Source organism: Wolbachia endosymbiont of Anopheles demeilloni, assembly GCF_018491735.2.
Lineage (GTDB): Bacteria > Pseudomonadota > Alphaproteobacteria > Rickettsiales > Anaplasmataceae > Wolbachia.
The window spans coordinates 346,029-461,371 of sequence record NZ_CP084694.1 but is presented as its reverse complement, the minus strand read 5'-3'; the positions used below and the strand labels follow the sequence as shown (position 1 = coordinate 461,371).

The window sequence follows — 115,343 nt, the reverse complement described above, 5'->3', positions numbered from 1 at the left end:
AGTGATATAATAAATAAAATATCAAAGCTATCCCAAGAATTAAGTGTTTCAACTTCTGACTACTTAAACTGTACCGGCAGATGGGGCATGTTATCTCAAGTAACTAGAATTATCTCTCAAGCATTAGATAAAATTATTAAAAATTACCTTGAAAAGTCACTTCAGTGTCAGATACTGCAGAAAAAATCAAGTATTATATGTAAAACTGCTGATTTAATAGATGCAGTTCCCTTCCATCAAGACATCTCCTATAGTTTTAATGATCCTTACCACTTTTCCGTTTGGTTAGCTTTGAATAATGTCAGTGAAACTTCAGGTGCACTGCAAATTATAGAAAACAGTCATAAATGGAAAATACAGCCTTTAGTTGATTTTTGGTACCCATATTTTTTTGATCATTACTCAAATAATCGAGAAAATCATAAAATTAAGTCACTACCTATTTCAGCAGGAGATGCGATAGTTTTTGATTCACGGTTATGGCATGGTAGTGATGAGAATACAGATGCTAAAGATAGATTTGCTTATGTAACAAGGTGGATTGTAAAAGATCAAAACCTTCCCTATGTTCCAAAACCTCAGCCTTCAGTTTTTGGTATACTCAATTGTGGTGAGTTAACAGAATCTATACTGAGAAAATGCTTGTCATTATTTGGCTACCAGGAAAGTATAAAAGCAAAAAACATGGAAGAACTTATCAAGAGCTGGTTAGCCTTTATTAAAGACACAACTACAAATATTTCTGAGATCGACACTACTGAGGCTAAGCGAGATTTATATAAGCTACTTATTCTGAATAAAGCATCAGAACTACATGATGCTGGAGACATCTCAGGAAAAATATACAAAAATTTATGGTTTTCACTACTTGTATTTCTCAATAAAAAAGTCAACGTAGTGGAGCTAGCATTATAAATGAACAGAGGTAGAGTTGATAGCTTCAAATGTGTATTGATGTTCATCTTGAATATAGTATCTAAATTCAAACTTAATGTACTTATCATGTCTCTAGTTGCCCTAGTGGTAGCTGTTGATTTATCTTTTAGAAAGTATTTAGTAAAAAATATTCTAGATACAGCTGTAAAATATCAGGAAGGTAATGTAATTGAAAATCTTTTATTACCTGTAAGCGCTTATCTTGGTATGGCATTACTTATCACTACTGCTTTTAGATTCTATGGCTATTTTGTTGACATTCGAATGTTTACCTTAATGCGTCAAAAAATAGCTGATATATCTTTTTGTAGGCTACTCCAACAAGACCATTCCTATTATCAGAACAATTTATCTGGAAGCTTAGTACATAAGGTCAGTAGCTTGATGGATAGTGTGATAGAGTTAATAAGATTGCTTATAGATTGTTTTTTCGGTTACAGCATAGCATTAGTCTTAGCTATTTATAGCTTATCATTAGTAAATATAAAGTTTGCAATCGCTACATTCACTTGGGTAAGCATTTTTATTTTAGTCTCGATTTTCAGCTTTCGTGTGCTTACTGAATTAGCTGATAATTACTCTAAACAAAATTCACAGGTAATAGCTAGTATAGCAGATAGTATTTTAAATGTTATATCAGTAAGGTTATTTTCTCAGCAAGCACATGAGAGAGACAAATTTTTTCAAATATGCAAGAAAAGGACTATTGCAGAGAGAAAATTACAATGGGCATACTTTTGGCTTTGGTTTATATACGGCTATTCATTTGATATACTCCAAGCAGTAAACTTATATTTTTTAATTCATGATTATCAATTGAACAAAATCGCAATAGGAGATATTGTTCTTGTACTTGGAATTAATATATCGATTATAGAGTTTCTTAACCATCTAACTAGGAATCTTACCCGATTTTCTACTCATTTCGGCAAAGTTTCAGATGCATTGCCAATCTTGACTACCGTACCAGAAATTCAAGATAAGGAAAATGCTAAAGAATTAAATTTATTAAGTGGAAGAATAACGTTTAATAATGTTTCTTTTTCTTATGAAGGTCATGAGCCATTATTTCAAGATTTCTCAGTTACCATTAATCCTTGCGAAAAGGTAGGTCTAGTTGGTTATTCTGGAGGTGGTAAATCTACTTTTATAAACTTAATTCTAAGGCTATTTGATGTTAAAAAAGGTAATATACAGATTGATAATCAAATAATATCAGAAGTTACACAGAGTTCTTTGAGGCAACAAATATCTGTAATACCTCAAGACCCATTGTTATTTCATGATACTATTTTAGCAAACATCATATATGGTAAACTTCAATCTACTATAGAAGAAATAATGAGAGCTGCAAAGCTGGCTGGTATTCACGATTTTATTATGACTCTACCAGATCAATATGGAACTACAGTTGGAGAAAAAGGCATCAAGCTATCTGGAGGAGAAAGACAAAGAATAATAATAGCAAGGGCATTTTTAAAAAACGCTCCAATATTATTTCTTGATGAACCAACTAGTCAGTTAGATTCTATAACAGAAAAAACAATTCAAATGAGTTTATTTAAACTGATGCAAAATAAAACTACGATTACTATAGCACACCGTATTTCTACACTTTTACACATGGACCGAATTCTAGTATTTAACAAAGGAAAAATTGTCCAAGATGGTAAACATGCTGAACTAGTTTCTAAGCAAGGTCTTTACAAGGAACTTTGGAATGCTCAAATTGGTTGTTTGAATGGCAAAAAATAAGATGGAAAAAATTATTGATCTGAGAAGTGACACTACAACTCTGCAGAGCTCGAACGTTATACATGCAATAAGTAATGCAACTGTTGGAGATTTTGCTTATGGTGAAGACAAAAGCTGTAATGACTTATCAGAATATTGCAAACAATTATTCAAAGTAGAAGAAGCATTATTTGTAACCAGCGGTATGCTTACAAATAGATTAGCCATTGCCAGTCAAACAAGTCCTGGTGATGAACTAATAACTCATTATAATTATCACGTTAATTTTTTCGATAGTGCAGGCAATGCAAAAGTAAATAATATCGTATTTAATTGTATTAGAAATAATAGCGGAATCTTAGATGTTGCTGAAGTAGAATATGCTATTAATTCTAAGCCGAGGTATAAAATTTTTGCTCAGGTGAGTCTTGTTTCTATAGAAAATAGTATAAATGGTTTTAATGGTAAAATTTATCCTTTTGAAAAACAAGTCGAGTTATATCATTTTTTAAAAGCTCACAATGTAAATCTTCATTTAGACGGTGCAAGAATATTTAATGCTCATATCGAAACAAATATTGCTTTAGCAGATTATGCTAAATATGTGGATACAATGAGCTTTTCTTTTACTAAAGGACTTGGCGCTCCTTTTGGTTCAATGCTTATGGGTAAAAGAGAGATAATTGAAAGGGCTAAAAAGCTACAGGTTTGGCTAGGTAGTGGTTATCATCAGATAGGGTATTGTGCTAATGCAGCAAAATACGTACTACAGAATAATATCTCTAGGCTTAAAGAAGATAATAAGCTCGCTAAATTACTTGCAGATAAGATTAAAGAAATTCCACACATAAAACTGGTACTACCTTATCCAGAAACTAATATAGTAAGCTTTAGTATAAAAGCACTAAATGTAACTAATGAGGTTTTCTTGAGTAAGTGCCAAGCTTATGGTTTATTGCTTTTTCCTTGGCTCGAGTCTCATATAAGAGCAGTTACCCATCTTGGTACAAAGGAAACAGACATCATGAAAGCTGCTAAAATTATAAAGGAGGTTGTGTTAAATTTAATATGAGAATAAAAATAGATTTTTTTAGCGATTCAAACACTGACCCTTCAGCTAAAATGAGGGAAGCGATGGCTAAAGCAAAAGTTGGAAACGAAGCTGCATGTGAAGATCCAACTGTGAACGAATTAGTGGCAACCGCATGTAAAATATTAGGTAAACCTGCAGGAATCTTTTTGATTTCAGGAACGATGTCCAATGTAATTGCTTATAAAGTACACATTCAAAGACCTGGTGATTACTTGCTGCTTGATGAAACTTCACATCCGCTCATAGTACAATCTGGCTTGATTGCAGCCCAGGCACATGCTACTCCTTTGCCCATCAAAGGTACGAGAGGAATATTTACTGGAGAACAAATTGTTGAGTTTATTACTCGTCCTAGTTTAAGAAATATTCCGAGAGTTGGGCTTGTTTCTATCGAACAAACGACAAATTTTGGTGGTGGAGCTGTGTGGCCTTTAGAATATATTCAAGAGATCTCAAGTCTCTGCAAAGAGAATGAAGTATTCACTCATTTAGATGGAGCAAGACTGTTCAACGCTTGTGCTCATACTAAAATATCTCCAAAGGAGTATGCAAGTTATTTTGATTCGGTATTTATTGATTTTAGTAAAGGATTAGGTGCTCCAATGGGCGCAATATTGCTTGGAAGTGAAGAATTTATTGAAAAAGCTTGGTACTATAAGTTTCAAATTGGCGGAGGTATGCACCAAGCTGGCATTATTTCAGCTGCATGTTTATATGCTCTACATAATAATGTAAATTCTTTAGAAGAAGATCATAAAAGAATGCAGCACCTTATAGAAGGCCTAGACTCCATAGATCAAGTTATAATTGATATCAACCTGTATAAAACTAATATAGCGTATTTTTCATTACGTACTAATTGTATATCTACTCAAGAATTAATAAACGTACTAATGAAAAATTATGGAATTAGAATGGCTAACATCAAAGGTAAAATCAGAGCTATAACACATAGAGATATAAGCTATGAAGATATTAATACTACTGTATCTGCTATAAGAAAGATACTAAGTAATTTTCTGCACTAATTGTTTGCAAACTTCTTGTCAAACAATATTATACCAATATAGTATTATGCTAGCATCTGCATAGAGCTATTTGGTAATAGGTGTGAACTTTGTCTTCTTTCAATATTTACTATTCTTCTGTGGATATATGCTGCTTTATTTATCAAGACAAAGTATACCAATTGCTCTACCACTGTTAATAGATACTGACCATGTAAAATTAAGCTATTTTTTTGCCTGCTTTTCTTTTTTTTATGGAGTATCAAAATTTGTTAATGGAATAATCATGGACTCCAAAAATAATCCATTATTTATGTTTGGGCTATGCAATATTGCAACTGGATTATTAACCATTGGTATAACTTTATCATATAATAATCTGACTTTATTACTGTTAACATTAATATTATTAGCTTGGACACAAGGGTTAGGTTGGCCAGCTATTACCAAGTTTATGGTTACAAACTCTAGCATCTCTTCAATTGCATCATCATGGGGAGTTATGAGCTCATCTCAGCAATTTGGTTCTTGTATTACTTTAATTGTATTACCAAGTATAATTAAAATATATGATGCAAAAAGTGCATTTTTGTACTCTGGTCTCTTATGCTTACTTTTTGGAATTTATACAGTATTAAAAGCATATTACAAAGAAAGTGCCAACTTTACTACCTATTATAAGGTGCAGAAATCTCAAATAGGTATCAAGGTAACAAGTTCCATATGGTTTCTATGTTGTGCTACTTTTTGTGCTTATACTATAAAAATGGGAATCTTTTTTTGGTTTCCTATAATTTTAAGGGATAAATTACAAATTTCTCTTGTACAATCTTCACTAATAACAGGCGTATATGATTTAGGTGGAATCCTTGGAACTTTAATCACAGGAAGAATTAGTGATATGTACTTCTTTCAAAATAGAAGCTTGCTGGCATTACTTTACATGTTGGGTATAGCACTCACTTTTATTGTAATGAATTTTGGTCAAAACATAATTCTTATGAACCTTGGTGCAATCTTATCAGGATTTTTTATATTTGGAGTGCAAGTACTGACAGGTGTTATAGCTGTAGAAATTGCTCCACAAAATAATGTATGTGCAATTGTAAGCTTAACAGGATTATTTGGGTATATTGCAAGTTCAATATTTTCATGCGTGGTTTTAGGAGTACTTGTTAAGCACTGTGGTAACAGTATTATGTTTTCATTTTTTTCCATTTGCTCTGTTGTTGCACTCGTTTGCTTTTCCATACTATCAAGCAAAGATCTAAAAAAATTAAGTAAAGCGGTGTAAAAAAAATTTCTCAACAGTTAAATTTTGTAGATAGATTTTTTACCCAAGGAATAAACATGGTAACCATATCTTAGTAATAGCTCGCTATCTAATAAATTACGGAAATCAAAAACATTAGGTGCAGCCATAATACTCTTTAAACTTGCAAAATCTTGATTTTTAAATTCTTTCCACTCCGTTAATAATAATAAGGCTTCCGCGTCTCTTGCAGCTCCTATAGCGCTGTTCGCGTACTCTATATCCTTTAGAATTTGCCTAGCATTATCCATCCCTACTGGGTCATATGCAGTAATTTTAGCCTTGTTATTCACTAACAATTTTACTATATCTATAGCTGGGCTATTTCTTACATCATCAGTACCAGACTTAAAAGTTAGCCCCCATATCGCTATTTTTTTATTTTGGACTCCATTTAATAGATATTCTACCTTTTTAGCAATGTTTGTTATATGATTATAGTTAGATTCTTTAACTGAATTTAAAATTTGTAGCTTGACATTGTGATCTTCAGCAAGCCTTATTAAGGCCGATAAATCTTTAGGAAAACATGATCCTCCAAATCCTGGACCAGCTTTGAGAAATTCCTTACCTATTCTATGGTCCATTCCCATACTGTTAGCTAAAAGGTCAATGTCTGCTCCTAATAGCTCACATAAACCTGCCATCTCATTGATAAAAGCAACCTTTGTTGCTAGAAAAGCATTAGAAGCATATTTAATCATTTCAGCAGTAACTGTATCAGTGACTATTAACGGAATATTCTTATCTATAAATGATCTATATATAACTTCTAATTTTGCTCTAGCTAGCTTGGTTTTTACTCCTATTATTATCCTATCTGGGTATAAAAAATCTGATACTGCAGAGCCTTGCTTGAGAAACTCTGGATTAACTCCCAAATCAAAGTTATAGCCCTTATTAGATAAATAATTATGTATATTTTCTGCAGTACCAGGAGGAACAGTTGACTTTATCACTATTAAGCAATCTTGATTAACTCTGTCAGAAACTTCACTTACTGCTTTATATACATTCTTTAAATTTGCATTTCCTAGGGAGTCTGATGGAGTATCTACAGTTATAAATACTACTTCTGTATTGGGATTTATTTGAGAATACGAATCGAAAAATCTTATCCTTTGTGACTTTATATTATTCTCTAAATAATCTTCTAATCCAGATTCATATAAGGGAATTTTCCCTGATTTCAAAAGTTCAATCTTCTCAATATTGATGTCAATGTAATCAACTTTATGGCCCTGCTCCGATAACATTGTACCAGATACTAAGCCTACATACCCTACTCCTATAATAGTTATGTGCATTTTATTATCACCTTAAAAATATAGCTTAGGATCTAAAATAAATACCATTAACAATTATAAACTTTTGTTGTTACATTATTTTGCTTAATTGCCTTACCTTCCGAGTAAACTATAAATAAGGTTGATGGTATTAATATCAAAGTACCATATAAAGCACTTTTATCAGGTAATTCATTAAATATAACGTATGCTACTATTGCAGAAATTATTAGCTCTATGTATCTATAAGGTGCAAGTGCAGTAGCATCAGTAAGAGCAAAAGCTTTTAACATGAAGAACAGAATTAGGTTTGAACTTATTCCTGAAATCAGCATTAATACTAACTCCAACAAGGAAGGCATATGCCAATAAAATAATAAAGGTGGAGTAGAAAAAATAGTTGTCGTTAGAGCTGAATAAAATAACATACTTATTACTGACTCTCTTATTACAAGTTTCTTATTAAGTATATCTAATATAGCAAAGATCAATGCAGATACAATAAAAATAAGAATTTTAGGATCAAAATCTTCACTATGAGCTTTGGTAGTAATAGCAATACCAACAAAGCCAATAACAGTTACTATCCATCTTTGCCAAATTATATTTTCGTTTAGCAAAGGGATTGCAAGAAGTATAATAAATAATGGTATAGAAAAACTTATAATCGTTGCAGTTACTATGGAGAAAACAGTCAACCCGTAAGTCCATAAGGTCATTCCACAAAATAACAACCCACCCCTGGTTATTTGAGTAGATATTTGACTTGTTTTAAAAGTTTCTGTTCCATAGTAAAACATAAAAGGTACAAGGGTAATAGTGGTAAACAGAAAGCGGAAAAAAATTATTTCAAAACTCTGAAGATGTAAACTTAGATATTTTAATATAGTATCATTAGCTACACTACTAAGTAAGCTAAGTATAAACCAAATAACCCCAAACAAATAAGCTCTCAATCTGTAATTCATAAAGCTTCTGATTTAATAGATACGATGTACTCATATAATTTACTACAAAACTAATAATATAAAAGTTTTATGATGTACGTCCCTAGAATGTGATCGTAAGGGTTAATTATAAATAATTCGGGAAATTTCGTCTCTGTAGACATATTAAGAGCTATGTAACGAACGTTTATATTTGTGAGTAATAGTAAGGCTCAAGGTAAGGAAAATGCTAGTGAGGTAAAGTAGAATAACGTTGATTTGATAATTTAAGCTCATTCCCTCTTGCTACATCTCTCTTTAATATCTCCTCTTTTGCAGCAGGTCTATACTTACTGCTTAAATTTAGGTGCACACTAATTTTTCGATTTGTATATTATATTAATGCTTGTATAATACCTTCATTGAATATTTGATTTTGAGGTAATTAGATGACAAAAAGTAAAACTAAACGTGGAACGGAAGATTTGAAGGGTAATGTAGACCAAAGCAAAAGATCTCGTCTCAGTTCTGATCCTAAAAAAATAAAGAGATTATCTCTAGCAAAGTAATAAGTAAGCTGAAGGATGTTGTTAAAGGTGATAGAACTTCAGCTATTGAGGAATGGGTCAAGGCTCACCCTGTAACAGTAGAGGGTCTAACCGTTGAGCAATCGGACCTCTTATGTAATGCGTTTCGTGATGAATCTTGTTGGTCAGGTGCGACACTAGATATTGCTTAATTGGTAGGAGAATTAGCTAAATCAGGTGTGTTGAACCCATTTGCTATATATAAAATAGCATGTATTGAGTGTGTAGAGAGTGAAATTAAGCAACTATTTGACAAGGCGTTAGAGTCTTTTAGATCTGACTTATCTCATAAAGGCGCATGTGAGGAAGATAGGAATTTAGCTTGCAGTGATGAGCTTGCAAGAGTTGACTTGTTAAGTTCCATGGGAAGACGTGATCCTGTTTTCAATTTCTGGATTGATCAAGAATCAGGTAACCTTAGAGAAAATATAGAAGCAGAAGATGGATTTAATAAGGCTGTAGATTTCAAGTGGAGTAAGGGAGTGGAACACTTCTATAATCGTCTGTGTTCTGAAGAAAAATTAGTGAAAGAAGGGCGAGAAAAATTGCTAGTTTCTGCTATTGCAAAATTATCTCCATTGCAATCTAGCTATAAACTTGCTTCTACCTTAAATTCCCTTCTAGGTAAAGTCATAAGCGCAAAAGTAGATCATAAGTCACTACTCGGGCTACCGAATAAGAAAGATAGGGGTGTGATCTATCGTCCTCTTAGTTGCTTAGTAGAGCACGGTTTTCTTTACACAACTAAGTATGTTATCCAGTACTTGAGCGATGGATGTTCAAGAGCTGAAGTAGAGAAAATGCTTTCACCTAGAGGATATGCACATCTTCTCTCATCACTTTCATTTGTTGTAGTTTCTAAAGATTATGACTTGGATAACAGGGATGAAGCAAGGTCAGCTATTAGCAGTCTTTGGGAATCTAGTGTATTTAATCAAAATAAAATAAATGTTGTCGATCCTTTTAAAGATAAGATTGCTTTTGTTGCAATGGAAAATGCAATTTCAAATTTGATTGTAGATCAGGAGAGCAGCAAGGATACTCAAAGTGCTGGCGATGGTGAAAAAGTTGATTTGGTCTTGAGTATTTTAAAGTTTGCTAAAGATTGTTGTTGAGACAAAAGATTTGAATCATTAAAAAAGAGGATAGCAAATAGTTTAGACAAAACAAGAGATTCTAAGATAATAGGTGCAACTAGCTCCTCTAATTTAATAGAAGAGTTGTGCAAAGCGGCAAAAAGCTTGAGTTTATCCTCTGCTAGTTCTGAAGGTCCTCAATCTACGTTAGTGGGTACTAGTGCTAGTATTTCTCCTGCTGCAGTTGTTAACAAATAGGAGTGTTTATGCATGGTAATGGTGAAGATCATGAATTAGTTAGAGATTTCTTAAATGGAAATTGTACTGAATTCAGTAGGAAGTTTGGGGATTTTTAAAACAATTGTCCATCTTTTTTGCATTCTGCCAATAAGCACGGCTTTTTTCCTACATTCTTCTTTGGCATGTTTGCTACTGCACATGATTCTAGTATTGCAGATCCAAATGATGAAAGAATTTATTTTCGTTTTGACGGTTGTGGAAATCTGAAAGTTGCAGTTCTTACTAATGAAGAAGATAGAAGAATAGTAAGGTGTTATACTATTGCTGATAATGAGAACAGCCCTGGGTCAAGGTTTAGTGCAGAAGAGAAGCAGCAGGTAGAAGAAAATCTTCCACAAGAATTACAGGAAGGTGAGGATCTGGACTGGGAAGAGCATAAAATATTTCGATTTGGAGAGGAATGTAGGCATTTTGATGAAGGACACAGTTTCCCTCAATGTGATGAATATGAAGCACCAGTTTTTCACGAAATTAACCCAATCAGAGCACCAGGTGAATTGTTAGACCTGATGAATGAGTTGGCAAATGATAACGCAGGAGAAGTGCGTACTAATGTTAAAAGGATTTTGCAATATATTGTTGATATACATGATGAACATGAAGGTAGCTTAGTGTTCGGTGCAGAGTCTGATTACCACGGTTTTCTGTGTGGTTTTTTAGTAAATTTTAGATACCGGTCTGTGGCTGGTGTCTACCCAGAGCTACTCATAGGAAAAGGTTATGCAGATGTTGTTTTGCTTGTTCGTGGTGTTGATCAGGCAAATGATTCAGTTCCAGTTATAATTGAGTTGAAGGTTGGTGATGAAGAAGGGTTAGAACAAGCTAAAGATTATGCTAAAAGTTGTTCTGTGTCGTCTTTGCCTATTCATACCTCATCACCAAGTGCTGTTTGTGTAGCGTTAAATTTTCAATTACGTGGAGGTGCGGGTCTCCGAACTTCTGTGCAGCCCTTTTCAGAAGGTGGTCTTTCCTTAATACCTGGTTTACTACATCCCCATGGAAATGGAGTTAGGGGAAATGTAATACGTTTTTTATAACCCATAGCCTCAGAGTTCACTCAATCAGCTCATTGTGACACTTTTTCCTGCATGTCATCGTTTGCCTTTGGAAATGTTTTATCTACAAGGAGGGACTTAGAAGCAGATAATGGGCGAGAAGTAAGGGTTACCAAGTATCTATTTAACCACTCTGAGGAAGAGAAAATGAAATATATAAGTGGTAGGGGAGATGCAGCAAACATTGTAAGGCATGCGTTAACTTTAGCTCTGTTTGTATCAAATATTGGGTTTGTTGTTCTTCACATTTTTCGTTATTTAAGGTCGCAGACTTTACCAGATAAAGCATTAGACCTGTCATTATTACCTCAAGCAGAAGATAATGCTAATGTGCGTGAAGTACTTTGTGAGGTAAATGTCCAGAGTCATCTGCAAGTGTTTTCTGCAAAGAAATTCGAATCACTACGTGCTTACTTACGTTCTCATAGAGAAGGTTATTTTGAGGGTAGGTTCTCAGAACAAATGGGTAACGTTAGGAACTTATATCAATTTGCAGATGAATTGATGAATGCTGAGCCTAATTTTGGTAATGATGGTAATGTGAATGGTGAGTACAGGGCTAGGTATGAAGTTTTATTTAATGAGATTTCTCGTCTGTTGTCTCCGTTATTAAATGGAAACCGTTTACTCGTGAACAATGAAGCTAAATTTCAGGCTTTGTTGCGTGGGATATTTTAAAGTTGCGATAATCCTGCCAAGGTAATTATTGAGTTCCAGCTACAGAGAGGAAGGAAAATAGACCTAGTATTATCAAAATCTGCGGAAAATGATGATACTTATCCAATTGGAATAGAGTTGAAGTATGCTAACACCGCAGAACAAGTTGAACGAAAAAGGGTGGAGGCAAATCGACAATTAAGTGAATACGAATTTTGTGGAGGATGCAAGCGTATTACTGGGGGAGATGCGATGGTTTTGTTATACGCTATATTAAATGCTGTAGGACAAGAGCAGAATCTGATATTGATTGGTGGACTTCGTAGAGCATCTGGGTTTTCTAGATGACTTGTAACTAATAAAAGTATCAAAGATAAGGTTGTTTATGGGTAAAATTATGCATTAAGCTAGAGTGCGTTTGAGTAAGGTTGGAGAAAAAGCAAGGTCTTTGAGCAAGAAAATTTGATTTATGTTTTTTTAAGTTAAAGTTAACCTGATGAAGTTTGTATAATTTATTGTTGGAGTTTTTTTGTTCTATTTTTACTGTAAGTTCAATCTGCTCTATCTTTGGTCTTTTTTTCTAAGTTTTGCAGCAAGTCTAATATTTTTACTACTTAATGGAATCACTTGCAGAAAGTGGAGATATAATGCTAAGGCAGAGGAGCTCAGACAGTTGCCTTAAAACAATAAAGAAATAGTAAAGGCAAAAAGATACCCTTGCGTAGTTCTAAAGCTTTTCTAGTAACCGTTCACGATATAAGAAAGTAGTTTACAAAAATGGTATAGTGGTATAAAGAAGATAAGCTAGATAGAGAGGTTTTAATGATAGAAGTGCTGCAAGAGAAGATTGTGGTGTTAGAGTCAGAAAATGCCAATCTCAAAGCGGAGATAGAAAATCTTAGAAAGGAAGTAATAACCCCAACTATGGATTAGCCAGTAAAGAAAGGAATAGAAATAGAGGGCTTTTTCGACTGCATGGAATAGGAAATTTGTTAGCGATCTGTGTCTTGTGTGCTCAATCTCAAATTTGTTTTTCAGGGAGTCGAAAACAGTCTCAATAATCGATCTTTTCCTTAGTAAAATCTTCTCTTTAAGTGAAATGAGTACATTTTTCATACCTTTTTTTACTTTAGTGACGAGTTTTAGGCCTCTATCGAAGAGTTTCTCAAATAGCTCTTTCTTTATATAGCCCTTATCTCCGAACAAAAGTCCGGTCAGTCTTTTAGTAAGAATTGGCAAAGGTTTTCTGTCATCAACGTTACTTTTAGTTAGAGTAATACCAATTTCCATTACATGAGGAACAGATGGACGATGATGGAAGAAAAGCCATAATGAAGTAAGTAAAATAGTTGAGGTATAAATGGCATTAAGATCAAAATTATTGGATGAAAAAGTAGTAGAATCAGCAAAAGAAATGCTGAAGAAAGTAAGAAATAATGCATATGTTTCAAAAAAACTAAATGCTGTAATTGCAGCAAAAAAGTACAGTATAACGGCTGTAGCAAAAATATATTGCATTTCAAGAAGCGCACTAACTTCGTGAATAAAACTCTTAAAATTTGGCAAAAAAGAAAAACTATTTGCTCCTCCACAACGCTGTAGAAAAACTAAATTAAATCAGGTTCAACTACAGCAAATTGAAGAGTGGATAGAAGAAAATTCTAATATTACCATTAAAGAAATGAGAATAAGAATCCAGGAAAAGTTCAGATTAAATATCAGCAAATCTACAGTACACTGCTATATGCAAAAGATGAAATTCTCATATATTACACCAAGGCCAGTTCATAATGGACAAGATAAAAGCAAACAAGAGGAATTCAAAAAAAAATCTCAATGGAGCTATTAGCAAGTATCCAGAAAAAGAGCTGTTTTTCTTTGATGAATCACGGTTTGGCACACATTCAAAAGTCGGACACGGGTGGTTTAAAAAAGGCAGTAGGACACAGGTTAAGGTAAAATTAGGTAGGGAAAATTTTTATCTCTATAGTGCAGTTAATCCCAGAAATGGAGAGAATTTTAGCTTATTTGCACCAAACGTCAACACTGATTGTATAAATATATTCCTTGAACAGATGTCGCAATATTTAGGAATACGAAAGGCTTTTCTTGTGATGGATTGCGCTAGTTGGCATAAGTCAAAAAATTTAAAGGTACCTAAAAATATCGAAATTATATACCTACCGCCATACTCCCCTGCTCACTTTTACCCACAATTTTGAGAGGTCATGATGTGAAGCATAACTATGCTCTCCTTAAGATTTTCATAGCCCCGCCATAGAGTCATAGCCCCTGGTAAATTATCACTTTTTCTATTCATAAATCCATCTTCCTGCAAGACTTCAGATCTGCTACAATAATCTCAAACTTTCCTCGACTTATATCACTTGGATATAAACTTCCCATATCCTACTTTATCCTCTCATTCTATCCCTTTTTTGAGATCATGTACAGGTTCTTAGAAAAATGAAGGAACAAGAAGAGGATATAAAAAGAGACAGGCTCCAGAGCCACCAGCGCTAAACGCTACCAATCAAGAAATTAGGCAAGAAATTAAAGAAGATAAATCTGAAATACTGTCAAATTCTAAAAGGCTAAATATTGTTGATCAACAAGTGAGCACGAAACCAATAATAGTAGAAGTGACTTCGCAAAAATCAGCTTAAAGTAAACCAATCCTGAAAAAACCTGCTGATAAAGCAGCATCAGAAGTAAAAGCGGTTATTATAAAAGAAAAAGTAAATAGCAAAAAGGACGGTAGAGTAAAGTCAATAGTAGGAAAATTTGAGCAAAATCAAGTTGCTAAGAGCAAAGCCACCCCTGCAACACAAGCAGATATCGGTATGAAGAAAGATCCTGCACCATCGCAAAAAACTGCCTCCCAATCTCACTCATTTCCGGTAGGAAATAAAAGATCTAAAATGAACCTCATAACAGCAAAGTCCGATTCTAAACTTCCAGTTAGTAAAAAACCTCTTCTCACTCATGTTAGTGTAAAGAAAATAGCTGCACTATTTGAAAGCCATGGGAAGAAATAGTTGTAACCTATTGAATAAATCCTATAATATCCTTGACCTTTTTTATATTGTTATTTGCAATCTCTGCTGCTTTTTCTGTACCTTCTTTTAATATTTTATGTAGATGGAGCTGATCCTTCAAAAGACCGTTCAACTTCTCACGTATGGGTGATATAACACTGATGATTAAGTCAGCTAACTCTTTTTTAAAGTTCTTCATTTCATGTTTATCCACTTTTTTACACACTTTTTCTACATTTAAATCACTAAGCACTGAATAAATATTTATCAAATTGCTTATTTCTGGACGACATTTTAAAGTAGAAAAATCAAATCCTAGAATTGAATCTGTTTTTGCTTTTTCTATTTTCTTGACAATTAAGTCATTTGTATCGTTAAGGTTAATGCATGAATATCCTGAAGGATCAGATTTGCTCATCTTGCTTGCTCCATCTCTTAAGCTCATTATCCTTGATGTACAATCCAAAATTAAGATTTCAGGTATGATGAAATGACTACATTTATAATGATTGTTAAAAGCTGATGCAATATCACGTGCAAGTTCTAAATGCTGTTTTTGATCATCGCCAACAGGAACATATTTAGTTTGATACAGCAATATATCCGCAGCCATAAGTACTGGGTAGCTATATAACCCAAGAGAAGCTTTTTGTCTATCGCTTCCAGCCTTATCTTTAAATTGAGTCATACGATTAAGCCAACCAATTGGTGTATAGCACCCTAGCAGCCAGCCCAATTCTGCATGACCACTAACTGCGGATTGATTGAAAATAATCGACTTTTCCGGATCTATTCCACATGCAATATAAGTTGCTGCTGCTTTAAAAATATTATTTTTTAATTCATTTGCGGGAAGCTTATTTGCTGTGATTGCATGCAGATCAACAACACAAAAAAGAGATTTATATTTATCCTGCAGGCCTATCCACTGCTTAATTGCACCAAGATAATTGCCCAAGTGTAATACTCCACTTGGCTGAATACCTGAGAAGACAACTTCTTCCATACCTTGAGTGTTTTATTAGTTACTTTCGCAATCAGCAGATTTTTTAGAAAGAATAACCATTGCAGGACGAAGCAACCTATTTTTAATTGTATAACCAGTTTGTAGTACTTCTACAATAGTTCCAGGCTCTTTTTCATTATCTTCTCTTTCCACAACAGCTTGATGTAAATTGCTGTCAAAAGAGTTACCTATTGGATCTATTTCTTCTATTCCATGTTTTTTTAGATCACTCACAATCTTTTGGTGCGCCACTTTTATTCCTTCATGAATAGGATCATCATCTTTCAAGTTTTCCATTGCTTTTTTTAAATTGTCACAAGAGTCGATCATATCACGTGCAAATTTTGTGACTGCATAATCACTTGCATCGCTAATTTGCTTTTGCATTATACGTTTAACGTTTTCATTATCCGCAACAGCGCGACGTAAATGATCTTCAATCTGAACTGCACGTTCTTTTAATATATTAAGCTCTTCACTTAAATCACCTGTTTGCTGATCTTCTTGATCATCCCCTTTTCGTTTACTGACCATATCTGCAAATTTCTTTTTTTTCTCTTTATTACTATCTGACATATCATTCACCTTTACAAACTTAATAAATATATAACAATCAATCTAAAAATATCAAGCGTTAGCTATCCTTGTCTTTCTATGCTTGCATTTAAAAAGTCAATCAAAGCAGTTTTATAAAGAGAATCAGAAAAAGTATCAATATTACTTTGCGCCATATTAATATAGTGTTTAGCTTCTTCCATAGAAACATGAATAGCATTATGATGATTAATATATTGTAATGCTTGGTCAAAATTGTGTCTAGCTGAAGAAAAAGATTTCTCCCAGAATTTTTGTTCTGATGGGCTGCCTTTTTCATATGCTATAATAGAAGGTAAAGTAACTTTACCTTCAAAGAAATCTTTTCCAAGTTGCTTTCCTAAAGTGCCTTGATTAGCAGTATAATCTAGCACGTCATCAATTATTTGGAATGCCATACCAAAATTAAACCCGAAATTCCTTAGCCTCTCTGTTTCATCACTTGTGGCTCCAGATACTACTGATGCAGCCTCGCAGCATGCAGAAAATAAAGATGCTGTCTTTTCTCCAATGATATTAAAATAATTTTTCCTAATTTTATTAGGGTCAAAACGCGTTGTCATCTGCTTTATCTCACCCTTGACAAGCAAATTAGATGCCTTAGATAAAATAGAGAGAACACTTAAATTCCCACATTCTATAAGCCATCTAAATGCTAAGGTCAATAATAGATCACCAACTAAAATGCTTGATTTATTCCCCCAAATTTTATTTGCTGTTGCAACTCCATGGCGTGCCTTACTTTCATCAAGCACGTCATCATGAAGTAAAGTAGCGTTGTGTATAAATTCTACCGATGCAGCAATGTTGACCCTACTCTCTCCAGAGTAATTCAGCATTTTACATATAATAAAAATGAGCTTAGGCCTTATCTTTTTTCCTCCTGAATTAATAAGATGAGATGTAATATCGGTAGCAAGCTTAGTACCTTCATCATTGACATTTTTGAAGATAAAGTCATTCATAGCCAATAAATCAGAGGATACAATATCATCTAATTTACTACTTTTTGTTAAATCAGTGTTTAGCATTTAAGAGGACTTATGCTTCTTGCCCTTGTACTTTCTCAACTTTTTTCTTTTCTATTTTTTTCGATTCTGTTTCTAAATCTACTATGCCTTTTTTAATGAACCACATTACCCTTTCAGTTGCTTGCGCTCCTACACTTAGCCAATGTTTTAATCTATCAGCTTTTACCACAACACGATTTTTATTGTCTTTTGGCAACATTGGATCATATTGTCCTATTCTCTCAATAAAGCGCCCATCTCTTGGTGCTCGTGAGTCGGCTACAACTATCCTATAAAAAGGACGTTTCTTTGCCCCAAACCTTGCTAACCTTATTTTAACTGCCATGTCAACCTTTATTCATATATTAATTACAATTTAAATACAATAAACAGCTCAAGTCAAACTAATTGTACCTCTTTTACCTAAAAATACAATATAGCCCCCTCCAATCACTCATAAAAGGAAGATCTAGGATAATAAACTTTTTTATATATCATCAATCATAGCATGATTAACTTCTACTCTATACTTTGATTTTAGATAGCTAATTAACTGTTCCTTTAGCGATATCATCACACGTTTTCCGGTGTCAAGCATGTTTAATTTACCATTTGATGAATGCATTTGTTTTAGAACACCTATTATAATTTCATTATTGTATTGAATAGGATCTGTTACCGAATTAGTTGTTTTCATATTGAAAATCTCTTCTATGAAAGAAAAAGGGTAGTTTTGTTCATTGCGTTGTATTTGCTGGCCTTTAACCAATTTTATACCTTGCATTTCTTCCAAATCTGTCTTTTCTCTTAGTTGAACTGCTACTTCTTGTCCTATTTTAAACATTCTTTCTTTTATAAATTCACTACGCCAAAGCTTTATGGCTGATTCCCTACTTTCTTCAAAATTTTGTAATTTAGGAGGAACGATATCACTGATTTTTACACCAACAACAGTATCTCCAACACCCTTAAAATAACTCTTCTGATCTTTCTCGCGTGAAAAAATGAAAGAAATGAAATCACTGGAATTTCCTAATTTATTACCACTTTGGTCTTTCTCACTAGCATCTACTGGACCAATGGTTTGTATAGGTAAATTGTAATTATTGGAGATTTCTTCAATCGTTGCACCATTGTATATCTTATAATTCACTTGATTTATGAAATCATTGACTTTTTCAAAAGACTTTTGATTGATTAAAACTGACCTTATGTCTTTTTTTAAATCAACCAAGTCTTCATCAGAGATTTGATGTATGCTTTCTACCTTTATTACGTGCCATCCAAAATTGCTTGTTAAAACTTCACTTACTTCACCTGTTTTGAGAGCAAATACCTTTTCTCTCATATTTTCAGGTAAGAAATCCTTAGTTATATTATTTACTCTGGTTTCATCGAGTTTCACTTTATTAAACTCTTCTATTATTTGTTCAAAGCTTGCTTTACTTTCTTCAAGTGCTCTTCTTGCTATTTCGGCTTTTTCTTTGGTAGGAAATATCACATTGAATATGTCTCTTTGATTTTTAAGTTCCTGATGTTCTATTATACTATCAACCTCTTCATCTGAAATTCTGATTTGATCTTCAAAATATTTTTGATCCAGAGAAATGTATTGCGCAGTTCGATACTCAGGGTAATAAAAATTGGACTTATTTCTTTCATACAAATCAAGTAAGGCTTGATCATCTAATTCAGGAACGTCTGTAATTGCATCCTCAGTTATTTTAACAATATCAACTACTCTAGTTTGGTAGCGATTTTTGTATATCTGCTCATCAACACTCTCACCAAAAGTTACCGGATAATTATCTTCAAATAACGAAGTCATGAACATCATTGCAGGCAGGATTTTCTCTAATTTTTCTATATATTCCTTTTCTGTTATATGCAGGCTATTTAGAGTTTGATGGAATTTATTATGGTCAAATTCTCCTTTATCATCCTGAAAGTACTTGGTATTTTTTATATGGCTTTTGATAGATTCTTCTCCAACTTTTAATCCAAGTTCGCTAATTAGGTTAAACAATAGTTTTTGCTCTATAAGTGCGTTAAGTAAATCATATTTTAGCTTTTTTACTTGTTCTTTACTTACATCAGATCCAGAAATTTGCTTTTCATAATTTTGATATAGTAATTTATATTCATCTGATGTTATCACTTCCTTTCCTATTTTAGCTAATTCTTTCCTTTCATCATCATTTGATAAAAGATTGCCAATCCCCATAAAGATTAATAAGCAAACTAAAAGGAGAACGATTGCCTTGGTAAAAAAATTTCTAATACTCATTGTAAACTCAGTTAACTAACACTTAAATTTAGAATAGCAATAATTTAATCTTTGTAAATCTATTAACAAATTAGCTAATATATTTAATATTGTAGTGTATTAAATTGAATGGAAGCTTATATTAACCTAAGAGCCTGTAAGTGATCTCTGAATATGGTAAGATGAGGTATAGTTGACATGAGGTAAAGTATGAGGAATACATATCCAAGTGACATAAGTTGTGAAAAATTCGAAAAGATTAGACTAATTTTAGAAAGCGTGCGAAAGAAAATAAAGCAAAGAAGATTAGGTTTATATGAGTTATTTTGTGGTGTGCTTTATGTACTAAAAAGTGGCTGTCAATGGCGAATGCTTCCAAAAGAGTTTCCAAGATGGCGAAATTGTTACGATTACTTCAAGAAATCGAGTAAAAAAACGAATGAAGATAGAGAAAGTGTTCTAGAAATTGTCTTAAAAAAATTGATTGGAGAGAACAGTGGTCGGAATACCAAAACAAGCTTCTGCATCATTGATGCCCAAAGTGTAAAAAATACCGATATTGCTGAAGAAAAAGGTTATGATGCTGGCAAGAAAATTTCAGTAATAAAGCGTCATATCGTAGTTGATACACAAGGTTTGACACACGCAATTTATATAACAACGGCAGAAATAACTGATCGTAGTAGCGCTGTGAGAGTGGTTAAAAATGCTAAAGAAAACCTATCTGAAGTTAAAAATATACTAGTTGATGCTGGCTACACAGGAGAAAATTTTGCAACACAGATGAAAGTAACTATTGGTGCAACTGTTGAGGTGAAGCGAATTACACACCTTTGCTGTATTGCCAAAAAGATGGGTTGTTGAGAGATCTTCTTTTGCCTGGTTGGAAAAATGTAGGCGACTTTGGAAAAATTGCGAGCGTAAACTTAATACTAGCCTGTAAATGGTTGTTCTTGCTTTTACTTCTTTCCTCCTCAAAAGATTATGAACAGGTTCTTTGATGATAGAGGGTTTATTTCTAATAGTCTTTATGTTGATGTGACAATATTTGGTACTTTGTCATTGTTAGCACTGCTAGCTACTGAGATATTTAGTCCTATATTTTTAAAAGGTTGTGAAATACAAACTGAAAAACACATGAAAGATTTACTTGAGGAAGATCCAAGAGATATAGTACAAAAGGAAACTAATCTGTTAGGACGGTGTGATCTACGAAGGCTATTAATACCGATAATTATGCCTCTTGTTAGAAAGTGTTTTACAGAAGTGGCAAGCGAATTTGCTGAAAGGAATTTTGATGAGGTGAAAATTGATATGTCTGATGTTAATACCGAAGGACTATCTAATCCTCAAGCAATTGAATTTACACAGCAAACAGTATAGTATAAGCTTTTAGCTCTATGCATGGACTCAAAAAAAGTAGAATTGATATTTGAAAAGTTTCAACAATCAAATCCTGCACCAAAAATAGAGCTAAATTATACCAATCATTTTACGTTATTAGTTGCAATAGTTCTATCAGCGCGAACAACTGATATAAGCGTTAATAAAATTACAAAGGAGCTATTTAGTATCACTGATACTCCAGAAAAAATGCTGAATCTTGGGCAAAGTGAGCTGAGAAAATACATAAGCAGTATTGGTTTATATAATTCCAAAGCAAAAAATATAATCGGGCTCAGCAAAATATTGATTGAGAGGTACAATAGCAAAGTGCCTACTAATTTCGATGATTTGGTATCTTTACCAGGGGTTGGGAGAAAGAGCGCTAATGTGTTCTTAAATTCAGGGCTTGGTATTCCAACATTGGCAATTGATACTCATGTTTTTAGAGTAAGCAATAGAGTTGGGCTTGTGAAAGAAAAAGATATATTTAAAACAGAGCAATCTCTTTTGAATGTGGTTCCAAAAAAATACCTTCTTTATGCTCATCATTGGCTAGTTTTACACGGTAGATACATTTGCAAGGCACAAAAACCTTTGTGTGAAGCGTGCACAATTCATGATTTATGTGAGTTTGAATGCAAGAGGTATAAAGTCTAGCACAACACTTCGATACTTCTTACTTTTATCATCCAAGTAGCTGATCTCTATGATGGTGTCAACCGAGTAGCTGACACTGGGATGGCTTTGTTGCATCGCTTATCGGATAGTGGGTAAAGCATAATAAATTCATGAAACTACCTCAAACTTAGCCATGCCAATATCAGTAAATTTATTGAGTAAGTAACATTTTATTAGCAACTCTTTTTCTCGATTTACTTCAGATCTATTTCTAAAACTAAACCCAAATATTTGCTTTAATCATGAAAAAAATCCTTCAATATATGACTTTTTTCCATAAACTTCTTCCTTCTTCCACTCTTTCACACCGTCTTTACCACATAATCTAATGGCAGCATTCCTTTCAGCCATATAATCCAATTTTGTATGCTCCTCTGCACGATTTTTCGGTAAAATTTTTGTCTTTATATCATATTTTTTGCACAATTTATAAAGCTTGATAGGCTCTGTCTGCATATAATGCTTTTATAGCATGCTGAAAGCTGAGCAAGTCACAAGCACCATAATGGTCGGAGTAGGCACCATTGCTATATTGTGCAGCTATAGCTTTTTTACTATTTATACTCAATATTACGTGTAGCTTTCTTACCTGTTTATAACTGCGATACTTCGCTATTTTCCTTACTGTGACCAGGGGTATTATCTGATACTTGTACTGTCTATGGCAATTTCAATATCTTCCATATTGTTTTTATCAACTCTGCAATCATTGATCTTAATATTGAAACCTTCTTGAAGCCTGCGAATAGCTAATGACTGCTAACTACTTGCTGCAAATATCCTTTTATAAACCCTACCGTTTGTCTTAAGCCAATTCTAAAGAGACTATCGACTATATGCACTAAAATCACAACTTTATTACTATAAATATAATTTCCACCTCGCATTTTGGGGCTATTTTCGTACCAATTTTCTATTACCTCATTAATAAAATGAAAAATATTTCCTCTTTCTTGTAGAAATCTGTTATATCCATGGCAGTTACTGACTTTCATTTTAGTTGGCATATTTTTCTTTCGTAGGTTAAATGCCTGTTTTATAGTGAATTTCGTCAGTAACTTCCAGTTCTTTTTATCTGAGCTATGCAACAAAGCCCGCTGGAATCCAGTCTTTCTTACCAACAAAAACTTAGAATAACTTTTGTTCTTAAAAAATTTCTAGATTCCAGACTCATGTTTCAATGTTAAACAAGGTACAATAGAATCGAGTAGGGTAATTTCTAGGGAATTATTATATTCTAGAAAAAGTAAAATGTCATCCAGATAGACTAATATACAAGGTAAGCTGAATGTCTATAAGGAAAAACAGCAAGGCATTTTAGGATTTGCTATAATCGCATCAGGAGCTCAAGAGTACAGCTTACAATTACAGATAGGTATAGTTAAGTTTAAAGTAACTACATCAATTTACTACAATTTTTAAACTTATAAGCTGCTATGCAACAAAGCCCTGTGTGGGTATAATTTTGACAGGATACAAAGCTTAATGGAGAAAGTTACGAACATCAGTGAAAAACATGGCAATTTTATTCTCATTTGCAGTTGCTATCACGTCTTGATCTTTCAATGAGCCACCTGGCTGAATTATAGCTGTAATTCCATGCTTTGCACTCTCTACTATACTATCTGGAAATGGAAAAAATGCATCTGAAGCAAGTGCTGCGCCTTTACATTTTTCACCTGCTTTTTTTACTGCAATATTCACACTATCTATTCTGCTTGTTTGTCCTGCACCGATGCCAATAGCACAACCGTCTTTTGCTATCACTATTGCATTGGATTTTACATGTTTACATATTTTCCAAGCAAAAATAAGATCTTCCTTCTCTTTTTTTGTTGTAGTGCATTCTGTCACTCGGTTTATTTCTTCTACTTTTACTTTATGGTTATTATTTTCTTGCACTAAGAACCCGCCAATAACATTTTTGATTTGATATTTTGCATTTTGCTGAAGAGATTGATGAATAATCACTCTTAAATTTTTCTTTTTTTGTAAAATTTTTAGTACCTCATTGTTTACCGATGGTGCTATCACCACTTCTAAAAATATCTCGTTTAATTTCTCTGCTAGCTTTAAATCTATCTCCCGATTGAAAGCAACTATTCCACCAAAACTGCTTATTTCATCACATGATAGAGCTTTTTCATATGCTTTTAAAGCACTATCACTAACAGCAGCGCCACATGGATTATTGTGCTTTATTATCACTGCTGCAGGTTCTTGAAACTCAGAAATTATGTTAAGTGCAGACTCTATGTCAACTATATTATTATAGCTCAACTCTTTTCCATGTATTTTCTCCAGTGGATATTTGCTAAATTGATTGCTATAAAATGCAGCTTTTTGATGAGGGTTTTCACCATACCTGAGTCCTTGTGCTTTACATCCATACAAAGTAAAAAACTCTGGTAACTCATTGCTTTTACCCTGTGATAAAAACCAATTGTAAATATTAGAATCATACTGTGCAGTCAGAGCAAATGCTTTAGTTGCTAGATGTTTTCTATATTCTAATGTTGTCTGATTGTTATTTTTGATCATCTCAGCTTCCAGTGTTTCATAATCTTGAATGCTAGAAATCACTGAAGTAAAATGAAAGTTTTTTGCTGTAGCTCTAATTAATGCTACTCCACCTATATCTATTTGTTCTATGATTTGCTTCTCACTTGAGTTGCTATTAACCGTTTTCCAAAATGGATATAAGTTAGTTATAAGCAGATCTATCGGCTTAATTTCTAGATTCTGCATTTCCTTTTCGTGCCTTTTTCGATCACAGAGTATTCCTCCATGAATTTTAGGATGTAAAGTTTTCACTCTGCCATCTAGTATTTCTGGAAATTGTGTGTAATCTGAAACTTCTTGCGTTTTTATTCCCGCACCTGATAGCACTTTATAAGTATTCCCTGTTGAGAGAATTTCTATTTGTTGCTGCATCAAAAACGATGCAAGTTCAATTGTATTTGTCTTATCGTATACTGATATTAAAGCTCTTTTAATTTTCATATGGAAGGTTTCTTAAGATTATATCTAAGAAAAGAAAATTTGTCTATATATAGCTACTACGTCATACCGCCACGTTATCCACAACTGTACGAACATTGTGATACAAGAGAACAAGAAAGATGTCATCCCAGTGACAAGACACTGGGATCCAGAAAACTTCACTTTAAATGAGCACACCAGGTGGCTGTACAATAGAAATTGGATTCCATTGTCAAGCAACTGGAATGACACCATCTACTACTCAAATTACCTGCAAATTGCAATGTTAGTACACCAAAACGCGGTATCTTGTTGTAGATTCCTCTAACAAGCAGCGGAATACCAAATTGTAGAAGTTGCTTTAGCTCTCCTCACCCCCCCCTTCAAAGTAGTCTATTCTATAAATTTTTTTGTTAAACTTGATTTTAAGCCACGAACAAAATCTTTAATATCGCAAGGATTTCTTCCTTCCATTTGTACAACTTTAGGAATTAAAGTACCACCTTTTAAACTTATATGCATATTATCATTAATGATCTCACCTTGCCCTGAAGTGAAGGCTTCAAATTCAGCATCAAGTATCTTGATACGTTTATTCTCTACCTTAATGAATGCTTTTGGATAAAATGCTTTAACCTTTCTATAAGCAATTTCACAGGCGTCACTTGCGTAAATTTTATAGTCTTTTACTTTGTCAGCATAGCACGCATCGTTATCGCTCTGTTTTAAGGGAACTTGCTTTTCAATTTCGTTTAGTACTTTCAGCAGTAAATCACTACCTAATTCAGACAATTTATCATACAACGTCTTATAATTATCGCTTTTTTCAATAAGAAATTTTTTCTGTTTTAAAATAGGGCCAGAATCTAATCCTTCATCTAGCTGCATAATGCTAACTCCGGTTTCTTGATCTCCGGCTAAAATTGTGTGCTGTATCGGAGCTGCACCACGCCACCTAGGCAGCAATGATGGATGAATATTAATACAACCATATTTGGAAATATTTAAAATTTCTTTTGGAAGTATCAATCCATACGCAGCAACAACTGCAACGTCTGGCTTAAAATTTCCAAACTTTTCTTGCTCTATCGAAGATTTTAAAGAGGTAGGAGTACATACCTCTATGTCACTTTTTTCAGCAACGATGTGTACTGGGGATTTTGTTAACTTCTGCCCACGTCCAGAAGGTTTTGGAGCTTTGGTATATACTGCTACTATTTCACTCTGTAATTTCAATAGTAAGTTTAACGCACCAACAGCAAAACCCGGTGACCCCATGAAAATAATTCTCATGTTTTCAGGTGTTTTTGCTTTAGGAATTTTCTGCTAACTTACTATTTACAGTTTCTATTAATTTAGCAAAATCATCCTTACAATTAACAGCCATCTCAGCAAGAATTTTTCTATTCAAATCAACTCCAACAAGTTTAAGACCATGCATAAACCTACCATAAGTGAGTCCATGTTCTCTTGCTGCTGCATTAATACGTATTATCCACAAACCACGAAAATCACGTTTGCGATTTCTTCTGTCTCTATAAGCATATAGTAGTGCTTTTTCAACCCTTTGTAATGCAATCCTATAACAATTCTTTGCCCGTCCTCTATAACCCTTTGCTAATTTTAATACCTTTTTATGACGAGCATGAGTAGCGACTCCACGCTTTATCCGAGCCATTTTTATCTTACCTCCATTTTATTAAATACCATAAGGCATATAAAGTTTAACTATACGCGAGTCAGATTTATTGAGAATCGTTGTACCGCGTTGATTACGAATATTAGATTTACTTCTCTTTACCATGCCATGTCTCTTACCTGACTGAGTAGAGATGACTTTACCCTTAGCTGTAAGGTGAAAGCGCTTTTTGACAGAAGACTTGGTTTTTAATTTTATTTTCGTCATATTCTAAACAAATTTACAAACATCACTATTTAGTTCTTTATTAGTAATTAAGTATGAGTATAGATAATTTTATTAAAGAATCAAATTAAAATTGTATTTTAAAGCAGCTTGAATGTAATCACATCCAGTATATGTGTTATAACTTCTTCATTCCCAATTGGTGGCAATACTTGCCTCATTTTAACACTTTCACTTTCTTCCTCTTCGTTAATTGGGCATTTACTTTCTATTATAGTCTCAAGTTTATCAATAACTGCATCTATTTTATATAGCCGTAAAAATGGTGCATCAATTGCATATTTATTATCGATGTACATCTTTTTTTCAAAACCATAAAATTCAATAGCTTTTTCTCCTGCATTTTCACAAATATAACCTCGATCTTTAACTTCAATGATAAAACAATGCTGCCATGACTCCATGATTTCTGCAGTGTCTATTTCATGTCTTTCTGGCCATTCTCTATCTGATCCTTTTATATCACTCCAATGTTGAGTAACTATATTCACTATTCTTCTTTCTTTTCCTGCATAATTTTCCATTCAAAATTCCACATATAAAACACAGATATGAGGTAAATTTATCTTGAATGTATTGATTTTTTCTTACTAAAGGATGTAGATTATTGAAAATTCTCATTCTGTTTACACAACAGGTAATGATAAATTAAGTATAATAATTAGAGCATAAAAATTATTAAATGAGGAAACTGTAAAAAACAATAAAAAAATTCTACTTTTGCAATATTTCGACTAAATAATACTATTACCTCTACTTTTTAAGGTTATTGCACTTAATAAATTACTAGATGAAGTTTCTTCCTTAGAACTACTATGGCTTTTATTTTTTCTATTACAAAACCAACATTTAAATGGTACAGCTGCTGCGATAGCTGCTAACAAGACTACTCCCATTGCTAACATATCTACTGTTAACACTCCCATATTTTCCTTATTTGATCGAGATGTTTCCAATAATTTAAATCTTCTCAAGTTCGTATCATAAATCATAGGATTACCCAAAATATTTGTCGTATTTTTAACATTTCCTATATTTTGAATTGTAATTCCATTACTAGCGTTTGATTTTTTCATTTCTTCTATTACTTGTTTTAAGTTTGGTAGTTCTGTTGTTGTACTTTCAATATCAACAGCTTCCAGCTTTTGCAAATTCTCATTACTCAAAAACTCTTTGAGATACTTTTCATAAAACTCTTTGGCATTATATCTTTTATAACTTCGTATTTTTCCACTCTTGAGATCAGAAACAATATCATCAATCATCACTTTTGGATTTTCTGCATGCACTATTTCTCCTTCAGCAACAAGAATACGATAAGATGTATCGTCAAGCATACATACATACTTAAGTTTTAAATCACCTCCTCCCAATAGAAAATATATTGTTCTGTTTTGTTCTACATCTCGCAATTCTGATTCAATACTAATCCATTTATTCCTTTTTTCCTTATTGATTGATCTTTTTTTTCCTACAGTATTTTTAAATCTTCTTGACATATATGACCCCCAAGCTGACCAATATTTCCTTATGTATAAAAGATAAATTATTTAAGTCCACATCTTTTCACTAAGATTTTTATATTTTTATTATACTAAATAATACATATATTAATATCTGAATTTCTCATTGCAATTTATTATACCTTAGTAAAAACGATATAAAATTAGAGAAAGAGTTATAAAATTTTTTGTAAGACAGGAAAATTTCTTCTCCTTTGGTTCCAGAGCATATAAGTGCTGTAAGAGCTAAGTTGATGGCACTGTTGTGCCATCAAACTCTGGAATCTTACTCGACACTAATCTGAGAAGATAGATATGCTACCGATGTAGCATTGCTGAGCAAAGATTCTATTTCTGATGTAGATCCGTAATGCTCAAGTTGAGCTTGTTCAGGAAGGTTTTTCATCGCTTTTTCAACATCGTAGCTACCTTCCCTATTTTTTCTATGCCATACAAAGTATCCTAATCCTGCAAAAGCTACTGCTAGCACTCCACCCAATATACCACCAGCAATCCCTGCTATTCCTATATACTGTCCTCCATTTATTTCGGGTAATTTAGGCCCTTCCACATCTGTGCTATTAAATATAGAATGATCTAACACTTCTTGTGAATTACTATCAAAACGGGAAACACTACTTATATCTTCAGGAGTAATTCCATAACTAGCATTTGATTCTTCTATTTCATTTATTACGTCATTAATCTCTTTAGTAGTTACTTTGCTTGATGCAAAATCGAATTCTTGTTTTGTTAAAGAAGCTGATTTGATAGTTACATCTTCCTGCATCTGATAATCAATTTCTTCAGTAGTAGATTCTCTCAATTGGCTATTTTCATCAGTTCTTTCTTTTAGCTTTTTTGAACTATCCTTACCCAATTCATCTACAAGGTTTTTTAGATATATTTTCTTAAATTCTCTATAATTATATTCTTTACCTTTTTCTATTTCTCCACTCTTAAGACCTAAAATAATTCCATCTATTGTCGATTCACGAATTGCTTGAGGAATGTCTATTGAATTTACTATTCCTGTAACCAAGCCTATCTCAACTGCTCTAGAAGATATAGAGAGGTCTTTTACTGTTAAATTCTCTCCTTTAATTAAAAATTCTACTCTTCTGTTTTGTTTTATACTTTCCAAGTTAGATACAATTCTAATTGTTGGACCATCCATCTCCTGCTTATTTGTTGTTTCTCTCTTTCGCATGCTATTCTTAGTGTTTTGGAATTTTTTTGACATTTCACATTTCTTAAATTAATTAATAAAAGTATTATTTGAATTAACAATTACTTCTCTATGTTAGTGGATAAAATATTTAAACCTATATCTTTTTATTAAAATTTTTATGTAAAAGTTACTTTTATTATATTAAGTAATGTATATATTAATATTTAGATTGATAAATTGATTTTACTTCTGTTACAACTTATTATGCATAGATAACCTCAGTAAAAACGATGAAGCTAAACGAAATTAGAGAAAGATTTATAAAATTTTTTGTAAATAATAATCATGAGCAAGTTCCTTCTTCTCCTTTGATTCCAGAGCATGATCCAACACTCATGTTTACAAATGCTGGTATGGTACAGTTCAAAAACATCTTTACCGGCACGCAAAAAACTGAAATGAAACGTGCCGTCTCAAGTCAAAAGTGTCTCAGAGCAGGTGGTAAACACAATGATCTTGAAAATGTTGGCTATACATCTCGGCATCACACATTTTTTGAAATGATCGGAAATTTTAGCTTTGGTGATTACTTTAAAGAAACTGCAATAGAATTTGCGTGGAAATTTATTACTGAAGAATTATCTCTTGATAAAAACAGACTATCCATAACTGTTTACCACACTGATGATGAAGCATATGAAATTTGGCGTAAGATAAGTGGCTTTTCAGATGATAAAATCATAAGAATTACAACAGATGATAACTTTTGGAGCATGGGCAATACTGGTCCATGTGGCCCATGTTCTGAAATCTTTTACGATCATGCAAATCAGGATTTGCATGAAGACGACAGAATTGTTGAAATTTGGAACCTGGTGTTCATGGAATTTAATAAAGATGAAGAAAGTAATTTACAAAAATTACCAAAAAAATGCATCGATACCGGAATGGGCCTTGAAAGAATAGCAGCTATTATGCAGAACGTTCATGATAACTATGATATTGACCTATTTTCTGCTCTGGTAAGTAAATCGCAAGAGTACTGTGGAAATACGGAAAATAAAGTAGCTTATAAGATTATTGCAGATCACCTTCGTGCAACTGCATTTCTCATCGCAGAAGGAGTGCTTCCTGGAAATGAAGGAAGAAATTATGTACTACGCAGATTGATCAGGAGAGCAGTACGTTATATCCACCTACTTGGATATAACGATTCTCTATTGAACCTTGTTTTTCCTGCACTCATAGATGGCACAAGTTTGGCTTATATGGGAGATGCTTATCCAGAGCTAATCAGAGCTAAAAGCTTAATAGAAACAACGTTAAAATCAGAGGAAGAAAACTTTAAAGACACTTTAATGAAAGGCATTAATCTCTTGGATAAATTCACTGCAGATTTAAAATCAGGTGACACTCTATCTGGAGAATCAGCATTCAAACTATATGACACTTATGGATTTCCTTTGGATATCACACTTGATATTTTGAAAGAAAGGAAAATAAATTTTGACCAAAAAGGTTTTGATAATGCAATGAAAGAGCAAAAAGAAAGAGCACGTGCTAATTGGACTGGATCTGGTGAAAAGTCTGTTGAACAAGTATGGTTTAATTTAATCGATCAGTTTGGCAAAACGGAATTTGTTGGTTATGAACGTGATGAAGTAAAGGATGCAACAGTACTCGCAATAATTTCCTCTAAAAATGAAGTAATTGATTCTGCAAAAGAAGGAGAAAAGATAACTATTATACTTGATAAAACACCTTTTTATGGAGAATCAGGTGGACAAGTGGGAGATATTGGAAATCTTATACAGTCTGATGGAAGTATGGTAACAGTCGAAAATACCAACAAGATTAATGACTTGTATTTGCACAGGTGCGTCGGCTCAATTTGTAAAGGTAACACAGTTACAGCTAGTATTAACAAAAAAAGAAGACAAGACTTAAGAAGAAATCATTCAGCTACACATCTTCTACACTTTGCACTCAGAAAAATCTTAGGTGATCACGTTACTCAAAAAGGTTCTCTAGTCGCAGCAAATAGACTAAGATTTGACTTTAGTCACAATAAGCCAGTCACTCAGGATCAGCTGTCTTCAGTAGAAGATATAGTAAACTCTCTAATCAGAGAAAATCTTTCTACGTCCACAAAAGTTCAAGGTATGGATGAGGCAATAGACGAAGGAGCGATGGCCTTATTTGGTGAAAAATATGGTGATAATGTTAGGGTTGTAAAAATTGGAGATTCAAAAGAATTATGTGGTGGTACACACGTGGAGCGTACCGGAGAAATTGGTTTGTTTAAGATAGCAGCAGAATGTTCCGTTGCATCTCGAGTAAGAAGAATTGAAGCTTTAACCGGTCAAGAAGCAATTAATTATGTACGCAATAACGAAATTAGCTTAAAAAAAGTTGCAGAATGCGTAAAAGCACCAGTAAATGAAATAATAAGTCGACTCAGTATTTTAAGCCAGGAGCGCAAAGAATTTGAAGTCAAAATAAAAAATCTTTATAAAAAGCTTATCAGTGTAGAAACTGTAAAAAGTACCGAAATAAATGGAATAAATTTCGTAAGCCACACTTTCAATAACGTTCCAGGAAGTATAATAAGGGAATTTGCTCTACAGCAACAAAAACCGAAAACTGTAATAGCCTTCATGGTAACAGAAAAGGATAAAACAGTTTTGATTGTCAAAGTAAGTAAAGATTTAACTAATAAGATCAATGCAAAAGAGCTAGTATCTACTGTAACCAGAAGGGATTGCTGTGGAAATGCCGAATTTGCCCAAACAGGCTGTGATAAAAATAAAATAGATGATGCCATTACAGCAATCCATAGCAAAATAACAGCTTGCAAAAACTAATACACCCTACTACCTCGGTATCTTTTAACCGTGAACGGAATCGTCAAGGTATTATGCAAATAGGGGTAGAGAAGACTTAACTGTCAAATGAGCATATCAGGTAATAAGAACTGGATTACAGCTCCATGCTCTGGAATGATATCTAGGTTTAAAGTCTACATAAAAATCATTTACAATCTACGTTCAATATGATAAGTTAAAAACAGTTTATTCCTCGGTAGCTCAGTGGTAGAGCAGTTGGCTGTTAACCAATTGGTCGCTGGTTCGAATCCGGCCCGGGGAGCATTGTTTTATACAATCTGTACATTTCATTTTTAGCCCAGAATTCACTAACTTTTCTCTGTCTCTTAAACAGACAAAACTGTGGAGTTATATAGCTTTAAAACCTTTACTTTCAAAATGCAAAGATGCCTGTACCTCACTTAGCTTACTACCTGATTCTTCCCCTATTTTTCTTTTATTACACCTACTTTGCAGTGAAGGCAGGACATTTTTAGGGAACGTGCTATCAATATAACAATAATTAAAAATAATTGAAGTAAGACGCACCAAATTTCCACTCGCCAAAGTCTGTGAACCTCTGTAATTAATGCTGTTATCATATACTTTAAGTGTAATAAGATTTATAAGATTCCCACTCGCTAAAGCCTCTGCACCTTTGTCACTGATTTCATTCCATCCTAAACTAAGCAACGTAAGATTTGTAAGATTTCCACTCGCTAAAGCTTTTGCCCCCCTATCGCCAATTTTATTATCATATAATTTAAGCTCAGTAAGACTTGTAAGATTTCCACTTGCTAAAGCCTCTACACCTTCATCACCAATTTCGTTTCCTCCCAAATCAAGCGAAGTAAGATTTATAAGATTCCCGCTTGCTAAAATCTTTGCACCTTCTGTACCAACATAACTGCAACTTAGATCAAGTGAAGTAAGATGAGAAAGCTGAGCTAATTCTTTTATAACCTCATAATTAATTTTTGAACATCGTAAAATAAGTCTTGTAATCTTTGTATTGCTTTTTAAAAAGTTTACTAATCTATCAACATTAATTATAGCACCTGATGTTGCTAAAGTATTACCTTTTATATATTGGCTACAACTCACTTGACCTCACTATTAAAGGTATGCAAGTGTTTTAGTAAACACTTAAGCAACTGTCAATCACTTTAATAAAATATTTTATGAAAAACTTCATATACCATTGCCTCTAAGCAGCTTTTTATATCTCTTATTTTAACACAAAAGTTGTGAGAAGAGTTTGTTTTTGGTATCATCGGAGGTTCTCGATGATAACTTTTATATGAACTTTAAATCAGTCGTTTTATGTATACTAGATGGCTGGGGCAATGGAATAGAAAATAGTAAATACAACGCTATTAGCAATGCAAATCTCCCTTGTTGGCAACATATTAACTCTAATTATCCAAAGTGCAGTTTATCTGCCTGTGGAACTGATGTTGGATTACCAGAAGGCCAAATAGGCAATTCAGAAGTTGGCCATATGAATATTGGCAGTGGTAGAGTGGTAATGCAAAGCTTTCAGCGTATTAATCAAGAAATCGAAACGATAGAAAATAATGCAAATCTACAGAATTTTATTAATGATCTAAAAAGTAAGAATGGCATATGCCATATAATGGGATTGATATCAGATGGCGGTGTTCATTCGCATCAAAAGCACATTTCATCTTTAGCAAACAAGATATCACAGCGCGGAATTAAAGTTGTAATACACGCATTTTTAGATGGCAGAGACACACTGCCAAATTCAGGGAAAAGATGCATTCAAGAATTTACAGAAAGCATAAAGGAAAATGATATAAGAATCGCCACTGTCTCTGGTCGTTATTATGCTATGGACCGTGATAGTAGGTGGGAAAGAACAATTGAAGCTTATGAAGCCATCGCATTTGCAAAGGCGCCTCGTTATGATGATGCAGTATCGCTTATTGATGAAAATTATCAAAATAATATAACCGATGAATTTATCAGGCCCGCAGTAATAGGCGATTATCAAGGTATAAAACCAGAAGATGGATTGCTATTGGCTAACTTTCGTGCTGATCGAATGATACAATTGGCAAGTATTTGTCTTGGTAAAGCAGGCTATACTGAAGTGGCAAAATTCTCTTCAATTTTAAGTATGATGCAATATAAAGCGGACTTAAAAATCCCTTATCTCTTTCCTCCTGAATCTTTTGCCAACACTTTGGGACAGATAATAGAAGACAATAAATTACGGCAACTGCGCATTGCAGAAACTGAGAAATATGCGCATGTGACTTTCTTTTTTAATTGTGGAAGAGAAGAACCTTTTTCTGGTGAAGAAAGAATACTAATTCCTTCACCAAAAGTTAAAACTTATGATTTGCAGCCTAAAATGTCAGCCTTTGAGCTCACAGAAGAACTTGTAAAAAAAATTCATTCTCAAGAATTTGCGCTGATAGTTGTAAATTATGCTAATCCTGATATGGTAGGACACACAGGTGATATAAAAGCAGCTGAGAAAGCAGTACTTGCTGTAGACGATTGCCTTGCAAAAGTGCTGAGTGCTGCTGAAGAAGTTGGTAACACCGCACTCATTATTACAGCAGACCATGGTAATGTGGAATGTATGTTCGATGAAGAAAATAATACACCTCACACAGCTCACACTTTAAATAAAGTGCCATTTATTATATCTTGTGACAATTTAAAACTAAGAGATGGAAAATTATCTGATATTGCTCCTACTATTTTACAGCTACTTGGACTCAAAAAGCCAAATGAAATGACAGATAGTTCGTTGATTGTATAATTTTTCGCATTACTCTCTATGCACAGCTGTTGTAGTTTAAAACATCGTAAGGGTGTCACTCAAAGTAGTCCCGGTGTTATTTCAGTAGCCCCTTCAGTGTCATCCCAGTGCTTGACACTGGCATCCAGTCCTTTTATACAAAAAACGTTGTAAAGTGTTTACCAACTTAATGCCCAATCTGGATCCCAGTGCCAAGCACTGGAATAACACCATCATAAAGGAACTAGTGTTAGCTACTTGAATGATATTAAATAGATATGCTTTAACTTAACCCAACTTTTAAATTTTTCGCTGTTAGTACTAATGATTCATCAAAGAAGCTATTAATATCACCAATACTATCTATATTTTTCACACTGATAGATTGGTCAATTCTTTTAACTAAATTGGATAGAACTTTATTAGGACCAATTTCAACGAATTTATTAGTGCCACGGCTTGTCATATGTAAAATCATTTCTCTCCACCTCACTCTGCTTATGACTTGCTTGGCGAGCAAAGCTCTTATGATCTCTGGATCACTTTCTTCCTTAGTTGTAACGTTTGATACAAAAGGAATCGAAGGGCGAGTTATGTTGATGATTTTTAAAAATTCCAGAAGTTTTTCATCAGCAGGTTTCATAAAAGATGAGTGAAAAGGCCCACTAACTTGTAATTTTATCATTTTCTTGACACTTGAGTTTTTGAATAAATCAGGTAAGACCTCAAGAGCCTCTGCAGTACCACTCACCACTACCTGCCCACCACCATTATCGTTTGCAATTTCACAATCAATTTGAGCTGATTTTAATATACCTTCTACTTCACTTATTTCTACTCCAAGTAGAGCAAACATTCCACCTTTACATTTTAGTGAAGCTTCATGCATTGCTTCGCTACGAACTTTTAGCAATTTGACTGCAGACTCAAGCGTCAATGCCCCTGCAGCACACAGCGCTGTATACTCGCCAACTGAATGTCCACAAACATACTGAACGCTGTAAAGAGATTCACCAAATACGTGCTTCATAACACGTAGCGTTGCAATTGACACTGCCATTATAGCTGGCTGAGCGTTTTCCGTGATGGTTAATTTCTCAATAGGGCCATTGAAAATCAAATGAGACAGCTTTCTACTCAATATGTCATCTACTTCATCAAATACGTTCCTTGCAACTGAAAATTCATCATATAAGCTCTTTCCCATTCCTATAAATTGAGAGCCCTGACCAGGAAAAGCAAAAATCATAAAAAATTTTTCATTCTTCATTAAGAATACTACTTTATTTATTTTTTGTCAATATTTCACAATAATGATTGACCAAATGAACCAGATTCAATAAAATCTTAGCTGGTAAGAAATTTATAAGAACAATGGCAGAAATCGATTATCACAAAGTGACTATAGTTATGACAGATGGTCAAGAGTTTGAAACTTATTCCACTTATGGAAAAGAAGGTCAAAGAATAAAGCTTGATAGAGATCCTCTTACTCATCCTGCATGGACTGGAAGTTTGACAAGCGGTTCAGGGGAGAAAGATAGTAAAATAGCTAAGTTTAATGATAAATACGGGAGTCTTTTTTAGTTCCTCCCCTCTTTATTTAACATGTATAAATATAAAAATGTAGGCTATATTGCTTCTTCGCTACCCAAGTCTCAGGAAGTATCTAAACTACTACAGAAACTCAATTTTATCAATATAGCAGAAGCAGGTAAGCATGAAGTTGATCTGCTGATAGTTGTTGGTGGTGATGGTTTTATGCTACTCACCCTGCACGACTACGTCATAGAAAATAAAGATACACATGTGTATGGAATAAATACCGGTAACGTCGGATTTTTGATGAATAAATGCTTTGAAGATCTAATTGATCATATAGAACATGCAGTCCCTACCCAGCTAATTTTACTAAAAATGGAAGCCACAGACATAAGTGGCAAAAAACACCGTTACATCGCAGTAAATGAAGTGTATTTCTTTAGAAATGCAAATCAAATAGTGGAGATGAATATTACCATTAATGATAAGCTAAAAGTAGAAAAATTCAGAGGAGATGGAATTATATTGTCTACCCCAACAGGTAGCACTGCATATAACTTCTCTCCCGGTGGGCCAATATTATCACTTAATTCAAATTTATTTGCACTGACTTCCATTCATAGCTACTACCCAAGGCGTTGGAATGGAGCGCTAATCTCAAATGATACAATAGTGCAAATTGATATCAACGACGTGGAAAATCGTCCAGCACTTGTAGTATCAGATTACAAAGAGTTTCCTGATATATCGCAGATAAAAATGCAGAAAGATCACGAAAACACAGTCACTCTGCTTTTTGATAAAGATTGCTCATTAGACGAGAGGATTTTTGATAAGCAATTTTTATACTAAATTCTTCATACTTATCTTTAAATTAGTATTTATCATATCTTAATAATTATAACGTAATCAACACAATATAGTGATTAATTTTGGAGCAAATATGCCTGAATCAGCAAACGGAGAGAACGTCAGAATAACTGAAAAAGATGGAATAGAAAAAACAAGTCTACCAAAACCAGCACGCAGAAGCACAGTGCCAAAAACAAATGGTGAAAATGAAACTTTACAACATACAAGTTCGGCTAGCGAATCAAGTTCTTATGAAGAAAGGCAAGAAGCATCGAATGTGAACAGTTCAGAACCTCTTTATGCATCCATAGATAGAAGTAAAAAAACTTCGAAAAAGAGTTCAGATAGTCGAGAAGGTAATCCAAGCCTAAGCAGATCACCTTCTCAAGAAACAGTATATAGCGAACCTTGGAATAGTCAAAAAACATCAGAAACTTTAGAAAAATTAATGAAGGCACATCCAACTCCTCCACCATCATATCAAACAGATGGCTCTGAAAAATCTTTGCTTAGAGATAATAAAAAGACAAACAGATTTTTACAGAAAGTAAAGTATACGATGCAAAAGAAGAAAGTTACAATGCCTTTCGTAGGTCTTATTACGGCATGTTGTATTACGTCAATCGTTTTAGCTGTGAAGCAAAGAGAATTCATTGGATTCATCGGCAGCATAAATCCTGTTACTATATTTGTCGGATTATTAGCGTCTTGTTTAGCCTTGGGAATTATGTGGGAACTTATGCAAGCAGTCCGTACTAAGGAGCACAAGATCACAAAAAGAGATACTCAAGAAGTTTTAGATGAGATATCAAATACACTTTCAAAAGACGAGGAATGCATCAAATCTTTGGTATTAAAACATAGCAACGGTAATCGCGTTTACTTTACATTTCATTCTCTTCCGGAAGAAGCAAAAAATAATCCAAACATCGTAGAACTTACAAGGCAACCAATCTATTACAAGAGTAAAGTAAATTCATTAATCAATTATAGAATATGGCTTCCTATCTTAGGAACAGTTCTTATTACTGGAAACATAACCTTCCCTTTAGCACTTTATTCAACAGGTGGTTTGAGCAATATAGTAAGTTCATACACAAATCCTACTATTTACTGGCCAATCGTTGCAATTTCAGGTACTCTATTACTTTTCACTTTAGCTTGCTCCATTAATCATTGGAGCAAAACTGATTTTAAAGATTATATGTTATTACATAAACAAGATACTAATAGTGAAAATCCTAATGAAACAGCTATTAAAACTGTAAAAAGCAGTCAAGAAAAGATTAATTCAAAATTGTTACAAGTAGTTGCTGAACGATGTGGCCATCCAGATATTACTTATATTATTAATTAAATCTGGCTCGTACTTCTTTTTATCGCTATTTCAGTACTGTAACTGCAACGTTTTGAAGATTTACACTTGCTAAAACCTTGCTATTTTGATAGCTTGAGATGATGATAAGGAAGGGGTTTGTTTATGAAAAAAGGTTTAATATTTATATCTTTAGTAGCGTCTGTATTGATAGTCGTTAATTTTTTATATAAAAATAGCGGAATTGATGATTCACAAGTAGTAAACGTTTATTCATCACGTAAAGAAGAATTAGTACATAGTTTGTTTGATGATTTTACAAAAACCACTGGCATCAAGGTACGTTATATCATTGACGATTATTCCCAATTGCTTTCACGTATGGAAAATGGCGGTGAAGCTGATTTGTTTTTAACTGCAGATGCGGTGAATTTGATTTTAGCGAAAAAAAGAGGGCTCTTATCTCGAGTGGATTCAGAGACTCTAAAAAATGCCATACCTGCAAAATTTAGAGATAATGAAGATTATTGGTTTGGTCTAACAAAAAGAGCTAGAATATTGGTTTATAATAAAGAATCAGTAGATCCTAAGGAATTAAGTACCTATGAAGATTTAGCGGATGAAAAATGGAAAGGGAAAATATTAGTACGCTCTTCCACAAGTCCATATAACCGATCATTGATCGCTTTTATGATTGCAAAAAATGGTTTTGAAAAAACAAAAGAATGGGTGAGTGGAATTGTAAGCAACATGGCAAGAAAACCAAGCGGTGGTGACACAGATCAAATTTATGCTGTAGCTGCTGGTGAAGGCAATGTTGCAATAGTAAACAGCTACTACTTTGCAAGAATCCTTTCATCAGAAAATAAAAAGAATATCACAGAAAAGTTAAGAGCTTTCTTCCCGAGTGATGGTGTAATGGTGAATCTTAGTGGTGCAGCAGTAACGAAAAACGCAAAAAATAGAGAAAATGCTATAGCTTTATTGGAGTTTTTTGTAAGCAGGCAGGCTCAAGAATTATATGCTAAAAAAAATCAAGAATATCCCATTGTTGAAGGTATTGAAACTTCTGATGTATTAAAATCTTGGGGGAATTATCCACAAAGTGATCTACCTATAAGTGAGCTTGAGGAGCACCTTTTTGAGGCTATGATGATAGCAGATGAATGTAAGTGGAAATAAAATTTTATAGCTTCCTTCTACTTTACTTTACAGTTGTGTAATTAAAATTAAGAAAGTAGAATAAGCTCAAAAAAGGAGCTATGGACAAGAGAAGGAATTTATTAAATATCTCAGACCTCACAATCGATGATGTAGAAAATATAACTAAATTAGCCAACCAATACCTTGAAGAAAAAGTTGAAAATAGTTATGTTCTGAAAAATAAAATAGTCATAAACCTCTTCTTTGAAGATTCAACACGTACGCTCGCATCTTTTGAAATAGCAGCAAAAAGCCTTGGAGCAAATGTTATAACTTTACCAATAAAATCTTCTTCTATTAACAAAGGGGAAGATCTAAAAGATATGATAAAAACACTAAATGCAATGAATCCTGACTATATGATAATCAGGCATAAAAGTAGTGGTATTATTAATACATTGGCAAAGCATGTTAACTGCTCGCTAATCAACGCAGGCGATGGAAGCAGTGAACACCCAACTCAAGCTCTTGCAGATTATCTTGTAATTATCAATCATAAAAAACAAATAAAAAACCTCAAAATTGTGATATGTGGAGATATTTTGCACAGTAGAGTTGCAAGATCAAATATAAGATTGCTAAAAATGTTTGGAGCAAAAATAAGCTTAGTTGCACCACCAGCTTTGATGTGTAAGCATTTTTCTGAAGTAGATTCACTTCATTATTCATTAACTGAAGGTATAAAGGATGCTGACGTCATTATGCTTTTAAGATTGCAGAAAGAGCGAATGAATAATAGTTCTTCAGAAAAAGAATATTTTCATTTGTACGGATTTGATTCACAAAAACTATCGCACGCAAAACCCGATGCAATTGTTATGCACCCAGGACCAATAAATAGAGGTATCGAAACTAGCAATGATATAGCAGATTGTGTTATTTTACAGGAAATAAAGTTTGGATTAGCAACGCGTAAGGCAGTACTGCACTATTTAATTAATGTTTAACTTTAATTAATTTTAAGGAATTTTAGACATAATGATCCTCCTATAAAAAACGATTTAGAAAAATATAACACACCTCATGACAGAAATTAAGTATGCACTGAAGTAGACTGTGCTATATTTTTTCATTGAGAGATTAGTTGAAAAGTCTGCAGACTTGAATAAGGTGAATTTCGAGCTTTAAAATACCCTCATTTTCACTAAAAATAATTAAACTACCAAATGTGTCAAGTATTTTTTTGCATTTAATTTACAACTACGAACGTTTATTTGCAAAAAATACTATAAACATAAAATGATAGATGTCATGCCAGTGCCCAGACACTGGCATCCAGTTAAATTTGCGAGCATAAAATTATGCTAAAATATAACGTTTCTAATGATGATGGAAAATGGATCCCAGTATCAAGTACTGGGATGACAAGAGAAATGGAATAACATTATGAAGGTTTCATTCCAGCGCGTGACGCTGGAATCGAAAAAAAACAGTGTCAGCTACTCCAATGACAATTTAAGGTAAAACCTAAATAAATGGGAAAAACTTTGATATTCAGTCTTTGCAAAATTCTACTCGTATAGAAAAGGTAATACAAATGTTTTTTATAAATAAAACCTTAAGGCATTTTTTACTGTAGATTAATCATTTGATTATAGTATCATTCTAATTAAGCCTATGACTGCAATATCTATGAAGAATACTTTATATTTCATACTATTAGTTGCTATATTTTTATCATCCAACTTGTTTGCTGTAGAGCAGTCTGAAGAAAATATAAATCAAGAAGACGTATCGAAAAGCAATACTGATGCTGAAAAAACTTCTCCGCTTCTGAGCGAACTAAAAGAAAGCACAGACTCAACAAATGTAGTCGAAATACCTTCCAGCGAGCCAAAAGAAAGCACAACCCAAAATGTAATCAATGAAGAAGTACCTTCAAGTAATGAAGGTATACAAACAAACCTACAGCCTGAAGAGGAGATTAGCAAAAAAGACACCGAACTTTCAACAAGCCAATTAACAGAGAAAAAGAAAGAAGAACAGCCTGACAATATAACACCTGTGAACAAAGAAAATGAAGAAAGCGAAAAATGGACAAAGCTAAACAAAGAAATAAAAAAAGAATGGAACCATAAAAGCAAGTCTATATATAAAAGACAATATGATAGCCTAAATGAGCACCTTCCTAAAACTATATTTACTGATGATTACAGTAAGCAATTTTTTTACTGCATAAAGAAGGGCAACTTAATTTGTCTAAGAGGAGTAATAAATAAGCTAGAAAAAATTGGATTAACAATTCAAGAAATACTAAGATTTAGAAATAAATTGGGTGATACTCCTCTAATTTATGCAGTGAAACAAGGTGAAGTAGACACAGTTCGCTTTCTCTTATTACAAGGTGCTGATCCTAGAGTAGTTGATAATAATTTTAAGTCCCCTATTGAAATAGCAATCGAAAGGAAGCAGATCAACATAATAAACGCAATTGCCGAAATGATGCCATACCTTTTAGAGGATAAAGAAATAAACAATGAAGAAGACTCAGAGATATATAACTTTGCTATAAAAACAAAAGAAAGTACCTGCGATGCAAAAGATAATTAGACTTTTGATATTAACTTTTCTAGTTGGTCATTTATGCTATGGAAATGAAATAGATGATGAAAAAAATCCAATCAATGATTTTTTAAGCGCTCTGCACGATGTAAAATACGTATCTTACAATAAAAAAGATTTCGCTAAATTTTTAGTACATTGTAATAAAGCAGGCATACCACAAGATTTTAAGAAAGGTTTTGGCTCTAATTTGAATGGGGCTAATTTTAGTCAATTATATTTAAATAAATCTATTTTTGATGGAGTAAGTTTAATTGGTGCTGATTTTTCTAATACCGATTTATCAGATGTGTCTTTTATCGATGTTGATTTACGTGGTGCTAATTTTTCCAATGCTAATTTACATGGTGTTAAAATACAAGGCACAAATTTAAGTTTTTCAAAATTTGCTTCTACAAATCTAACAGATATCATATTTGATCAATCTAATATCAGTTATGCTGATTTTGTCAATTCTAATCTCAACAAAGTAAGTATGCGTAATATAATTGGTTTGCATACCAAATTTTTGAATGTAAAAATGAATTTATCCGATTTATCAAACTCAAATGCTAGCTACATAAATTTTAGTGATAGTGAAATAAACGACACTGTTATGCAGAAGAATAATTTCGACAATGCAAGTTTCTTTGGAGTGGATGCACACAAGCTTAAGATACAATTCTCTTCACTAAAAAACGCTAATATATACGGTGCTAAAATAAAAAAATTGGATTTTACAGGTAGCAATCTTTCGAACGCCTATTTTAATGCTTCTATTATAGTTGATAGTAACTTTGAAAAAGCCAATTTAAGCAATTCACAAATTTCCTATGTGAAAGGGGATAATTCAAACTTCATTAAATCTATACTAAATGGTTCCAAGATAAAACATGCATATGTTTTCGAAGCAGACCTTCAGGATGCTGACTTATCTAATATTGATTTTAGTTTTAGTGAATTGTATAAAGTTAACGCCTATGATGCTAACATTTGTCACGGAAAGTTTCATAATACTAAAGTTGTGAATTCTGACATGAATGGTTCGTTCTTTGATCATTCATTGTTTACCTCTGCAAAAATAGAAGATTCAGATCTTTCCACAACTTCAATGTATAAGACAAAAATTCAAGACTCTCAAATTTATAATAGTACTCTTTCCCACCATAGTATTGACTTCAGTGAGATAGAAAATTCAATATTCTTCAAATTATTAGCTGATAATTCGAGCTGGTCTAACTTAAAAGTCACTAATTCAAATTTTATTGAAAGTGATTTCAAATCCTCCGTGTTTTATGATAATACCTTTAGAAAGACTAGTTTTTTTCTTAGCAATTTGAGTGATTCGACAATAAGTGATATGTCTTTTCTCTCTTCAAGCATATATAAAAGTTCAATTGCTGATATTCATTTAACAGATTGCAAATTTGATAATTCAATTTTGATTGATAATCAGGGACAGAGCAAAATTACAGGTCTAGAGAGTGCTATAACTTCAATTAAAGATCTGCAAGAGAAAATATCGCAGGGTGAAAAATTTGATGTAAATTATTCTTACTTTGAGTTTAAAGACATGAATTTAGAAAATGCTAATTTTTCTAATTCAATATTAAGTAGAGCAAAGTTTGTAAACGTTAATTTGAATAAGGCAAATCTTGAAAAAGCCGATTTACGTTATACTGTCTTTGATAATTCCTCTCTTATTGATACCAATTTATCAAATTCTAATTTAGAGGGCTCTAGTCTTTTAAACTTTGATTCAAAAAATACAAAGTCTTAAAAAAGCTCTATAATGTACTTGTTAAATAAAGAAAAATGACCGTAAAAAATGAGGGCATACTACTGATTCTATCCTCTCCTTCTGGAGCTGGAAAAACTACTATATCAGAAAAATTACTTGAGCAATCAACCGATTTAGTTATGTCTGTTTCTATGACTACACGCAAACTTCGTCCCGGTGAAGTAAATGGAAAAGACTATTTTTTCGTTACTGAAGAAAAGTTTCATGAACTATGTAAGGCTGGTCAAATGCTTGAATATGCTAAAGTTTTTGAAAATTTTTACGGTATACCAAAAGATTTTATAGAACAAAACCTGAGTAGTGGCATAAGTGTTTTACTGAATATAGATTGGCAAGGAGCATTTCATTTATTTGAAATCTTAAGAGAAAAAGTTGTAAGTGTTTTTATACTACCTCCCTCAATGGAAGAGCTTAGACTGCGTCTACAAAGGCGTAATAGTGATGATGAAATTGAAATAGAGCGGAGATTAGCCGAAGCGCAAAAAGAGATAAGTAAAAGTAATAAATATGATTACGTAATAATTAATGATGATCTTGATAAAAGCGTAGAAGAGATAAAATCAATACTAAGTAAGGGAATGCTTAAAAAATTAGAAGAAAAATCAAGTTTGAAAGATCTATAAAAACATTGGTTTACCTCTTTCAGTAGCACTCATGCTTCACAGTTTAGCCACATTTATTATTTTTTAAGATAAAATAGTTAAAATAGTAGACAAGTGCTAAAGTGGGGATTTGAATATGACAATAGATTTTCTAATAGAAACTAGTTTTCTGCCTTTTCACCTATATTTCGATAACATCTAGCTCAATTTAAAAGTTTAATCCAATTCGTTAACGCCAAATAGCTTTTAATATTGAGGTTTTAATATAAGTATAGATCTAAGTGTATTAGTTACTAATGCAAACAAACTAGATAAATATATAAACAAAAATGAAAAACAAGAGCAAGATAAAAAAGACAAGCAATTGTATAATATTATAGATAAAAAGGTAAAAAAAGAAAAACATAAGCATGAAAAATCAAGAAGTCGAGATGAAACACTCAAGGAATGTAAAAGGTTATTTAAGGAAGGCGCTAATCCTGAAGTATTAACTAAATTAGAAGAATCTCTTAGAGAACAGGAAAAATATCACAGATATTATGTCCAATGTTTCCTTCCAGTGCTAGGTGAAGTAATAGAACGATTGAAAAGAATATCAAATGAAACAAAAAACCAAGTAATTTCTGAAATCACTAAAAGTTGTTTGAGTAGGTACAATAAACAAGACCGTGGCTACGGTAGCGATTTTAAAGATGAAATGAACGGAATATCAGATTCTGATAGCGATTTTGAAGATAGAATAAATGGAATATCGGATTCTGATAATGACCAGTTACTAAATGCAATCCAAAATGGAAACAACAGGAAATTTAGAAAATACCTAAAAGATTGCACAAATGTCAGTGGCATAACAGATAAAAAAGGAAATAATATTTTACACCTTATTGCATCGCTCAAAAAGAAACAAAAGCTTAAGTTTCTAGGTACCTTGATAAAAATAGCTAACGAGAAAAATTTAGTACAACTTGTTGATAGTGAAAATCAAGAAGGAAAGACTCCTTTTCAGGTAGCACTAATTAACAAGATAATAAAAGGGAAACATGATTCTCACACAATCCAAGATAACGATAAAACACTTAAGTTTCTTACAAAATTGCTAGAGTATGGAGCTAGCTCTGACAATTTAGGATTATCTACAAAAGAATTACAATACTTAAAAGAAGAACAAAAGACATACTATTGTGATTTCTTAGAAAAATTAGCAAAGTCAGTAAAGAAACCTGAGTTAAAATCAGAAATAAGAACAAAAATTAAAGAAATTATACCACATACCATAAATACTCCAGATAGTAATGATAATTATCAACTACATTTAGCAATTAAAGATAAAGATGAAAAATCTTTTAAGGAATTATTGAAAAAAGGAGCAGATATTAACCTTAAAGATGCAAATGGCAATAATGCTTTACACCATATTGCCTTGCTGAGAGGGAAGCAAAAAGTTACATGCTTGAAATTAATATCAGCCTTAGTAAAAGAAAGAAAAATATCTGAAGATAAATTAGATGAAGCTATAAAAGCAACTAACAGACAAGGCAATACACCTCTAGAATTAGCACTAAAGAAAAAAGCAGAAAAAAAAGTATCGAGTACCTATCGCAAGAAACAATTTTTGATTTAGCAACTAATTATGATAATACAACAAAGTTTTGTGCAGCATTATTACAAAACGGTGCTAACCCTGATTCTTTATGGTTAGAAGATCCAGAACTCCATACTCAAAAATACTATTTAACTTTACGAGATCTAAAAGATTGTTCAAGTACTCCACAGAAAGCACAGGAGAAAGCTAAAGAACTAAAAGAGAAGCTTGAGGAAAAATACCACTGTGGAACTGCTTCGAAAAAATGTCAATCAGGCATTAAAAAGCTAGGTTCTGGTGTAAAAAAAGGAGCATCTGCTGTATGTAAATGCATTGATCCGGGCAGGAGAGCTAGTGTATTGTTAGCAATCACAGTAGCAACTACTATTATTACAATGGTAACACTTTCTTGCTTCCAAGGACAAATTGCAATTGGAGCAGCGTTACCCATCATAGCTATAACAGGAGTGGTCTGTCTGATATTCACTTTGGGACTTAGCGGCATTAGGAAACATGTTAAAGAATTAACCAATGATCAGCAAATCAGTAAAGATAACCTCCAAACTGCAACACAACCTGAAAATGTTACTGAACAACAAAATTTAGCTAACAACTCAGCAGCACAAGAGCAGTCAGAACATACAGAGAGCCCAGCTACTAAAATGAGCGATATATCAATACTACGATTTATAAATAAACTAGATGAATTGACTAATAAATTCTCTTTTCCGGGGCGATGAAATCAATCTCATCGCTCAAAGTTTTTTCAGCAACTTTTTTATAGTCAATCTCTACACTGACTTGGTTTTTCTTTTCTTTAAGCCATGCCATAGTATGTTTCATCCAGTTTTTATCATCACGTTCAGGGAAATCTTCACGAGCATGAGCACCTCTGCTTTCCTCGCGATTAGATGCGCATTCCATGGTAATAACTGCTTGTGGAATCATATTGGCAAGCTCCAGAGCTTCAACCAAATCACTATTCCATATCATACTGCGATCTTCAACTGCAATGTTAGGCATCATTTTTGCTACTTCTTTTATAGCTTTTTTACCTTCCTCTAAAACTTCAGCAACACGGAATACCGATGCATATTTCTGCATAGTGTGCTGCATTTCACTTCGTATTTTTGCTACTTTGAACTCCCCAGAAGCAAATCGCATTTTATTAAATCTATCTACTATCAATTCTGTATAGTCTGAATGCAATTTTTTATGTGGTGTATCAGGTTTCAATTTTTCTTTTGCCCTAAGCGCGGCAGCTCTACCAAAAACCACAAGATCAAGAAGCGAGTTGGAACCTAGTCGATTTGCACCATGTACAGAAACACATGCTGCCTCTCCTATTGCAAATAATCCTTCTACCACTTCTTCTTTACCTTTTTGCAACGTGATCACTTCCCCATGATAGTTGGTTGGAATACCTCCCATGTTATAGTGAACAGTTGGAATAACAGGTATCGGATCTTTAGTAACATCAACTCCTGCAAAGGTCTTTGCTGTTTCACTAATACCTGGCAATCTGAGCTTTATTACTTCCGGATCAAGATGAGCTATATTCAAGTACATGTGATCTTTCTTTGGCCCAACTCCCCTTCCCTCTCTAATTTCAATTGTCATTGCTCGACTTACTACATCACGAGAAGCCAAATCTTTTGCCTTTGGCGCATAAAGTTCCATAAACTTCTCACCCTGAGAATTAATGAGGTACCCACCTTCACCGCGGCATCCTTCCGTCATCAAGCACCCTGAGCCATATATTCCTGTTGGATGAAATTGCACAAACTCCATATCTTCAAGTGGCAACCCAGCTCTTACCACCATGCCATTACCATCACCTGTGCAGGTGTGTGCACTTGTTGCAGAGAAATAAACACGTCCATAACCACCTGTTGCTATTACCACAGAATGTGCACGAAATCTATGCAAAGTACCATCACACAGCGACCAAGCTATCACCCCACAGCATGTCCCTTTGTCCATAATCAAATCGATTACAAAATATTCGACAAAAAATTCAGCGTTAAATTTAAGACATTGCTGATATAGAGTATGAAGAATTGCATGCCCAGTTTTATCTGCTGCTGCACAAGTACGCTGAGCCGATTTTCCTTTACCAAAGTGAGTTGTCATTCCACCAAAGGCACGCTGATATATTTTTCCATCTTCCGTACGAGAAAAGGGTACACCAAAATTTTCAAGTTCAATCACAGCTTTGGCAGCATTTTTACACATATACTCTATTGCATCTTGATCGCCAAGCCAGTCTGAACCTTTTATTGTATCATATGCATGCCAGCGCCAGTCATCTTCAGCAATATTACTCAAAGCTGCACTAATTCCTCCTTGCGCTGCAACTGTATGACTTCGTGTAGGGAAAATTTTAGAAATGCAGGCAACTGAAAAATTAGTTGCAGCCATTCCAAGTGTTGCTCTAAGCCCTGCTCCACCTGTACCTACTATCACCACATCATACTCATGCTCTATGATTTCATACGCTGACTTATCCATATCCACTTATTTTATCATCACAGGCTTATAATATCACAGAAGTAGAAAAAATCTATACAAGTTTTCTGGATGTAAGCTTCTAAAACAAATCTATAGTAAACGATGTAATAACAATCATAGGGCGTCATGAAAGTAGCTGACATTGGAATGACACTATCATGAAGGAATAAGTGTAGTTACTTGAATGACATTGATGATTTATGCCTATTTAACTAGATCTAAAATCAGACAGAAAAAGGTAATCTTGATAAAACTCATTTACAACAAGTTCTCTCGCACTTGAATTTTCCGTTTGCACTTTTTTGTATCCTAATTTATGGCTTATTGAATCTTTATATGCACTAACTGCTTTATATATCTTACTTACCTCTCCTGGAAAGATACCACCAACAATTATAACGCATAACCCTGCAACTGTTGCAAAAGCTAGAGTTAAACTTTGCCTCCAGTTAGCTTCTTTTTCTTGTATACCAGAAGGGCACAATTCACTTGACATTTCTTTTAGATACTCATGCCACATGTGATTGCAGTTTGTACATTTCACTTTTCTTCCAGATTCACCTATTTGCCCACGAGATATTAAGTAAGTTTTAGTACAATTATGACATTGTATTTTCATAGTGCTTACGTATAATATAAATTTGATATCAATATGTATATAATAAATGAAAAATTTGCAACTAAAAAATTACAAGATGAGATAGAAAATATTTGGAAAGATAAAGAAAAACTTAACGACTGTAATCTAAAATACGAAGCAAGATTAATAATCAAAGAGGTAATTGAGTTACTTGACATTGGTAAAATTAGAGTAGCAGAAAAGCTATCAAGTAGAGAATGGATAGTACATAAATGGATAAAGCAGGCAATATTATTACACTTTCTCACTGAAGAAAGCAAAATAATAGACAACACCAATTGCTGGTTTGACAAGATCGATAGCAAGTTTAGTAAATGGAATGAGGAGAAATTTTACCAGTCAAAAATTAGAGCAGTACCTGGGTGTTTTGTCCGCCAATCTGCTTATATAGGTAAAAATGTTGTTCTAATGCCAAGCTTTATTAACGTTGGTGCATACATCGATTCTGGTACAATGATAGACACCTGGTCAACAATTGGTAGTTGTGCACAAATAGGGAAAATTTGCCATATTTCTGGTGGAGTGGGAATAGGCGGAGTTCTTGAACCTGTTCAAGCTTCTCCGGTTATTATAGAGGATAATTGCTTTATTGGAGCGCGCAGTGAGGTAGCAGAAGGTGTGATAATAAGAGAAGGATCAGTCCTTGGCATGGGGGTGTTTATTGGAGCATCAACAAAGATCATTGATAGAGAAACAAACAAGATATTTTATGGTGAAGTGCCACCTTATTCCGTAGTTTTACCAGGATCTACTCCATCTAAAAATAATATCTCAACCTATTGCGCAATTATAGTAAAAAAAGTAGACAAGAAGACAAGATCAAAAACCTCCATAAATGAAATATTGAGAATCTAACTATTTGCCGTTATTTTTTTTATCATTATTGCTAACTACAGTAATGGCATATGCACATAATTCTGAAAAAGAGATCCCGTTTTCTTGAGATAACTTATATAATTTTTGCAGACTTTCTTTGACTTTATTAGGTATATTTCCTCCACGCTCCTTTGTAAGCCAGTAATCTTGATGGTGAATTGGATGAGTATCACCCTTTGGATCTCCTATGTATATTGCAAAAGGCGAATTTTGTCCTTTAAAATCACACTGTACAGTAAATTTTTTGATGGATGCAGTCATTTAAAGACCTCTACTTTTCTTTTTAATCGATTTTATAGCAGGTGGGAGAGATGGTTTTTTGATAAAATCTTGTCTATTGAGTATATTTTTTTTTCCTTCTAAAGCTCTGCGAATATCAGCTCTGCTCAATTGTGACTCTTTTGCTAACCTCATTCCATGCTTTACCATAATATTAGCATATGCTAACACTTTTTTTACTAACTCTAGGTCACCATTCAACATTTTAACTAATGCTTGAAATACCTCCGCTAAAGTTAATCCATCAGCACCTACAACCTTATTTTCTACAAAATTGACAACTTCTTCAAATTTATATTCAACACCATCATCTTGAGGTATAAGGGTAATATAATCCGTATCTTGACTATTCATAACCAAAGCACTATCGCCTTTAAACTTATATTATATATATAAATACTCCACTATTTTATAGTATGGCACGCTATAGTTAAACATTTATTAATAATATGCTTACTTATATACACGAATTAATTGATAAAAGCCAAGGATCAATATCCATCAGTAATTTTATGAATGCTGCTCTATATCATAAAGAGTACGGCTATTACATGAATAAATTACCACTTGGCAAAGATGGTGATTTCATTACTGCACCTGAAATTAGTCAGCTATTTGGTGAAACAACTGCAGTTTGGATAATGGATACATGGGAAAAATTAGGAAAGCCATCAAAATTTTCTCTAGCTGAACTTGGGCCAGGTAAAGGAACACTAATTCATGATGTAATAAGAGTCACCAAAAAATATAGCTGTTTTTTTAGCTCAATGGACATTCATCTAGTTGAGATAAGCCCTATTTTACAGAAAATACAAAAGGAAAAATTAAAGGGATTAGATATTAATTGGCACAAAGATGTCGACAACTTACCAAATCAGCCAACTATTTTTTTTGCAAATGAGTTATTTGACGCCCTTCCAATTGACCAATTTATTTATCGTGATGAGCAGTGGTATGAAAATAGAGTAATAAAACAAGATGATGGCAGTCTTTCATTGTCACTCCAGTGCTTAACCAGACCAAAAATTGGATTCCTGACTGGAATGACAGGGGGTTTCAATGGTGCAGTAGTGGAAGTATGCCTAGCCGGAATCGACATATTAAAGAAACTTGAGAATAAGATAGTCAATAACGGAGGAGCTGCCCTGATTATAGATTATGGTTATGTATATCCTGAATATAAGAGCACTTTGCAATCGATAAGGCAGCATAAATATACTAATTTTCTTGAAAACGTCGGTAATAGTGACATCACTGCACTTGTGAACTTTCAATCATTAAAAGATTCATTAAGGCACGTAAATTGTGAGATTTTGACTCAAAGAGAATTTTTACACCTTTTTGGTATAAAGGAAAGAGCACAAGCTTTAATGAAAAATGCAAGTAATGAACAGAAAAATAAGATCTTCAGTGAATTTTTAAGGTTAACTGAAAATATGGGTACTCTCTTTAAGGTAATGCTGATTCACCATTTGTAGTCTTGTGTAGTTCTTATGTTAAACATACAAATACTAAAAAACTTACAGAATAAAAAAGGTAAAAGAAACGTATCTGTTCAGCAGAGCGACAAAATAAGATAGATGAAAAAGACAACTAAATGGTTGTCATGCAAGTAGCTATCAAGTCTTTTCGTCGTCAAAAACGTTGTAACATGCTCACTTTGAATATTTGACTGATTTTTTATCGTCACTGTTTTTTTATCGACTCCTTTGAAAACACGTTCTTTCAGATCCTCACTATATGGACTTGGCATCTTCTTCTTTCTCATTACTTATTATACCATTCTAACCAATTTTGCCATATAGCTAAACCTTTCTTGGGTTAGCTATAGATGATAAAATATTTGATTCTAGTTCTTTATAGTCTACTAATCTGGTAGTTCTATTTGCTTGACTCATTTCAAACCTCCATTTTTTATATCAATTTATTACTTTTCTTTTCGGCTTGACACACTTTTTTGAACGTTCCCCACTTTTTCTATCAACTTTTCAAATTCTTCTACAGTTAAGCCTGTTATATTACGAAAATTTCTTGGGTGTTTCTTTATATTGTAGTAACTAAAGTTCATTTTTTTACCTTACTCTATCTGCTTATTCCTCTTCTACCTCTCTCCCATCATTTTATCATTACCTTTTGCAGCAGGTCTATTGATGCATGAGTCTGGAATTTAGGAATTCTGATTATATATTAAGTTAGTAAGTATAAAAGTTATGTAAAAATACAACGTTTTTAGTGAGATTACGGAAAGCCAGCGTCACACGCTGGAATGACATCTTTCTTGGTGGACTCAAATCATAATGTTTGTACGGTTGTGGACTTATAACTAAAGCAATTTAGAAAATTAATGATATTTTATTCCCCGGAGAACGCTCTATTTTGTTTTCCAACTCTAGTTCTAAAAGAGCCATTAGAGCTATGTTGGCAGAAAGTCCGCTTGCTAATATAAGTTCATCTATATCAATAGGTACAGAGTTAATATGATCAACTATAACATATTTTGCCTGTTGCAATTTTTCTTGTTTTTGGTCAGCAACGGTATCAAATAGATTTTTTTGCTGCAGAGGTAAACTAAATCTCACGCTCTCTACTATATCATCAGCGGATTCAACAAGTTTAGCGCCGTTCTTAATTAAATAATTACTACCACTATAGCGTGAATCTAAAGGAAAACCAGAAACTGCAAACACCTCTCTTCCTTGATTAAAAGCAAAATCTGCTGTGATGAGAGAACTAGACTTTTTTGATGCTTTAATTACCACAACACCGAGTGAAAGGCCAGATATAATTCGGTTTCTTTGGGAAAAATACTGAGGCTTTGGTTTAGTAGCAAATGGAAGCTCAGTAATTACTAATCCGCCATTTTCAGTGATTCTTTTGTATAGATCAAAATTTTCTCTTGGGTATACTACGTCAATTCCGCTTGCTGTAACAGCAATAGTGGGGTAATTTTTGTATATTACACTGTTTGCTGCAGTATCAATCCCTCTTGCAAGACCAGAAATTACGATGAAACCAGCTTCGCTTAAATCGAGTGCCAACTTATTGGTAAAATTTCTTCCATTCATTGAAGAATTACGTCCACCGATTATTGCAATTATCTCACGACTTAATAATGATACATCACCAAGTGTAGTTATTACAGGAGGACAATCAGAGATATTACTTAAAATTTCAGGGTAATCTGGATCACATGCTGGTGTTATTTTGGCTCCAATTTTTTCTGCATTCTTAATTTCTTCTCGTGCATTTTGAATTCCATAATCCTTGTTAATTAACTTATTAAGATATTTAAGCACTTCATATAGCGACCCACATGCTCTAAGTATACTAAAGAACTTTACTGATCCCACAGTTCTAGCCAAGCTTAGCCATATTTCTAATTCTTCGTTATTTAATTTATTTATCTTCATAAAAGGCTTGAATTTCTTATCAATTTAGTGTACCCAAGATAATGTAAATATACAGTGTTTTATGACGCATTTTGTTACAGATAAATGCATAAAATGTAAATATACGGACTGTGTAGAAGTATGTCCCGTTGACTGCTTTTATGAAGGTAAAAATATGCTCGTGATTAACCCAGATGAGTGTATTGATTGTGGAGTATGTATACCTGAGTGTCCAGTGGATGCGATTATAACTGATGATTCCATAAAAGATATTATAGAACTAGACGAAGGTTTGCTGAACAATGAACAAAAAATCTTTAAATCATTTTACAACATAAACGTAGAATATTCTCAAAAATGGCCAAACATTACAGCTAAAAAGCAACCCCTAGATACAGCAGAAGAGTATAAAGAAAAAAAGGATAAGACAGCTTATTTTGATGAAAATTTAGGGTCATAGAGTACAAAAATAGACTTACATTTTTTTGATTAAATAGACATTGAATTGTAAGCGTCTATTTCATCTGCCATAGACGATAATTGTGCACTCTCAAAACGGAGATTGTTTGCAATGTCTACTAATTTCTCACTAATTTGTGAACGAGGTTCAGGCACTGAAAAGAAAGCGTCACATCTAGTCTTGCATAGAGGTTTGTCTGTTTCATTGAACGCCTCTTCACAGTTTTTGTGGCAAATATGAGATAGGTTACGTGCCTGAAACGTTAATGAATTCGAGTTTTGTGTAGGTATAACCATAATATACTCCTAAATTAAAAAACTAACGCCACGGTAGCATTTATGTATTAATAAAATTGTAATATTTATATCAGCATAATTACTTTCCAGATAAGTTTACTTTCTTGAAAATTTCAGGAAAATATTGTACAATTACTCATGAACTTTGGTAAAACTTACGGCAAATGCTAATGTATCTTTCAGTAAAAAAACTTTACAGCATTTTACTAAACTAGTTGAGCTTACTAAGCAGCCCACTCAAGAATTAGCAGAAAAGTTATTTAATAGATCATGAAATGGAACTATCTGTAGTTGCTGATCAATATGACATTGAAGGTGTAGAAACAGTTGATTACAAAGATGTAAAGTGGAAATCAAGTGGATTACAAAATTAAATTTTTAAAGAATATTACTGAAAAAGATCTTCCAGTTTTACTTGCAATCTGGTGTTTTATCATAAAGGAACCAGTTTGCATGACACCATCTGCAAGTTTCAATATCTGTACAGCTGTGGAATTTTTTAAAGCGTTTTTTCTATTGAAGATAAAAGTATCTTTTATATATGATATATAGCAAAATATTAGGGTGCTTATGGTTCCAACTATAGCAATTTTAAGTGGTGGATTTTCTTGCGAAAGAGAAATATCGCTTATGAGCGGAAAAGCAGTAAAGCAGGCGCTTGATAGCCTTTCATATAATGCAATAGAAATAGATGTTGATAGCAACATTGCTCAAAAGCTTAAAAAAACTAATCCCGCTCTTGCTTTTATTGCTCTACATGGACCTTATGGTGAAGATGGCTGTATTCAAGGTTTAATGGAGATTTTAGGTATAAAATATACACACTCAGAAGTTATGGCTTCGGCTGTTGCTATGAATAAAGTGATGTCAAAGCATATATTCCATTCTCTTAATATCGACACTCCAAGAGGCTATGTAATTAGTCGAGAAGATGTGCTAAAAAATAATATTAAAGTTGATTATCCGTACGTCTTAAAACCGATTAACGAAGGCTCAAGCATTGGAGTACAAATGATTTTCTCACATGAGGATTACTTAGAGCTGAAAAATAACAGTTCTACTATAATGGAAAAGATGATCATAGAAGAATACATACCGGGTATAGAGTTACATACTGCTGTGTTGCTGAACGAAGCAATTGGCACTATGGAAATACGACCAAAAAATAAATTCTATGATTATGAAGCAAAGTATACAGATGGATTTGCAGAACATATATTTCCTGCTAAAATTCCTGACAACATATATAGAATGACCTTGAAACACGCACTAAAAGTTCATCAATTTTTAGGATGCAAAACTGTTTCCCGCTCAGACTTCCGTTATAATCCCCAAAATAACACTTTAAAAATGCTTGAGATTAATACACATCCTGGCTTTACTGAATTATCGTTAGTACCAGAAATTGCAAAATTGACAAAAGGAATTGCTTTTAATGAATTAATTAAAATTATTGTCAAAGACAGTTTACACCACAAGAATATTAGAGATCAAGCCGATGTTGAACAATGTTACTAGAAGCCAAAGGAGTTTTTTGCGCAAGTGTGCTTTCATGATTATAACTGCACTTTTCCTTACATTAGTACTTTATAATTCACTTGATAAAATAACAAATCGATTCAATTACTACTTTACTTGGTGTAACGATCGCTTACCGAGCTTATTAATTAGCAATGGATTTTCAATCGACAAAGTAACCGTTACTGGAAACAAATTTACAAATGAACAGGACATTCTAAGTTTAGTAGATAGAACACAACCTATCATGTATGTATCACTCTCAAAACTAACAGATAATATACAATCTGTAAGCGAATGGATAAAACATGTAAGAATTTATAGGATTTTACCCAACACCTTACGCATTGATGTAAATGAACACAAACCTTTTGCTCTTTGGAAAGATGATAACAAAACTTCAGTAATTGACTCTGAAGGTAAAGTAATCGTAGATGATTACCAGATAGATAACCTCGTTATAATCAAAGGACAAAATTCGTTATCAAGCCTAAAATTCATTAAATATATACTAGAGAGGAAAACTCAATTAAGTGATCATATTTCTTCTTGTGTTTATGTAGGCAATAGAAGATGGAATATCATACTCGATGACAGTGCCACAGTAAAATTGTCTGAAGATAATCCTTATAGCGCATGGGATTATTTAAGCCACTTGCAAAATACAACCGACTTTACTTTTAGCAATTGGAGCATAATTGATATGCGTGTTGCTGATAAGATCTTTGTGAAGAAGTGATCTGCTCGGTGCTCCTTTTCATGTCATGCAAGTAGCCCTTTCTCTTTCATTCGAGTAGCTAAAACTGAAATCCAGATTGCAAGTAATCAATTAGGTTGGATGAGTATGGGTTTTGCATTATAGAAGGAAGCATTAACCATTACTAAACAAAAAGTCTTGATCTGGAGTAGAATGTTTTAAAACAGAAACATCACAAAGATCTCTCTTAGAATGAGAATTTTCTTTAGCACGTTTTAGTTTTTTAAATATTTCAGTTTCTGTGTCTATATTCTTCTTAGCATAAGCATATAAAAGATCTAATAACTTTCCACCAGCTTGAATAGCAATTTCAACAGTAGTATTTTCATCATTACCATCTGGAGAATAGTTTAAGCTTGGTTTGAAACCATGTTTATTTTTTGATTTCAGTAATTCTTCTATCTCTATGAGCAATTCATCTAGCTTACCTATATCCTTTTCGTTTGCCGCTTTTTTTACTTTCTCAAATAAATTGTAATCCTGTCTAATTTTTTGAAAAAATTTTTCTTTTTCTTCTTTATTTTCCTTATTAATAGATGCAACTTTTATACAACCAACATTAAGATTTGGGTCAGCAAGCAGAAGGTTAATTATACTAATTTTATCATCTACTACTGCTGTATGTAAAGGAGTAAAACTTTTGTGACCCTTAGCATTAACATTAGCTTCACGCTTTAGAAGAAGTTTAACTGTACTATCTTTACCATTCATTACTGCCGTATGTAAAGGAGTAAAATTAAAATTGTTCCTAGAATTAATATTATCTTTCTCAGATCCTATTCATAATCTTTTCAGAAGCAAAGCAGCGAAAGCAAGAACGACCATTTGCAGGCTAGTGTTGAGTTTCCGCTCGCAATTTTTCCAAAGTCGCCTACATTTTTGCAACCAAGCAAAAGATCTCTCAACAACCCATCTTTTTGGTTGTTGAGAGATCTTTTGCTTGGTTGCAAAAATGTAGGCGACTTTGGAAAAATTGCGAGCGGAAACTCAACACTAGCCTGCAAATGGTCGTTCTTGCTTTCGCTGCTTTGCTTCTGAAAAGATTATGAACAGGTTCTAAGGTTTCGTTTTGTGAGTTGGCTCCTTTTTAGCTAACTTTGAGTCTTCCGAATCTTTTGTTGAAGATTTACTACTTTTCTCTTGATAATTTGATATTTCCTCATGTCCAGACTCTTTACTTAATGAACTTTCGTAGCCTGAATCTTCAGGAGATACATTCTCTATTTCTGGTTTAAAGTGTACCTTTTTTGAGGCAGTAGGAGGTGGCGGAGGTGCTATTGTTGGCCGTTTTATTCTCTCCGGCTATTTTCCTTCTTGCAGCTTAAGAGTATCTTCCTTCTGCTTTGATGTCGTTTTATTTTCCGTGCTTACTTCGTATGATTTATGTTCTTTATTGCCTTTTCCACTCTGTTTCGAATCTAAAATTTCTTTAAGTCCTTTCTTGAATAGATTAATTGTACTTAAAATATTTGTGTATTCGGTTGCTTTTTCTATAGTGAAACCTGATAATTCATCACCAATAAAATTTTTTATGTCATTATTATTAGTTGGAATATCTTTTCCTAAGACTCTATCTAATATCCCTTTTAATGTTCCAATAAAACCGAGTAGCTTTGTGCTCAAAGGTTCTACATAATTATTCAAGTCGCTATATATAACAAATTTGGCTACATCTTTTGCGTTGTTTGTAAAATTCTTCAGAGCTTGAGATAAATCTTTCAGTGTTTCATCATATTGTTCATTAATTTTTTTTGTATCCTTCAGCTTTATGACTCTTATCAAAGAATTGAGATTTTTATCATAATTGTCACTTTTAAATAGATCACTCATACCAATTACTGTTTATCGTTTACTTAAATATAAATTCAAAGTATTAAGACCGAGTAAATGTTATATGATTTATCCTCTGACTCATAAACGCTTACACTCCTAGATGTGCAAAAAAAAATTCAATCAGCAATAGTATAAAAATCCAAAAAAGATTTCATCCAAGTAGCTAACACTGGAACCTAGGAATTATGATTTGGCACAAGTTGATGAGTATAGTTGTTTTATGTTGAAATACAGCATTTATGGAAAGATTAGATGTTAGTCTAGAATGACACCCTTTCTGGAAAACTCAGATTACGTGTTTGTATAACTTAATAAGTAGAAACTAAAGGAGTTCTTTTTTAAAAAACTTAAGTTATACTCATAAGTATTTGATACTTTTGTAGTGATTATGTCCAATTTTAAAAATAACTCCTGTTTTTATGGCGATAATGTCGAATTTGTGGAAAAAATTTATAGCCGTTACTTGCAAGGCGATAAATCAATTGGAGAAGATTGGTACAGAATTTTTTCGAGCAATTTAGAAGTTAATAAAGCAGAACCCTGCAGAGCACAGAATGAAGCTAAAGTAGATGCTGATGATTTAGCAAATTTTTTCAGATCTTATGGTCACTTTTTTGCAGACTTAAATCCATTATCACCGAATGTAAATAAGGAAATAGATTATCAAAAATACTTGAATCTTTCTCCTACAAGTGACACTAGAATCTACAGAGATATTTACTGCAAGAATATCGGTTTTGAATTTATGCATATTTCCTCTTATGAGGAAAGAGTTTGGCTGCAGGAGAAAATTGAAAATCAGGTCTATACGCTAAGCCCTCAGGATAAAAAAGAAATACTAAGGCACTTGATTGAATCTGAGATGTTTGAGCAATTTCTCCATATGAAATTTCCTGGATATAAGCGTTTTTCTATCGAAGGTGGGGAGTCAGCCATTGTTGCAATTGAAAGAGTTATTAGTGATTCTGCAGCTTTTGGTATTGAAGAAATAGTTCTTGGTATGGCCCACCGAGGACGGCTCAATGTTCTAACTAAAGTGATGGGAAAAGATTATGCGGCAATGCTGTCTGAATTTCAAGGCAACCTTGAATATCCAAGTGGTCTTGAGGTGTCTGGTGATGTCAAATATCACCTTGGTTACTCTTCTGATCGAGCACTTGCTGGTGGTAAAAAAATACACTTAAGTTTATGTCCTAACCCATCTCACCTTGAGGCGGTAAATCCGGTTCTAGCTGGAAGAGTAAGGGCAAAACAAAATACGAGATCTGTGCTTGGAATATCAATTCATGGTGATGCAGCTTTTATCGGTCAGGGAGTGGTTGCTGAAACCCTGACTTTGAGCAACATTGAAGGTTATAAAGTTGGTGGTATCGTGCATATTGTCATCAATAACCAAGTTGGTTTTACTGCGAATCCTCGTTGTGCACGCTCTTCTTTTTATTGTACTGATGTAGCAAAATCAATAGAAGCTCCAATATTTCATATTAATGGAGATAATCCAGAAGCCGTGAGTTTTGCCGCGAGTTTGGCAATGGAGTATGTGCAGAAATTTAAAAAGGATGTGGTGATTGACATAATATGCTACCGCAAATATGGCCATAATGAAGGTGATGAACCAAATTTTACTCAGCCACTTATGTATAAAGAAATATCAAGGCATAAAACTCCGGGAACAATTTACGAAGAGAAGCTGGCTGCAGAGAAAGTCCTAATTAGTGATGAAGTAAGTAAATTGCGCAGCGAATTTAGGGTAAGGTTGGATAAAAGTCTTGCTGAGTCAGTGACTTACACTCCAAAAAAAGCTGATTGGTTTGATGGAGTGTGGTCGAAATTGAGAAGAGCAAAGTTGAACGATTTGAGTGAATATTATACGGACTCTGGTGTTTCACCAGATGAGCTAAAAAAATTAGGTGTACACATAAATAGCAATATTCCAAGTAGTTTTAATCTCAATAATAAAGTGAGGAAAATACTTGATGGCAGAATAGAAAGTATAAATTCCGGTAGCAACATAGACTGGGCCACTGGTGAAAGTCTTGCATTTGCGTCATTGCTTAAAGAAGAAATAGGAGTGCGCTTGTCAGGACAAGATTCTGGTCGTGGTACCTTCTCGCACCGTCATTCAAGGCTTGTTGATCAAGTAACGGAAGAAGATTTTATTCCACTAAACAACATAAGTGAGAAGCAAGCTCGCTTTGAAGTTATAGATAGCGCACTATCTGAGTATGCTGTGATGGGTTTTGAATATGGATATAGCCTTGACTCTCCATATTCACTGGTGCTCTGGGAAGGGCAATTTGGTGATTTTGCAAATGGTGCGCAAATCATGATCGACCAGTTTATTGCATCATCAGAAACAAAGTGGTTGCGATCAAGTGGTCTAGTTTTACTTTTGCCTCATGGTTATGAAGGGCAGGGGCCTGAGCATAGTTCTGCTCGTATAGAGAGGTTTTTGCAACTCTGTGCGGAAGATAATATGCAGGTGGTTAATTGCTCTACTCCTGCGAATTATTTTCATGTTTTACGCCGACAAATTAATCGAGATTTTCGTAAGCCTTTAGTGGTGTTTACACCTAAATCACTATTGCGTCATAAAAGCGCAGTTTCTAACCTTTCTGACTTTGAAGGAAAATTTCTTACGGTAATTCCAGAGTGTAGAACAGGTTTAGTTGCAAGTGATAAAATACGTAAAGTTGTAATATGTAGTGGTAAAGTTTATTACAACATAATTGAAATGCTTGAAGCACAAAAAATAAACGATATAGCAGTAGTGCGTTTAGAACAATTTTATCCATTCCCGGCCGATAAACTAAACAGTGAACTCGAAAAATATAAGAACGCTGAAATTGTATGGTGTCAAGAGGAACCAAAAAATATGGGAGGATGGTTCTTTGTTAATCCGTTAATAGAAGAGGTTCTATCTAATCTAGACACTCAAGCAAGAAGGCCTAAATGTGTTGCAAGACCCGCTGCTGCATCTCCTGCATGTGGTTATACTAAGATCCATGCTTATCAGCAAGCAGAAATTTTGAAGCAAGTTATGCATGTGCAAGCACTGAACGTAGATGCCTAAAACCAGTGTTCCATTTCTTGTCTAGACACTCAAGCAAAGAGACCTAAATGTGTTCGCTGCTGCATCTCCTGCATGCGGTTATCATGCTTATCAGCAATTTGAAGCAAGTTATGCATGTGCAAACACTGAACATAGATGCGTGCAAATACTGAAACCAGTGTTCCATTTCTTGTCATCCCAGTGCTTTGACACTGGGATCCAGCATTTTCATAATCATCAAAACGTCTTTAACATTACTTTTATACTCACTTAACTGGATGCCAGTGTTTGGGTACTGACATGACACCATTTATTCCTGTGTTTTTGTCTATCTTAATCTGCTGAACGGCTTCAAGCAGGCTTATTAATTAGACGCTGGTACCTAGATAATTCACAACAATCAAACCGTTTGTATAATCGTACAAATATAAAAAGACTTTCTTTTTTTAATAAAAGCTTAATATTTATTAAGATTTTCATTTTCTTTTCTTAAAGTAGTTAATATATCTTGTATCAATATTAATTGATACAAGATATATATGAAGACAAAAATATTTGAGAGGCTAATAGGGCAAACCAGACTACGCAGCAATAGCAAGGCTGAAATCATACAGTTAAATAGAAAAGGAAAGGCTTTTATAGATGAGGATAAAAAGTCTATTGAATTAGCTGAGGCTATTTTTGCAGAAAATAATATGTTTCGTTTTCGCAAACCAGGTCCTGCTACAGATTACATTTTGCACAAACTAATAAATGATAAAAAGCTTCTCGAAGAAATGAAAGATAGAGGTACAAGTATAATACGTCTTTTTTCTTTGCTATCAATGTATCGTGGTCTTCCTAAGTGCTATGTTGTGAGAAAAGAAGGGTGTATTACTGATTTTGTAATACTTACTGATGTTGACAACGATTCAGAACTAGTACCTTTAGAAGACTTTATACTTATTGAGTCTGCTTCGTACCTAGAGTACATTTTGTTTGATAATAATAATATTAGAAATAGGTTAGTTGAAGATTTGACTAAAGATAAAACAAAATTAGATATTTTCATAAATTGTATTTTAGCAATAAATAGCTCGGATTTGGTATTATCTTATATCAACACAATGTAGGCTTTTGATGAGAAAGCTAGAAATTTTGTCAATCACATACAGAAAACCAATAGGATGGACTACCTCTTTAAGGAAAATGGTACAATACTTGTAAAGTTAGTTCTAAAAGAATTATTAAAACTTTCTATTTTACAAGAAAGAGAAAACACTACATTAGAATTTCCTCAAATTTCGAGTGTGGAACATTGTAATGGGCGATAGACTTTAAATTATGCTGAGGCTCATTTAAATATTAGCCTCAGTATCGCTTAACTTTTATGGAGCATACTTTAACTTTATTTCACTTCTACCAAGAAAATATTGTTTCAGCTATTGCTGCCATAGTTATCAATAGAAGCGTTTAGGTAATCTGTGTCAAATCGTACTGGTACATCAAATTCGAAGCTTGCGGTGATTATTGTGCCTTTTGCTGGTGGTTTCATAAATGCTATTTCTCCAGTTAAATAATTCACTGAATATTTTTCTGTCTTTTCACCATCTAGGTAAATTTTTATTGTATCATGCACTGGCTTTTTAATAGTTCGTGTATGCTTGTCTTTTCCACTTATGTAAATTTTTATCAGCTGAAAGGTCGCTTTTTTATCGTCTCCTATGCCAATTTCTTGATTGATAACTGTAAAATCTGACCAATCCTTAAAGCGAAACCCTATAGCTTTACCTTTTCGTGCCTGAAAAAATGTTATGAGTTCTGTTAGCTGCTTGTTTGACCTAACTCCATAAGCTATTTTATACCTTGCACGTGCACGAGACCAATTAATATTGCGCTGCTCACAGCCATTATGAGTTGTTACAATGTCAGTGGAAAATTCCGGTCCTACAGTAGAACCATAAGATATATTTTCTGGAAATCTAATTTCTGTGCATGACATATTTCCTCCTGTAAAAATAAAGTTGAGATGTTTTAGCTAAAAAAAAGTGTGATTTATGCAAGTTACAACAAACATGTAATAGTATCTAGAAATCTAGATACTATTAAAAGATGAAGTAAATGTAGGGTTAGTGAAAAAAGAAATCAGTAATATTATTACTACACAGAAGGTTGTAATAATGGTGTCTTTTCAGACATTTCAAATTCTTGCAGAAGTGTTGATATCGCTCCAGCTTGTTTACGATCATGATCTAAGAAATATATAATTAGTCCAGCAGCTATGCCAACAAGAGGAGATGCTATGATTGCACCTAATATGGCACTAGGAAAACTTACTACATCACACTCTGCTGCAATGCATGCACACAATCCAAATGCAATAAAAGCAAGAAGACTGACAGCAAATGTACGCCCTAAAGCATCATATATAGAGCTTCCTTCTTTCAATTGAGCTTGGTCTTTCATACTTTCAATTAGTTTTGTTTTTGTATCTCCTTGAGCGAAATCTAATGGAGTCTTACCATCTGTATTTTTGATTAGACAGTTTGCACCACACTGCATAAGAGTCGGTATATCGTTAGGTTTATTATGCAAAGCTGCGTAGTGCAACAACGTATTTCCTTCATTGTCTTGAAAATTTAGTAGTGTATCAAGTTCTTCATATTGATCTATCGACCCTTTATTCCGTATTGTCTCATTTAAATGCTCTATTACATCTTTTAGTGATTGCTTATTAGAATTTTTTACAAAATGAAGCAGAATTTCATGTATTACTGCCTTTTTTGTAGCTTGTGAGCATTGTAAAGCATATCTAAATGTTTCTGTATTAACAATCACTTCTTTTTCTTTAAGAGCGGTCTTTAAATCCTCGATCGTCTTTCGACCATCTCTTATTTCAAGAGTTATTAAATATAAATCTGTGTTACTAGTCATATGACTCTCCTAAATAATGTTAATTTATTGAAAATATAATAAATTATACTAAAAGTTAAATAAATTAATATACTAATTATTTAAAAAAGCCTTTACTTTTGACTCAACGTCCATTTTTATCTCCTGTAAAAATAAAGTTGAGCTGATGTAGGAAAGAGCTTAAGCTTTTGAAGCTACTTTATCAATCAGGCTATAAATTTTAAATCCCGTTTTTTCTAGAAAAGTATGAGCAATATTTTCCTTTGGCTCACTTTTGAGTTCATGAATATCGTTATGACTTTGCATTAATTGATATACACAAACACATGCAACAACTAAAGCAACTCCAGCAAGAGATGCTAAAGGAATTGGTTGAGTAAAAACAGCAGCTATAGCAGATGCTGTGAATACTATAGCTGTTATTACAGCAGCTATGCTATAAAAGCCTCTTTCATGTAACTATTGATTAATTTCTTTTGTATTTCCTCTTGTTGATGAGTAAAAGTAATTACTGTATCTGTATGAATTGGCTCACTAGCGCTGCTTTCTTGTTGTACTTCTGGCTTTGGTTGCTCAGAAGCAGGAACTTCTGTAACCTCACCAAAGATTTCTTCACCAAAAACTGGTTTATTTTCTGTTATATCCTCAGAAATTCCATTAAGAAGTGGAACAAAATGTCGCATGTAATTCACTATACGAACAACCTTATCGCCTTCACCTTCTTCACCTGTAGTAATATATCTACCACCTATAGGTTCTTCTTCTAGTGCTATCACTTCAATTTTCACTTTATACTTTTCACATATCATTTTCCCTTCAATCTCTGGACGACCCCATATAGGTAGAGAATGAGTTTCTGTAGACATATTTTTAATGTTGTCTAGATATTTAGAAAAAGACTTGGAATTATCTTTTTTTTCTTTTCCATCTTTGCTTATTTCTTCTTCTTTATCTTTACTTATTTCATATTCGTTATAGTCTTCTAGTAACAAATCATTATCTATGCCATATCTACTTTTCAAAATCTCTAAAATCTTCCCTTCTCTATCTTCACGATATTCCTCTAGTAACCAGCTGAAAAACTCCTCTTCTGTATATTTGGTTATTATTTCTTCATCTTTACACCAGTCTGTTTGTGCAGATATGCCTTTTTCATCTTCGCTATTTCTTTCCTTCGCTATTACTTTGCTATCCAAATTTCCTTCACCTACAAAATATCCTCCTTCTTCAGCATCTCCTGTTATTTTTTTATAAACCCACGAATTTGAATTTGCATTTGCTCTAGCATAATTTTCACAATCTTCTCTTAATGATTTTGCGGTAAAACGATGACCAGGTTTTATATTTAGCTCATTCAATCCTTGAGCCACGGAGTCAAAAAAGCAATCTCCTTCTGATATAGAAGCTCCTATTTTTAGCTTTTCAGGATAAGCTCTCTTTAGCTCATTCAATAAACTACTTCTTTTTGTTTTTTGTGCCCGAAATTTATAAACTAGTCTTTCTAGCCTTTGAGAATAAAAAGAGTCTAGATTCTTAAATAAAAATTGACTTAATTTTGTGCTTTTTTCGACTTGTCGAAAAAGAGCAATTGGTTTTCTGTTGAAATTTTTCATGTTATAATTCCAAAATAATGATTGTATTTTAATAGATTAATCAGCCTAGGAAGGCTAATTACTTAAGGTCGTGCTGTGTTGCAAGCAAACATCACCTACTTTTCTTGAACTAATATGCAGCCTATACATATAGTTACTTACTATATCTTGACTATACTTAAACTCTCTTGTGCTGTCAAGTAGGGAATTTATTAATCTTTTAACTCATCTACTTTTTTGCGTAGCACATTTAAATCAGTTGCTCCCACAAAAAGACTATCTCCTATTATCACAAAAGGTGTACCGCCTACTCCTAAATCCCTTACTAAAAGTTTGCTGTTGTTTATCATTTGCTCAATTTTGTCTGCATTACTTTTCATAGAGTTGTTAAAATCGTCCTCGTTAATCCCTATATTTTTTACTATACCTAATATAGTTTTGTCTGAAAATTCTCCTCTGTGATCTAGTGCAGCATAGTGAAAATCTAAGTACTTTTCTTTATCGATAAAATAAGTTGCTAAAGCACCTTTTGCTGCCTTTAAGGAGTTGTTACCAAGTATTGGAGCATCCCTAAAGATATATTTAATTTTGCCATCATTGATCAACTGTTTTATGTCATTCTTTATTGCCTTACAATAGCAACAAGAATAGTCAAAGAACCCTACAGCTATGACATTGCTATTTTCATTTCCTGAGTAAGGATAAGTGGAGTCGAATATTTCATTTTTATGCTGAGAAATTTTATTTTTGGTTGCATTAGCATAACTATTTTTAGCTGACTCTTCCTGGAGAGTTTTTATGATCTTATCAAAATTTTTACTGATGTAGTCATCTAATCTTTCACTTATATGGTCATCGTTTAAGATTGGACTGGGGTGTGAAAGCCAATTGTTTATTACTGGTAAACTTGCTACTGCAAATATAAAAATCAATAAAAATGGTATTTTAGACATACACTTACTTAAAGAATACAAATATTAAAGAAATGCTTAATGTTAAAACATTTTTATCAAGAAATGCAAATTTTATAAAATGAAATTTAAGATATTTTTGTAAAGTTCATCAGAAGATTTGGTGATGAAAAATTTTGCAGAGTAAGGCATTTATAAAGATTTAGATAGTCTTTACCGCTATGTCTAGCAAATTGTAAGCAAAAAAGTTGATTATCTTGTAATCGCTGCATATAATATCGGTAAGCGCGTCGCTAAGTAATATGAACACACTAAGTCTTACATTTCCGATAGTGTTGTTCGGATATAATAGAATGATTTTTCAATAAATGTAAGTAAAAATGAGATTTTTAAAAGCTGTCTTTAACTTAGCAATGTTAGCATTTTTTGTAGCTTCGACAGCTGAAGCAAGGTGGAGTAAGTACGAAGATGCTTCTGTCGAGGTTAAGTTTTCTAATGTTAACATTAATGTTAATAGAGATGGTACCTATGAAACGGAAGTAGAGCTTCAAGCAAAAATACTCAAGGAGTCTGGGCGTGATAGATTTTCTCTGTATAGTTTAATCTACAATGATGATAGTGCAGATTTGACTGTTTTAGAAGCTAAAACAGCTTATAACGGAGAGGAATATATAGTCACTGAAGACATGATAGAGGATAAACCGCTAGCTAGTCCTAGTAAAGGCTTCGATCAGCTAAGGCAAGTAACCATACCATTTCCCAAAATAGAAATTGGCACAGAAGTATATTTAAGGTATAAAAAAGTTAACAAAAAGGTTCCTGTCGATAATTTTTATGGCTTGAGCCTCTCTTATTATGGGGATTATTTACAAGCAGACAATACTAAAATCAATTCTGAATTACCCTTGGAGATTAAAGTTAATGATCCAAGAGAAGTATTAGAAATCGCTGAGGAAAAAAATGATGATATACACTCTATAAGCATTGCTTTGAAGAAAGCAGTTTATGAAAACACAACAAATGAACCACATAATGGAATATTGAATATTAAACACAACACTTGGGTATCACTTTCAAGCCTATCTAAATGGGAAGATTTAGCTAAAAAATTAGCTCCTGGTTATCATATCGTCATTAACCAGCCACTTCCTGCAATTTTTAAAGCTATAGCAGAATCTGCTACCAGTGAGAGTACTGATGAAGATAAGATCAATGCTGTTACTTCTTTATTGAATGAAAAAGTTCAGTACATGGGAGACTGGCGTACAGTATCAGGAAAATATTTCCCGAGAGATTTAGAGAAAATTGCTGATTCTCAAGTTGGGGATTGCAAAGATTTTTCTTCTAGCACGGCTGCTATTTTACAGGAACTTGGTTACAAAGTTCAACCTGTTTTAGTTATGAGAGGAATTACTAACACTTCTAACTCTAAAGCATTACCTAATATGGGTAATTTCAATCATGTGATGCTCAAAGTAACAAATAAAGATGGAAAAATATATTGGATTGATCCAACTAATACCGTCAGTATGGCACAGGGTATTTTTCCAGACATTGCTGATAGGAACGCTCTAGTACTCAATTATGAGAAAGCAGATTACATAAAAATTCCTTCTGTACAAGCTGAAAATTCAAAAGTGATATCTCATAGTGAATTAACTATAGAAGATAATGTTGTAAATGAATATGGCCGGCTTACCGTACAAGGGGAAGCAGCCCTAGGTTTAACAGGGGTTGGATTGTATTATTCAAATGAGCAACTAAGGGATTCTGTTTTTCATATGATTAGTGGGGTATATCTTGATGAAGAAGAAAAGAAGTTCTTAGAATTGCCTGACCTTACTTTACGTAATGTAGAAGATTTTACAATCAAATATGAGTTTCAGCAAAAAAATAAGATTTTAAAGACAAATCTAGGACCTGCTTTGAATTTAGGAGATAATTGGCTTAATGATGTTGTCAATACAGCTTCTGACCAAGTGTCAGACCTTTTTATTGGTGTTCCTAAAACTAAGGAAAGCCATATGATAATAAAAGACATCAAAATTAAAAACTGTGAAAATTTGAATTTTGAAATAGATTCTCCTTGGTTATATGTAAATAGGTTCTGTAAATATAAAAATGATGGAACCGAATTTAGCAATTTAATAACCATAAAGAAAAGCTTTATTACCAATGAAGAATTAAAGACTGCTGAATATAAAAACTTAAAAAGCGAATTGGAGAATAATTTTTCTAGAGCCTCTATAATAATAAGTGAATGAGTTGTGCTGGGAAAAGCACTTCTTAAAAGGCTTAAAATTTTTAAAATATGTACAATAACTTACGCGACTTCATCAGAGCATTAGAAGAAAAAAAAGATCTAATTAGAATTAAAAAAGAAGTTTCAACTATTCTTGAAATGACAGAAATTCATCGTAGAGTTTTGTCAAACAAGGGATCAGCTATCATCTTTGAGAATGTTGTCACAGAAAATGGCAAAAATTCAATTCCCGTTTTAGTGAATTTATTTGGTACTATTGAGAGAATTGCATTCGGACTTGGTATAAATTCTGATGAATTAAGGGATCTGGGTAAATTTCTAGCATTTTTGCGATCACCTGAGCCGCCAAAAACCTTCAAAGATGCTGTGAAAATGTTTCCTCTACTAAAAGTTGTATTGTCGATGCGGAGCAAAGTTGTGAGCAAAGCCCCATGTCAAGAGGTGGTGCTAACTGGGGATAAGGTGGATCTTAGTTTGCTACCTATTCAGACATGCTGGCCAAACGAGCCTGCACCGCTTATCACTTGGCCACTTGTGGTAACAAAAGGACCAACAGCAGACAAGCAAGATAATTTCAATCTTGGAATATATCGTATGCAGGTTGTGAATAAAAAAACGACTCTCATGCGCTGGCTTGCACATCGTGGTGGTGCAGGTCACCATAAACGGTGGAAGGAGAGGGGGCAAAATATGAAGTTTCCTGCTGCTGCTGTGATTGGTAGCGATCCTGCAACGATTATTGCTGCGGTAACTCCGGTGCCGGAGACTTTATCAGAATATCAATTTGCCGGGCTGCTGCGAAAAAAAACACTTGAGCTTGTAAATTGTAAAACTATTCCTCTTCAGGTTCCAGCTCATGCAGAAATTGTTTTGGAAGGATATGTAAGTTTGGATAATTACCAAGATGAAGGGCCATATGGAGATCATACCGGTTACTATAATGCTGTTGAACAGTTTCCTGAGTTTAACATCACTGCAATTACAATGCGCAAAGATCCAATTTATCTCAGCACTTTTACTGGTAAACCACCTGATGAACCATCAATTCTTGGTGAAGCACTCAACGAAATCTTTGTGCCGATTCTCATCAATCAGTTTCCGGAAATAGTAGATTTTTATCTGCCCCCAGAAGGTTGTTCATATAGAATAGCGGTAGTGTCGATAAAAAAGGCTTATCCAGGGCATGCAAAAAGAATTGTTATGGGCACACTATCTTTTCTCAAACAGTTCTTATACACGAAATTTATTATAGTTGTTGATTATGATATAAATATACGTGATTGGAAAGAGGTGATGTGGGCAATTTCAACAAGAATGGACCCTGTGCGTGATACAATTACGATAGAGAATGCCCCAATTGATTATTTAGATTTTGCTTCCCCTGAAAGGGGTCTCGGAGGTAAAATAGGGTTTGATGCAACAAACAAACTTCCACCTGAAACCAAACGAGAATGGGGAAGAAAAATTGAAATGAGCGAGGAAATAATAAAGAAAGTTACAGAGAAGTGGAAGGAATATGGGTTGACAGATGATTAAACTATGATGTAGGCTACCGCCGTGTATTTAGGTGTGGTTTGTGAGGCTTTTATATCTTTTATTTTTGTCGGCGCATGTTTTTCTCTGTATTACTATGTGGGTCCTACATTCTCGCCTTGCCCAAAAGCAACAGTTTGCTTCTCACCTGAAGAAGACTGTGCTGTACCGATAATCAGCGAGATAGAACAATCTAAAGAATCTATCTTAGTTCAAGAATATACATTTACTCTTGGAACAGTTGCAAAATCTTTGATTAACGCCAAAGAGCTTGGTGTTGATGTTAAAGTCGTCTTAGATAAATCACAACTCCATTCAAAATATAGTGTCATAAGCGAATTGTTTTCAAATGGAATACCGATTTGGATCGATAATAAGCCAAAAATTGCTCATAATAAGGTAATAATTGTTGATAATCAAAAAGTCATCATAGGATCGTTTAACCTCAGTAAGACAGCTAAAAAGGGAAATGCTGAAAATTTATTAATTATTGAAAATTATCCTGAATTAGTCCAGCAGTATGTGAAGAACTGGGAAATACGAATGTCACAATCCTATCAATATGCTCCCTAGATACTTGATATCAAAAAAAGTCTTTTTATTGATAGATGTAATTTCTTGTGATATAATAAATTAAAAGGTTTTAAGGGGTAGGTAATGGATTACATAAATGATGCTGCTGATAGTTACGCTGCCATTCATGATTTTTTTCAAAATAATGGTGTTGGAGATTACAAAGTTCAATGCAATTATGGTGGTGTACCGTATGCTACTGACGAATATGTACATCCTGGAGACAAATTTTGGAGCAATAATTTTATAGACTCACATTTTGGAAGGGAAATAAAAATGTATCCTCAAAGTGAGCTTTTAGCTAAAGAGTATTCTGGTAATACACTACCAGTTTCAATATCACTAGACAAGGATCTAATAAAAATAAAAGAATGTCAGAAAAAAACTAAATTTGTAGAACTAGAAGTGGAATCAGGTGATATAGTATATGATAAGCAAAAGCATATAAAGTGCTACACGAGAAAGTTATCATATGACGATGTTTCTGTTCATAATAAAAACGAAGTTTCAATACTGAATATTAGATATGATATGCCAAATGATCCGAGATACAGTTTAAACATAGCCTTCACAAAGGTTAATGATAATCAACCAGGGTTTTGGCAAAAATTTAAAAATATGTTTTAATAAAGTAGCTTCTCAATCAGGAATATTCTGGTGGAAAATGAATATCTACTTAGTAATGAATTTGGTCAGTAGCTACTAAGTTTTTCTTATAGCTATACAACGAAGGTTTGCTGGTCTTACATTTATTCTCTGCAAGACAAAAAATTCACATAATTGTACATAGTATGGAATAAATAAACTTCCACTATATTTTTCGATTAAACTTACCTTTTCTCTATTGAACAGATTTCGTATTAAATCTTAAGTTCAACGCACCTAAATATATAAGCATTCCCAGCAAAATCATAGGTATAGAAAGAAATTGTCCCATAGTTAAATTGAACCATAAATAGCCAATTTGATAGTCTGGCTCGCGGAAAAATTCAACCACAAAACGTGCTATTCCATACCACATAACTGCAATACCAGTTGTTGCACCGTAATACAGTTTCACTCTAGTCAAGAAAAACAGTGAATTTGTAACTACAAAAAGTAGCGCTCCTTCAAAAAATGCCTCATAAAGTTGGCTTGGATGGCGCAATAAGTTATCACCATTTTCTGGAAATACCATACCCCACGGCATATTTGTAACCCTGCCAAATAACTCTCCATTTATAAAATTACCTATGCGGCCTAGAAGTAAACCTATCGGAACTCCACAAGAAATTAGATCCAGTGTGTAAAATATAGGAATGTTATGTCTTCTACAGGAGATTATTATTGCAAGCAAAACTCCTATAGCACCGCCATGAAATGACATACCTCCTTCCCAGGTCTTTAGTATTTCGATAGGATTGCTTATATAGAGAACTGGATCATATATCAATACGTACCCAAGCCTACCTCCAAGGATAATGCCTATAATAACGGCTGTTAATAACGAATCGTAAAAATTCTTAGTAAATATTTTTTGATTGTCTAGCTTATGTAAATACCAATATGCAAAAACTATACCCAAAACATATGCTAAAGAGTACCAATATATAGAAACAGGACCGATGCTAAAAATAACTGGACTTAAAGACATATTTTACTACAAATTATTCTTAGACAATCTACTTTTCTCACGTTCCCACTCTCTCTGTTTTATGGTTGCTCTCTTATCATAGAGTTTTTTTCCTTTCACAATGGCAATTTTAGTTTTTGCCAACCCTTTATCATTAAAATAGATAGAAAGTGGCACAACAGTTATTCCAGAGGTTTTGATTTGACCAATTAGCTTATTTATCTCTTTTTTATGCAAAAGCAATTTTCGTTCTCTTTTTGGCTTGTGATTCTTTTGGTTTGCAGCTTTATACTCTGCGATATGCATATTGTTTAGCCATATTTCACCTTTTTTTTCAGTAACGTAAGCATCAGAAATGTTTGCTTTTTTTTCCCTTAGTGATTTCACTTCACTACTTAAGAGGATCATACCTGCTTCAAATTCTTCTAAGATAAAGTATTCAAACCTTGCTTTTCTATTTTCTGCAATAACTTCCATATCTAAAGATATCTTTAAGCTTCAATATATTACAGAACTTTTGGTTTAATTCATAACAAAACAATTATCTCAGTAAATGCAAGTTTGGTTTAAAAAGCTCCAATCTTCCTGCAAGTATAATTTGTTCCACTCTTCTTACTGCCATTTCAGCCCTAGGATTAGCATTACCTGACAAAGAATTTATCACATCTTTGCAGCCCCATTCAATAGCAAAGTGTAAAGGAGCATATCTATTATTGTTGTGTTTACTAACATATGCCCCACTTTCAATTAAAATATCTCTTAGAACCTGTTCATAATCTTTTGAGGAGGAAAGAAGTAAAAGCAAGAACGACCATTTGCAGGCTAGTGTTGAGTTTCCGCTCGCAATTTTTCCAAAGTCGCCTACATTTTTGCAACCAAGCAAAAGATCTCTCATTGTCCTCTTCCTGCAAGACTTCAGATCTGCTACAATAATCTCAAACTTTCCTCGACTTATATCACTTGGATATAAACTTCCCATATCCTACTTTATCCTCTCATTCTATCCCTTTTTTGAGATCATGTACAGTCTCTTATACTTTCATGATCGCTAGCAAAATGCAAAGGAATTCATCAACAACTATCCCACATATTAACACATGCTCCATGTTCAATCAGAGTTCTTACTATGTTTTCATTATCACTTTCAGCAGCAAAATGCAAGGGAGTGCTTCTATAATTATCCCACGCATCGACATATGCTCCGTGTTCAATTAGAGCTATTAATATGTTCTCATAGCCACTCTTAGCAGCAAAATGCAACAATGTAGTTTATACAGGATCTAGATCACTATGTGTAGTGAATATATAATTGATATTAAATTCACTATCTTTCCACCTCCGTAAATCAATTCTTTCTAATTTTATTTTTATTTGTTCAACTATGTTGTTCTTGCTTAAACCTGAAGTATCATTTATTTCTTCAAGCATTTTTAGAAAATCATCAAGCGTCATAATCTCCACTACTTATTAAAATAACTTGGTTATTATGTTCTTTGACACAAAAATCAAGAACTTTTTATTTTCCTAAAAAATCATTTAAGTTATACTCCAAATCATGAAAGTCAGGCAAAATATTAAGTTTTTTTCTCTATCATTTGTGATTTTGTCTTCTCTATGGATTACATTGTCTGGTTATTTTGAGCCTTTTTTTATTCTCTGTGGAGTATTTTCTTCTGTGTTCACATTGATTATCTTTAAAAGGTTAATTGATGCTGAAAGTGCCCTTAGTCAAATTCTAAATGATAGTGGTAGGCTGTCACTTTATCAGCTTATAAGTTATATACCTTGGCTAATTTACCAAATTATTTTTTCAAGTATTTATGTAACAAAAAAGGTGCTACGATTTAAATCTACAGTTGAGCCAATTGTTATTGTAAGAGAATGCATAGGACATAATGATAAGACCATTGCATTATTTGCTAACTCAGTTACGATTACTCCTGGAACTTTAACTATCAATGTTGAAAAGAAGCAGAAAACATATTTATCTACCATATGTTTGATAGATAAAGATCTTGAAAGTGGCATTTCTGAAATAGAAGGTAAAGTCTTAAAAATGCTACACCTAGTTAAGTAATTTCTTTAAATAAGTTAACAGCGTCTCTGTATTCTCTTCTTAGGCTTTCAAGCATTTCTTTTGGAAGGCTATCAATAACAGTAGAACATAAATAATTGTACAAATCTTCTAGCCTTGATATGTTATTTTTCTTCTTGCTGTTGAATTTGTACGGAAAAATGCCCTACATAATTTCAATATCAACAACCTTATTTAAAAATGCATTTTCACTTGTTATGCTTATTCTTGTAAGTATAGTATTAATTTCAGGTTCATTACTCGTATAAATATCTGATAATTCTGCCATTTTAATGACGTATAAAGTTACTACTTTTGATAAACAATTATCAGAATATTCACAATTTTTTATTACCTCCCACTGAGTAACCTGAGACTTGCTTATTTTTGCATTGCTTGGTAATTTATTCATTGAATTTTCTCCATTTAATTCAGTGTAGTAAATTATACTAATACTTTGTTAAAAAAATAATAACGCAGCCATAAAAATATGCATTTATTTACCATAAATTGCACAATATTCCCAAAGTAAAATATTAAAATTACTCTAAAATGAATGATTTCTTTAATTCCATGTTATTCAGTAATGTAAAATATTGCTACACAATAGTATTTACTCTAAAATAAAGCTTCCTTTTGAGCTATTTTATTAATATCCATTCTTACGGCTACACTAAAATGAAAAAGATAAAACTCGGAATACTAATTTCAGGTAGAGGATCAAACATGCAGGCTTTAATAGAAGCATGTCAAGATCAGAATTTTCCTGCTCAAACTGTATGCATTATCACAAATAATAGTGAAGCTGAAGGCCTTGAAATAGCAAGGCAAGAAAAAATTCCAGCGTTTGTTGTTGAAGATAAGCCACTTGATACTGATAAAATTCATGAAATACTTGTTCAACATAAGGTTGATTTAATTTGCCTTGCAGGGTTTATGAGAATTCTAAAGGCCAATTTCCTAAATAAATGGCATAACAAAGTTATAAATATTCATCCCTCTTTACTTCCGTCATATAAGGGCTTAAATGCTCAGGAGCAAGCTCTGAAAGCGGGTGTAAAAATTACAGGATGTACTGTGCATTATGTTACTCCTGAAGTTGATGCTGGAGCCATAATCGCTCAAGCTACTGTTCCAGTGTTACCAAATGATGATGTTCAAAGTCTCTCAGAGCGCATTCTAGCTGAAGAGCATAAGTGTTATGTAAAAGCAGTAAGATCAATAGCAGAAGGTATTAACTATTGACTTTGAGCGTTTCTTCCAACTTCAACAAAAAATAAATTTTCAGGATTCAGTAAAGAACTTGCCAGCTTGTTTACTTTTTCCAATTGAACATCATTAATGATATTTGTATAATTATTTATATGGTTAATATCACGATCGTCTATCTGCATACTATCCAGTAACGTTGCTGTATTCGCATTATTTGATAGAAAAGAGAAGATAAGGTTATTTACTAAACTGGTTTTTGCATCCTTGAATAATTGTTTGTCAATTCCTTCCTTTTTTATTCTGCTAAATGTATCTTTTACTGCTGATATAGCTTTGCTAGCAGTAGAACTATCAGTACTTATGAATCCAGATATAACATTCCCATGTTTATTTGTAATATTACTTGCACTAATACCATAAGTAATACCTAGATTTTGTCTCAATTCCTTCATTAATATTGAATTCAGCCCCATACCACCAAGCGCATTAATCAAAACACTAGCATTATAGTAATTAGGGTCTTCATATGCTATGCCTTTTTGAGCAAAAAGTATTACACTCTGTGGTATATCCATAAAAATGCTCTTACTTTCTGCAGGCCCAAATTCATTTTTTACAGATACCTTCCTAACTTTTGATCTTTTTGATGGTAACTTAGATAAATATTTATCGAGCAGCGTACTAACTTCTTCTTTTGTTGCACAACCAACAATACTAATAACGATATTATCCTTAGTAAAACTACGCTTTATATATGTTAAAACATCGTCTCTAGTAATGCTCATTATAGTGTCTAGAGTTCCATGTCGATCTCTTGAGTAAGGATGTTTTTTGAACAACAACGTATCCAACTCTTTTGCAGCAATAAAATAAGGATCTTTTTCAAAATTATTAAAGTTTACTTTGGCTTTTTCAAAAACTCTATTCAATCCTTCTGAATCAACTTTAGGGCGCATTATAGCATCACTCAGTAGTGAAATTGCATCCTCTAGATTCTCAGATAAAGTATTTAATAGAACCCTAAATGCTTCTAAACCAGCAATAAAATTTAAACTAATTCCTTTATCCTCAAGCTTTTTTACAAAATCTTTGGCATCATTCTTTCCTGCTCCTTCTTGAATTACAAGAGAAGTAAACCAAGCAAGTCCCTGCTTTTCTGCACTTTCATACACGTAACCTGCATCTTTGAATGATATATTGAGTGAAACTTTTGGTAAATCACGATTTTTAACAAACAGAAACTTAAGCCCTTTATTAGTAGTAACCTCCTCTATATTTAGGTGGCTGCTCGCCTGCAAATTAAAGCCCAGACAGAAAAAAAGTAGAAATAAAAGTTTACTTACTCTCATCATTATTACCTCCTTTTGGTAGCAAACGGCCGACTAATTTACTAGTAGAAAAAATAGTACGAATTTTGTGATTTACATTTTTCAGATTGACATCATTAATTTTGCTATATGAAATGTCTATTTCATCAAGTGGGATACCTAGTGCTAGACGTGGTATATAAAATATTGCTACACTAGTTAAATCAGATAGATTATCAAACTGTGCTGCTTTGTATTTAGACTTTGTGCTTTGCAACTCTTCACTTGTTATTTCTTCAGAGGTAAAGTGATTAATAGAATTTTCTAACTCTCTTGCAACAGCATCCAAATCTACCCCACTTTTTGGAGTTACCCGAATCTCAATGTAACCATTACTAAAAGCTAAGCTATTATAATAAGCAAACACTTCTACTGCTACATTCTTATCTAGAACTAAATCTTTATATAACTTGCTAGACTTAGAATTTCCCAAAATGTTAACTGCCAAATCAACAGGAAAAGTTTCACTTACTTGCTCAAATAAAGGAACACTATAGCGAAAGTATAAAACTGGCTCTTTTACTTCAGTGCTTTCTAAAATTACCGATATATCTTCATTATGTACTGGATCTTGGTTCGGATAATGCCTAACTACAGGCTCAGCTTTAATTTCACCATATTTTTCCTTTGCTAATCCCACTACTTCTTCAAATTCTACATCACCAACAACGAGCAGTATAGCATTACCTGGATGATAATAGTTATCATGAAACTTTGTTATGTCATCTTGATTGTAGGTTTTAATATCGCTCTCCCAACCAATAACAGACCTACCATAACCATTACGATAAAATGCACTGTTCATTTCCTCCCATAGTAAAGCTTCAGGATTATTATCAAATCTCATCTTTCTTTCTTCTAATACGATATTTTTTTCTCTATCTATTTTGTCTTGAGTAACATCAAAATTGCCCATTCTATCTGCTTCAATTTCCATTGCTAGTGGTAAATCTTTTTTGAGAACTAATTCGTAGTAGCAGGTGTATTCTTTAGTGGTAAAAGCATTAAATTGGGCCCCAATGCTGCCAAAAGTGGATTCTATGTCTTTAAATTTTCCTGTAGTTTCAAACATTAAGTGTTCAAAGTAGTGAGCCAATCCTGCTTTGCCAATTGGGTCATCCATTCCCCCAACTTTATATATTATTGCATGAAAAACAGCTGGAATTCGTTGATTAGGTACTACATAAACATCCAATCCGTTACTGAGTTTAGCATGCTTTATGATTTCAGCTTCCAAAGAAATCGGACAAATAAAAAAAAACACAGATGGTATAAAAAAACTAAAGAATTTGCGAAGCATTATTTCATTCCTCATTTTGCTTAGAGATAGACCTATCATATATATACCACTTATATAACAATGTACACATTCCACAAACTATAGATAGATCAGCTAAATTAAAGGATGGCCAATACCAATCATTGATATGAAAATATATGAAATCATATACAGCGCCCCAATAGATTCTATCAATTACATTTCCGATCGCTCCACCAATCATCAGAGAAAAACTAAGGTAAATTGACTTATCATTAGATTTATATATCAAGTATGCAAGTATACCAATTATTAATACTGAACATGCCGAAAAAAAGAAGCTGCCATGAGGCAGAGTACTACACATTCCAAAGCTAATTCCTGAATTCCAAACTTCAACTAATTTCATAAAATTAGTAATCTCGATTGACTCCCCCTCATCAATCAATGAGTTTATATACAATTTACTTGTTTGATCGAATGATACTATAATTAATATAATAACTAAACATATCCTTTTCATAAGTTTATCTTTAACTGGTAAGCTTTCATTATATCACGATCTATCTGTTTTGTTAACTCGTTAATACTATGGAATTTTTTTTCTGCCCTAATAAATTTTAAAAGTTGTATGTCAACCTTAAAATTGTATACATTTTCGTTGAAGTCAAATATATGCATTTCTACTATAGGTTTTTTTAAGTCCTTAAATGTAGGTCTCATACCAATGTTGACTACTCCATATAGCCAACTTGAACTATTTTCAGAAAATGCAACTTTGGCGTAATATGTACCAAGCTTAGGTTTTATCATGTAATCTTCTATCGGAATGTTTATGGTTGGAAACCCTATTTCTCTACCTCTACATGCACCTTTTGTTACAATACCAGAAACTTGATAAGACCTACCAAGCAATTTATTAGCAATTTCTATTTCGCCTTTTTGTAAACACTCCCTGATTGAGGAAGAAGAGCAAATTTTTCTATCGATTATCAATGGCTCTAATTTAGTTAAAGAATATTCATACATCTGAGAATATTTTTCTAGAGTTAATATGTTACCCAATCGTTTGTGACCAAAAGTACAACTTTCTCCAACAGTTATATGTTTAGCACCATACTTCTTTACCAAAATCTTACCAATAAAGTCATCGCAGCTAACCTCAGAAAAACCTCTACTAAAATTAATAATATACAAGTAATCTATACCATAGCTGCTGATTAGTTCCTTTTTTTGTTCTTGGTCTATTAACCTAAAATTGTTCCTACTAAATAAAACAGTTGATGGGTGAGGCTCAAAAGTTAAAACTGCAGAGGGTAATCCTCTTTCTTGTACTACCTTCTTTAGATTGGAAATTGCAAACTTATGTCCTAAATGAACGCCATCGAAATTTCCGAAAGTTAGTGCCACATTATCTTTTATCCCTTGCTCACAGTTGTAAATAATTTTCATACAATTTGATATTTTATATATATTTTTTATATATAATAGTTGTATTTTATGAACTATGGAGATAAATCGTGAAAAATACTAAAGGAAAAGTTGTAATATATGTGAAGAAGTACTGCCCATTCTGCAAGAAAGCAAAAGAGTTATTGGATGAAAAAGGTGTGAAATACGAAGAAATTGATGTACTTAGAAACTCGGATTTGTTTGACGGTATAAAATCAAAATATAACGTCAGGACAGTTCCACAAATTTTTATTACTGATGAAAATGGTGATTATATACATCATATTGCTGGATGTGACAAATTGATGGATCTTGAAAAAGAAGGAAAGTTGGATAATATGTTAAATAACAATGAAGATAGCATTAATGCAACAGCTTACACAAGCGGCAGTGATGAACACGAGGGATGTAATATAATACATAATGAAGATTTTATGTGATTTTTTTGTCTTACTGTTGCTGGCATACCCACTTTAAACAATTTTTAATGAATTAAAAATACAATTCATCTAGTGAGTTTTTTAGTGGGAAAAAATGATAAAAAATATTATAATTGTTAGCAAAAACTTAATTAGTATTGAATTAATTAACAAACAAGATTTAGAGAGTTTCATCAAGATTTTCACAGTGCTTGATAAGCATATAGCAGCTAAAACTCTTTTTACAGAAGAAGTGACAATAGAGTATAAACAATACAATTGCATAGAAGTTGTTGAATTGATAAAAGATACAGGTTTTACATATCATGATGTTGAGAATGTGTTAAATCACCTAAGTAATCATGGAATGAAAGTACCAAGTAGCGTTATAGCAAGTACCCTTTCTTCTTCATACAATCACGCACTTGAGTCTAAGGATGTAGCATTTGCCTATTCTAAAGGGTTGCCACAATTTTACATCAGGGTAAATAAGAATACCTTTATAAGGACTACTATAAGTGAAGAGAATCTGGAATTGAATTCGCAAAATAGCACAATGCTTATAGAGTCATTAAAGAACGAAAAAAGCACTTATGATTGCATAGTGGAAGAAAATATCATCAAAGTTATAGTGCATTCTGAAATACATCAGGCTATAAACTCGATTATAAAATAACTGATAAAGTCTTGCCTTTTAGCAAGAGATGAAGAAGAAAAATTCAAAGAGAAATTGAGACAACTTGCTTTTAAAGATCAAGCTTTCGTTGAGTATTCTAGCATCAAAACCATTCATAGATATCCGAATAACCATCTTCTGAGAAAGCATGAAAGTGTTATTAAAGATATAGAAAATATTTTATGTGATTTCATAATAAATGAGAACAGCGGGTTTGCTATAGAGCTGTTAAATAGACTGGGCTCAGAAGTCTCTCCAAATACTCCAAGAATCATCACTAAAACTATAGATAAGCTTGTTAAGTTTCACTAAAATGTTGTTGGAATGGTTTTAGCCAATGTCTACATATATCTGATTTTTACTGATTGAGTGGAGCAATTGAGCTGCTCTCTGTCATCCCAGCGTTTAACACTGGGATGATTTCGTTGTATGGTATCTTATATAGTGTTTTACAAATTCACATAGCTGTTTCAAATTTACCCATATCAATGTCAGTAAATTTATTAAGAAAATATCACTTAGTTCTTTAAATTTATGTTTTTGGATATATATTAATCATTTATTTTCAAAGCCTCAATAAAAGCATTTTGTGGGATGTTTATGTTTCCCACAGAATGCAATCTTTTCTTACCTTTCTTCTGCTTTTCAAGCAGCTTCATCCTTCGTGTGACGTCTCCACCATAGAGCTTGGCTGTTACATCTTTTCTATACGGGTTAATCGTTTCTCTAGCAATAATTTTTCCGCCTACTGCCGCTTGAATCGCGATTTTATATTGCTGGCGTGGTATCAAGTCTTTCAAACGTGCACATATTTCACGGCCTCTTTTTTCTGCCCTGCTTTTATGAACAATGCAGGCTAACGCATCCACAGGTTCTCCATTAACTAAAAAACTTAATTTATCTATCTGACTTTCCTGATAATCGGATATTTCCCAATCCAAACTTGCATATCCCTTGGAAATTGATTTTAGTCTATCGTAAAAATCAAAAACAACCTCAGACAGCGGTAATTGATACTTCAGTAGTGCTGTTGTCGTATTACCAACATAAGATAAATCCTGCTGTTCTCCTCTCCTCTCTTCACACAGAGATAGAATCTCTCCTAAATATTGATCAGGTACCATTATAGTTGCAGTGATCCACGGTTCTTCCACTATTTCAATTTTTGTAGGGTCTGGCATATCGCTTGGGTTATGGATATTTAAAACTTTACCATTTTGTGTTGCAACTTTATATATAACACTCGGTGCAGTTGCTGTTAGATCTAAATCAAATTCTCTTTCGAGTCTTTCTTGAATAACTTCAAGATGTAGCATTCCTAAGAAACCGCAACGAAATCCATAACCTAGCGCATTTGACGTTTCAGCATCAAATGTAAAACTAGCATCATTTAAATGTAATTTTTCTAGCGCTTCCCTTAAATATTTAAAATCATCTGTGTTATTGGGAAAAATACTGCAAAATACTACAGAATGTACTTCTTTAAAGCCAGGTAATGCCTTGCTGCACGGCCTTTTCTCTTCAGTAATAGTGTCTCCTACTTTGCAGTCTGCTACTTCTTTTATTGAAGCAGTTATAAAACCAACTTCACCTGCTGAAAGTTCACCAGTCATAACTTTTTTAGGAGTGAAAATACCGATATTATCGACCTGATATGTAGCATTATTAGACATCATAACGATTCTCATGCCTTTTTTTAGTACTCCATTTTTAACTCGCACTAAAATTACTACTCCTAGGTAAGGATCATACCAACTATCAACTAAAATTGCTTGTAGTGGAGCATTTGTATCACCTTGAGGAGCGGGAAGTTTTGTCACTATAGCTTCAAGTACATCCTTTACCCCAAGACCAGTTTTTGCCGATATCAAAATTGACTCAGTTGCATCAATTCCGATTACCTCTTCAATCTGAAGCTTTATCCTTTCTGGATCTGCAGCAGGAAGATCGACTTTATTAAGCACAACTATTATCTCATGATTATTGTCAATTGCCTTGTAGACATTTGCCAGAGTCTGAGCTTCAACTCCTTGGCTGCTATCTACTACCAAAAGTGAGCCTTCACATGCGGCTAAGCTTCGGCTGACTTCATATGAAAAGTCAACATGACCTGGTGTGTCCATGAGGTTGAGGCAATATTTATTACCATTATTTGCAGTGTAATTGAGTCTTACCGTTTGTGCTTTGATTGTGATTCCGCGTTCACGCTCTATATCCATTGAGTCAAGTACCTGATTAGTCATTTCCCTTGTCTCAAGACCGTTACATTCTTCTATCAAACGATCAGCAAGAGTTGACTTCCCATGATCTATATGTGCTATTATTGCAAAATTTCTTATATTGTTCATAGATCTACTTATTTAAGTAGATCTATTTTACATTTTAAGTATTACAAGAGCAATTATTTATATCTCTTTTTGCTAAAAACATTAAGCTGAAGTCCTTGCCAATGGACGGCAATGCTTATTAGCTGATGCTTGCTTCACTGTGCTACTTGGATCTTCTTGCTGTCTACACGTTTTTACTGCATCAGCAAGGCTTAGGTAACCAAGGCCAGGAATTTTAATTTTTACATCTTTATTTTTTTCTAAATCTTTATCATCTGGTTTATTACTTACTATTTTAATACTGCCGTCGCTAGCACTTAATGTGATGCTACATTCCCTTTCACCTACATACCAATTAAACTTCATTCCATATTGATCTGTAGTACCTAAATAATAACATCTTACTCCCTTCTCATCTAGCTTACCATGTATAATTTTTTCTTGACTACCATTTGAAATAAAAAAACCAGCAATATTGTTTTCTTTACAAAATTTACTATTTAAAAATTTGCTTACTTTAATATCTATGTTTTTATTGTCATCTTTTAGCTTAATTGTTGCATAAAAAAGATCTTGATCACTATACTTTGCAATTGACACTGTATCAATAGTACCGTTTTTTATGTATTTGCTGAGCTCTTCTTTAGCTTTCTCTTCTAATTCTTTTTGCCTTGCTGCACTTTGTTGTTGCGCTTTTTCTAGCGCTTCTTTCGTTTTTTTTCTGAAGTGATTCGATATCACAAATTAACACAGATTCATCAATGTTGGGGATCGCTGATTCTTGGCTCACTCCTGTCTTCAATCCTTTAATTATGTTTACTATCTTTAAGATAGACTCTAAGTTTTGATAATATACACCAATTTTTTTACTATTTAGGCTACCCTTATTTTTATCCTAGTCATCACTGATGTGAGAAAATATTGAATCAAGCCCTTTGTAAATTGTTTCCAATTCACTTGATTCCTCTAGGCTTATTCCATCACGTTTAATACTACTAACACAATCATTGAATGACTTTATTTCTTCAGGATCTATAAAGAGACTGTGCAGTTCCTTACGCGCTACTCTATCTTGTATTTTTTGTTTTATTGCTTTTAATATCTTACTATTCATATATTTTACCTCATAAAGCTATTCAATATTATATACATAAAGATTAGGAAATGTTAAAACTTTCTACATTCTTGCATACTTCCTATTATTCTTTTAACATAGACGATACTTTTTTTGAATGAGAAATCGCTTTATTAATCATATAATTCTCATGATTGTTATCTATTTTAGGCAATTCGTACAAATAATTCACCATTATTCCGGCTGACTGACTAATGCCTTTTTCAGAGGTATCAGCCATCCAGTTTAGTTGCTTTATTGATGCACCATTGCTTAAATGAAAGTGTGCTACCGGATCATAAGCACCCCCACCACTGCTTTTAACCTTTAGCAAATAATGTGCACAAAGTTTCAGTAGGGACTGTTTTTCGCATTCAATGTTAGTTTTTATGCTTTCTAAAATTTCTGTACCTGATTGTTTTATATTAAGCTTACCTAATAAAGCTACGTCTTGATTTTTTAGCCATTTTGTAAATCCAGGAACTGGAGAAAGAGTTGCATACACTTTTACGCTTTTAAATTCTTGCGATAGTTTTTTTACGACTCTCTTTATTAAAAAATTACCGAGGCTAATTCCAGATAAACCAGTTTGAGTGTTTGATATTGAATAGAATATAGCAGTACTTGCACTGCTTGGGTCACTTGAAGGAACTGATTCGTCCAAAACGTGTTGAATACTATCTGTAATCTCATTCATCAGTGCAACCTCTACAAAAATTAAAGGTTCATTTGGTATTTTGTAATGAAAGAAAGCAAAACAGAGATGATCAGAATCTAGTCTGTTTTTTAAGTCACCCCAAGAGGAAATTTTATGTACAGCTTCATATTTTATAAGTTTTTCCAACAATGATGCAGATGAATCCCAGGTGATTTGATGAAGATCAAGTAGATCAACATCAACCAAAGTACAAAGTATACTTTTTAATTCGTTTTCTAGTGGACTTAGACTTTTATATTGATTCTTCAGCTTGAGTACATCAGAACGCATATCAACAATAAACTTAAGGCCCTCTGGTAAGGAGATAAACTGCTTCAATATTTTAGAGCGTGGTGATTCAAGGACTTTTATTAAGTCTTGTTCAAACTTATAGCTCGACTCAGAATCTTGATTTTTCTTATATACTTTTATTTCTTCATCTATTTTCGTTTTATCCGGATTGAACTTTTCTGACAGGGTTTGTAAAAATTTTATTTGACCTGCCTCTGATAAACTCAAGTACAAATTACCAAGAGATACGGTGTTCTTACGTGCTGAGACTTCACCCCCTTTTGGGTTTAAGCATTCGTTCATCTTCAAGACTAAACTATCGACATCGCGACTACTACTTAAATCAGGGCCAATATTGCCAACCCATGACCTTACAGCATCTGCTACTTCACCTAATATTTTTAAAAAGCCCTTTGTTGCTTTCTTATCTTCAACTTTTACTATATCAGTTTTTGCTAATGACTCTTTTATCATATTTCCTTTTATCGTGTATCTATCTTAATTTAAAGAAAAATCTTAATCTACAAAGAAGGCATATATTTTCATGGTACAACTATTTTACAATTTATTTAAAATTTTAATAAAGAGAGTTAGATTTTTAATTTCATTATTTCTCTTACAAAAGTACTTTTATTATAAAAATGCCCTTTTTCCTCTTTCTTTTCCGGGTAAGGCCGATTTTTTAATTACCTAGTCAAAGTTACTTAATTTTTACACATCTATTGTAAAGTACAAAATCTGACTTTGGAATGAAAATGCTAGCTGATGCTTGGACTTTATTGATACTTACGCTACTTGAAACTATACTTGGTATAGACAATTTAATCTTTATTTCTCTAGCAATAGATAAGGTGCCAAATCTGCTGAGAGAAAGAGCCCGCCTTATAGGTTTTGGCTTGGCGCTATTGATGCGTTTTGTAATACTATTTTTTACATCGCATATATTATCAATTCAAAAGCCTATATTTCACTCTGTATCACTAGATATTTCAGTAAAAGATTTGCTTATGATTGCAGGAGGGTTATTTCTTATTGTTAAAAGTTCTATGGAGTTATGGAGCAAAATTTTTGTACATAAGGAGAACAAAACAAAGGCAAACGTTAAATCACAATTTTTTTTAGTTGTGCTACAAATTATATTAATAGATTTAGTTTTTTCTGTTGATTCAATATTAACTGCTATAGCATTAACTCATAATATGATAATCATTGCTATAGCATTTACATTTTCCATATTAGCAATGCTATTTTCATCAAGTTATACCGCTAAATTAATAAAATCCAGCCCAAGCTTAAAAGTAATTGCCATTCTATTTATTTTACTCATCGGTATATATTTAATACTTGAAGGACTTCACATAGAGCTACCAAAAGCATATTTGTATTCTTTATTTATGTTTGCACTGCTTGTGGAAGCTATAAGCAAAATAAAGAAAATGCGGCCTTGAAATTACTTTGCACAAAGCAAAAGTCTAATTTTTATTCCAGTGTGTGACGAATATCTGTACGAACATTTCGATGTCATCCGAGTAGCTGATACTGGGATCCATTATTCTTTTTTTCTGGATTCCAGCGTCACGCGCTGGAATGACATTAAATAGTTTTCCTTTAAATTTGAGTTATGCAAGCAGCCTCTTTGGTGTGATTCGAGTAGCTGAAACTGGAATGAAATTATTGCTACTCCCACTCAATGGTTGCTGGTGGCTTGGAAGTTAAATCATACACAACTCGATTTACTCCGGAAACTTTGTTAACAATTATACTACTAACGTCTTGCAAAAACCTCCAAAATACTAACGAATGTTGATCTTTATTTTCAAATGGAAATGCATCAGCTGTCATGCCATCAGATGAAGTCACAGCCCTTAAAGCGCAAACATATCCGTATGTACGATTATCTCCCATAACTCCCACAGTTTTTACTGGTAACAGTACAGCAAAAGCTTGCCATATTTTATCATACAGATCATAATTTTTCATTGTGTTGATATATATTTCATCTACTTCTTGCAATATTCGTACCTTTTCTTCATCAACCTCACCTATGATCCTCACTGCAAGTCCAGGTCCAGGAAATGGATGTTGCAATATTATCTCATCTGAAAGCCCAATTTCTTTGCCAAGCAACCTTACTTCATCTTTAAAGAGATAGCGTAAAGGTTCTACTAGTTTCAGATTCATTTTTTCTGGCAACCCACCAACATTGTGATGAGATTTAATTGTACTAGTGTTTCCTGAAGCGTGCCCTGATTCAACTACATCAGAGTAAATGGTGCCTTGCATTAAAAAATCCACATCACCTATTTTTTTTGCCTCTTCTTCAAATACTTCGATAAAAGTATTGCCGATAATTTTTCGCTTTTCTTCCGGATCAGTTATTCCCCTTAACCTACTTAAAAACAAGTTTGATTTATCAACGTAATTTATTGGAATTTCTTTTAACATAGCAGTGGTCTGGCTCTTACGCAATAACCCAGTATCGATAAAAATACAGTTTAATTGTTTTCCTATAGCTTTGTGTGTAAGAACTGCTGCAACACTTGAATCAACCCCTCCACTTACTGCAGCAATTACTTTTTTCTTCCTTACTAAGTTTTGAATTTTTTCCTTCTGTTTTTCAATGAATGACTTCATTGTCCAATCTCTCTCACAATTTGCAATATCTAAGAAATTAGAGAGAAGTTTACTACCATTTGTCGTAGGCTTAACTTCAGGATGGAACTGAGTACAGTAAATCTTCCGCTGTTCGTTGGCAATTATTGCGATTGTTTGATTTATTATACCTGAGGCAATAGCAGTAAATCCTTGCGGTATAGTTTCGACACTGTCTGCATGGTTCATTAGCACATCGACTTCGGAATTAACGTCCCAAGTATCCTTTATAATTGGGGATTCTTTTAGTATCTTGATTTTAGTTTTGCCAAATTCCTGATTGAATTCTTTTCTTACCTTTGCCCCGAAATAATGACAAATGAGTTGCTGTCCATAACATATTCCAAGTATAGGAGTGTTTATTGTTTCGTTAAGTTTTATAATTTTATGTGCTACTTCACTTACTTCAGAGCAATTGTCATTTACAGATTGCGGTCCTCCAGAAAAAATAAATCCATTGAATTTTGATACTGTTTCGAAATCGATATTGCTTGGAAATATTTCACAGTAAACGCCCATTTCCCTGATTTGTCTTGCAATAAGCTGTGTAAACTGTGAACCAAAATCAATAACGGCAATTGCTGACAATGTGCTCCTCCATATTATTTAAAGCAATATTTGATAATAAAGAAAACAATAAAGTAAGTAAACTAAGACCTGTTTAAAAAATTTAATATATGACTAAAGTAACTGAAATTTACCGCAACAGATTTATGATTAAGCTGTCTTAATTATCATTCTGATACTCTCTATCTTATCATAATAGTAACCCCAACATCTTTCCTTAAGTTGATGCGATTGCCTGAACAGATACGTTTAATATATATATAAATTCCTATCTTTTATATCTAATAAACCAAGTGTTGGTACGATTGTTCCTTTCAGGAAGATTACGGTTTCTACTGTCTTAGCCAGCTTTTTTGACTTTTGATACAATAAGTTTTGGTTATCTTTTCTATGCTCTATAAGCCAACCAATTACCATAACTTCGCCGCTCTTAATTTTTAACGTAGAGTGCATTTCTCTGGTTTCAATAATTGGAATGTCACTATTTAATTTCATTTTATTCTGTTGTGCGACATATTCTATATTTGGGTCTTTAGTGTAATCGTTAATTCTTGATAAGGTTGGGTTTATATCCATGAATATTTCATTAGTATCAATGTTAATGCTTGGGTGGATTATTAACACCACACCTATTGGAGTGTTATTCATTTGGTAATTAATGCATGATTAGAATTTTTGGTATTTTTCTGTATATCGGAAGTAAAATAGATATGGTTTTTAGTAAATGAAATCATTGCTTGCTGATTACTTATAGCATGTACTCTAGGGCTTGAAATTACGGTTGAAGTGCCAAATTTGCCTAATTTTTTTACTAAATCTCCTAAATCACTCACACTAGAGTTAATTGCTAGGTCAATAATAGAATTACCTTGATTTGTTATAGATTTGGTTTCATTATGCAAATCATTTAAGTTGATACCAGAAAGGTATTTATCGTCTAATAAAACTTCAACTATTTTGGCCTCGATCATTACTTGAGAAGACGCCAATTTCTTAACTTTATTAATATATTCTTCAACAGCTTTGTGAATATCTTTTCTAGCATTTAGAATAATGACACCAGCTTCTCTGTTGGATGAAAGAAACTCACCATCATCTACTCCGTTAACATCCATTATTGTATTTAAGCCTTTTTCTAATGAATTCCATAAATCACTACTATATTGAGATTTCATATAGTTTCTATCACCATCACTGTCGGTAATATTGTTACCAATGATAAAACTCCTTTGCGCAGAGTGTTAAATATTGATGAAGTCTACGTAATAATTTTGTGCATATGGCAAATCTTGTTCAATTCTAATTACACCATTATTCATTGAGTAACGCAATTTGGCGCTGTTGGCTATATTCTGAATTACTTCGTTTATGTTCTTATCTTTTAGCTTTAAAGTAATATTATCTGATATTTTGGGATCTATGTCTAAGTTAACGTCAGAAAGTTTTCCTATCTCAATCAGTAAATCCTTTATTGGTACTTTTTCATCAACATTAATCGAAAGAAACTGATTACTGGTTGTAAGATCGGGAAACTTTACCGATAAAGGTATCATTTCTGGTATTGCTGGTTCGTTATTCTTCAAAGGAGTATTATATTGTTGCAACGAATAATCGTGCTTATAATTGTCTATATTAACAGAATGTTGCTTGTTAGGTAGATGTGTACAAGAAATAATGAAAAGGAGTATTAAACATTTTAAAATAGCCATGAGGGCAGCATACAAATCTATACTAATAGTTTTTTATAAAAATGTTAAAAATGTATTTAATTGTATCCGTTCAGGGGAGTGGTTTAAGAAATGATAGATAGGAGATTATGAAAAGGGTTTAGCCGCATGGAAGTGGGATGAAAAGAAGCACTGGTTTCACATGCGTCTGAACAGACACCATTTTACAGCATTTTAAATTTGTCCTGTGCAATGTTTGTACAGTTGCGATAAAAATTACTTGACAAATTTTGACAGCTTCGTTATTTTGATGGTGAAGATATTCTAGAGCTCGAAATCTATCTTCGTCTGCAGACTTTTCAACTTCATTAATTTATAATCTCTAGTTAAAGTATATTGTACTTATGTATAGATAACTTCTATCATAGCTATATACATTTTTCTGAGTTTTTTTTTATTACTTAGGAGGATCATCATATTTAAAATCATGGATTACGCATATCATTGACATTAATGCCTTAAAAGGACAAATGGTACCTACGTCCTCTTTATATAGATTATGTACTTGTTCAGATACGACTAAATTGTGTCTAGTATAGAAAAAATTAGACAAATTCAGCCTTATATAGAACCAAATTCAACGAAAGTAGAATTATCCTCATTTCCATAATAGTAAGGATTTGCTTCTTGCGTATTATTAACAGCAGTTTTTGATAGTACTTCCTTATCACTATTCCATGCAACTTTCTCCATAATTGGAATATAATCCTTACACTTTTGATTATCTCCACAATCCTTGATTTTACCATCATCATTTAGATAACGCTTCAATGCATCATATTATACTTTAGTGTTATTACCCTCTTTATCTATCATTTGTCCTAAGGTATTAACAAGTATAAATGGTGCAACTTGTTTTGCTTTTACAACACTTGTTTCACTGGACTCTCTAAAGAGATTAGGACATGCTCCTCTGGAAAAAAAGCTCTTGTTGAATTCTGGATTACTACGGTAAACGTTCGGGTAACAGAAACTCTTAATCTCTTCTTCTTGACACGCTAACTCTATTTGATCATCCACACATTTTTCACATTCTATATTATCAAGCCAGGATATTGAATTAAGATCCTCAGTAAATCAGATGCACTAAAACCTTGACAACCTATCTTATTATCAACTTTATAAAAATGAGAGTACGGCCTACAATTTTCATACTTGGAACAATCTGAGGTTACTTTTCGAGATGTAATTTCTCCATTTTCATTCTCTCCTTCGTCGGTAACGGGTTCGCCCGTACCACTTCCTTTTTTACATTCTTCAGCTATTTTTTTATACCACTCAGTCTCTGCTTTTGCTCGCTTAACCTCCTCTTCACATTTCGTAAGCTTCTTTTCCACTAGTTCAAAATCCTCTTTTACTACGGAACTATTTGTAAATTCCTTCTCAGTCGTAGTTTCACCCTCAGTGATCTCATCTATATCCTCTTCACCATAAAAAAGTTTGTTGTTATATAAATAACTATTATTAATTTGGTCACTATAGGTGTTTTTTGACATCGGAACCTTCTCTACAGTCAAAATTGAAATTGTATTAAAATAAAAAAACTACAAATTTAATGTGAGTAAAAGAAACCACATTTCAAGAAACTTCATGGTAACTTAGGAGCTATTATAAGCTAAAGTAATTAAAAATTTAATAACTTGTATTATAGATATAGCATATCTATCAATAGAAATTTTCTTTCAATTTCTAACGTATCTTTGCTAATTTTGCATACAATTCACCTTAGAGAGTCATGATTCTTCTACTTGCATGTGATTAATCACTATAATCTTGAAGTGTGGTTTGTACGTAATTAGTTCTGGAACTTGCTAATGGATGATTGCTCTACATTTTAATCTCTGTCGCTGTTCACAACATTACACTCTGGAACTGCATACCTAATACCGCATACTGATTTCTCTCTTTATCTTCTGCAAATTAATTAAATAAAGGGCATTAAGTATCCACACTACTAAAAAGAATGTTGCACAAAATATAAACATTGCAATGAGTGGCAGCAGTAAAGAACCTTCTATTGCTACTCCACCTTTTCTAAAAATACTTGCTGGCTGATGAAGAGTAGACCATAAATTCACAGAAAATTTTACTATGGGAATATTTATAGCACTAAAAATGGCAAATACTGCTGATGATTTCTCTGCTCTTGCTTGATTATCAAAAGCGCTCCACAATGAAAGATAACCAACATACAGAAAAAACAAAATCAGCATTGAAGTAAGCCTTGCATCCCATACCCACCAAGTACCCCATGTTCCTTTTCCCCAGATGCTACCTGTGATTAAGCATATTGCCGAAAAGACTGTCCCTGCAGGAGCAGCGGCATGTGCTAAGACACTAGCAACACTATTGTTCCATACCAACGAAATGAAACTGAGTGATGCAATGAGTCCGTATATTCCAAGAGCAAGCCATGCAGAAGGCACATGAAGATACATAATTCGTACGATTTCTCCTTGTTTATAATCTCCTGGGGAGAAGAATAATGCCAAGAACATTCCAATTAAAAAACATGCGAAACACATAACCCCAAGCCAAGGTAGAGCTTTTTTAGTAAAAGAAGTGAAATTTGTAGGCTTTAATAAAAACATTCGTTTTGAGAATAATTGTGTTAAGAATTTATCAATTAGTTTGAATTTTATCAACAAGATAGTTTTTCTATATTTACGTAGTATAATAAATTAGCACAATTTCAGTAGCAGATTGCTTGCTATTATTTTTAGTATAATATTGATGACCCTTAAAAAGCTTAACCTACACTTAGTGTCAGATTCAAGTGGTGAAACTGTTATATCAGTTGCAAAATCAGCTCTGAAACACTTTCGTTCTGTAGAAACGATCGAATATGTTTGGTCTTTCGTAAAAGGAGAAGAGCAGATTGACAAAATTTTAGAGGAAATTAATAGAAAAAGTGATGAGCATAATTTTGTTATATGCACTATTACTAATGATGAGCTAAGAAAATATCTAAAAAATAATTGTATAAAGCTAAAAATTCCCTACAGAGCGATATTATCACACATTATTAGGGAAATTTCATCCTATCTTGAAATTGAAAAAGACGAAAAACTTGACTTACATGCTGAGATAAATAACGAATATTTTCAGCGCATTGAGGCAATAAACTATACCATTAATCATGATGATGGACAAAATATTCAAGATATTGATAGAGCCGATATAATTTTGGTTGGAGTTTCACGCACATCAAAATCTCCCACCAGTATGTATTTAGCTTACCGAGGCTATAAAGTTGCAAATGTTCCTTTTGTTAGCGAGATACCCTTTTACATCGACTTAGCAAAATTAAAAAATAAACTGACTATAGGAGTAACAATAGACGTAAGAAGGCTAATAGAAATACGCAAAAATAGACTGACTTCAATTAATAATGAAGGTAATAATATATATGCTGACCCTAGAAAAGTAGAAAAGGAAATTAAAGAAGCAGAGGAGTTCTTTAAGCAAAATAACTGGCCAATTATTGATGTCACGCAAAGGTCAATCGAAGAAGTATCAGCAACAATTATACAGTATTTTAATAAAATGTGAAAAATTTATCAATTGACTAACTCTCTGTTAGTGATCATAATGTAAGGTAATTCTATTCTTACTGTAGATATGAAAGTTAAAGGGTCACTAAAATCTTATCGTAACAGAGATAAAAATTGTAAAGTTGTGAAAAGGGGTGGTAAGATTTATATTATAAATAAGGTAAAGCCAAGATGTAAAGCGCGTCAAGGTTCTTAGCTTTTTGTTTTCCTTTTTATGTCATATGTTTTTCATATGGAAGCATGGTTAGAAAGAAACAAAAACTGTTGTATTTAACCATAGCACTGCCCATTTCTTCTCTTACATTACATTTTGGTATTAACCTGATTACAGGCAGACGTGGCTTGTTAACATTAATTAACTTTAAAAAAAGAAATTAATTGCGTGCGTCAACAAGTCCATGAATTTTAGTTCCACCCTAAGCCCTCTTGAGCTTGAGAATTTTTTCTATATATAGGCTGAGCATGAATGACATCTGATCATCAATTATGCAAATCTGGATCTTGTTGTGCATACTTAAGTCATTTTGCCAAAATTCCCTTTTTGCATCACCTTTTAAACCTCTTGTGTATACTTCTGTAATTGTGGTAAATTTTTGATCATTGGCAGCCACTTCTCCACACTGCTTCCATACATATTCTCAACTTCTTCTCGCTTTTACTGTGTATTCCTTTTGTGCTCTTTAAAACGGTACCTTCTATATATATATTTATTGTCATTAGGCTAAGTTACCGCTTTTTTTCCATTTTTATACTTTCTGCCCTTGATTAATTTGACCTGCTAACATTTTGTTTACAGGGCCTGCTATTAACTCTGCACAATTTATTCTTATGGTAAAAACTTCTTCTTCACTCTTATTTTTCCTTAACTTGACGCGTATGGTTTGTTAAATACTCCCGTCTGTCAAGGAATTTCTACTCATGAAGGTTATGGCTTGGAAGATTACTGAAATTTTGAAAAATGTAGTCTACTTCTATATTCAAATATATCAAGCAGTAATTCAAAATTAGCTATTGTACCTTTTGCACTATTATATGCAAGGTTGAGCAATTCTCTGTCCTCATATAAATCAGCAAATTTAAACTCCATGCACCCTGATTGTTTTGTGCCTAGAATATCTCCGCTACCCCTCAGCATCATATCCTTTTCAGCAATATAAAATCCATCTTGTGACTCACACATAATTTTTAACTTTGAATACGAACTTTTACTGAGATTGTCATATAACAGTACACAAAAAGACGGTTTATTTCCTCGTCCTACTCTACCTCTTAACTGATGTAATTGCGATAACCCGAACTGCTCTGCATTCTCTATAATCATAATAGTTGCATCTGGTACATCTATGCCAACTTCTATCACAGTAGTTGCAACAAGCAGAGAAAATTCATTCCTCTTGAAGGAAAACATCACTTGATCTTTCTGCTCTTGAGTTAGTTTTCCGTGTATTATTCCAACTCTATCAAAAAATGTCTTTTGTAGTTCCTGAAAGCGCATTTCTGCTGCGGCAATATTGAGTTCTTCGTTTTCTTCTATATATGGACAGATCCAATATGCTTTTTCGCCTCTATTTATAGCATCTTTCAGTCTTTGAATAATATCTGATACTTTTTTAACGTTCATAATAACGGTTTTTATTGGCAATCTAGATTTTGGTTTTTTCCTTAAAATAGAACATTCAACATCACCATACATAGCTTGCTGCAAGGTTCTTGGAATGGGAGTTGCAGTAATAAAAAGTATATCGGTATTTTCTCCTTTTCCTACCAACCGATTCCTCTGTATCACTCCAAATCGCTGTTGTTCGTCTATGACTGCAAGTCCTAAATTTTTAAATGTAACGTTGGCTTGAAATAATGCATGAGTACCAATTACTATATTTAAAATACCACTTGCAAGTTCGTTCATAATAATCTTTCTTTCCTTGCGCGCAATTTTACCGGTAAGCAAAGCAACTTTTATATCAGTACAAGATAGAGCTTCTTCGATCCAATTATAATGTTGCTCAGCCAAGATAGTAGTTGGTGCCATTAGAGCTGCTTGCATGTTATTTTCTACCACATTCAGCATCGCAAAGAGTGCAACTACAGTTTTGCCACTCCCAACGTCACCTTGCAGCAGACTTACCATGCGGTATCTGGATTTTTGTCTTTCTGAGATTTCATCTATCGCTCGAATTTGATCATTTGTTAATTGGAACGGTAATTCATTTAAGACCTGCTCTTTGTATTTACTCAATATTATAAACTCTTTTCCCTCTTTTTTTACATAATTTTCCCTTGCAAGATTTAGTGCCAACTGGTACGCAAATAGCTCATCATAAGCAAGTCTTTCTCTGCAAACTTCTGCTTCTGCGAGTGAGCTCGGTCTGTGCAATCTTATGATGCTTTCTTTCCAATTCAGCCATTTCTTTTGCTTGATTAATGTTTCATCTATCCACTCTGGCAAATCAGGCAAATCTTTTAGATTAGAACTTATTATGTTTCTAATGCTCTTGTTAGTAATACCGCGACATAATTGGTAATTTGGCTCTATGCAGGCTATTTCTTTAAATAGATTGATATCAGACAACATGTAATCTGGGTGAGTAATTTGCCAATGTTCGGCAAACTTTTCAAGTTTACCACTGATTACTATATCTGTTCCAACTGGAAATAATTTATACAAATATTTAACTGAGTAATTAAAAAAAACTATAAATAAATACTGACTTTCACTTTCAACGATTATTTTATATGGCCTACCTCTAACAGTGGGGCGCTGGTGCTCATACACTTTTGCCACAAAAGTTGTAAATTCTCCCACTTGAGCATCAGGTAGTGATTTACTTCTATCCACATAACTGAGCGGCCTATAAAACAGCAAGTCCATTACTCTGTCTCCACCGCAAAGTTTAGTCAATATTGCGGAATGAAACTTTGGTATATTCTCAATTTTACTATTTAGAAAAGTCAGCACACTTGATTACTCATCAACATTCATACTGTGTAAAACCGTTTATTCATAATAGAGCCTTACTAAAATCCTGTCACCCTATTATGACTGTCTATGTTAAGTATAATATTAACATATTAACTATTTTTATGTATTATTATACTATCAGCAATCCATATCAAAGTATTAACAATGAACAACTCTATACAGGAAAAAAAGGGAAATCCAGTAGTTACGCTAAAGGCTCAAGCGGAAAAGTTTGATTTTAGCAGGTTAAGGGCTGACAAAAACAACAAGTTAGCAAACTCTGGTGAAACAATGTTTTTGGATTTTGACAGAATGGACTTTGTTATTAACGGTAAGAGCATAGATACAATTTTGACTAAAGCGTTAATAAATAGAGATAAAAAAGAATTTGACAAAATTTGGGAAGCATATTGCAAAGATTCAAAAATTCTAAGAGACTGTACATGATCTCAAAAAAGGGATAGAATGAGAGGATAAAGTAGGATATGGGAAGTTTATATCCAAGTGATATAAGTCGAGGAAAGTTTGAGATTATTGTAGCAGATCTGAAGTCTTGCAGGAAGAGGTGGATTTATGAATAGAAAAAGTGATAATTTACCAGGGGCTATGACTCTATGGCGGGGCTATGAAAATCTTAAGGAGAGCATAGTTATGCTTCACATCATGACCTCTCAAAATTGTGGGTAAAAGTGAGCAGGGGAGTATGGAGGCAAGAACAAAATTTTACACCCAATATTTTCTATCAAATTTTTCGTCCTTGCAGATTTATAAAAACTCGCATTGTCGAGAACAATAGTCTGTCCAGGTTTAGATACAGGGACAAGTACATTTTCTACATAAGCATCAAAAATCTCGCTGTTGCAGTAGCCATCAATTATCGATGATGCTTTAACTTTTCCTGAATTCAGTGCTCCAATCATGCTTACCTTCTTTCTTTTGAACCCTGGGCAAATAACCTCTTTCCTCTTTGAGACCACCCATATTCATAAAATTCATTGTCCTCTATTCCAGACTCATCTATGTATATCAAGTTTCCTTTATTTATTTCTTCTACTTTTTTTATGAACTCTTTGCGTTTCTCTTTATCTCTTTCTCGATAAAGAAAAGTTTTTTTATATGTATAGTTTACTTTGCTAAGGTAGTTATATACTGTGCTTCTACACATATTACCAAATTCTTCAATTATCTTTTCAATTCTAATATCCTGATTTCCATTCAGAAATTTGATAAATCTATCCATATTTTTAATCTTATGGCCATATCCTTTGTGATAGCCTGAAGATGGTTTCTGTTTCTTTTTTCCTTTTCCTCCACAAATATATTGGTTTTATGCTCACTAAATTGGTGAGCATGTTACAACGTTTTTGACGACGAAAAGACTTGATAGCTACTTGCATGACAACCATTTAGTTGTCTTTTTCATCTATCTTATTTTGTCGCTCTGCTGAACAGATACTAAAGTACTAGCTTTTGTGGGTTGATGCACAATTCTATCAGAAGTTTTGTGACTATAATTGCAGAAAACATCGAGCATAAAACTCCTATCGATAAAGTGACAGAAAACCCTCTAATTGCTCCGCTACCAATAATGAACATTATTCCTGCAGCAATTAGTGTAGTGAGATTTGAATCAAGAATTGTTTTTATTGCATTTTTAAACCCTTCTTCAATGGCACGAGCTGTTCTTTTTCCTGCTCTTATTTCTTCGCGGATGCGTTCAAATATTAAAACATTTGCATCCACCGACATGCCAACAGTTAGTGCAATTCCAGCAATTCCAGGGAGAGTAAGAGTTGCTTCAAGTAAGGTAAGAATGAGTAGTATAGAGATTACATTAAAAACGAGTGCAACAGACGCTAATAAGCCTAATTTGCCGTAAGTAATGATTATAGATAAACCAACGGCTATGATAGAGATTATTGCTGCAATTTCTCCTGCTTTTATTGACTCTTCTCCAAGGCTTGGACCAATGTTTTTTTCTTCAATTATTTTAAGTGGTGCAGGTAGTGCACCTGATTTTAAAAGTATTGCAAGTTCACTCGCTTGTTTTTCAGTGAAATTACCGCTAATTTCTCCCTCTCCATTTAGAATAGGTTCACGTATTGTTGGTACAGTTAAGACTGTGTTATCTAAAACAATTGCAAAAGGCTTTCCTACATTTTCTTTAGTAATTTTTGCAAATTTTTTGCTTGCTATGCTGTCGAATTTGAAATGTACTGTTGGTTTACCTAAATTGCCAAATCTAACTGATGCGTTAACTAATGAATCACCGCCTATTTCAGTTTTGCGGAATATCGGGTAGGAATTACCCAAAGAATCCTTGAGCATAATCGTAGTGTCATGATCGATATCTTGCATTTTAGCTACGTTGATGTTTGCCAAATGGAAGGCCAGCTTGGCTGTTTTGCCAAGCAGAGATTTTATCTGTTGAGTGTCTTCTACTCCAGGAACTTGGACTAATATCTTATTTTGCCCTTGTTTTTGCACACTTACTTCCTTAGTACCAAGCTTATCTAAGCGTCTTTGAACATTAACTATTGACTCTGAAACTACTTCATTGATTAATGAATTCTTATAATGCGGTTTATATGAAATGAAAATTGCAGTATTTTTTCTACTCAATTCTAAATTTGGGTTTATTTTATGTATTAACGTTGAAACTTTTTTGTAATCATCAATATTATTTAAAGTTACAACCACTTGTTTATCGTTTTTTGCGCTAAATTCAATCTTTTGTGTTAACAGACCTTCTTTTATTTCATCGGTTAGCATGCTTAGTTTCTCTTTGAAGTAAAAATCTAAGTCTACGTTCAGGAGTATAGATGATCCACCTTTCAGGTCGAGCCCTAGATTTATCCTCTTTTTTGAGGTGAAAAACTTATTATCAAAGAAGTTTGGCAGTGTTATATATAAAGATAGCAAAAAAATTAGCAATACTGAAAGAGATTTAACTGTGAGCTTGTTTAGCATAAATTTAAACTATACTTAGGTACAGTGTAAACTGAATGATTGCTAATCACAAGCACCTAAATGAAAAGGTCCGTGAAAGATAAAAAACAAGCCTAGAACCAATATCTCTATAATTGATTTTGTTCTTCTAGAACATCATTTATTGAAGCAGTATAAACACATGTATTAGGTTCAGAATTGGCTCTCAGATTCTCTGTTTGTTTTGTCTAATTTTGTCAATTGCAAGGTAAGTGCATAAGCCAAGTGTTAAGAAAATAACTATGCTAAGTGGTATGTGATTAGCAAGAAATTTATTATAACTTAAATCTTTCCAACCGAGAGGACTAGATAGAGAGGGGTGAGAGGAAAATCTGGGAATTGCTACTACTGCACTTAATGCTGTTAGAATAATAGCAACAGTGGCACCTACAAGAGGTAAAATATTCTTTTTATTAAATCTGCCATTAAAATCTTTTAAAATATCAAACATACATACTCGTCGATTACTAAATATTCGTGATACTATGCACTAATTATAAAGTATTCAATAACTAAACTGGAGATAATAGAAAATGGACATAGAATATAGACATATAATATGAAGGATATATGCTAGTTAAAATAGGTACGAGAGGAAGCGACCTTGCGATCATCCAAGCTTTGGAAGCAAAACAAAGATTATTAGAGTCTTTTCCTAATCTATCCGTTGAGATCATTAAAATCAAAACTTCTGGTGATAAATATGCTAATGTAACCCTTGCTGAAATAGGAGGTAAAGGACTGTTCCTCAGGGAGATTGAGGCTGAATTACTCAAAAATAATATAGATATGGCGGTTCATTCGCTAAAAGATGTACCTGCGTTTTTCTCGAAGGACTTAACAATTCCTTGTGTTTTAGAGAGGCTAAGTCCATGTGATGTATTTATTTCTCATAAATATAAGAGCCTAAAAACTTTGCCACAGCAGGCTACAATTGCAACTTCTTCAATAAGAAGAAAAGTTCAGCTGTTAAATCTCAGGCCAGACTTAAATGTAGTGCCAATGCGTGGAAATGTGAAAACTAGACTGCAAAATCAGAATTTTGATGGAATGATTTTAGCTGAAGCAGGGCTGATAAGATTAAAAAAATATCACTTAATTACAGAAGTATTGCCACCAAAAGTCATGTTAAGCGCAGTAGGGCAGGGTGCAATTTGCATTCAATGCCGAAAGAATGATATAAAAGTTATCGATCTTTTAGAGAAAATTAATAATAATATGTCTTTTATAAGGGCAAAATCAGAGCGCAGTTTCATGAAGACAGTAAATGGTTCATGCTTTACACCGCTTGCAGCTTTAGCAGAATATGTGAGTGAAAACATGCTACATCTTTATTGTATGTTAGCGGGCAAGAGAGTTATATTCTTTACTGAACGCACTTCGTTTGTAGAAGATGCAGAAAAAATGGGTATGGATGCAGGATTAGAGTTAAAATCAAAATGCTTATAAGCTTACCTAAAGTATGTGGAATCTACCGTTATAATGTTTCAATGTCTAAAATGACTTGGTTAAATGTTGGTGGCCAAGCTGATGTACTATTTAAACCACGTGACGTTGAAGATCTAATGTGCTTGATAAAAGATACTGAGTTACCAATTAGCATTATCGGTGCAACATCTAACATAATAGTGCAAGATAGTGGCATTCGAGGAATAACGGTGAAATTAGGCAAGGAATTTGCATATATAAAATGTAAAGATAATAACTCCATTGTTGCAGGTGGTGCTGCATTGCTTAGTAACCTTGCATACTTTGCCGGGGAACAGCAAATTAGTGGGCTTGAGTTTCTTGCTGGAATTCCAGGAACAGTTGGCGGTGGGATAGAGATGAATGCAGGTGAATATGGTAGTGATATTGCGAGTGTTGTAAAGTTTATAAGGGCAGTGAATCTAGAAGATGGAAATTTATATGAATTTTCCAGTGAAGAAATGGGATATTTTTATCGTGGACATAGTTTAAAAGGTAGGTGGATTTTTATTGAAGCTGAATTTAAAGGAGTAAGTTCAGAGTATGAGCTTATATTGCAAAGATTGAAAGAAGTTATTGATAAAAAAAATAAAAGTCAACCAGTAAGAGGAAAAACTGCTGGTTGTATATTCAAAAATCCAATAGGCTGCAAGGCATGGAAACTGATTGATGAGTCTGGCTGCCGAGGATTAAGTAACGGTAGAGCTAAAATTTCTAAGAAACATTGTAATTTTCTGCTCAATTACAACAATGCAACTGCATTCGACTTAGAAAACCTTGGCAACAGAGTACAAGATGCAGTAAAAGATAAATTTAACATTGAACTTGAGTGGGAGATAAGAGTGTTAGGTAGATAGCTGCTGCTGATTATCTTAACCTAATTCCAAAAATTATTGTATAATATCATTATGAGGTTTTATTTTCAATGCGCAAACTTGCAATATTCTTTTCTATACTGTTTTCAGTTGTCGCTTACTATTTAAATAATGAAGTGATATTTGAAGTAGCAAAGCTATTTAGTGATATATTCATCAGTTTGTTGAAATTAATCAGTTTACCTTTGGTTTTTCTATCTATCGTGTCCACAATTTCAGGGCTTAAAGACTCAATTGAAATTAAAGTCTTACTTAAGAAGACGCTGTTCTATACGCTGCTTACAACCATTATAGCTGCATTTGTTGCGCTATCTTTTTATTTATTTATAGATCCAGTAAGAAAAAATTTTATAAGTAACACAATAGAAAGTGTGAGTGACAGCAACCACAATTACTTTTCATACTTAAAATCACTCATTCCATCAAATTTTGTGCAAGTTTTTCTTGAAAATAACGTTATTGGCAGCATATTGATTGCTTTTTTGATGGGTGGAGCTATTATTTCGCTCTCAAAAGAAAAACAAGATATATTACACCAAATATTTTCTGCACTATTTGATACACTTCTTAGAATTGCTCAAGGGTTATTAAAGTTTATTCCTCTTGCTGTATGGTCTTTTATCACATGTTTTTTATACGAGTTAAAAGGTGGCAGCGAATTCCATAGTCTTTTTTGGTATTTTGCTTGCATAATGTCTGCAAATTTCGTGCAAGCATTTGTGATTTTGCCACTACTCATGTGGCATAAAGGTATATCACCAATTCAAACGATGAAAGGTGTTATGCCAGCACTTACACTTGCATTTTTTTCTAAATCATCTAGTGCAACGCTGCCTACAACTATAGAATGTGTGCAAAATCAGCTAAAGGTACCAAAGAAATTGTCATCTTTTATTCTACCAATATGCACAACAGTCAATATGAATGCGTGTGCTGCATTTATTTTAATCACAGTGATGTTTGTTGCAGAGATGAATGGGCACACATTTTCCTTAAGTGAGATGTTCATATGGATTTTTTTAGCTACAGGAGCTGCAATTGGTAACGCTGGAGTGCCGATAGGGTGCTATTTTATGGCAACTAATTATTTGGTATCAATGAATGTTTCTTTGTACATTATGGGATTGATTTTGCCTATTTATACAATCATTGATATGTTTGAAACTGCAATAAATGTGTGGTCTGATATCTGTATAACACAGATAATTAATAAAGAATTTAAAACTCAAGAATGATATTAGATAATACAATAATAAAAGAATTTGAAGAGGCTGGTGCGATTTTGCACGGACATTTTGTACTCTCGTCAGGGCTGCACAGCAACACTTACATACAATGCGCTAAAATTTTTGAAAATCCAAGCAGAGCAATGAACGTTTGTGAGCTATTGGCGAATAAAATAAGAAAAGAGCTTATTGAACCCATAGATTTAATACTATCTCCTGCAATTGGTGGAATAATCGTGGGTTATGAGATTGGTAGACAGCTTGGAATCCGAACAATATTTTGCGAACGTGTTAATGGTAAATTTGAATTACGCTGTGGATTTGAGATTAAACAAGGTGAGAAGATATTACTAATTGAAGATGTGATTACCACAGGTAAATCTTCACTTGAAGCAGTAAAATGTGCAAAAGAGAAGGGAGGTAAAGTTGTTGCTGGAGCTTCTTTGATCAAGAGAAATAGTGAAACAAAACTACCTTTTCCTATCATATCTTTGATTGAACTAAATATCAAAAACTATAGCGAGGAAGAACTGCCAAGTGAATTAAAACAATTACCCATAATGAAACCTGGGAGTAGAGAATATTTAACAAAATAATTCTATATATGGCTAAAGTGATTCAGTAACTTTTACGTGTTATATGTTGATCTTTTTGCATCAAAGTTAGATATTACAGTTTATTTTCCTGTATTCGTTCAACAGAATGGCAAAATAAGATAGACAAATAAAGATATAAAGTAAAAACAATAATAGGTGTCATTCCGGTTTGTGACACTTACTTTATGTAATTTCATTGCAAACGTTGTTTTTATTATAATACCTCCTATGATTAGTTTGCTTGTGAGCACCAGTGTCTGGGCACTGGAATGAAAAGAAAAGGCTAATTGAATGACAGGAAAGGAAGTACTAAAAACAAATAGGTGTCATTCCAGCGCGTGACGCTGTAATCCAGAAAGGAACAATGGATCCCAGTGTCTGAGCACTGGGATGATAAGGTAGGAAGCACTGGGATAAAACCTTTTTTCTTCAATATTTTGCACAGTAGCTATGCAACTTAACAGATACTTTTCTCTTCATTTATCCTTAAGTTTTTATGGGTTTAAAAAACATAAAAACCTTATATAAAACCCCTATTGTGATTAAAAATACACTAAATCTTGGTTTTCACATATTTCATCTTGTGCAGCAAAAGACAATAATTTTGCTCTCTCAAGGAAACTTTTTGCACTAGCTTCTAAGAACCTGTACGTGATCTCAAAAAAGGGATAGAATGAGAGGATAAAGTAGGATATGGGAAGTTTATATCCAAGTGATATAAGTCGAGGAAAGTTTGAGATTATTGTAGCAGATCTGAAGTCTTGCAGGAAGAGGACAAAGCCAAGAACACTTGAAAGGAGATGGTAATGCCAGGAGACAATGTAAGTATAGAAGTGGAGTTGCAAGTACCAATAGCAATGGATAAAGGATTGCGTTTTGCGATAAGAGAAGGTGGTAGAACTGTTGGTTCTGGCGTTGTTTCAGAAATTTTAGAATGAGTATAATAACTAAGATGAAGCAAGATATATATATTAGAATCAAAGCTTTCGATTGTTCTTTATTGGAAAAGTGTATTCGCGAATTTATTGATCAATTAAAGCAGTTTAATGCAGATTTATCTGGTCCGATTGCGTTGCCAAGAAAAGATTCTAAATTTACTGTTAATAGGTCTCCTCATGTTGATAAAAAATCTCGTGAGCAATTTGAAATGAGAATTTCTAAGCGGTTAATTATTGTACATAATCCTACTTCTACTATGATGAAGATGCTTGCAGATTTATCTTTTTCTGCTGGTGTAGAAGCGGATTTAAAGGTTAAGGAAGTTAATATTTAGGAAAAGGAAATGAAGAGAATAAATTCGCTTAGGAGAATTGGTTTGTTAATGACGAATGTTGGCCATACTGCTATGTATTTTGATAATAGTCGTATGGCTGTAACCTTATTGCATCTCAGCGAAACTTATATTATCGATATAAAAGGACAAGATAAATGTGGCTATAATTCAGTCATTTTAGGCACGGGAGATTTAAAAAAAATAGCAAAACCTCAGTTGGAATATTTAAAGAAAAAGGGTATAAATAGTAAATGTAAATTATACGAAAGTAGATTAACTGATCTATTCGGAATAGAATGTGGTAAAAAGGTGGAGGTTAATCATTTTGTAGTTGGTCAATATCTTGACATTACGGGTTATTCTTTAGGCAAAGGGTTTGCTGGTGTGATGAAGCGGCATAACTTCAGTGGGCTTAGGGCATCTCATGGCGTTTCTATTGCTCATAGATCACAAGGTTCTACTGGTCAATGTCAAGATCCTGGTAGAGTATTCAAGGGGAAGAAAATGGCTGGTCATTTAGGTAATAGCAGAGTAACTGTACAGAATATGAAAATATTATCCATTGATTATGAAAATAGCATAATTGTTGTAAAGGGTAATAATGTTCCTGGGTTTAAAAACTCTTATGTTTTTGTGAGAGATGCAGTTAAAAAGCCTTTACATAAAGATGTTCCTTTTCCAGTAGGTCTGCTGTTGAATATGAGTGATGATGCTAATAATTTGGTGAGTTAGTTATGGAATGTGAATTAGTTGATCTATCTAATAATAATGTAGGTAGTGTTGAGCTTAATCCCTTGATATTTTCTGCCAAGCAAAAATTGAGTATTTTGCATGATATAGTGAGATGGCAATTAGCAAAGAGAAGAGTTGGTGCTCATAAAACAAAGGGTATCAGTGATATTTCTGGTACAACAGCTAAGCCGTATGGTCAAAAACGTACCGGTAGAGCGAGACAGGGGAGCTTGCGATCTCCTCAGTTTAGAGGTGGTGGAATTATTTTTGGTCCTGTTGTGAGGAGTCATGCTTATTCTCTTAATAAAAAAGTACGTAAACTTGGTTTGAAAATTGCTTTATCTCTAAAATATTTAAATAATCAAGTTATTGTTCTTGATAATTTAAATGTTGATGTGAAGAAAACATCTAAAATGTGTGAATATATTAAAAATTTTAAATTTTCTTCTTTTTTAATAGTTGGTGATTATGGAGATGATTTTTTACGTGCTGCTAAAAATTTGCATTATGTAGATTTAATCAAACCTATTGGGTTAAATGTTTTTGATATATTGAATCATGAATGCGTGATGTTAACAAAAGACACTTTAAAGCATCTTGAAGGTAGATTGTTATGATTAAATATAATAATATAATAAAATCTCCTGTAATCACAGAAAAGGCTTCTCTTTTAAGAGAGAAGTTTAATAAATACTCTTTGTATGTTTTTGTAAATGTAAATAAGCGTCAAATAAAATCGGCAATAGAGTCTTTATTTAATGTCAGAATTTCTTCTATAAATGTTATTAGAGTTAAACCTAAATATAGACGTTTCAGAGGTGTGGTTGGTTGTAAAAAACAGAGAAAAAAGGTTTATTTTTCTTTGATAGATGGTCAAAAATTAGATATAATGAGCGTTTAATATGGGTATGAAATTTTTTAATCCTGTTACTCCGTCTTCTCGTGGGACTATATTAATAAGTAAAATTGGTTTATCAAAAGATAAGCCGGAGAAGTCTCTTGTATTTGGTAAGAAATCCAGTGGTGGAAGAAATAATCATGGTAGAATTACAACTCGTCACAGGGGTGGTGGTCACAAGAAGAAGTATAGAGTTATAGATTTTAAACGTAATAGAAGTGATCAGGGTATAGTTGAGAAAATAGAGTATGATCCAAATAGAAGTGGGTTTTTAGCATTAATATCATATAAGGAAGATGATACTAAATCTTATATATTAGCTCCTCAAGGTATGAAGCTTGGTGATGTTGTGACAGCTGGAGATGATGCTGATATTCTGCCAGGTAATTGTTTATTGTTGAAATATATACCTGTTGGTTCTTTTGTTCATAACGTTGAATTGAAGCCAGGTGGTGGTGCTGTAATTGCTAGAGCTGCGGGTTGTTGTGCGCAAATTGTTGGTTGTGATGGTCAATATGTTTTATTGCGGCTTAGGTCTGGTCAAATTAGGTTGATTTTATCTTCTTGCAAGGCTACTATTGGTGTAGTATCTAACCTTGACCATAAGAATAGAAAGTTGGGTAAAGCTGGGAGAAGTAGGTGGCTTGGGATTAGACCTACTGTACGTGGAGTTGCAATGAATCCGGTTGACCATCCTCATGGAGGTGGAGAGGGAAAAACTTCTGGCGGTCGTCATCCTGTTACTCCTTGGGGTGTTGCAACAAAAGGAAACAAAACTAGGAAAAAAAATAAATCTAGTGATAAGTATATAAAAAAATTGAAAGGTTAATTTATGAGTAGATCTGTATGGAAACCACCTTTTTTACACCCATCTGTACTAAGATTAGTTCAGAGAGCTTTAAAAGAGGGTTCTATTAATAAGGTGATAAAAATTCATTCCAGGGCTTCTGTAATTCTTCCTAATTGTTTGGGTTTAAAGTTTGCTGTTTATAATGGTAAAGATTACATTCCTGTTAGTGTTGATAATCAGAATATGATAGGTCATAAATTTGGTGAATTTTCACCTACTCGTAAATTTACTGGGCACGGTGGTGATAAAAAGGCAACAAGAAGATAGGTAATTGATATGAAAAATAGGGATATAATAGTTGAGGCTGGTTCTAGGGTTTTAAAATCGACTCCTCGCAAATTGAATTTGGTTGCTGATTTAGTACGTAATAAAAAAGTTTCTTTTGCTAATGTACAATTAAGATTTTGTGAAAAAAAAGCTGCTGGTTTTATAATGAAAGTGTTGAATTCTGCAATTTCTAATGCTCAAAATAATTATGGATTGAATATTGATAATTTATATATAAAGGAAATTTTAATAGGTAAGTCCCTTACTTTGCGTAGAGTATATCCAAAAGCTATGGGTAGGGCTAATAGAATGAGTAAATTTTATAGTAATATAACTATAAAACTGAAAGAAATTGTATGATTTATAGAAATGGAAAGTTAATAAGAAAAGTGTAAAAATATGGGACAAAAGGTTAATCCTAAAGTATTTAGATTACAAGTAAATAGTAATACCTGGGATTCTGTTTGGTGTGCTACAGACGATTATAAACAGAGATTGCATCACGATCTATTTATTCGCAGTTATATAAATGAATCCTTTAAGCATGCTGGTATTTCTAAAGTAATTGTAGAGCGTACAGTTAATTTAGTGTCTGTAATAATACATTCTTCTAAGCCTGGAGTTATAATAGGTAAGAAGGGTTTAGATGTTGAGAAGATAAAGCAAAAAATAGCTAAAAAAGTAGAAAGTAGTGTCGAAGTGAATATAGTAGGAGTTAAAAAGTCTGAAATAGATGCAGCTTTAATATCAAGGAGTATTACACATCAGCTAGAAAAAAGGATTTCATGTAGAAGAGCGATGAAAAAAGCTATTCAAAATTGTTTGAAGATGGGTGCTGAGGGTATTAAAGTAAGTTGCTCTGGGCGTCTTGGTGGAGCTGAAATAGCTCGTACTGAATGGTACAAAGAAGGTCGTTTGCCTTTACACACTTTGCGTGCTAATATAGATTATGCTTTTTGTGAAGCGAAGACTATATGTGGTACTATAGGAGTTAAAGTTTGGGTTTATGTTGGTAGTTAAGGTATATTGAAATGTTTGTTCCCAAAAAGAGTAAATATAAAAAGTCATTTAAGGGGAGAATCAAGGGTAATGCTAAGGGTGGTAGCACGCTGTCTTTTGGAGATTATGGATTAAAAGCTATGGAAGTAGGTAAGGTTCAGTCTAAGCATATTGAAACTGCAAGGCGCGTAATATCTAGAACGTTAAAACGCTCTGGTAAATTGTGGATAAGAATTTTTCCTGATACCCCAGTTAGTAAAAAGCCAGCAGATGTACGTATGGGTAAAGGGAAAGGTAGTGTTGAATTTTGGGTATTTAAAGCTAAGCCCGGTAGGGTTTTGTTTGAAATTAGTAGTGATGTTCCCATGCATTTAGCAAGATTGGCGCTTGAAAAAGCGACTGCTAAGCTTCCTATGAAGTGTAAATTTATATCTAAGCATAATTGAATGGAGTTGCAATGGATATAGTTAAATTTGAATCAGAATCTTCACAAGGATTACATGAACTTCTTGTGAATTTGAGGAAAGAATTTGTTAATTTGGCTTTTCAAAAAAAGCTGGGCCAGTGCAACAATTTTTCACGTTTTAGCTTAATAAGAAAGAGCATAGCTCGTAGTCTAACTGTATTGAATAGAAGAAAGAAAGAGGGAAAAAATGCCTAAGAAGGTTTTTTGTGGTGTCGTAACTAATGCTGAGTCTGATAAGACTGTAAAAGTTTCGGTGTTACAAGTGTATCAGGATAGGCTGTATAAAAAAGTTATTAAAAAATACAAGAAGTATACAGCACATGATGAGAATAATAGTTGCAAAAAGGGAGATAGGGTTTTAATACAGGAACATAAGCCTATTTCTGTTACTAAAAAATGGGTTGTTATCAATAGCTAAAAAGGAATAGGTATTTATATGATTCAAAAAAATACATTGTTAGAAGTAGCTGATAATTCTGGTGCGCGTGCAGTGCTTTGTATTGGCTTGTTAGGTGGTAGGAAATCTGCATCTGTAGGTGATACGATTATTATATCTACTAAGTCTATTAACCCAAAAGGTAAAGTTGAAAAAGGAAAAGTATATAAAGCAGTTGTTGTTAGAGTAAAAAATAGTGTTAAGAAATCTGATGGTTCTGTAATTCGTTTTTCTAGCAATGCTGTGGTTTTAATTAATGATCAAGGTGAACCACTTGGCACTCGGGTATTTGGTCCAGTAAAAAAGTTATTATCTGGTTCTTTTATGAAAATAATGTCATTAGCTGATGAGGTTTTATAATGAGTGCTAAAATAAAAAGTGGTGATGATATTATAGTTTTAACTGGTAAAGATAAGAGAAAAATTGGTAAGGTAATTAAAGTTATAATACGTGATGCTAAAAAGAAAATAGTTGTTTCTGGCGTAAATGTGTGTAAGAGACATACTAAACCAAGAGCTGGTAGTGGTGGTATATTGAATAAAGAGTTAGCTATTGATGTATCCAATGTTGCAATATTGGATCCTAAGTATAAAACTCCAACTAAAGTAGGATTTAAGATTATAGATGGTAGAAAAGTGCGTTTTGCAAAAGTTTCTGGAGAAGTGATAGATTAGGTTGATATGTTTAAACAATTGTATAAAGATAATATAGTAAAATCTTTAAAGGATAAGTTTAACTATGGCAATGTAATGCAAGTGCCTAAACTTGTCAAGGTCTGTATCAATATGGGCGTTGGAGATGCTGCTACGGACAATAAAGCGATAAATGAGCCATTTGATAATCTACATTTGATTGCTGGGCAAAAGCCTGTGTTAACCTTTGCAAAAAAATCTATTTCTGGTTTCAAAATTAGAAAAGGTGCAACTGTAGGTTGTAAAGTGACTTTGCGTAGAAATAAAATGTATGAATTCTTAGAAAGATTAATATATATTGCTTTGCCAAGGGAAAAAGATTTTAGAGGGTTTAGTGTGAAGCAATTTGATGGTCATGGTAATTTTTCCTTTGGTATCAAGGAGCATATATCATTTTTAGAAATAGACTATGATAAAATAAGCAAAATTAGAGGTATGGATATTAATATTATAACAAGTGCAGTTAGTGATAAGGAAGCAAAGGAATTATTACTGGCTCTTAAATTCCCTTTTTTTGATAATTGAGAGAAAATATATATGGCAAAAAAATCCATGATACAGAAGAATCTTCGTAGAATAAAGTTATGCGATCAGTATAGGGAGAGAAGGGAAGAATTAAAATCTATAATGAATAATAAGGATTTATCTATTGCAAAAAGGTTTGCAGCTCAAAGTAAGCTGATTAAAAAATTGCCTAAGGATTCTTCTAAAATCAGAATTAGGAATAGATGCGCTTTAACTGGTAGGCCGAGAGGGGTATATAGAAAATTTGGTTTATGTAGGATTGTTTTACGTGATTTGTGTTCTTTTGGACAAGTTCCAGGGGTTACAAAATCTAGTTGGTAAATGTGATATAAGGAGTGTAATAGTGTCGTTATCTGATGGTATCGGTGATTTTTTAACAAGAATACGTAATGCTCAATTGGCAATGCATAGGGAAACAAGAGTCCTATTCTCTAAAGTGAATTCTTCTATATTGAAGATCTTAAAAGAGGAAGGGTATATTCTTAATTATAAAAAGCAAGAGAGTGATAGTGTCCCTTCGCTTGTTGTGCAGTTGAAGTATTATGATAAATCACCTGTGATTAATGATATAGCTAGGGTATCAAAGCCCGGTTGTCGTTATTATTCTAAGTCTAAGGACATTTCTAAAGCATATAATGGTCTTGGAATTTTTATTATATCTACGCCGAAAGGAGTGATGACCGATTATAATGCACGTAGATTAAAAGTTGGTGGAGAAGTTTTGTGTCGTGTATTTTAAATGATAGGAGAAATGTATGTCTCGTATAGGTGCCGCACCTATCAATATTCCTGCTGATCTTTCAGTTGAATATAATAATGGTAGGGTATTAATAAGAAGTGTTAGGGCAGAAAAAGAGCTGAACTTGTGTAGTGGCATTCTGTGTCAGATAGTTGATAATCAATTGTTACTTTCTGTTGATCAAGGCAGGGATGATTATAATAAAATAAAATCTATATGGGGCACTTATAGAAGTAATATTAATAACATGATTAACGGTATGGTTAATGATTTTTCTGTTGATCTTGAGATTAATGGTGTAGGGTATAAAGCAGAATGTGATGATAAGTATTTGACTTTATATCTTGGTTATAGTCATAATATTAAGTATAAAGTGCCTAAAGACGTTGAGATTAAGTGTATAAAGCCAACTCATTTAGTGATTCGCGGTATGGATAAGCAAAAAGTCTATATGGTGGCTTCTGATATATGCAAAATTAGAAAATATGATCCTTATAAAGGTAAGGGTATTGTAATAAAAGGCAAATTTATGCTGCGTAAGGTTGTAAATAAAAAGAAGTAATTAAAATGAAAAGATTGTATAATTTTTTAAGTAGCTATGAAAAAAGGAAACTTCGTAATAGAGCGAAGCTCGATAAGAGCGCTGGGCGTTTACGTGTATCCATATTTAAGTCTAATAAACATTTTTACGTTCAGTTGATTAACGATGCAAAAGGAACAACCCTAGCTTCTGCTTCTACTTTGGATGATAAAATTAGGAATGTATGTAAAGGTAGGGTCAATGCTGAAACTATAAAACAGGTTTCTTCTTTATTGATTGAGCGTCTCCCTAGTACAAAATTGCAGCAGCGGTTCGTCTTTGATCGGGGGGCATATAAGTATACAGGATTGATTTCTCAATTTGCTGAAGCTTTAAGAAGCTCTAGATTTGAATTTTAGAAGGTTTAAAGTATGGTTGTAAAGAATTTACAAAATAATTCTGATTTATCAGAACTTTTGGTTTCAGTCCGAAGGGTAACAACGGTTACTAAAGGTGGTAGAAGATTTTCATTTTCAACTTTGGTTGTTGTTGGTGATGGTAAGGGTAGGGTAGGATGTGGAATAGGTAAACACGCAGAGGTTGCTGAAGCAAGAGTGAAAGCTGTAAATGCTGCAAAGAAGTCGATGATTAGGGTGTACTTACGTGAAGGTAGAACTTTACATCATGATATTAAAGCTAAATTTTGTTCTGGTGAGATAGTTTTAAGAGCTGCAAGAACTGGAACAGGTATTATTGCTGGTGGAGCAATGAGGTCGGTTTTTGAGGTATTAGGTATAAAGGATGTGGTAGCTAAGTCTACTAGATCAAATGATCCTCATAATATTATATGTGCAGTATTTAAGGCTTTTAATGTTATGTTATCTCCTCGCCAAGTGGCAGGTAAGAGGGGTAAAAAGATTAGTGAGATAGTTGGAAATAGGTAAACTATGAATGATGCTGTGAAATTAAATTCTATATTTACCAAATTATCTGAGAAAAAGAAGCCTAAATTATTAGGTAGAGGTATTGGTTGCGGTAAAGGTAAAACATCCGGTAGGGGGCATAAAGGGCAGAAAGCGAGAAGTGGCGTTTCTATAAATGGTTTTGAAGGTGGACAGCAGTCTATATATACTCGTTTACCTAAAAGAGGTTTTAAGCCTATACGCAAAAACTTATACTCTATATTTAATGTTGGTGATGTACAGTGCTTAATGGAAGCTAAAAAAATAGTCAAGGATTCTATAATAGATAAGGAGCTACTGCATAAATTAGGTTTTATCAGATCTGTAAAAAGTAAAATCAAACTTCTTAATAAGGGTAAATTAAGCGAGAAATTTGTGTTTCATGTTGATTTTGCATCAGAAGCTGCAAAAAGATCTGTAGCTTCAGTTGGTGGTAGTGTAGAAATACTATCATGAATTATGAACAGTAAATTTGCATTTGATAGTTTGGATTCTACGTTATTATATAAAGCTGATTTACTAAAGCGTATATTTTTTACGCTGATGGCTTTAGTTTGTTATCGTTTAGGCACTTATGTTCCTATTCCTGGAATTAATTTTGATATAATCAATGATATATTTTCAAAAGAGAATTCTGGTATTTTTGGAGTATTTAATTTATTTTCTGGTGGCGCTTTAGCTAGAATGACGATCTTGGCGTTAAACGTTATGCCATACATAGTTGCATCCATAGTTATGCAATTATTGTCTTCTGCCGTTAAAGGAATCAATGAAATTAAAAATGACGGAGAGTTAGGACGTCGAAAGATGAATTCTTATATACGCTATATGACTATAGTGTTTTGTATCTTTCAATCAATTACGATCTTAACAGGGTTAGAAAGAATGAATAGAG

At 33.3% G+C, this 115,343-nt stretch carries 120 protein-coding genes, 1 tRNA gene and 12 pseudogenes (2 of these 133 cut by a window edge); 74 read left to right on the top strand and 59 right to left on the bottom strand.

What is annotated here, in order from left to right; translation table 11 throughout:
- The 5 genes from JSQ73_RS02540 to JSQ73_RS02520 all read left to right on the top strand — a co-directional run.
- Positions 1-915 carry the 3' portion of a phytanoyl-CoA dioxygenase family protein gene (locus JSQ73_RS02540; RefSeq protein ID WP_214249473.1) on the top strand. 75 nt of this gene lie to the left of the window's left edge, so the window shows 915 of its 990 coding nt (coding positions 76-990); its start codon lies off the left edge, out of view; its stop codon occupies positions 913-915.
- Complete coding sequence (locus JSQ73_RS02535; RefSeq protein WP_214249472.1) at positions 916-2,691, top strand: ABC transporter ATP-binding protein; 1,776 nt, start codon at positions 916-918, stop codon at positions 2,689-2,691. It abuts the gene before it with no gap.
- A gap of 1 nt (position 2,692) precedes the next feature.
- Positions 2,693-3,742 carry a threonine aldolase family protein gene (locus JSQ73_RS02530; protein ID WP_214249482.1) on the top strand — a complete coding sequence of 350 codons (1,050 nt, stop codon included), beginning with the start codon at positions 2,693-2,695 and terminating at the stop codon, positions 3,740-3,742.
- The gene (locus tag JSQ73_RS02525; protein ID WP_214249471.1) at positions 3,739-4,791 is read left to right on the top strand and encodes a threonine aldolase family protein; all 1,053 of its coding nucleotides are present in this window, start codon (positions 3,739-3,741) and stop codon (positions 4,789-4,791) included. The genes JSQ73_RS02530 and JSQ73_RS02525 overlap by 4 nt, the downstream gene beginning before the upstream one ends.
- A 127-nt stretch (positions 4,792-4,918) precedes the next feature.
- Complete coding sequence (locus tag JSQ73_RS02520; protein WP_214249470.1) at positions 4,919-6,064, top strand: MFS transporter; 1,146 nt, start codon at positions 4,919-4,921, stop codon at positions 6,062-6,064.
- A 17-nt stretch (positions 6,065-6,081) separates the two neighbouring features.
- Here the strand turns inward: JSQ73_RS02520 and JSQ73_RS02515 are convergent, their stop codons facing one another.
- Complete coding sequence (locus JSQ73_RS02515) at positions 6,082-7,389, bottom strand: UDP-glucose dehydrogenase family protein (protein ID WP_214249469.1); 1,308 nt, start codon at positions 7,387-7,389, stop codon at positions 6,082-6,084.
- 47 nt (positions 7,390-7,436) lie between these two features.
- The gene (locus JSQ73_RS02510; RefSeq protein WP_214249468.1) at positions 7,437-8,336 is read right to left on the bottom strand and encodes a DMT family transporter; all 900 of its coding nucleotides are present in this window, start codon (positions 8,334-8,336) and stop codon (positions 7,437-7,439) included.
- A 697-nt stretch (positions 8,337-9,033) separates the two neighbouring features.
- Between JSQ73_RS02510 and JSQ73_RS02505 the strand changes: the two genes are divergently transcribed.
- The 4 genes from JSQ73_RS02505 to JSQ73_RS02490 all read left to right on the top strand — a co-directional run bounded on the left by JSQ73_RS02505 (position 9,034) and on the right by JSQ73_RS02490 (position 12,317).
- Positions 9,034-9,996, top strand: a complete 963-nt coding sequence (locus JSQ73_RS02505; RefSeq protein WP_234301871.1) for a hypothetical protein — start codon at positions 9,034-9,036, stop codon at positions 9,994-9,996.
- A gap of 383 nt (positions 9,997-10,379) precedes the next feature.
- Positions 10,380-11,294 (top strand): PD-(D/E)XK nuclease domain-containing protein, encoded by a 915-nt coding sequence (locus JSQ73_RS02500; protein WP_234301870.1) that lies wholly within the window; start codon positions 10,380-10,382, stop codon positions 11,292-11,294.
- A 51-nt stretch (positions 11,295-11,345) separates the two neighbouring features.
- Entirely contained in the window at positions 11,346-11,990 is a 645-nt protein-coding gene (locus JSQ73_RS02495; protein WP_234301869.1) for a hypothetical protein, read from the top strand.
- A gap of 117 nt (positions 11,991-12,107) precedes the next feature.
- Positions 12,108-12,317 (top strand): hypothetical protein, encoded by a 210-nt coding sequence (locus JSQ73_RS02490; protein WP_234301868.1) that lies wholly within the window; start codon positions 12,108-12,110, stop codon positions 12,315-12,317.
- A 581-nt stretch (positions 12,318-12,898) separates the two neighbouring features.
- Here the strand turns inward: JSQ73_RS02490 and JSQ73_RS02485 are convergent.
- Positions 12,899-13,250: pseudogene (locus JSQ73_RS02485) on the bottom strand (transposase); the annotation flags it as partial.
- 79 nt (positions 13,251-13,329) lie between these two features.
- On the opposite strand from JSQ73_RS02485, the pseudogene JSQ73_RS02480 reads away from it, so the two are divergent.
- Together JSQ73_RS02480 and JSQ73_RS02475 are read left to right on the top strand one after the other, a co-directional pair.
- Positions 13,330-14,167, top strand: a pseudogene (locus JSQ73_RS02480) (IS630 family transposase); the annotation flags it as partial.
- 645 nt (positions 14,168-14,812) lie between these two features.
- On the top strand, positions 14,813-15,007 hold the full coding sequence (locus JSQ73_RS02475) for a hypothetical protein (protein WP_234301867.1): 195 nt from the start codon (positions 14,813-14,815) through the stop codon (positions 15,005-15,007).
- A 7-nt stretch (positions 15,008-15,014) separates the two neighbouring features.
- Here JSQ73_RS02475 and trpS read toward each other — a convergent pair whose 3' ends face one another.
- The 5 genes from trpS to JSQ73_RS02450 form a co-directional block, all read right to left on the bottom strand.
- A complete protein-coding gene (trpS, locus tag JSQ73_RS02470; RefSeq protein WP_214249522.1) occupies positions 15,015-16,013 on the bottom strand; it encodes a tryptophan--tRNA ligase in 999 nt (332 codons plus the stop codon).
- A gap of 15 nt (positions 16,014-16,028) precedes the next feature.
- Complete coding sequence (locus tag JSQ73_RS02465; RefSeq protein ID WP_214249521.1) at positions 16,029-16,589, bottom strand: nucleotide exchange factor GrpE; 561 nt, start codon at positions 16,587-16,589, stop codon at positions 16,029-16,031.
- A 62-nt stretch (positions 16,590-16,651) separates the two neighbouring features.
- Entirely contained in the window at positions 16,652-17,638 is a 987-nt protein-coding gene (locus tag JSQ73_RS02460) for a polyprenyl synthetase family protein (protein ID WP_214249520.1), read from the bottom strand.
- A 10-nt stretch (positions 17,639-17,648) separates the two neighbouring features.
- Complete coding sequence (gene rpsP / locus JSQ73_RS02455; protein ID WP_006015540.1) at positions 17,649-17,963, bottom strand: 30S ribosomal protein S16; 315 nt, start codon at positions 17,961-17,963, stop codon at positions 17,649-17,651.
- Between the two features lie 141 nt (positions 17,964-18,104).
- Positions 18,105-19,904: a peptidylprolyl isomerase gene (locus tag JSQ73_RS02450; protein ID WP_214249519.1), complete on the bottom strand. Its 1,800-nt coding sequence runs from the start codon at positions 19,902-19,904 to the stop codon at positions 18,105-18,107.
- A gap of 189 nt (positions 19,905-20,093) precedes the next feature.
- Here JSQ73_RS02450 and JSQ73_RS02445 point away from each other — a divergent pair.
- The 3 genes and pseudogenes from JSQ73_RS02445 (at position 20,094) to nth (ending at position 21,926) form a co-directional block, all read left to right on the top strand.
- A pseudogene (locus JSQ73_RS02445) lies at positions 20,094-20,826 on the top strand (IS5 family transposase).
- Between the two features lie 68 nt (positions 20,827-20,894).
- Positions 20,895-21,266, top strand: a pseudogene (locus JSQ73_RS02440) (molecular chaperone DnaJ); the annotation flags it as partial.
- A gap of 21 nt (positions 21,267-21,287) precedes the next feature.
- Positions 21,288-21,926, top strand: a complete 639-nt coding sequence (nth, locus tag JSQ73_RS02435) for an endonuclease III (RefSeq protein WP_214249518.1) — start codon at positions 21,288-21,290, stop codon at positions 21,924-21,926.
- A gap of 129 nt (positions 21,927-22,055) precedes the next feature.
- Here the strand turns inward: nth and JSQ73_RS06920 are convergent.
- A pseudogene (locus tag JSQ73_RS06920) lies at positions 22,056-22,954 on the bottom strand (IS5 family transposase).
- 475 nt (positions 22,955-23,429) lie between these two features.
- Positions 23,430-24,950, bottom strand: a complete 1,521-nt coding sequence (purH, locus tag JSQ73_RS02420) for a bifunctional phosphoribosylaminoimidazolecarboxamide formyltransferase/IMP cyclohydrolase (RefSeq protein WP_214249516.1) — start codon at positions 24,948-24,950, stop codon at positions 23,430-23,432.
- A 127-nt stretch (positions 24,951-25,077) separates the two neighbouring features.
- On the opposite strand from purH, the pseudogene JSQ73_RS06915 reads away from it, so the two are divergent.
- Positions 25,078-25,216: pseudogene (locus JSQ73_RS06915) on the top strand (WPE palindromic element domain-containing protein); the annotation flags it as partial.
- Positions 25,217-25,322: 106 nt separating this feature from the next.
- Here the strand turns inward: JSQ73_RS06915 and fmt are convergent.
- From fmt to JSQ73_RS02390, 6 genes are all read right to left on the bottom strand, one after another.
- On the bottom strand, positions 25,323-26,222 hold the full coding sequence (gene fmt, locus JSQ73_RS02415) for a methionyl-tRNA formyltransferase (RefSeq protein WP_214249515.1): 900 nt from the start codon (positions 26,220-26,222) through the stop codon (positions 25,323-25,325).
- Positions 26,223-26,241: 19 nt separating this feature from the next.
- On the bottom strand, positions 26,242-26,607 hold the full coding sequence (gene rplT, locus JSQ73_RS02410; RefSeq protein WP_214249514.1) for a 50S ribosomal protein L20: 366 nt from the start codon (positions 26,605-26,607) through the stop codon (positions 26,242-26,244).
- Positions 26,608-26,628: 21 nt separating this feature from the next.
- Positions 26,629-26,835, bottom strand: a complete 207-nt coding sequence (rpmI, locus tag JSQ73_RS02405) for a 50S ribosomal protein L35 (RefSeq protein WP_006013548.1) — start codon at positions 26,833-26,835, stop codon at positions 26,629-26,631.
- Between the two features lie 98 nt (positions 26,836-26,933).
- On the bottom strand, positions 26,934-27,377 hold the full coding sequence (locus JSQ73_RS02400) for a PAS domain-containing protein (RefSeq protein ID WP_214249513.1): 444 nt from the start codon (positions 27,375-27,377) through the stop codon (positions 26,934-26,936).
- 210 nt (positions 27,378-27,587) lie between these two features.
- Positions 27,588-28,352, bottom strand: a complete 765-nt coding sequence (locus JSQ73_RS02395; protein ID WP_214249512.1) for a hypothetical protein — start codon at positions 28,350-28,352, stop codon at positions 27,588-27,590.
- 289 nt (positions 28,353-28,641) lie between these two features.
- Positions 28,642-29,598: a hypothetical protein gene (locus JSQ73_RS02390; RefSeq protein ID WP_214249511.1), complete on the bottom strand. Its 957-nt coding sequence runs from the start codon at positions 29,596-29,598 to the stop codon at positions 28,642-28,644.
- Positions 29,599-29,816: 218 nt separating this feature from the next.
- Between JSQ73_RS02390 and alaS the strand changes: the two genes are divergently transcribed.
- Complete coding sequence (gene alaS, locus JSQ73_RS02385; RefSeq protein WP_214249510.1) at positions 29,817-32,390, top strand: alanine--tRNA ligase; 2,574 nt, start codon at positions 29,817-29,819, stop codon at positions 32,388-32,390.
- Between the two features lie 211 nt (positions 32,391-32,601).
- Positions 32,602-32,673: transfer RNA gene (locus JSQ73_RS02380), tRNA-Asn, on the top strand.
- 86 nt (positions 32,674-32,759) lie between these two features.
- On the opposite strand, the gene JSQ73_RS02375 is transcribed toward JSQ73_RS02380, so the two are convergent.
- The gene (locus tag JSQ73_RS02375) at positions 32,760-33,494 is read right to left on the bottom strand and encodes a leucine-rich repeat domain-containing protein (RefSeq protein ID WP_214249509.1); all 735 of its coding nucleotides are present in this window, start codon (positions 33,492-33,494) and stop codon (positions 32,760-32,762) included.
- Positions 33,495-33,690: 196 nt separating this feature from the next.
- Between JSQ73_RS02375 and gpmI the strand changes: the two genes are divergently transcribed.
- Positions 33,691-35,187, top strand: a complete 1,497-nt coding sequence (gene gpmI, locus JSQ73_RS02370; protein WP_214249508.1) for a 2,3-bisphosphoglycerate-independent phosphoglycerate mutase — start codon at positions 33,691-33,693, stop codon at positions 35,185-35,187.
- Between the two features lie 262 nt (positions 35,188-35,449).
- Here the strand turns inward: gpmI and fabD are convergent, their stop codons facing one another.
- Positions 35,450-36,415, bottom strand: a complete 966-nt coding sequence (gene fabD, locus JSQ73_RS02365; protein ID WP_214249526.1) for an ACP S-malonyltransferase — start codon at positions 36,413-36,415, stop codon at positions 35,450-35,452.
- A 125-nt stretch (positions 36,416-36,540) separates the two neighbouring features.
- On the opposite strand from fabD, the gene rpmE reads away from it, so the two are divergent.
- The 10 genes from rpmE to JSQ73_RS02315 all read left to right on the top strand — a co-directional run bounded on the left by rpmE (position 36,541) and on the right by JSQ73_RS02315 (position 47,344).
- Positions 36,541-36,753, top strand: a complete 213-nt coding sequence (gene rpmE, locus JSQ73_RS02360) for a 50S ribosomal protein L31 (RefSeq protein ID WP_006013575.1) — start codon at positions 36,541-36,543, stop codon at positions 36,751-36,753.
- A 21-nt stretch (positions 36,754-36,774) separates the two neighbouring features.
- Complete coding sequence (locus JSQ73_RS02355; RefSeq protein ID WP_214249507.1) at positions 36,775-37,560, top strand: NAD kinase; 786 nt, start codon at positions 36,775-36,777, stop codon at positions 37,558-37,560.
- Between the two features lie 91 nt (positions 37,561-37,651).
- Positions 37,652-38,917: a hypothetical protein gene (locus JSQ73_RS02350; protein WP_214249506.1), complete on the top strand. Its 1,266-nt coding sequence runs from the start codon at positions 37,652-37,654 to the stop codon at positions 38,915-38,917.
- Between the two features lie 123 nt (positions 38,918-39,040).
- Positions 39,041-40,057 carry an extracellular solute-binding protein gene (locus JSQ73_RS02345; protein ID WP_214249505.1) on the top strand — a complete coding sequence of 339 codons (1,017 nt, stop codon included), beginning with the start codon at positions 39,041-39,043 and terminating at the stop codon, positions 40,055-40,057.
- A gap of 80 nt (positions 40,058-40,137) precedes the next feature.
- Positions 40,138-41,025: an aspartate carbamoyltransferase catalytic subunit gene (locus JSQ73_RS02340; RefSeq protein WP_214249504.1), complete on the top strand. Its 888-nt coding sequence runs from the start codon at positions 40,138-40,140 to the stop codon at positions 41,023-41,025.
- Positions 41,026-41,710: 685 nt separating this feature from the next.
- Positions 41,711-42,628 carry an ankyrin repeat domain-containing protein gene (locus JSQ73_RS02335; protein WP_214249525.1) on the top strand — a complete coding sequence of 306 codons (918 nt, stop codon included), beginning with the start codon at positions 41,711-41,713 and terminating at the stop codon, positions 42,626-42,628.
- Positions 42,612-44,399: a pentapeptide repeat-containing protein gene (locus JSQ73_RS02330; protein ID WP_214249503.1), complete on the top strand. Its 1,788-nt coding sequence runs from the start codon at positions 42,612-42,614 to the stop codon at positions 44,397-44,399. Before JSQ73_RS02335 ends, JSQ73_RS02330 begins: the two co-directional genes overlap by 17 nt.
- 35 nt (positions 44,400-44,434) lie before the next feature.
- Positions 44,435-45,043, top strand: a complete 609-nt coding sequence (gene gmk / locus JSQ73_RS02325) for a guanylate kinase (RefSeq protein ID WP_214249502.1) — start codon at positions 44,435-44,437, stop codon at positions 45,041-45,043.
- Between the two features lie 343 nt (positions 45,044-45,386).
- Positions 45,387-46,643, top strand: coding sequence for an ankyrin repeat domain-containing protein (locus JSQ73_RS02320; RefSeq protein WP_234301863.1), 1,257 nt, complete (start codon positions 45,387-45,389; stop codon positions 46,641-46,643).
- A 320-nt stretch (positions 46,644-46,963) separates the two neighbouring features.
- Positions 46,964-47,344: a hypothetical protein gene (locus JSQ73_RS02315; protein ID WP_234301862.1), complete on the top strand. Its 381-nt coding sequence runs from the start codon at positions 46,964-46,966 to the stop codon at positions 47,342-47,344.
- Here the strand turns inward: JSQ73_RS02315 and sdhA are convergent.
- Together sdhA and JSQ73_RS02305 are read right to left on the bottom strand one after the other, a co-directional pair.
- Positions 47,316-49,115, bottom strand: coding sequence for a succinate dehydrogenase flavoprotein subunit (gene sdhA / locus JSQ73_RS02310; protein WP_214249501.1), 1,800 nt, complete (start codon positions 49,113-49,115; stop codon positions 47,316-47,318). The genes JSQ73_RS02315 and sdhA overlap by 29 nt on opposite strands.
- 208 nt (positions 49,116-49,323) lie before the next feature.
- A complete protein-coding gene (locus JSQ73_RS02305; RefSeq protein ID WP_214249500.1) occupies positions 49,324-49,734 on the bottom strand; it encodes a zinc-ribbon domain-containing protein in 411 nt (136 codons plus the stop codon).
- 33 nt (positions 49,735-49,767) lie between these two features.
- On the opposite strand from JSQ73_RS02305, the gene dapD reads away from it, so the two are divergent.
- Entirely contained in the window at positions 49,768-50,610 is an 843-nt protein-coding gene (dapD, locus tag JSQ73_RS02300) for a 2,3,4,5-tetrahydropyridine-2,6-dicarboxylate N-succinyltransferase (RefSeq protein WP_214249499.1), read from the top strand.
- Here the strand turns inward: dapD and JSQ73_RS02295 are convergent, their stop codons facing one another.
- Positions 50,611-50,892: a DUF2610 domain-containing protein gene (locus JSQ73_RS02295; RefSeq protein WP_214249498.1), complete on the bottom strand. Its 282-nt coding sequence runs from the start codon at positions 50,890-50,892 to the stop codon at positions 50,611-50,613. It lies immediately after the preceding gene.
- A complete protein-coding gene (locus JSQ73_RS02290) occupies positions 50,893-51,264 on the bottom strand; it encodes a hypothetical protein (protein ID WP_214249497.1) in 372 nt (123 codons plus the stop codon).
- A 95-nt stretch (positions 51,265-51,359) separates the two neighbouring features.
- Here JSQ73_RS02290 and JSQ73_RS02285 point away from each other — a divergent pair, with 95 nt between their 5' ends.
- Positions 51,360-52,388 (top strand): class I SAM-dependent methyltransferase, encoded by a 1,029-nt coding sequence (locus tag JSQ73_RS02285; RefSeq protein WP_214249496.1) that lies wholly within the window; start codon positions 51,360-51,362, stop codon positions 52,386-52,388.
- 77 nt (positions 52,389-52,465) lie between these two features.
- On the opposite strand, the gene JSQ73_RS02280 is transcribed toward JSQ73_RS02285, so the two are convergent.
- The 3 genes from JSQ73_RS02280 to dprA form a co-directional block, all read right to left on the bottom strand.
- Positions 52,466-52,663: a hypothetical protein gene (locus tag JSQ73_RS02280; protein ID WP_214249495.1), complete on the bottom strand. Its 198-nt coding sequence runs from the start codon at positions 52,661-52,663 to the stop codon at positions 52,466-52,468.
- Between the two features lie 174 nt (positions 52,664-52,837).
- On the bottom strand, positions 52,838-52,978 hold the full coding sequence (locus tag JSQ73_RS02275; RefSeq protein WP_214249494.1) for a hypothetical protein: 141 nt from the start codon (positions 52,976-52,978) through the stop codon (positions 52,838-52,840).
- Between the two features lie 265 nt (positions 52,979-53,243).
- Positions 53,244-54,320: a DNA-processing protein DprA gene (gene dprA, locus JSQ73_RS02270; RefSeq protein ID WP_214249493.1), complete on the bottom strand. Its 1,077-nt coding sequence runs from the start codon at positions 54,318-54,320 to the stop codon at positions 53,244-53,246.
- A gap of 61 nt (positions 54,321-54,381) precedes the next feature.
- On the opposite strand from dprA, the gene JSQ73_RS02265 reads away from it, so the two are divergent.
- Positions 54,382-54,759: a ferredoxin family protein gene (locus tag JSQ73_RS02265; protein ID WP_214249492.1), complete on the top strand. Its 378-nt coding sequence runs from the start codon at positions 54,382-54,384 to the stop codon at positions 54,757-54,759.
- A 29-nt stretch (positions 54,760-54,788) separates the two neighbouring features.
- On the opposite strand, the gene JSQ73_RS02260 is transcribed toward JSQ73_RS02265, so the two are convergent.
- Positions 54,789-55,055, bottom strand: coding sequence for a hypothetical protein (locus JSQ73_RS02260; protein ID WP_214249491.1), 267 nt, complete (start codon positions 55,053-55,055; stop codon positions 54,789-54,791).
- 564 nt (positions 55,056-55,619) lie between these two features.
- Between JSQ73_RS02260 and JSQ73_RS02255 the strand changes: the two genes are divergently transcribed.
- Positions 55,620-56,573, top strand: a complete 954-nt coding sequence (locus JSQ73_RS02255) for a D-alanine--D-alanine ligase (RefSeq protein WP_214249490.1) — start codon at positions 55,620-55,622, stop codon at positions 56,571-56,573.
- The gene (locus tag JSQ73_RS02250; RefSeq protein ID WP_214249489.1) at positions 56,554-57,312 is read left to right on the top strand and encodes a cell division protein FtsQ/DivIB; all 759 of its coding nucleotides are present in this window, start codon (positions 56,554-56,556) and stop codon (positions 57,310-57,312) included. The genes JSQ73_RS02255 and JSQ73_RS02250 overlap by 20 nt, the downstream gene beginning before the upstream one ends.
- 132 nt (positions 57,313-57,444) lie before the next feature.
- On the opposite strand, the gene JSQ73_RS02245 is transcribed toward JSQ73_RS02250, so the two are convergent.
- Together JSQ73_RS02245 and JSQ73_RS02240 are read right to left on the bottom strand one after the other, a co-directional pair.
- A complete protein-coding gene (locus JSQ73_RS02245; RefSeq protein WP_255701071.1) occupies positions 57,445-58,089 on the bottom strand; it encodes an ankyrin repeat domain-containing protein in 645 nt (214 codons plus the stop codon).
- 21 nt (positions 58,090-58,110) lie between these two features.
- A pseudogene (locus tag JSQ73_RS02240) lies at positions 58,111-58,251 on the bottom strand (transposase); the annotation flags it as partial.
- On the opposite strand from JSQ73_RS02240, the pseudogene JSQ73_RS02235 reads away from it, so the two are divergent.
- Positions 58,251-58,379, top strand: a pseudogene (locus tag JSQ73_RS02235) (IS5/IS1182 family transposase); the annotation flags it as partial. The pseudogenes JSQ73_RS02240 and JSQ73_RS02235 sit on opposite strands and share 1 nt — an antisense overlap.
- 253 nt (positions 58,380-58,632) lie before the next feature.
- Here JSQ73_RS02235 and JSQ73_RS02230 read toward each other — a convergent pair.
- On the bottom strand, positions 58,633-59,160 hold the full coding sequence (locus tag JSQ73_RS02230; RefSeq protein ID WP_234301861.1) for a hypothetical protein: 528 nt from the start codon (positions 59,158-59,160) through the stop codon (positions 58,633-58,635).
- Between the two features lie 391 nt (positions 59,161-59,551).
- On the opposite strand from JSQ73_RS02230, the gene JSQ73_RS02225 reads away from it, so the two are divergent.
- The gene (locus JSQ73_RS02225; protein ID WP_214249457.1) at positions 59,552-62,236 is read left to right on the top strand and encodes a 2-oxoglutarate dehydrogenase E1 component; all 2,685 of its coding nucleotides are present in this window, start codon (positions 59,552-59,554) and stop codon (positions 62,234-62,236) included.
- Positions 62,237-62,754: 518 nt separating this feature from the next.
- On the top strand, positions 62,755-63,327 hold the full coding sequence (locus JSQ73_RS02220; RefSeq protein WP_234301860.1) for a hypothetical protein: 573 nt from the start codon (positions 62,755-62,757) through the stop codon (positions 63,325-63,327).
- Between the two features lie 305 nt (positions 63,328-63,632).
- On the opposite strand, the gene JSQ73_RS02215 is transcribed toward JSQ73_RS02220, so the two are convergent.
- The 4 genes from JSQ73_RS02215 to JSQ73_RS02200 form a co-directional block, all read right to left on the bottom strand.
- Positions 63,633-64,196 carry a TIGR02217 family protein gene (locus JSQ73_RS02215; RefSeq protein ID WP_214249456.1) on the bottom strand — a complete coding sequence of 188 codons (564 nt, stop codon included), beginning with the start codon at positions 64,194-64,196 and terminating at the stop codon, positions 63,633-63,635.
- Between the two features lie 158 nt (positions 64,197-64,354).
- On the bottom strand, positions 64,355-65,128 hold the full coding sequence (locus JSQ73_RS02210; protein ID WP_214249455.1) for an ankyrin repeat domain-containing protein: 774 nt from the start codon (positions 65,126-65,128) through the stop codon (positions 64,355-64,357).
- 410 nt (positions 65,129-65,538) lie between these two features.
- Complete coding sequence (locus tag JSQ73_RS02205; RefSeq protein ID WP_234301859.1) at positions 65,539-66,720, bottom strand: OTU domain-containing protein; 1,182 nt, start codon at positions 66,718-66,720, stop codon at positions 65,539-65,541.
- A 191-nt stretch (positions 66,721-66,911) separates the two neighbouring features.
- Complete coding sequence (locus JSQ73_RS02200) at positions 66,912-67,652, bottom strand: DsbA family protein (protein WP_214249454.1); 741 nt, start codon at positions 67,650-67,652, stop codon at positions 66,912-66,914.
- A 338-nt stretch (positions 67,653-67,990) separates the two neighbouring features.
- On the opposite strand from JSQ73_RS02200, the gene JSQ73_RS02195 reads away from it, so the two are divergent.
- The 4 genes from JSQ73_RS02195 to JSQ73_RS02180 all read left to right on the top strand — a co-directional run bounded on the left by JSQ73_RS02195 (position 67,991) and on the right by JSQ73_RS02180 (position 72,606).
- On the top strand, positions 67,991-69,874 hold the full coding sequence (locus JSQ73_RS02195) for a DUF3857 domain-containing protein (protein ID WP_214249453.1): 1,884 nt from the start codon (positions 67,991-67,993) through the stop codon (positions 69,872-69,874).
- 47 nt (positions 69,875-69,921) lie between these two features.
- Positions 69,922-71,409 (top strand): UbiD family decarboxylase, encoded by a 1,488-nt coding sequence (locus JSQ73_RS02190; RefSeq protein WP_214249452.1) that lies wholly within the window; start codon positions 69,922-69,924, stop codon positions 71,407-71,409.
- Positions 71,410-71,430: 21 nt separating this feature from the next.
- Positions 71,431-71,979, top strand: coding sequence for a phospholipase D family nuclease (locus tag JSQ73_RS02185; RefSeq protein WP_369409680.1), 549 nt, complete (start codon positions 71,431-71,433; stop codon positions 71,977-71,979).
- A gap of 84 nt (positions 71,980-72,063) precedes the next feature.
- Positions 72,064-72,606 (top strand): hypothetical protein, encoded by a 543-nt coding sequence (locus JSQ73_RS02180; RefSeq protein WP_214249451.1) that lies wholly within the window; start codon positions 72,064-72,066, stop codon positions 72,604-72,606.
- Positions 72,607-72,820: 214 nt separating this feature from the next.
- On the opposite strand, the gene lgt is transcribed toward JSQ73_RS02180, so the two are convergent.
- The 5 genes and pseudogenes from lgt to JSQ73_RS02155 all read right to left on the bottom strand — a co-directional run bounded on the left by lgt (position 72,821) and on the right by JSQ73_RS02155 (position 75,043).
- Positions 72,821-73,612: a prolipoprotein diacylglyceryl transferase gene (lgt, locus tag JSQ73_RS02175; protein ID WP_214249450.1), complete on the bottom strand. Its 792-nt coding sequence runs from the start codon at positions 73,610-73,612 to the stop codon at positions 72,821-72,823.
- Positions 73,613-73,618: 6 nt separating this feature from the next.
- A complete protein-coding gene (gene smpB / locus JSQ73_RS02170) occupies positions 73,619-74,068 on the bottom strand; it encodes an SsrA-binding protein SmpB (protein ID WP_214249449.1) in 450 nt (149 codons plus the stop codon).
- A gap of 293 nt (positions 74,069-74,361) precedes the next feature.
- Positions 74,362-74,484, bottom strand: a pseudogene (locus tag JSQ73_RS02165) (IS5/IS1182 family transposase); the annotation flags it as partial.
- 178 nt (positions 74,485-74,662) lie between these two features.
- Positions 74,663-74,854 carry an ankyrin repeat domain-containing protein gene (locus JSQ73_RS02160; RefSeq protein WP_234301858.1) on the bottom strand — a complete coding sequence of 64 codons (192 nt, stop codon included), beginning with the start codon at positions 74,852-74,854 and terminating at the stop codon, positions 74,663-74,665.
- Positions 74,855-74,860: 6 nt separating this feature from the next.
- On the bottom strand, positions 74,861-75,043 hold the full coding sequence (locus JSQ73_RS02155) for a hypothetical protein (protein WP_234301857.1): 183 nt from the start codon (positions 75,041-75,043) through the stop codon (positions 74,861-74,863).
- A gap of 103 nt (positions 75,044-75,146) precedes the next feature.
- On the opposite strand from JSQ73_RS02155, the gene JSQ73_RS02150 reads away from it, so the two are divergent.
- A complete protein-coding gene (locus JSQ73_RS02150; RefSeq protein WP_006015458.1) occupies positions 75,147-75,668 on the top strand; it encodes a Na+/H+ antiporter subunit E in 522 nt (173 codons plus the stop codon).
- 163 nt (positions 75,669-75,831) lie between these two features.
- Here JSQ73_RS02150 and JSQ73_RS02145 read toward each other — a convergent pair whose 3' ends face one another.
- Entirely contained in the window at positions 75,832-76,077 is a 246-nt protein-coding gene (locus tag JSQ73_RS02145) for a hypothetical protein (protein WP_234301856.1), read from the bottom strand.
- A 266-nt stretch (positions 76,078-76,343) separates the two neighbouring features.
- Between JSQ73_RS02145 and purN the strand changes: the two genes are divergently transcribed.
- Positions 76,344-76,910 carry a phosphoribosylglycinamide formyltransferase gene (purN, locus tag JSQ73_RS02140; protein WP_214249445.1) on the top strand — a complete coding sequence of 189 codons (567 nt, stop codon included), beginning with the start codon at positions 76,344-76,346 and terminating at the stop codon, positions 76,908-76,910.
- Here the strand turns inward: purN and JSQ73_RS02135 are convergent.
- Genes JSQ73_RS02135 through ribF form a run of 4 tightly spaced genes read right to left on the bottom strand, consistent with a single transcriptional unit; the run spans position 76,904 to position 80,954 of the window.
- On the bottom strand, positions 76,904-78,226 hold the full coding sequence (locus JSQ73_RS02135; protein WP_214249447.1) for a M16 family metallopeptidase: 1,323 nt from the start codon (positions 78,224-78,226) through the stop codon (positions 76,904-76,906). The two genes, purN and JSQ73_RS02135, sit on opposite strands and share 7 nt — an antisense overlap.
- Complete coding sequence (locus JSQ73_RS02130; RefSeq protein WP_214249446.1) at positions 78,213-79,544, bottom strand: M16 family metallopeptidase; 1,332 nt, start codon at positions 79,542-79,544, stop codon at positions 78,213-78,215. Before JSQ73_RS02130 ends, JSQ73_RS02135 begins: the two co-directional genes overlap by 14 nt.
- Before the next feature lie 4 nt (positions 79,545-79,548).
- A complete protein-coding gene (gene lspA, locus JSQ73_RS02125; protein ID WP_214249444.1) occupies positions 79,549-80,025 on the bottom strand; it encodes a signal peptidase II in 477 nt (158 codons plus the stop codon).
- Entirely contained in the window at positions 80,022-80,954 is a 933-nt protein-coding gene (gene ribF, locus JSQ73_RS02120; protein ID WP_214249443.1) for a riboflavin biosynthesis protein RibF, read from the bottom strand. Before ribF ends, lspA begins: the two co-directional genes overlap by 4 nt.
- Positions 80,955-81,022: 68 nt before the next feature.
- Between ribF and JSQ73_RS02115 the strand changes: the two genes are divergently transcribed.
- Both JSQ73_RS02115 and JSQ73_RS06715 read left to right on the top strand, forming a co-directional pair.
- Positions 81,023-81,394, top strand: a complete 372-nt coding sequence (locus tag JSQ73_RS02115) for a glutaredoxin (protein ID WP_214249442.1) — start codon at positions 81,023-81,025, stop codon at positions 81,392-81,394.
- A gap of 94 nt (positions 81,395-81,488) precedes the next feature.
- Positions 81,489-82,361, top strand: a pseudogene (locus tag JSQ73_RS06715) (hypothetical protein).
- A 239-nt stretch (positions 82,362-82,600) separates the two neighbouring features.
- On the opposite strand, the gene lepA reads toward JSQ73_RS06715, so the two are convergent.
- The 4 genes from lepA to JSQ73_RS02085 all read right to left on the bottom strand — a co-directional run bounded on the left by lepA (position 82,601) and on the right by JSQ73_RS02085 (position 86,952).
- Positions 82,601-84,397, bottom strand: coding sequence for a translation elongation factor 4 (gene lepA, locus JSQ73_RS02100; RefSeq protein ID WP_214249441.1), 1,797 nt, complete (start codon positions 84,395-84,397; stop codon positions 82,601-82,603).
- Positions 84,398-84,478: 81 nt separating this feature from the next.
- A complete protein-coding gene (locus tag JSQ73_RS02095) occupies positions 84,479-85,117 on the bottom strand; it encodes a hypothetical protein (RefSeq protein WP_234301853.1) in 639 nt (212 codons plus the stop codon).
- A 154-nt stretch (positions 85,118-85,271) separates the two neighbouring features.
- A complete protein-coding gene (locus JSQ73_RS02090) occupies positions 85,272-85,490 on the bottom strand; it encodes a hypothetical protein (protein WP_234301852.1) in 219 nt (72 codons plus the stop codon).
- Between the two features lie 85 nt (positions 85,491-85,575).
- Positions 85,576-86,952: a malonyl-CoA decarboxylase gene (locus JSQ73_RS02085; protein WP_214249440.1), complete on the bottom strand. Its 1,377-nt coding sequence runs from the start codon at positions 86,950-86,952 to the stop codon at positions 85,576-85,578.
- Positions 86,953-87,233: 281 nt separating this feature from the next.
- On the opposite strand from JSQ73_RS02085, the gene JSQ73_RS02080 reads away from it, so the two are divergent.
- Entirely contained in the window at positions 87,234-87,926 is a 693-nt protein-coding gene (locus JSQ73_RS02080; RefSeq protein WP_214249439.1) for a TerC family protein, read from the top strand.
- Between the two features lie 229 nt (positions 87,927-88,155).
- Here JSQ73_RS02080 and guaA read toward each other — a convergent pair whose 3' ends face one another.
- The 6 genes and pseudogenes from guaA to ccmC form a co-directional block, all read right to left on the bottom strand.
- The gene (guaA, locus tag JSQ73_RS02075; protein WP_214249438.1) at positions 88,156-89,718 is read right to left on the bottom strand and encodes a glutamine-hydrolyzing GMP synthase; all 1,563 of its coding nucleotides are present in this window, start codon (positions 89,716-89,718) and stop codon (positions 88,156-88,158) included.
- 228 nt (positions 89,719-89,946) lie between these two features.
- Positions 89,947-91,421: pseudogene (locus JSQ73_RS02070) on the bottom strand (type II secretion system protein GspD).
- 564 nt (positions 91,422-91,985) lie between these two features.
- Complete coding sequence (locus tag JSQ73_RS02065; RefSeq protein ID WP_234301851.1) at positions 91,986-92,195, bottom strand: hypothetical protein; 210 nt, start codon at positions 92,193-92,195, stop codon at positions 91,986-91,988.
- Positions 92,196-92,204: 9 nt separating this feature from the next.
- Entirely contained in the window at positions 92,205-92,444 is a 240-nt protein-coding gene (locus tag JSQ73_RS02060) for a hypothetical protein (protein WP_234301850.1), read from the bottom strand.
- A 14-nt stretch (positions 92,445-92,458) separates the two neighbouring features.
- Positions 92,459-92,920, bottom strand: a complete 462-nt coding sequence (locus tag JSQ73_RS02055; RefSeq protein WP_234301849.1) for a hypothetical protein — start codon at positions 92,918-92,920, stop codon at positions 92,459-92,461.
- Between the two features lie 384 nt (positions 92,921-93,304).
- On the bottom strand, positions 93,305-94,015 hold the full coding sequence (gene ccmC / locus JSQ73_RS02050) for a heme ABC transporter permease CcmC (protein ID WP_214249437.1): 711 nt from the start codon (positions 94,013-94,015) through the stop codon (positions 93,305-93,307).
- A gap of 142 nt (positions 94,016-94,157) precedes the next feature.
- On the opposite strand from ccmC, the gene JSQ73_RS02045 reads away from it, so the two are divergent.
- Both JSQ73_RS02045 and ykgO read left to right on the top strand, forming a co-directional pair.
- Positions 94,158-94,976: a pyruvate, water dikinase regulatory protein gene (locus tag JSQ73_RS02045; RefSeq protein WP_214249436.1), complete on the top strand. Its 819-nt coding sequence runs from the start codon at positions 94,158-94,160 to the stop codon at positions 94,974-94,976.
- 69 nt (positions 94,977-95,045) lie between these two features.
- Positions 95,046-95,174: a type B 50S ribosomal protein L36 gene (gene ykgO / locus JSQ73_RS02040; RefSeq protein WP_214249435.1), complete on the top strand. Its 129-nt coding sequence runs from the start codon at positions 95,046-95,048 to the stop codon at positions 95,172-95,174.
- Positions 95,175-95,394: 220 nt separating this feature from the next.
- Here ykgO and JSQ73_RS02035 read toward each other — a convergent pair whose 3' ends face one another.
- Positions 95,395-95,589 carry a hypothetical protein gene (locus JSQ73_RS02035; protein ID WP_010402151.1) on the bottom strand — a complete coding sequence of 65 codons (195 nt, stop codon included), beginning with the start codon at positions 95,587-95,589 and terminating at the stop codon, positions 95,395-95,397.
- A 329-nt stretch (positions 95,590-95,918) separates the two neighbouring features.
- Positions 95,919-97,934, bottom strand: coding sequence for an ATP-dependent DNA helicase RecG (gene recG / locus JSQ73_RS02030; protein WP_214249434.1), 2,016 nt, complete (start codon positions 97,932-97,934; stop codon positions 95,919-95,921).
- 168 nt (positions 97,935-98,102) lie between these two features.
- On the opposite strand from recG, the gene JSQ73_RS02025 reads away from it, so the two are divergent.
- Positions 98,103-98,384, top strand: coding sequence for a hypothetical protein (locus tag JSQ73_RS02025; protein ID WP_214249448.1), 282 nt, complete (start codon positions 98,103-98,105; stop codon positions 98,382-98,384).
- 224 nt (positions 98,385-98,608) lie between these two features.
- Here the strand turns inward: JSQ73_RS02025 and JSQ73_RS02020 are convergent, their stop codons facing one another.
- The 4 genes from JSQ73_RS02020 to JSQ73_RS02005 all read right to left on the bottom strand — a co-directional run bounded on the left by JSQ73_RS02020 (position 98,609) and on the right by JSQ73_RS02005 (position 101,376).
- Positions 98,609-98,857, bottom strand: a complete 249-nt coding sequence (locus tag JSQ73_RS02020; protein WP_214249423.1) for a transposase — start codon at positions 98,855-98,857, stop codon at positions 98,609-98,611.
- A gap of 2 nt (positions 98,858-98,859) precedes the next feature.
- Entirely contained in the window at positions 98,860-99,177 is a 318-nt protein-coding gene (locus JSQ73_RS02015) for a hypothetical protein (protein ID WP_234301848.1), read from the bottom strand.
- Between the two features lie 215 nt (positions 99,178-99,392).
- Positions 99,393-100,907, bottom strand: a complete 1,515-nt coding sequence (gene secD, locus JSQ73_RS02010; protein ID WP_214249422.1) for a protein translocase subunit SecD — start codon at positions 100,905-100,907, stop codon at positions 99,393-99,395.
- Positions 100,908-101,091: 184 nt separating this feature from the next.
- Positions 101,092-101,376, bottom strand: a complete 285-nt coding sequence (locus JSQ73_RS02005) for a hypothetical protein (RefSeq protein WP_234301847.1) — start codon at positions 101,374-101,376, stop codon at positions 101,092-101,094.
- A gap of 119 nt (positions 101,377-101,495) precedes the next feature.
- Between JSQ73_RS02005 and hemC the strand changes: the two genes are divergently transcribed.
- From hemC to secY, 26 genes and pseudogenes are all read left to right on the top strand, one after another.
- On the top strand, positions 101,496-102,374 hold the full coding sequence (hemC, locus tag JSQ73_RS02000; RefSeq protein WP_214249421.1) for a hydroxymethylbilane synthase: 879 nt from the start codon (positions 101,496-101,498) through the stop codon (positions 102,372-102,374).
- Entirely contained in the window at positions 102,365-103,249 is an 885-nt protein-coding gene (gene murB / locus JSQ73_RS01995) for a UDP-N-acetylmuramate dehydrogenase (RefSeq protein WP_214249420.1), read from the top strand. Before hemC ends, murB begins: the two co-directional genes overlap by 10 nt.
- 68 nt (positions 103,250-103,317) lie before the next feature.
- Positions 103,318-104,502, top strand: coding sequence for a dicarboxylate/amino acid:cation symporter (locus tag JSQ73_RS01990; protein ID WP_214249419.1), 1,185 nt, complete (start codon positions 103,318-103,320; stop codon positions 104,500-104,502).
- A complete protein-coding gene (pyrE, locus tag JSQ73_RS01985) occupies positions 104,499-105,089 on the top strand; it encodes an orotate phosphoribosyltransferase (RefSeq protein WP_214249418.1) in 591 nt (196 codons plus the stop codon). Before JSQ73_RS01990 ends, pyrE begins: the two co-directional genes overlap by 4 nt.
- 797 nt (positions 105,090-105,886) lie before the next feature.
- A pseudogene (locus tag JSQ73_RS01980) lies at positions 105,887-106,027 on the top strand (EF-Tu C-terminal domain-related protein); the annotation flags it as partial.
- A gap of 14 nt (positions 106,028-106,041) precedes the next feature.
- A complete protein-coding gene (gene rpsJ / locus JSQ73_RS01975) occupies positions 106,042-106,362 on the top strand; it encodes a 30S ribosomal protein S10 (protein ID WP_214250016.1) in 321 nt (106 codons plus the stop codon).
- 9 nt (positions 106,363-106,371) lie between these two features.
- A complete protein-coding gene (rplC, locus tag JSQ73_RS01970) occupies positions 106,372-107,094 on the top strand; it encodes a 50S ribosomal protein L3 (RefSeq protein WP_214250017.1) in 723 nt (240 codons plus the stop codon).
- A 2-nt stretch (positions 107,095-107,096) separates the two neighbouring features.
- Positions 107,097-107,711, top strand: coding sequence for a 50S ribosomal protein L4 (rplD, locus tag JSQ73_RS01965; protein ID WP_214250018.1), 615 nt, complete (start codon positions 107,097-107,099; stop codon positions 107,709-107,711).
- Positions 107,708-107,995, top strand: a complete 288-nt coding sequence (locus JSQ73_RS01960) for a 50S ribosomal protein L23 (RefSeq protein WP_010404680.1) — start codon at positions 107,708-107,710, stop codon at positions 107,993-107,995. Before rplD ends, JSQ73_RS01960 begins: the two co-directional genes overlap by 4 nt.
- Before the next feature lies 1 nt (position 107,996).
- Positions 107,997-108,821 (top strand): 50S ribosomal protein L2, encoded by an 825-nt coding sequence (gene rplB, locus JSQ73_RS01955; protein WP_214250019.1) that lies wholly within the window; start codon positions 107,997-107,999, stop codon positions 108,819-108,821.
- Between the two features lie 3 nt (positions 108,822-108,824).
- On the top strand, positions 108,825-109,109 hold the full coding sequence (rpsS, locus tag JSQ73_RS01950; RefSeq protein ID WP_010404687.1) for a 30S ribosomal protein S19: 285 nt from the start codon (positions 108,825-108,827) through the stop codon (positions 109,107-109,109).
- Positions 109,110-109,118: 9 nt separating this feature from the next.
- Positions 109,119-109,469, top strand: coding sequence for a 50S ribosomal protein L22 (rplV, locus tag JSQ73_RS01945; protein ID WP_214250020.1), 351 nt, complete (start codon positions 109,119-109,121; stop codon positions 109,467-109,469).
- A gap of 39 nt (positions 109,470-109,508) precedes the next feature.
- Entirely contained in the window at positions 109,509-110,129 is a 621-nt protein-coding gene (rpsC, locus tag JSQ73_RS01940; protein ID WP_214250021.1) for a 30S ribosomal protein S3, read from the top strand.
- 11 nt (positions 110,130-110,140) lie between these two features.
- Positions 110,141-110,554 carry a 50S ribosomal protein L16 gene (gene rplP / locus JSQ73_RS01935; protein ID WP_214250022.1) on the top strand — a complete coding sequence of 138 codons (414 nt, stop codon included), beginning with the start codon at positions 110,141-110,143 and terminating at the stop codon, positions 110,552-110,554.
- Between the two features lie 11 nt (positions 110,555-110,565).
- Positions 110,566-110,769 carry a 50S ribosomal protein L29 gene (gene rpmC / locus JSQ73_RS01930; protein ID WP_214250023.1) on the top strand — a complete coding sequence of 68 codons (204 nt, stop codon included), beginning with the start codon at positions 110,566-110,568 and terminating at the stop codon, positions 110,767-110,769.
- Entirely contained in the window at positions 110,762-110,992 is a 231-nt protein-coding gene (gene rpsQ / locus JSQ73_RS01925) for a 30S ribosomal protein S17 (RefSeq protein WP_214250024.1), read from the top strand. The genes rpmC and rpsQ overlap by 8 nt, the downstream gene beginning before the upstream one ends.
- Before the next feature lie 18 nt (positions 110,993-111,010).
- A complete protein-coding gene (rplN, locus tag JSQ73_RS01920; RefSeq protein WP_007302542.1) occupies positions 111,011-111,370 on the top strand; it encodes a 50S ribosomal protein L14 in 360 nt (119 codons plus the stop codon).
- Complete coding sequence (gene rplX / locus JSQ73_RS01915) at positions 111,370-111,684, top strand: 50S ribosomal protein L24 (RefSeq protein ID WP_410543640.1); 315 nt, start codon at positions 111,370-111,372, stop codon at positions 111,682-111,684. Before rplN ends, rplX begins: the two co-directional genes overlap by 1 nt.
- Positions 111,685-111,690: 6 nt before the next feature.
- Positions 111,691-112,227: a 50S ribosomal protein L5 gene (rplE, locus tag JSQ73_RS01910; protein WP_211907859.1), complete on the top strand. Its 537-nt coding sequence runs from the start codon at positions 111,691-111,693 to the stop codon at positions 112,225-112,227.
- 12 nt (positions 112,228-112,239) lie between these two features.
- Positions 112,240-112,548 carry a 30S ribosomal protein S14 gene (gene rpsN, locus JSQ73_RS01905; protein WP_214250025.1) on the top strand — a complete coding sequence of 103 codons (309 nt, stop codon included), beginning with the start codon at positions 112,240-112,242 and terminating at the stop codon, positions 112,546-112,548.
- A 22-nt stretch (positions 112,549-112,570) separates the two neighbouring features.
- Positions 112,571-112,966, top strand: coding sequence for a 30S ribosomal protein S8 (gene rpsH / locus JSQ73_RS01900; RefSeq protein WP_214250026.1), 396 nt, complete (start codon positions 112,571-112,573; stop codon positions 112,964-112,966).
- Positions 112,967-112,982: 16 nt separating this feature from the next.
- The gene (gene rplF, locus JSQ73_RS01895; RefSeq protein WP_214250027.1) at positions 112,983-113,528 is read left to right on the top strand and encodes a 50S ribosomal protein L6; all 546 of its coding nucleotides are present in this window, start codon (positions 112,983-112,985) and stop codon (positions 113,526-113,528) included.
- A 5-nt stretch (positions 113,529-113,533) separates the two neighbouring features.
- A complete protein-coding gene (locus JSQ73_RS01890) occupies positions 113,534-113,905 on the top strand; it encodes a 50S ribosomal protein L18 (protein ID WP_214250028.1) in 372 nt (123 codons plus the stop codon).
- Between the two features lie 12 nt (positions 113,906-113,917).
- Positions 113,918-114,430: a 30S ribosomal protein S5 gene (gene rpsE, locus JSQ73_RS01885; protein ID WP_214250029.1), complete on the top strand. Its 513-nt coding sequence runs from the start codon at positions 113,918-113,920 to the stop codon at positions 114,428-114,430.
- 3 nt (positions 114,431-114,433) lie between these two features.
- Positions 114,434-114,904: a 50S ribosomal protein L15 gene (rplO, locus tag JSQ73_RS01880; protein ID WP_214250030.1), complete on the top strand. Its 471-nt coding sequence runs from the start codon at positions 114,434-114,436 to the stop codon at positions 114,902-114,904.
- Between the two features lie 3 nt (positions 114,905-114,907).
- Positions 114,908-115,343 carry the start of a preprotein translocase subunit SecY gene (gene secY / locus JSQ73_RS01875; protein ID WP_214250031.1) on the top strand. 893 nt of this gene lie beyond the right edge of the window, so 436 of the gene's 1,329 nt are visible here — the first part of the coding sequence; its start codon is at positions 114,908-114,910; its stop codon lies off the right edge, out of view.

Bases quoted from the DNA above. Each gene is read 5' to 3' on its own strand.
- JSQ73_RS02535 (WP_214249472.1), top strand. From the start codon at position 916: ATGAACAGAGGTAGAGTTGATAGCTTCAAATGTGTATTGATGTTCATC.
- JSQ73_RS02530 (WP_214249482.1), top strand. From the start codon at position 2,693: ATGGAAAAAATTATTGATCTGAGAAGTGACACTACAACTCTGCAGAGC.
- JSQ73_RS02525 (WP_214249471.1), top strand. From the start codon at position 3,739: ATGAGAATAAAAATAGATTTTTTTAGCGATTCAAACACTGACCCTTCA.
- JSQ73_RS02520 (WP_214249470.1), top strand. From the start codon at position 4,919: ATGCTGCTTTATTTATCAAGACAAAGTATACCAATTGCTCTACCACTG.
- JSQ73_RS02515 (WP_214249469.1), bottom strand. From the start codon at position 7,389: ATGCACATAACTATTATAGGAGTAGGGTATGTAGGCTTAGTATCTGGT.
- JSQ73_RS02510 (WP_214249468.1), bottom strand. From the start codon at position 8,336: ATGAATTACAGATTGAGAGCTTATTTGTTTGGGGTTATTTGGTTTATA.
- JSQ73_RS02500 (WP_234301870.1), top strand. From the start codon at position 10,380: ATGTTTGCTACTGCACATGATTCTAGTATTGCAGATCCAAATGATGAA.
- JSQ73_RS02495 (WP_234301869.1), top strand. From the start codon at position 11,346: ATGTCATCGTTTGCCTTTGGAAATGTTTTATCTACAAGGAGGGACTTA.
- JSQ73_RS02475 (WP_234301867.1), top strand. From the start codon at position 14,813: ATGAAGAAAGATCCTGCACCATCGCAAAAAACTGCCTCCCAATCTCAC.
- trpS (WP_214249522.1), bottom strand. From the start codon at position 16,013: ATGGAAGAAGTTGTCTTCTCAGGTATTCAGCCAAGTGGAGTATTACAC.
- JSQ73_RS02465 (WP_214249521.1), bottom strand. From the start codon at position 16,589: ATGTCAGATAGTAATAAAGAGAAAAAAAAGAAATTTGCAGATATGGTC.
- JSQ73_RS02460 (WP_214249520.1), bottom strand. From the start codon at position 17,638: ATGCTAAACACTGATTTAACAAAAAGTAGTAAATTAGATGATATTGTA.
- rpsP (WP_006015540.1), bottom strand. From the start codon at position 17,963: ATGGCAGTTAAAATAAGGTTAGCAAGGTTTGGGGCAAAGAAACGTCCT.
- JSQ73_RS02450 (WP_214249519.1), bottom strand. From the start codon at position 19,904: ATGAGTATTAGAAATTTTTTTACCAAGGCAATCGTTCTCCTTTTAGTT.
- nth (WP_214249518.1), top strand. From the start codon at position 21,288: ATGGACTCAAAAAAAGTAGAATTGATATTTGAAAAGTTTCAACAATCA.
- purH (WP_214249516.1), bottom strand. From the start codon at position 24,950: ATGAAAATTAAAAGAGCTTTAATATCAGTATACGATAAGACAAATACA.
- fmt (WP_214249515.1), bottom strand. From the start codon at position 26,222: ATGAGAATTATTTTCATGGGGTCACCGGGTTTTGCTGTTGGTGCGTTA.
- rplT (WP_214249514.1), bottom strand. From the start codon at position 26,607: ATGGCTCGGATAAAGCGTGGAGTCGCTACTCATGCTCGTCATAAAAAG.
- rpmI (WP_006013548.1), bottom strand. From the start codon at position 26,835: ATGACGAAAATAAAATTAAAAACCAAGTCTTCTGTCAAAAAGCGCTTT.
- JSQ73_RS02400 (WP_214249513.1), bottom strand. From the start codon at position 27,377: ATGGAAAATTATGCAGGAAAAGAAAGAAGAATAGTGAATATAGTTACT.
- JSQ73_RS02395 (WP_214249512.1), bottom strand. From the start codon at position 28,352: ATGTCAAGAAGATTTAAAAATACTGTAGGAAAAAAAAGATCAATCAAT.
- JSQ73_RS02390 (WP_214249511.1), bottom strand. From the start codon at position 29,598: ATGTCAAAAAAATTCCAAAACACTAAGAATAGCATGCGAAAGAGAGAA.
- alaS (WP_214249510.1), top strand. From the start codon at position 29,817: ATGAAGCTAAACGAAATTAGAGAAAGATTTATAAAATTTTTTGTAAAT.
- gpmI (WP_214249508.1), top strand. From the start codon at position 33,691: ATGAACTTTAAATCAGTCGTTTTATGTATACTAGATGGCTGGGGCAAT.
- fabD (WP_214249526.1), bottom strand. From the start codon at position 36,415: ATGATTTTTGCTTTTCCTGGTCAGGGCTCTCAATTTATAGGAATGGGA.
- rpmE (WP_006013575.1), top strand. From the start codon at position 36,541: ATGGCAGAAATCGATTATCACAAAGTGACTATAGTTATGACAGATGGT.
- JSQ73_RS02355 (WP_214249507.1), top strand. From the start codon at position 36,775: ATGTATAAATATAAAAATGTAGGCTATATTGCTTCTTCGCTACCCAAG.
- JSQ73_RS02350 (WP_214249506.1), top strand. From the start codon at position 37,652: ATGCCTGAATCAGCAAACGGAGAGAACGTCAGAATAACTGAAAAAGAT.
- JSQ73_RS02345 (WP_214249505.1), top strand. From the start codon at position 39,041: ATGAAAAAAGGTTTAATATTTATATCTTTAGTAGCGTCTGTATTGATA.
- JSQ73_RS02340 (WP_214249504.1), top strand. From the start codon at position 40,138: ATGGACAAGAGAAGGAATTTATTAAATATCTCAGACCTCACAATCGAT.
- JSQ73_RS02335 (WP_214249525.1), top strand. From the start codon at position 41,711: ATGAAGAATACTTTATATTTCATACTATTAGTTGCTATATTTTTATCA.
- JSQ73_RS02330 (WP_214249503.1), top strand. From the start codon at position 42,612: ATGCAAAAGATAATTAGACTTTTGATATTAACTTTTCTAGTTGGTCAT.
- gmk (WP_214249502.1), top strand. From the start codon at position 44,435: ATGACCGTAAAAAATGAGGGCATACTACTGATTCTATCCTCTCCTTCT.
- sdhA (WP_214249501.1), bottom strand. From the start codon at position 49,115: ATGGATAAGTCAGCGTATGAAATCATAGAGCATGAGTATGATGTGGTG.
- JSQ73_RS02305 (WP_214249500.1), bottom strand. From the start codon at position 49,734: ATGAAAATACAATGTCATAATTGTACTAAAACTTACTTAATATCTCGT.
- dapD (WP_214249499.1), top strand. From the start codon at position 49,768: ATGTATATAATAAATGAAAAATTTGCAACTAAAAAATTACAAGATGAG.
- JSQ73_RS02295 (WP_214249498.1), bottom strand. From the start codon at position 50,892: ATGACTGCATCCATCAAAAAATTTACTGTACAGTGTGATTTTAAAGGA.
- JSQ73_RS02290 (WP_214249497.1), bottom strand. From the start codon at position 51,264: ATGAATAGTCAAGATACGGATTATATTACCCTTATACCTCAAGATGAT.
- JSQ73_RS02285 (WP_214249496.1), top strand. From the start codon at position 51,360: ATGCTTACTTATATACACGAATTAATTGATAAAAGCCAAGGATCAATA.
- JSQ73_RS02280 (WP_214249495.1), bottom strand. From the start codon at position 52,663: ATGCCAAGTCCATATAGTGAGGATCTGAAAGAACGTGTTTTCAAAGGA.
- JSQ73_RS02275 (WP_214249494.1), bottom strand. From the start codon at position 52,978: ATGAACTTTAGTTACTACAATATAAAGAAACACCCAAGAAATTTTCGT.
- dprA (WP_214249493.1), bottom strand. From the start codon at position 54,320: ATGAAGATAAATAAATTAAATAACGAAGAATTAGAAATATGGCTAAGC.
- JSQ73_RS02265 (WP_214249492.1), top strand. From the start codon at position 54,382: ATGACGCATTTTGTTACAGATAAATGCATAAAATGTAAATATACGGAC.
- JSQ73_RS02260 (WP_214249491.1), bottom strand. From the start codon at position 55,055: ATGGTTATACCTACACAAAACTCGAATTCATTAACGTTTCAGGCACGT.
- JSQ73_RS02250 (WP_214249489.1), top strand. From the start codon at position 56,554: ATGTTGAACAATGTTACTAGAAGCCAAAGGAGTTTTTTGCGCAAGTGT.
- JSQ73_RS02230 (WP_234301861.1), bottom strand. From the start codon at position 59,160: ATGAGTGATCTATTTAAAAGTGACAATTATGATAAAAATCTCAATTCT.
- JSQ73_RS02225 (WP_214249457.1), top strand. From the start codon at position 59,552: ATGTCCAATTTTAAAAATAACTCCTGTTTTTATGGCGATAATGTCGAA.
- JSQ73_RS02220 (WP_234301860.1), top strand. From the start codon at position 62,755: ATGAAGACAAAAATATTTGAGAGGCTAATAGGGCAAACCAGACTACGC.
- JSQ73_RS02215 (WP_214249456.1), bottom strand. From the start codon at position 64,196: ATGTCATGCACAGAAATTAGATTTCCAGAAAATATATCTTATGGTTCT.
- JSQ73_RS02210 (WP_214249455.1), bottom strand. From the start codon at position 65,128: ATGACTAGTAACACAGATTTATATTTAATAACTCTTGAAATAAGAGAT.
- JSQ73_RS02205 (WP_234301859.1), bottom strand. From the start codon at position 66,720: ATGAAAAATTTCAACAGAAAACCAATTGCTCTTTTTCGACAAGTCGAA.
- JSQ73_RS02200 (WP_214249454.1), bottom strand. From the start codon at position 67,652: ATGTCTAAAATACCATTTTTATTGATTTTTATATTTGCAGTAGCAAGT.
- JSQ73_RS02195 (WP_214249453.1), top strand. From the start codon at position 67,991: ATGAGATTTTTAAAAGCTGTCTTTAACTTAGCAATGTTAGCATTTTTT.
- JSQ73_RS02190 (WP_214249452.1), top strand. From the start codon at position 69,922: ATGTACAATAACTTACGCGACTTCATCAGAGCATTAGAAGAAAAAAAA.
- JSQ73_RS02180 (WP_214249451.1), top strand. From the start codon at position 72,064: ATGGATTACATAAATGATGCTGCTGATAGTTACGCTGCCATTCATGAT.
- lgt (WP_214249450.1), bottom strand. From the start codon at position 73,612: ATGTCTTTAAGTCCAGTTATTTTTAGCATCGGTCCTGTTTCTATATAT.
- smpB (WP_214249449.1), bottom strand. From the start codon at position 74,068: ATGGAAGTTATTGCAGAAAATAGAAAAGCAAGGTTTGAATACTTTATC.
- JSQ73_RS02155 (WP_234301857.1), bottom strand. From the start codon at position 75,043: ATGACGCTTGATGATTTTCTAAAAATGCTTGAAGAAATAAATGATACT.
- JSQ73_RS02150 (WP_006015458.1), top strand. From the start codon at position 75,147: ATGAAAGTCAGGCAAAATATTAAGTTTTTTTCTCTATCATTTGTGATT.
- JSQ73_RS02145 (WP_234301856.1), bottom strand. From the start codon at position 76,077: ATGAATAAATTACCAAGCAATGCAAAAATAAGCAAGTCTCAGGTTACT.
- purN (WP_214249445.1), top strand. From the start codon at position 76,344: ATGAAAAAGATAAAACTCGGAATACTAATTTCAGGTAGAGGATCAAAC.
- JSQ73_RS02135 (WP_214249447.1), bottom strand. From the start codon at position 78,226: ATGAGAGTAAGTAAACTTTTATTTCTACTTTTTTTCTGTCTGGGCTTT.
- JSQ73_RS02130 (WP_214249446.1), bottom strand. From the start codon at position 79,544: ATGCTTCGCAAATTCTTTAGTTTTTTTATACCATCTGTGTTTTTTTTT.
- lspA (WP_214249444.1), bottom strand. From the start codon at position 80,025: ATGAAAAGGATATGTTTAGTTATTATATTAATTATAGTATCATTCGAT.
- ribF (WP_214249443.1), bottom strand. From the start codon at position 80,954: ATGAAAATTATTTACAACTGTGAGCAAGGGATAAAAGATAATGTGGCA.
- lepA (WP_214249441.1), bottom strand. From the start codon at position 84,397: ATGAACAATATAAGAAATTTTGCAATAATAGCACATATAGATCATGGG.
- JSQ73_RS02090 (WP_234301852.1), bottom strand. From the start codon at position 85,490: ATGAATAGTAAGATATTAAAAGCAATAAAACAAAAAATACAAGATAGA.
- JSQ73_RS02085 (WP_214249440.1), bottom strand. From the start codon at position 86,952: ATGATAAAAGAGTCATTAGCAAAAACTGATATAGTAAAAGTTGAAGAT.
- JSQ73_RS02080 (WP_214249439.1), top strand. From the start codon at position 87,234: ATGCTAGCTGATGCTTGGACTTTATTGATACTTACGCTACTTGAAACT.
- JSQ73_RS02055 (WP_234301849.1), bottom strand. From the start codon at position 92,920: ATGTCAAAAAACACCTATAGTGACCAAATTAATAATAGTTATTTATAT.
- ccmC (WP_214249437.1), bottom strand. From the start codon at position 94,015: ATGTTTTTATTAAAGCCTACAAATTTCACTTCTTTTACTAAAAAAGCT.
- JSQ73_RS02045 (WP_214249436.1), top strand. From the start codon at position 94,158: ATGACCCTTAAAAAGCTTAACCTACACTTAGTGTCAGATTCAAGTGGT.
- ykgO (WP_214249435.1), top strand. From the start codon at position 95,046: ATGAAAGTTAAAGGGTCACTAAAATCTTATCGTAACAGAGATAAAAAT.
- JSQ73_RS02025 (WP_214249448.1), top strand. From the start codon at position 98,103: ATGAACAACTCTATACAGGAAAAAAAGGGAAATCCAGTAGTTACGCTA.
- JSQ73_RS02020 (WP_214249423.1), bottom strand. From the start codon at position 98,857: ATGATTGGAGCACTGAATTCAGGAAAAGTTAAAGCATCATCGATAATT.
- JSQ73_RS02015 (WP_234301848.1), bottom strand. From the start codon at position 99,177: ATGGATAGATTTATCAAATTTCTGAATGGAAATCAGGATATTAGAATT.
- secD (WP_214249422.1), bottom strand. From the start codon at position 100,907: ATGCTAAACAAGCTCACAGTTAAATCTCTTTCAGTATTGCTAATTTTT.
- JSQ73_RS02005 (WP_234301847.1), bottom strand. From the start codon at position 101,376: ATGTTTGATATTTTAAAAGATTTTAATGGCAGATTTAATAAAAAGAAT.
- hemC (WP_214249421.1), top strand. From the start codon at position 101,496: ATGCTAGTTAAAATAGGTACGAGAGGAAGCGACCTTGCGATCATCCAA.
- murB (WP_214249420.1), top strand. From the start codon at position 102,365: ATGCTTATAAGCTTACCTAAAGTATGTGGAATCTACCGTTATAATGTT.
- JSQ73_RS01990 (WP_214249419.1), top strand. From the start codon at position 103,318: ATGCGCAAACTTGCAATATTCTTTTCTATACTGTTTTCAGTTGTCGCT.
- pyrE (WP_214249418.1), top strand. From the start codon at position 104,499: ATGATATTAGATAATACAATAATAAAAGAATTTGAAGAGGCTGGTGCG.
- rpsJ (WP_214250016.1), top strand. From the start codon at position 106,042: ATGAAGCAAGATATATATATTAGAATCAAAGCTTTCGATTGTTCTTTA.
- rplC (WP_214250017.1), top strand. From the start codon at position 106,372: ATGAAGAGAATAAATTCGCTTAGGAGAATTGGTTTGTTAATGACGAAT.
- rplD (WP_214250018.1), top strand. From the start codon at position 107,097: ATGGAATGTGAATTAGTTGATCTATCTAATAATAATGTAGGTAGTGTT.
- JSQ73_RS01960 (WP_010404680.1), top strand. From the start codon at position 107,708: ATGATTAAATATAATAATATAATAAAATCTCCTGTAATCACAGAAAAG.
- rplB (WP_214250019.1), top strand. From the start codon at position 107,997: ATGGGTATGAAATTTTTTAATCCTGTTACTCCGTCTTCTCGTGGGACT.
- rpsS (WP_010404687.1), top strand. From the start codon at position 108,825: ATGAGTAGATCTGTATGGAAACCACCTTTTTTACACCCATCTGTACTA.
- rplV (WP_214250020.1), top strand. From the start codon at position 109,119: ATGAAAAATAGGGATATAATAGTTGAGGCTGGTTCTAGGGTTTTAAAA.
- rpsC (WP_214250021.1), top strand. From the start codon at position 109,509: ATGGGACAAAAGGTTAATCCTAAAGTATTTAGATTACAAGTAAATAGT.
- rplP (WP_214250022.1), top strand. From the start codon at position 110,141: ATGTTTGTTCCCAAAAAGAGTAAATATAAAAAGTCATTTAAGGGGAGA.
- rpmC (WP_214250023.1), top strand. From the start codon at position 110,566: ATGGATATAGTTAAATTTGAATCAGAATCTTCACAAGGATTACATGAA.
- rpsQ (WP_214250024.1), top strand. From the start codon at position 110,762: ATGCCTAAGAAGGTTTTTTGTGGTGTCGTAACTAATGCTGAGTCTGAT.
- rplN (WP_007302542.1), top strand. From the start codon at position 111,011: ATGATTCAAAAAAATACATTGTTAGAAGTAGCTGATAATTCTGGTGCG.
- rplX (WP_410543640.1), top strand. From the start codon at position 111,370: ATGAGTGCTAAAATAAAAAGTGGTGATGATATTATAGTTTTAACTGGT.
- rplE (WP_211907859.1), top strand. From the start codon at position 111,691: ATGTTTAAACAATTGTATAAAGATAATATAGTAAAATCTTTAAAGGAT.
- rpsN (WP_214250025.1), top strand. From the start codon at position 112,240: ATGGCAAAAAAATCCATGATACAGAAGAATCTTCGTAGAATAAAGTTA.
- rplF (WP_214250027.1), top strand. From the start codon at position 112,983: ATGTCTCGTATAGGTGCCGCACCTATCAATATTCCTGCTGATCTTTCA.
- JSQ73_RS01890 (WP_214250028.1), top strand. From the start codon at position 113,534: ATGAAAAGATTGTATAATTTTTTAAGTAGCTATGAAAAAAGGAAACTT.
- rpsE (WP_214250029.1), top strand. From the start codon at position 113,918: ATGGTTGTAAAGAATTTACAAAATAATTCTGATTTATCAGAACTTTTG.
- rplO (WP_214250030.1), top strand. From the start codon at position 114,434: ATGAATGATGCTGTGAAATTAAATTCTATATTTACCAAATTATCTGAG.